Origin of the sequence: Flagellimonas lutimaris (assembly GCF_003581615.1) — a bacterium.
Classification (GTDB): Bacteria; Bacteroidota; Bacteroidia; order Flavobacteriales; family Flavobacteriaceae; genus Flagellimonas; species Flagellimonas lutimaris.
Genome location: NZ_QXFH01000077.1, coordinates 7,501 through 122,843, shown reverse-complemented (window position 1 = coordinate 122,843; position 115,343 = coordinate 7,501). Strand labels below are relative to the sequence as shown.

Annotated in this window: 106 protein-coding genes and 1 other RNA gene (2 of these 107 only partly in view); 56 read left to right on the top strand and 51 right to left on the bottom strand. The window is 40.0% G+C overall.

Annotated elements, in window-relative coordinates; translation table 11 throughout:
• Together D2V08_RS14740 and D2V08_RS14735 are read left to right on the top strand one after the other, a co-directional pair.
• A protein-coding gene (locus D2V08_RS14740; RefSeq protein ID WP_119608934.1) for an acetyl-CoA C-acyltransferase crosses the window boundary here: on the top strand, positions 1–1,142 show its 3' portion. The gene continues 34 nt to the left of window position 1, outside the view; 1,142 of the gene's 1,176 nt are visible here — the last part of the coding sequence; its start codon lies off the left edge, out of view; its stop codon occupies positions 1,140–1,142.
• A gap of 20 nt (positions 1,143–1,162) precedes the next feature.
• Entirely contained in the window at positions 1,163–1,915 is a 753-nt protein-coding gene (locus D2V08_RS14735) for a C40 family peptidase (protein WP_119608933.1), read from the top strand.
• A gap of 45 nt (positions 1,916–1,960) precedes the next feature.
• Here the strand turns inward: D2V08_RS14735 and D2V08_RS14730 are convergent, their stop codons facing one another.
• Positions 1,961–3,223: a tetratricopeptide repeat protein gene (locus tag D2V08_RS14730; protein ID WP_119608931.1), complete on the bottom strand. Its 1,263-nt coding sequence runs from the start codon at positions 3,221–3,223 to the stop codon at positions 1,961–1,963.
• A gap of 50 nt (positions 3,224–3,273) precedes the next feature.
• Positions 3,274–5,802 carry a DNA gyrase subunit A gene (gyrA, locus tag D2V08_RS14725; protein ID WP_119608929.1) on the bottom strand — a complete coding sequence of 843 codons (2,529 nt, stop codon included), beginning with the start codon at positions 5,800–5,802 and terminating at the stop codon, positions 3,274–3,276.
• A gap of 261 nt (positions 5,803–6,063) precedes the next feature.
• On the opposite strand from gyrA, the gene D2V08_RS14720 reads away from it, so the two are divergent.
• The gene (locus D2V08_RS14720) at positions 6,064–8,622 is read left to right on the top strand and encodes an ATP-dependent Clp protease ATP-binding subunit (RefSeq protein ID WP_119608927.1); all 2,559 of its coding nucleotides are present in this window, start codon (positions 6,064–6,066) and stop codon (positions 8,620–8,622) included.
• A gap of 155 nt (positions 8,623–8,777) precedes the next feature.
• Positions 8,778–9,197 carry an STAS/SEC14 domain-containing protein gene (locus D2V08_RS14715; protein ID WP_119608925.1) on the top strand — a complete coding sequence of 140 codons (420 nt, stop codon included), beginning with the start codon at positions 8,778–8,780 and terminating at the stop codon, positions 9,195–9,197.
• On the opposite strand, the gene D2V08_RS14710 is transcribed toward D2V08_RS14715, so the two are convergent.
• A complete protein-coding gene (locus tag D2V08_RS14710; protein ID WP_119608923.1) occupies positions 9,194–10,735 on the bottom strand; it encodes an NAD(P)H-hydrate dehydratase in 1,542 nt (513 codons plus the stop codon). The two genes, D2V08_RS14715 and D2V08_RS14710, sit on opposite strands and share 4 nt — an antisense overlap.
• A 257-nt stretch (positions 10,736–10,992) precedes the next feature.
• On the opposite strand from D2V08_RS14710, the gene thrA reads away from it, so the two are divergent.
• From thrA to thrC, 3 genes are read left to right on the top strand one after another with little or no spacing between them, the layout of a single operon-like run.
• A complete protein-coding gene (thrA, locus tag D2V08_RS14705) occupies positions 10,993–13,437 on the top strand; it encodes a bifunctional aspartate kinase/homoserine dehydrogenase I (RefSeq protein ID WP_119608921.1) in 2,445 nt (814 codons plus the stop codon).
• A gap of 3 nt (positions 13,438–13,440) precedes the next feature.
• A complete protein-coding gene (locus D2V08_RS14700) occupies positions 13,441–14,364 on the top strand; it encodes a homoserine kinase (protein ID WP_119608920.1) in 924 nt (307 codons plus the stop codon).
• A 4-nt stretch (positions 14,365–14,368) separates the two neighbouring features.
• The gene (thrC, locus tag D2V08_RS14695; RefSeq protein ID WP_119608918.1) at positions 14,369–15,664 is read left to right on the top strand and encodes a threonine synthase; all 1,296 of its coding nucleotides are present in this window, start codon (positions 14,369–14,371) and stop codon (positions 15,662–15,664) included.
• Here thrC and D2V08_RS14690 read toward each other — a convergent pair.
• Positions 15,661–17,277, bottom strand: coding sequence for an aminopeptidase P family protein (locus D2V08_RS14690; RefSeq protein ID WP_119608916.1), 1,617 nt, complete (start codon positions 17,275–17,277; stop codon positions 15,661–15,663). The genes thrC and D2V08_RS14690 overlap by 4 nt on opposite strands.
• 141 nt (positions 17,278–17,418) lie before the next feature.
• Here D2V08_RS14690 and gcvT point away from each other — a divergent pair, with 141 nt between their 5' ends.
• The 4 genes from gcvT to D2V08_RS14670 all read left to right on the top strand — a co-directional run bounded on the left by gcvT (position 17,419) and on the right by D2V08_RS14670 (position 20,446).
• The gene (gene gcvT / locus D2V08_RS14685) at positions 17,419–18,510 is read left to right on the top strand and encodes a glycine cleavage system aminomethyltransferase GcvT (protein ID WP_119608914.1); all 1,092 of its coding nucleotides are present in this window, start codon (positions 17,419–17,421) and stop codon (positions 18,508–18,510) included.
• Positions 18,511–18,513: 3 nt separating this feature from the next.
• The gene (locus tag D2V08_RS14680; protein WP_119608912.1) at positions 18,514–19,332 is read left to right on the top strand and encodes a sugar nucleotide-binding protein; all 819 of its coding nucleotides are present in this window, start codon (positions 18,514–18,516) and stop codon (positions 19,330–19,332) included.
• Positions 19,333–19,380: 48 nt separating this feature from the next.
• Entirely contained in the window at positions 19,381–19,662 is a 282-nt protein-coding gene (locus D2V08_RS14675) for a 4a-hydroxytetrahydrobiopterin dehydratase (RefSeq protein ID WP_119608910.1), read from the top strand.
• 73 nt (positions 19,663–19,735) lie between these two features.
• The gene (locus D2V08_RS14670) at positions 19,736–20,446 is read left to right on the top strand and encodes a YebC/PmpR family DNA-binding transcriptional regulator (protein ID WP_119608908.1); all 711 of its coding nucleotides are present in this window, start codon (positions 19,736–19,738) and stop codon (positions 20,444–20,446) included.
• A gap of 80 nt (positions 20,447–20,526) precedes the next feature.
• On the opposite strand, the gene D2V08_RS14665 is transcribed toward D2V08_RS14670, so the two are convergent.
• The 7 genes from D2V08_RS14665 to D2V08_RS14635 all read right to left on the bottom strand — a co-directional run bounded on the left by D2V08_RS14665 (position 20,527) and on the right by D2V08_RS14635 (position 26,860).
• Positions 20,527–21,531 carry an amidohydrolase family protein gene (locus D2V08_RS14665; protein WP_119609661.1) on the bottom strand — a complete coding sequence of 335 codons (1,005 nt, stop codon included), beginning with the start codon at positions 21,529–21,531 and terminating at the stop codon, positions 20,527–20,529.
• 145 nt (positions 21,532–21,676) lie between these two features.
• Positions 21,677–22,219 carry a lysophospholipid acyltransferase family protein gene (locus tag D2V08_RS14660; RefSeq protein WP_119608906.1) on the bottom strand — a complete coding sequence of 181 codons (543 nt, stop codon included), beginning with the start codon at positions 22,217–22,219 and terminating at the stop codon, positions 21,677–21,679.
• A gap of 36 nt (positions 22,220–22,255) precedes the next feature.
• Positions 22,256–23,383 carry an iron-containing alcohol dehydrogenase family protein gene (locus tag D2V08_RS14655; RefSeq protein WP_119608904.1) on the bottom strand — a complete coding sequence of 376 codons (1,128 nt, stop codon included), beginning with the start codon at positions 23,381–23,383 and terminating at the stop codon, positions 22,256–22,258.
• Positions 23,383–24,087: an HAD family hydrolase gene (locus tag D2V08_RS14650; RefSeq protein ID WP_119608903.1), complete on the bottom strand. Its 705-nt coding sequence runs from the start codon at positions 24,085–24,087 to the stop codon at positions 23,383–23,385. Before D2V08_RS14650 ends, D2V08_RS14655 begins: the two co-directional genes overlap by 1 nt.
• Positions 24,078–24,791 (bottom strand): 3-deoxy-manno-octulosonate cytidylyltransferase, encoded by a 714-nt coding sequence (gene kdsB, locus D2V08_RS14645; protein ID WP_182835586.1) that lies wholly within the window; start codon positions 24,789–24,791, stop codon positions 24,078–24,080. Before kdsB ends, D2V08_RS14650 begins: the two co-directional genes overlap by 10 nt.
• A gap of 41 nt (positions 24,792–24,832) precedes the next feature.
• Entirely contained in the window at positions 24,833–25,396 is a 564-nt protein-coding gene (locus D2V08_RS14640; protein ID WP_119609660.1) for a DUF4126 domain-containing protein, read from the bottom strand.
• A gap of 30 nt (positions 25,397–25,426) precedes the next feature.
• Positions 25,427–26,860, bottom strand: coding sequence for an ATP-dependent DNA helicase (locus tag D2V08_RS14635; protein ID WP_119608901.1), 1,434 nt, complete (start codon positions 26,858–26,860; stop codon positions 25,427–25,429).
• A gap of 107 nt (positions 26,861–26,967) precedes the next feature.
• Between D2V08_RS14635 and D2V08_RS14630 the strand changes: the two genes are divergently transcribed.
• From D2V08_RS14630 to D2V08_RS14620, 3 genes are read left to right on the top strand one after another with little or no spacing between them, the layout of a single operon-like run.
• Complete coding sequence (locus tag D2V08_RS14630) at positions 26,968–27,705, top strand: hypothetical protein (protein WP_119608900.1); 738 nt, start codon at positions 26,968–26,970, stop codon at positions 27,703–27,705.
• 2 nt (positions 27,706–27,707) lie between these two features.
• Positions 27,708–28,520: a DUF3822 family protein gene (locus tag D2V08_RS14625; protein ID WP_119608899.1), complete on the top strand. Its 813-nt coding sequence runs from the start codon at positions 27,708–27,710 to the stop codon at positions 28,518–28,520.
• Complete coding sequence (locus D2V08_RS14620; RefSeq protein ID WP_119608898.1) at positions 28,521–29,060, top strand: RsmD family RNA methyltransferase; 540 nt, start codon at positions 28,521–28,523, stop codon at positions 29,058–29,060. It begins immediately after the preceding gene.
• Here the strand turns inward: D2V08_RS14620 and rnpB are convergent.
• Positions 29,056–29,372, bottom strand: an RNA gene (rnpB, locus tag D2V08_RS14615) — RNase P RNA component class A. The genes D2V08_RS14620 and rnpB overlap by 5 nt on opposite strands.
• Before the next feature lie 107 nt (positions 29,373–29,479).
• On the opposite strand from rnpB, the gene D2V08_RS14610 reads away from it, so the two are divergent.
• Positions 29,480–31,249: a DNA polymerase III subunit gamma/tau gene (locus D2V08_RS14610; protein WP_119609659.1), complete on the top strand. Its 1,770-nt coding sequence runs from the start codon at positions 29,480–29,482 to the stop codon at positions 31,247–31,249.
• Between the two features lie 53 nt (positions 31,250–31,302).
• Positions 31,303–31,884 carry a MiaE family protein gene (locus tag D2V08_RS14605; RefSeq protein ID WP_119608897.1) on the top strand — a complete coding sequence of 194 codons (582 nt, stop codon included), beginning with the start codon at positions 31,303–31,305 and terminating at the stop codon, positions 31,882–31,884.
• Positions 31,885–31,893: 9 nt separating this feature from the next.
• On the opposite strand, the gene ppk1 is transcribed toward D2V08_RS14605, so the two are convergent.
• The 8 genes from ppk1 to rpsA form a co-directional block, all read right to left on the bottom strand.
• A complete protein-coding gene (gene ppk1 / locus D2V08_RS14600; protein ID WP_119608896.1) occupies positions 31,894–33,969 on the bottom strand; it encodes a polyphosphate kinase 1 in 2,076 nt (691 codons plus the stop codon).
• Positions 33,970–34,458, bottom strand: coding sequence for a SixA phosphatase family protein (locus D2V08_RS14595; protein ID WP_119608895.1), 489 nt, complete (start codon positions 34,456–34,458; stop codon positions 33,970–33,972).
• Between the two features lie 10 nt (positions 34,459–34,468).
• Complete coding sequence (pdxH, locus tag D2V08_RS14590) at positions 34,469–35,116, bottom strand: pyridoxamine 5'-phosphate oxidase (RefSeq protein ID WP_119608894.1); 648 nt, start codon at positions 35,114–35,116, stop codon at positions 34,469–34,471.
• Between the two features lie 44 nt (positions 35,117–35,160).
• Complete coding sequence (locus D2V08_RS14585) at positions 35,161–36,096, bottom strand: ribonuclease Z (protein WP_119608893.1); 936 nt, start codon at positions 36,094–36,096, stop codon at positions 35,161–35,163.
• Complete coding sequence (locus tag D2V08_RS14580; RefSeq protein WP_119608892.1) at positions 36,093–36,425, bottom strand: ribonuclease Z; 333 nt, start codon at positions 36,423–36,425, stop codon at positions 36,093–36,095. Before D2V08_RS14580 ends, D2V08_RS14585 begins: the two co-directional genes overlap by 4 nt.
• Positions 36,426–36,428: 3 nt before the next feature.
• Positions 36,429–37,355 (bottom strand): aspartate carbamoyltransferase catalytic subunit, encoded by a 927-nt coding sequence (locus tag D2V08_RS14575; protein ID WP_119608891.1) that lies wholly within the window; start codon positions 37,353–37,355, stop codon positions 36,429–36,431.
• A gap of 6 nt (positions 37,356–37,361) precedes the next feature.
• Positions 37,362–37,898: a bifunctional pyr operon transcriptional regulator/uracil phosphoribosyltransferase PyrR gene (gene pyrR, locus D2V08_RS14570; protein WP_119608890.1), complete on the bottom strand. Its 537-nt coding sequence runs from the start codon at positions 37,896–37,898 to the stop codon at positions 37,362–37,364.
• Between the two features lie 114 nt (positions 37,899–38,012).
• Entirely contained in the window at positions 38,013–39,845 is a 1,833-nt protein-coding gene (rpsA, locus tag D2V08_RS14565) for a 30S ribosomal protein S1 (RefSeq protein WP_119608889.1), read from the bottom strand.
• A gap of 256 nt (positions 39,846–40,101) precedes the next feature.
• On the opposite strand from rpsA, the gene D2V08_RS14560 reads away from it, so the two are divergent.
• The 6 genes from D2V08_RS14560 (at position 40,102) to D2V08_RS14530 (ending at position 44,683) form a co-directional block, all read left to right on the top strand.
• Complete coding sequence (locus D2V08_RS14560) at positions 40,102–40,482, top strand: LysM peptidoglycan-binding domain-containing protein (protein WP_119608888.1); 381 nt, start codon at positions 40,102–40,104, stop codon at positions 40,480–40,482.
• 167 nt (positions 40,483–40,649) lie between these two features.
• Complete coding sequence (locus D2V08_RS14555) at positions 40,650–41,753, top strand: serine hydrolase domain-containing protein (protein ID WP_119608887.1); 1,104 nt, start codon at positions 40,650–40,652, stop codon at positions 41,751–41,753.
• 595 nt (positions 41,754–42,348) lie between these two features.
• Positions 42,349–43,089, top strand: coding sequence for a hypothetical protein (locus D2V08_RS14550; RefSeq protein ID WP_147374156.1), 741 nt, complete (start codon positions 42,349–42,351; stop codon positions 43,087–43,089).
• A 7-nt stretch (positions 43,090–43,096) separates the two neighbouring features.
• Entirely contained in the window at positions 43,097–43,492 is a 396-nt protein-coding gene (locus D2V08_RS14545) for a hypothetical protein (protein WP_119608885.1), read from the top strand.
• A 234-nt stretch (positions 43,493–43,726) separates the two neighbouring features.
• Complete coding sequence (locus D2V08_RS14535) at positions 43,727–44,026, top strand: hypothetical protein (RefSeq protein WP_119608883.1); 300 nt, start codon at positions 43,727–43,729, stop codon at positions 44,024–44,026.
• A 60-nt stretch (positions 44,027–44,086) separates the two neighbouring features.
• On the top strand, positions 44,087–44,683 hold the full coding sequence (locus tag D2V08_RS14530; RefSeq protein ID WP_119608882.1) for a hypothetical protein: 597 nt from the start codon (positions 44,087–44,089) through the stop codon (positions 44,681–44,683).
• A gap of 48 nt (positions 44,684–44,731) precedes the next feature.
• On the opposite strand, the gene cmk is transcribed toward D2V08_RS14530, so the two are convergent.
• A complete protein-coding gene (cmk, locus tag D2V08_RS14525) occupies positions 44,732–45,430 on the bottom strand; it encodes a (d)CMP kinase (protein WP_119608881.1) in 699 nt (232 codons plus the stop codon).
• Between the two features lie 49 nt (positions 45,431–45,479).
• Positions 45,480–47,930 (bottom strand): endopeptidase La, encoded by a 2,451-nt coding sequence (lon, locus tag D2V08_RS14520; protein WP_119608880.1) that lies wholly within the window; start codon positions 47,928–47,930, stop codon positions 45,480–45,482.
• 217 nt (positions 47,931–48,147) lie between these two features.
• On the opposite strand from lon, the gene D2V08_RS14515 reads away from it, so the two are divergent.
• From D2V08_RS14515 to D2V08_RS14500, 4 genes are read left to right on the top strand one after another with little or no spacing between them, the layout of a single operon-like run.
• Positions 48,148–48,705, top strand: coding sequence for an RNA polymerase sigma factor (locus D2V08_RS14515; RefSeq protein ID WP_119608879.1), 558 nt, complete (start codon positions 48,148–48,150; stop codon positions 48,703–48,705).
• A 2-nt stretch (positions 48,706–48,707) separates the two neighbouring features.
• Positions 48,708–49,268: a hypothetical protein gene (locus D2V08_RS14510; RefSeq protein WP_119608878.1), complete on the top strand. Its 561-nt coding sequence runs from the start codon at positions 48,708–48,710 to the stop codon at positions 49,266–49,268.
• Complete coding sequence (locus tag D2V08_RS14505; RefSeq protein ID WP_119608877.1) at positions 49,249–50,346, top strand: DUF4097 family beta strand repeat-containing protein; 1,098 nt, start codon at positions 49,249–49,251, stop codon at positions 50,344–50,346. Before D2V08_RS14510 ends, D2V08_RS14505 begins: the two co-directional genes overlap by 20 nt.
• Positions 50,347–50,378: 32 nt before the next feature.
• Positions 50,379–51,104 (top strand): head GIN domain-containing protein, encoded by a 726-nt coding sequence (locus tag D2V08_RS14500; protein ID WP_119608876.1) that lies wholly within the window; start codon positions 50,379–50,381, stop codon positions 51,102–51,104.
• A 56-nt stretch (positions 51,105–51,160) separates the two neighbouring features.
• Here the strand turns inward: D2V08_RS14500 and D2V08_RS14495 are convergent, their stop codons facing one another.
• The 5 genes from D2V08_RS14495 to glgB form a co-directional block, all read right to left on the bottom strand.
• Positions 51,161–52,081 (bottom strand): polysaccharide deacetylase family protein, encoded by a 921-nt coding sequence (locus tag D2V08_RS14495; RefSeq protein ID WP_119608875.1) that lies wholly within the window; start codon positions 52,079–52,081, stop codon positions 51,161–51,163.
• 4 nt (positions 52,082–52,085) lie between these two features.
• Positions 52,086–53,408 carry an MFS transporter gene (locus tag D2V08_RS14490; RefSeq protein ID WP_119608874.1) on the bottom strand — a complete coding sequence of 441 codons (1,323 nt, stop codon included), beginning with the start codon at positions 53,406–53,408 and terminating at the stop codon, positions 52,086–52,088.
• A gap of 103 nt (positions 53,409–53,511) precedes the next feature.
• Positions 53,512–54,321 carry a M48 family metallopeptidase gene (locus tag D2V08_RS14485; protein WP_119608873.1) on the bottom strand — a complete coding sequence of 270 codons (810 nt, stop codon included), beginning with the start codon at positions 54,319–54,321 and terminating at the stop codon, positions 53,512–53,514.
• Positions 54,322–54,359: 38 nt separating this feature from the next.
• On the bottom strand, positions 54,360–56,759 hold the full coding sequence (locus D2V08_RS14480; RefSeq protein WP_119608872.1) for a glycoside hydrolase family 31 protein: 2,400 nt from the start codon (positions 56,757–56,759) through the stop codon (positions 54,360–54,362).
• Between the two features lie 96 nt (positions 56,760–56,855).
• Positions 56,856–58,751, bottom strand: coding sequence for a 1,4-alpha-glucan branching protein GlgB (glgB, locus tag D2V08_RS14475; protein ID WP_119608871.1), 1,896 nt, complete (start codon positions 58,749–58,751; stop codon positions 56,856–56,858).
• A 162-nt stretch (positions 58,752–58,913) separates the two neighbouring features.
• On the opposite strand from glgB, the gene D2V08_RS14470 reads away from it, so the two are divergent.
• From D2V08_RS14470 to D2V08_RS14445, 6 genes are all read left to right on the top strand, one after another.
• Positions 58,914–59,483, top strand: a complete 570-nt coding sequence (locus D2V08_RS14470; RefSeq protein ID WP_119608870.1) for a collagen-like triple helix repeat-containing protein — start codon at positions 58,914–58,916, stop codon at positions 59,481–59,483.
• Between the two features lie 109 nt (positions 59,484–59,592).
• Positions 59,593–60,084, top strand: coding sequence for a peptide-methionine (R)-S-oxide reductase MsrB (msrB, locus tag D2V08_RS14465; RefSeq protein WP_119609658.1), 492 nt, complete (start codon positions 59,593–59,595; stop codon positions 60,082–60,084).
• A 14-nt stretch (positions 60,085–60,098) separates the two neighbouring features.
• On the top strand, positions 60,099–60,503 hold the full coding sequence (msrB, locus tag D2V08_RS14460) for a peptide-methionine (R)-S-oxide reductase MsrB (RefSeq protein WP_119608869.1): 405 nt from the start codon (positions 60,099–60,101) through the stop codon (positions 60,501–60,503).
• Positions 60,503–61,039 (top strand): DUF1572 family protein, encoded by a 537-nt coding sequence (locus tag D2V08_RS14455; RefSeq protein ID WP_119608868.1) that lies wholly within the window; start codon positions 60,503–60,505, stop codon positions 61,037–61,039. The genes msrB (D2V08_RS14460) and D2V08_RS14455 overlap by 1 nt, the downstream gene beginning before the upstream one ends.
• Before the next feature lie 118 nt (positions 61,040–61,157).
• On the top strand, positions 61,158–62,549 hold the full coding sequence (lpdA, locus tag D2V08_RS14450) for a dihydrolipoyl dehydrogenase (protein WP_119608867.1): 1,392 nt from the start codon (positions 61,158–61,160) through the stop codon (positions 62,547–62,549).
• Between the two features lie 3 nt (positions 62,550–62,552).
• Complete coding sequence (locus D2V08_RS14445; protein WP_119608866.1) at positions 62,553–62,834, top strand: DUF3817 domain-containing protein; 282 nt, start codon at positions 62,553–62,555, stop codon at positions 62,832–62,834.
• Here D2V08_RS14445 and aroQ read toward each other — a convergent pair.
• The 3 genes from aroQ to D2V08_RS14430 form a co-directional block, all read right to left on the bottom strand.
• Entirely contained in the window at positions 62,826–63,242 is a 417-nt protein-coding gene (aroQ, locus tag D2V08_RS14440) for a type II 3-dehydroquinate dehydratase (RefSeq protein ID WP_119608865.1), read from the bottom strand. The genes D2V08_RS14445 and aroQ overlap by 9 nt on opposite strands.
• Positions 63,243–63,309: 67 nt before the next feature.
• Entirely contained in the window at positions 63,310–63,672 is a 363-nt protein-coding gene (locus tag D2V08_RS14435; protein WP_147374154.1) for a hypothetical protein, read from the bottom strand.
• Between the two features lie 178 nt (positions 63,673–63,850).
• Positions 63,851–64,375 (bottom strand): hypothetical protein, encoded by a 525-nt coding sequence (locus tag D2V08_RS14430; RefSeq protein WP_119608863.1) that lies wholly within the window; start codon positions 64,373–64,375, stop codon positions 63,851–63,853.
• Positions 64,376–64,603: 228 nt separating this feature from the next.
• Here D2V08_RS14430 and xerD point away from each other — a divergent pair, with 228 nt between their 5' ends.
• Positions 64,604–65,500 carry a site-specific tyrosine recombinase XerD gene (gene xerD, locus D2V08_RS14425; protein ID WP_119609657.1) on the top strand — a complete coding sequence of 299 codons (897 nt, stop codon included), beginning with the start codon at positions 64,604–64,606 and terminating at the stop codon, positions 65,498–65,500.
• A gap of 6 nt (positions 65,501–65,506) precedes the next feature.
• Here xerD and D2V08_RS14420 read toward each other — a convergent pair whose 3' ends face one another.
• Complete coding sequence (locus D2V08_RS14420) at positions 65,507–66,025, bottom strand: hypothetical protein (RefSeq protein WP_119608862.1); 519 nt, start codon at positions 66,023–66,025, stop codon at positions 65,507–65,509.
• Positions 66,026–66,119: 94 nt separating this feature from the next.
• The gene (locus D2V08_RS14415) at positions 66,120–67,427 is read right to left on the bottom strand and encodes an NAD(P)/FAD-dependent oxidoreductase (RefSeq protein ID WP_119608861.1); all 1,308 of its coding nucleotides are present in this window, start codon (positions 67,425–67,427) and stop codon (positions 66,120–66,122) included.
• Positions 67,428–67,527: 100 nt separating this feature from the next.
• On the opposite strand from D2V08_RS14415, the gene D2V08_RS14410 reads away from it, so the two are divergent.
• From D2V08_RS14410 to D2V08_RS14400, 3 genes are all read left to right on the top strand, one after another.
• Positions 67,528–68,955, top strand: coding sequence for an amidohydrolase (locus tag D2V08_RS14410; RefSeq protein WP_119608860.1), 1,428 nt, complete (start codon positions 67,528–67,530; stop codon positions 68,953–68,955).
• Between the two features lie 73 nt (positions 68,956–69,028).
• Complete coding sequence (locus tag D2V08_RS14405; protein ID WP_119608859.1) at positions 69,029–69,523, top strand: RNA polymerase sigma factor; 495 nt, start codon at positions 69,029–69,031, stop codon at positions 69,521–69,523.
• Between the two features lie 5 nt (positions 69,524–69,528).
• Entirely contained in the window at positions 69,529–70,170 is a 642-nt protein-coding gene (locus D2V08_RS14400; RefSeq protein WP_439108286.1) for a DUF8845 family protein, read from the top strand.
• Here the strand turns inward: D2V08_RS14400 and D2V08_RS14395 are convergent.
• Complete coding sequence (locus tag D2V08_RS14395; protein ID WP_119608857.1) at positions 70,167–70,988, bottom strand: lysophospholipid acyltransferase family protein; 822 nt, start codon at positions 70,986–70,988, stop codon at positions 70,167–70,169. The two genes, D2V08_RS14400 and D2V08_RS14395, sit on opposite strands and share 4 nt — an antisense overlap.
• Positions 70,989–71,029: 41 nt before the next feature.
• Positions 71,030–71,671: an NUDIX hydrolase gene (locus tag D2V08_RS14390; protein WP_119608856.1), complete on the bottom strand. Its 642-nt coding sequence runs from the start codon at positions 71,669–71,671 to the stop codon at positions 71,030–71,032.
• Between D2V08_RS14390 and D2V08_RS14385 the strand changes: the two genes are divergently transcribed.
• On the top strand, positions 71,670–72,389 hold the full coding sequence (locus D2V08_RS14385; RefSeq protein ID WP_182835568.1) for a peptidylprolyl isomerase: 720 nt from the start codon (positions 71,670–71,672) through the stop codon (positions 72,387–72,389). The two genes, D2V08_RS14390 and D2V08_RS14385, sit on opposite strands and share 2 nt — an antisense overlap.
• A gap of 15 nt (positions 72,390–72,404) precedes the next feature.
• On the opposite strand, the gene D2V08_RS14380 is transcribed toward D2V08_RS14385, so the two are convergent.
• From D2V08_RS14380 to D2V08_RS14365, 4 genes are all read right to left on the bottom strand, one after another.
• Complete coding sequence (locus D2V08_RS14380; protein ID WP_119608855.1) at positions 72,405–72,893, bottom strand: DoxX family membrane protein; 489 nt, start codon at positions 72,891–72,893, stop codon at positions 72,405–72,407.
• A gap of 11 nt (positions 72,894–72,904) precedes the next feature.
• Positions 72,905–74,050: a hypothetical protein gene (locus D2V08_RS14375; RefSeq protein ID WP_119608854.1), complete on the bottom strand. Its 1,146-nt coding sequence runs from the start codon at positions 74,048–74,050 to the stop codon at positions 72,905–72,907.
• Between the two features lie 157 nt (positions 74,051–74,207).
• On the bottom strand, positions 74,208–74,819 hold the full coding sequence (locus tag D2V08_RS14370) for a trimeric intracellular cation channel family protein (RefSeq protein WP_119608853.1): 612 nt from the start codon (positions 74,817–74,819) through the stop codon (positions 74,208–74,210).
• Between the two features lie 2 nt (positions 74,820–74,821).
• On the bottom strand, positions 74,822–75,538 hold the full coding sequence (locus D2V08_RS14365; protein WP_119608852.1) for an RDD family protein: 717 nt from the start codon (positions 75,536–75,538) through the stop codon (positions 74,822–74,824).
• Positions 75,539–75,573: 35 nt separating this feature from the next.
• Between D2V08_RS14365 and D2V08_RS14360 the strand changes: the two genes are divergently transcribed.
• From D2V08_RS14360 to D2V08_RS14335, 6 genes are read left to right on the top strand one after another with little or no spacing between them, the layout of a single operon-like run.
• Entirely contained in the window at positions 75,574–76,545 is a 972-nt protein-coding gene (locus D2V08_RS14360) for a stage II sporulation protein M (RefSeq protein WP_119608851.1), read from the top strand.
• Positions 76,529–77,419, top strand: a complete 891-nt coding sequence (locus tag D2V08_RS14355) for a hypothetical protein (protein WP_119608850.1) — start codon at positions 76,529–76,531, stop codon at positions 77,417–77,419. Before D2V08_RS14360 ends, D2V08_RS14355 begins: the two co-directional genes overlap by 17 nt.
• Positions 77,420–78,151, top strand: a complete 732-nt coding sequence (locus tag D2V08_RS14350) for a DUF4129 domain-containing protein (protein ID WP_119608849.1) — start codon at positions 77,420–77,422, stop codon at positions 78,149–78,151.
• The gene (locus D2V08_RS14345; RefSeq protein WP_119608848.1) at positions 78,144–79,361 is read left to right on the top strand and encodes a DUF4350 domain-containing protein; all 1,218 of its coding nucleotides are present in this window, start codon (positions 78,144–78,146) and stop codon (positions 79,359–79,361) included. The genes D2V08_RS14350 and D2V08_RS14345 overlap by 8 nt, the downstream gene beginning before the upstream one ends.
• Positions 79,351–80,343: an AAA family ATPase gene (locus D2V08_RS14340; RefSeq protein WP_119608847.1), complete on the top strand. Its 993-nt coding sequence runs from the start codon at positions 79,351–79,353 to the stop codon at positions 80,341–80,343. The genes D2V08_RS14345 and D2V08_RS14340 overlap by 11 nt, the downstream gene beginning before the upstream one ends.
• Before the next feature lie 2 nt (positions 80,344–80,345).
• Positions 80,346–81,677: a DUF58 domain-containing protein gene (locus D2V08_RS14335; protein ID WP_119608846.1), complete on the top strand. Its 1,332-nt coding sequence runs from the start codon at positions 80,346–80,348 to the stop codon at positions 81,675–81,677.
• Here the strand turns inward: D2V08_RS14335 and D2V08_RS14330 are convergent.
• Genes D2V08_RS14330 through mnmA form a run of 3 tightly spaced genes read right to left on the bottom strand, consistent with a single transcriptional unit; the run spans position 81,670 to position 84,375 of the window.
• Entirely contained in the window at positions 81,670–82,143 is a 474-nt protein-coding gene (locus D2V08_RS14330) for a YfiM family lipoprotein (protein WP_182835567.1), read from the bottom strand. The two genes, D2V08_RS14335 and D2V08_RS14330, sit on opposite strands and share 8 nt — an antisense overlap.
• A 49-nt stretch (positions 82,144–82,192) precedes the next feature.
• Positions 82,193–83,134 carry an NAD(P)H-dependent flavin oxidoreductase gene (locus D2V08_RS14325; RefSeq protein ID WP_119608845.1) on the bottom strand — a complete coding sequence of 314 codons (942 nt, stop codon included), beginning with the start codon at positions 83,132–83,134 and terminating at the stop codon, positions 82,193–82,195.
• 50 nt (positions 83,135–83,184) lie between these two features.
• Positions 83,185–84,375 (bottom strand): tRNA 2-thiouridine(34) synthase MnmA, encoded by a 1,191-nt coding sequence (gene mnmA / locus D2V08_RS14320; RefSeq protein WP_119608844.1) that lies wholly within the window; start codon positions 84,373–84,375, stop codon positions 83,185–83,187.
• Between the two features lie 209 nt (positions 84,376–84,584).
• Here mnmA and D2V08_RS14315 point away from each other — a divergent pair, with 209 nt between their 5' ends.
• Complete coding sequence (locus D2V08_RS14315) at positions 84,585–86,453, top strand: fasciclin domain-containing protein (protein ID WP_119608843.1); 1,869 nt, start codon at positions 84,585–84,587, stop codon at positions 86,451–86,453.
• Between the two features lie 277 nt (positions 86,454–86,730).
• On the opposite strand, the gene yidC is transcribed toward D2V08_RS14315, so the two are convergent.
• From yidC to D2V08_RS14300, 3 genes are all read right to left on the bottom strand, one after another.
• A complete protein-coding gene (yidC, locus tag D2V08_RS14310) occupies positions 86,731–88,599 on the bottom strand; it encodes a membrane protein insertase YidC (protein WP_119608842.1) in 1,869 nt (622 codons plus the stop codon).
• Positions 88,600–88,665: 66 nt separating this feature from the next.
• Positions 88,666–90,300: a CTP synthase gene (gene pyrG / locus D2V08_RS14305; RefSeq protein ID WP_119609655.1), complete on the bottom strand. Its 1,635-nt coding sequence runs from the start codon at positions 90,298–90,300 to the stop codon at positions 88,666–88,668.
• A gap of 49 nt (positions 90,301–90,349) precedes the next feature.
• Positions 90,350–90,592: a DUF3820 family protein gene (locus D2V08_RS14300; protein WP_119608841.1), complete on the bottom strand. Its 243-nt coding sequence runs from the start codon at positions 90,590–90,592 to the stop codon at positions 90,350–90,352.
• A 43-nt stretch (positions 90,593–90,635) separates the two neighbouring features.
• Here D2V08_RS14300 and D2V08_RS14295 point away from each other — a divergent pair, with 43 nt between their 5' ends.
• The gene (locus tag D2V08_RS14295; protein WP_119608840.1) at positions 90,636–91,502 is read left to right on the top strand and encodes a hydroxypyruvate isomerase family protein; all 867 of its coding nucleotides are present in this window, start codon (positions 90,636–90,638) and stop codon (positions 91,500–91,502) included.
• Positions 91,503–91,590: 88 nt separating this feature from the next.
• Positions 91,591–93,210: a sulfatase family protein gene (locus D2V08_RS14290; protein ID WP_119608839.1), complete on the top strand. Its 1,620-nt coding sequence runs from the start codon at positions 91,591–91,593 to the stop codon at positions 93,208–93,210.
• Between the two features lie 6 nt (positions 93,211–93,216).
• Here the strand turns inward: D2V08_RS14290 and D2V08_RS14285 are convergent, their stop codons facing one another.
• The 4 genes from D2V08_RS14285 to guaA are packed head-to-tail and all read right to left on the bottom strand — an operon-like array spanning position 93,217 to position 97,835.
• Positions 93,217–93,756, bottom strand: coding sequence for a DUF922 domain-containing protein (locus D2V08_RS14285; protein WP_119608838.1), 540 nt, complete (start codon positions 93,754–93,756; stop codon positions 93,217–93,219).
• Complete coding sequence (locus D2V08_RS14280) at positions 93,744–94,148, bottom strand: OsmC family protein (RefSeq protein ID WP_119608837.1); 405 nt, start codon at positions 94,146–94,148, stop codon at positions 93,744–93,746. The genes D2V08_RS14285 and D2V08_RS14280 overlap by 13 nt, the downstream gene beginning before the upstream one ends.
• The gene (locus D2V08_RS14275; RefSeq protein ID WP_119609654.1) at positions 94,126–96,306 is read right to left on the bottom strand and encodes a LysM peptidoglycan-binding domain-containing protein; all 2,181 of its coding nucleotides are present in this window, start codon (positions 96,304–96,306) and stop codon (positions 94,126–94,128) included. The genes D2V08_RS14280 and D2V08_RS14275 overlap by 23 nt, the downstream gene beginning before the upstream one ends.
• Entirely contained in the window at positions 96,303–97,835 is a 1,533-nt protein-coding gene (guaA, locus tag D2V08_RS14270) for a glutamine-hydrolyzing GMP synthase (protein WP_119608836.1), read from the bottom strand. The genes D2V08_RS14275 and guaA overlap by 4 nt, the downstream gene beginning before the upstream one ends.
• Positions 97,836–98,043: 208 nt before the next feature.
• On the opposite strand from guaA, the gene pgmB reads away from it, so the two are divergent.
• The 3 genes from pgmB to D2V08_RS14255 all read left to right on the top strand — a co-directional run bounded on the left by pgmB (position 98,044) and on the right by D2V08_RS14255 (position 103,134).
• Positions 98,044–98,703: a beta-phosphoglucomutase gene (pgmB, locus tag D2V08_RS14265; protein ID WP_119608835.1), complete on the top strand. Its 660-nt coding sequence runs from the start codon at positions 98,044–98,046 to the stop codon at positions 98,701–98,703.
• 91 nt (positions 98,704–98,794) lie between these two features.
• The gene (locus tag D2V08_RS14260; protein WP_182835566.1) at positions 98,795–100,642 is read left to right on the top strand and encodes a tetratricopeptide repeat protein; all 1,848 of its coding nucleotides are present in this window, start codon (positions 98,795–98,797) and stop codon (positions 100,640–100,642) included.
• 215 nt (positions 100,643–100,857) lie between these two features.
• A complete protein-coding gene (locus tag D2V08_RS14255) occupies positions 100,858–103,134 on the top strand; it encodes a hypothetical protein (protein ID WP_147374152.1) in 2,277 nt (758 codons plus the stop codon).
• A 237-nt stretch (positions 103,135–103,371) separates the two neighbouring features.
• Here the strand turns inward: D2V08_RS14255 and bshC are convergent, their stop codons facing one another.
• Positions 103,372–104,976, bottom strand: coding sequence for a bacillithiol biosynthesis cysteine-adding enzyme BshC (gene bshC, locus D2V08_RS14250; protein ID WP_119608832.1), 1,605 nt, complete (start codon positions 104,974–104,976; stop codon positions 103,372–103,374).
• Positions 104,977–105,134: 158 nt separating this feature from the next.
• Between bshC and D2V08_RS14245 the strand changes: the two genes are divergently transcribed.
• The 3 genes from D2V08_RS14245 to D2V08_RS14235 all read left to right on the top strand — a co-directional run bounded on the left by D2V08_RS14245 (position 105,135) and on the right by D2V08_RS14235 (position 110,117).
• The gene (locus D2V08_RS14245; protein WP_119608831.1) at positions 105,135–107,582 is read left to right on the top strand and encodes a M14 family metallopeptidase; all 2,448 of its coding nucleotides are present in this window, start codon (positions 105,135–105,137) and stop codon (positions 107,580–107,582) included.
• A 181-nt stretch (positions 107,583–107,763) separates the two neighbouring features.
• Entirely contained in the window at positions 107,764–109,005 is a 1,242-nt protein-coding gene (locus D2V08_RS14240; protein ID WP_220473417.1) for a carboxypeptidase-like regulatory domain-containing protein, read from the top strand.
• Between the two features lie 59 nt (positions 109,006–109,064).
• Complete coding sequence (locus D2V08_RS14235; protein ID WP_119608829.1) at positions 109,065–110,117, top strand: S66 peptidase family protein; 1,053 nt, start codon at positions 109,065–109,067, stop codon at positions 110,115–110,117.
• A gap of 5 nt (positions 110,118–110,122) precedes the next feature.
• Here D2V08_RS14235 and rocD read toward each other — a convergent pair whose 3' ends face one another.
• Entirely contained in the window at positions 110,123–111,406 is a 1,284-nt protein-coding gene (gene rocD, locus D2V08_RS14230; protein ID WP_119608828.1) for an ornithine--oxo-acid transaminase, read from the bottom strand.
• A gap of 249 nt (positions 111,407–111,655) precedes the next feature.
• Between rocD and rlmD the strand changes: the two genes are divergently transcribed.
• From rlmD to D2V08_RS14210, 4 genes are read left to right on the top strand one after another with little or no spacing between them, the layout of a single operon-like run.
• The gene (rlmD, locus tag D2V08_RS14225; protein WP_119608827.1) at positions 111,656–113,068 is read left to right on the top strand and encodes a 23S rRNA (uracil(1939)-C(5))-methyltransferase RlmD; all 1,413 of its coding nucleotides are present in this window, start codon (positions 111,656–111,658) and stop codon (positions 113,066–113,068) included.
• Between the two features lie 30 nt (positions 113,069–113,098).
• Positions 113,099–113,617 carry a DUF6452 family protein gene (locus D2V08_RS14220; RefSeq protein WP_245980594.1) on the top strand — a complete coding sequence of 173 codons (519 nt, stop codon included), beginning with the start codon at positions 113,099–113,101 and terminating at the stop codon, positions 113,615–113,617.
• Positions 113,598–114,353: a DUF6048 family protein gene (locus D2V08_RS14215; RefSeq protein ID WP_119608826.1), complete on the top strand. Its 756-nt coding sequence runs from the start codon at positions 113,598–113,600 to the stop codon at positions 114,351–114,353. Before D2V08_RS14220 ends, D2V08_RS14215 begins: the two co-directional genes overlap by 20 nt.
• A gap of 1 nt (position 114,354) precedes the next feature.
• Positions 114,355–114,696 (top strand): VOC family protein, encoded by a 342-nt coding sequence (locus D2V08_RS14210; RefSeq protein WP_119608825.1) that lies wholly within the window; start codon positions 114,355–114,357, stop codon positions 114,694–114,696.
• 138 nt (positions 114,697–114,834) lie between these two features.
• On the opposite strand, the gene D2V08_RS14205 is transcribed toward D2V08_RS14210, so the two are convergent.
• Positions 114,835–115,343, bottom strand: the final stretch of a protein-coding gene (locus D2V08_RS14205) for a THUMP domain-containing class I SAM-dependent RNA methyltransferase (RefSeq protein WP_119608824.1). 655 nt of this gene lie beyond the right edge of the window; the window shows 509 of its 1,164 coding nt (coding positions 656–1,164); its start codon lies off the right edge, out of view; its stop codon occupies positions 114,835–114,837.

Here is a 115,343-nt window from a genome sequence, read left to right as displayed (position 1 = left end):
CTCCAATTGGAAGTTTTATGGGAGCTTTATCAAGCATTCCCGCCCCAAAACTGGGGGCTGTGGCCATTAAAGGAGCTTTGGATAAAATAGGACTTAAACCCGAACTTGTCGAAGAAGTATTGATGGGAAATGTGGTTCAGGCAGGCACTGGACAGGCACCTGCCAGGCAAGCCGCTATTTTTGCCGGCATACCCAATACGGTGCCCTGCACAACAATTAACAAAGTATGTTCTTCCGGCATGAAAACTATTATGCAAGGAGCACAATCCATTGCCTTGGGAGAAAATTCCATTGTTGTTGCCGGTGGTATGGAAAATATGAGTTTGATTCCCCACTATGTTTATATGAGGAGAGGTACCAAATTTGGCCCAACCAATTTAGTGGATGGCATGCAAAAAGATGGACTTGTCGATGCTTACGACCAAAACGCCATGGGTGTTTGTGCCGATGCTTGCGCCACTGAGTATGAATTTAGTAGAGAAGACCAAGATGCTTACGCTATTCAATCCTACAAAAGGTCTGCTGAAGCATGGAAGGCAGGAAAATTTGATAATGAAGTAGTTCCTGTAGAAGTACCTCAGCGCAGAGGTGAACCAATAGTAGTGAGTGAAGACGAAGAGTTTAAAAATGTAAAACTGGAAAAAGTTCCAGCACTTAGGCCTGCATTTTCCAAGGATGGAACGGTTACCGCAGCTAATGCATCCACAATCAATGATGGTGCTGCTGCTGTGATATTAATGAGTGAAGAAAAAGCCAATGAGTTAGGTTTGACACCTTTGGCAACAATTAAAGGATACGCAGATGCGGCCCAAGAGCCCGAATGGTTTACGACAGCTCCCGCAAAAGCTTTACCCAAGGCATTAGATCGTGCCGGAGTTTCCATGGATGACATTGAGTTTTTTGAGTTCAATGAAGCTTTTTCCGTGGTAGGGTTGGCCAACATGAAAATCCTTGGACTGAAGGATTCAAATGTAAATGTAAATGGTGGTGCGGTATCCCTGGGACATCCATTAGGATGCTCTGGTGCCAGAATTACGATTACATTGTTGAACATCTTGGAACAAAATAATGCCAAACTGGGAGCTGCAGCCATTTGCAATGGTGGCGGTGGAGCTTCATCCATTGTTTTGGAAAGAAATTAGTGATTCAATCTGTACAGTAAATGCAATATGGAATTTGTCCTCTAAGTATTGTTCCAATCAGAACAAGTCCGGACGATTGTGCCGAAATGTCTTCCCAGTTATTGTATGGGGAGCACTTCAAGGTTTTGGAGAGCAGAAAAAAATGGAGTAGGATTCGGGCAGCTTACGACTATTTTGAAGGCTGGATTCCCAACAATCAGCTATCATTTATTCCTGAGCAAGTTTATAATGATATAGAGGCATTGGAACCACAAAAAATATGTTCCGATGTTATTTCCCATATCTGTACCGATGATGGTATGCTATTGCCTATACTAATGGGGTCCATGATCAACACACCTGCATTATTGAACCATACATTTGAAGGAAACACCCATTCGGGAAAAAATCCCAAAGATAGTTTGGTTGATACCGCAGTCATGTACTTGAAAGCTCCATTTTTAGCCGGTGGTAAAACACCTTTTGGAATAGATTGTTCCGGATTTACACAAATGGTCTATAAAATTAATGGGCATTTATTGGCAAGGACTGCGGAAGAACAATCCAAGCAAGGAGAAGCTTTAAGTTTTATTGAAGAAAGTGAACCTGGTGACCTGGCCTTTTTTGATGATAACGAGGGCATCATAAACCATGTTGGAATTATTTTACAAGACAACTATATTATCCATGTGAATGGACACGTTCGTATTGATAGAATAGATCATACCGGAATCTTTAATTCCGAGGAAAAGTTATATACCCATCAACTAAGGGTCATTAAAAAAGTGATATAAAAAAAGCCCCGAATTATCGGGGCTTTTTTTTAAAGAGGGAAATTACTATTCTCCCAAAAGCTTTTTAATTCTCATGAAATTTTCGTTATCGCCCAAAGCCCCGTAAATATTTTTTAGCTGTGTTAAAATACTTTCGTTGTCAGGGTTGGACTGTAGAGCATCTTCCAAAACTGTTGCACCTTCTCTAAAAAGACTATCCTTTTTCTCCTTAAGCTCATCGTACTTAGCAATATCGGCTTTTGAATTACCCAAAGCATTCATTTCATCAATAAGACCGTTACCTTCGTTCACATAAGTAGTAGAAAGATTTAAAAGGGCATTGATATAACCTGGGTCAATGGCCAATGTTTTTTTGTAAGCATCTCTAGCATCTTGCAGGTTTCCTTGTTCCATATTGATTACACCTATGTTATAAAGCAAATCGGGATTATCTGGAGCCATTGCGGAAGCTTGCCCCATTAAGTCCTTAAACTTGTCCTTATCTCCCATGGCATAATACAAGTTGGCTTCTCCCAATACCAAGTTTACATCGTCAGGGTTTTCAGCCCTTGCATCGGCATAAGCTTCAACTGCTTTTTCATTATTTCCCATTTGTTGATTAATCAACGCGATGTTCTTGACTATCTCGGGCTTTTTAGATGGACTTACCTCTTCTTTAGGGTCTTTATGAGTCCCTGCTTTAACATAAAGGTCTCGAGTAGCCTTATCCATGGTTTCTGTTTCTCCGGACTCTACATTAACCGCAGTATAAGAAACAGACTCTCCATTGTAACCAACATCTTTCAGCTCATTGTAGTATTTTAAAGCTCCTTCATAATCTTGTCCGTTAACCGCACTGCTTGCAGCATAGTAAAGGTATACAGTATCTTTTGGACTAAGTTTGTAGCTCATATACAATTTCTCAGCGGCTTCACTAAACTTTTTATTATTGTTATCCTCTACTGCTGAATTAACCAAATCCGCTGTCATTTGAGACATTTTCTCTTGAGCAACAGAGGTATATTTAGCTTTACCGCTTGCTTCCTCTACAGCAATTACTTTGTTGTAGGCGTCCACAGCAGATTGGAAAGCAGATACATCGCCTTTCTTGGCCAATTCGTAATTTGCATTTCCCAAAAGTGTATAGTACTCGGCCTGATCTTTTTCCTTGGCTGAATCAATAGTCGAAGCAGCGCTGGTCAAAGCAGCTTTTGCCGCAGCAGCATCACCATCTTTAAGTGCCTTTTCCGCTGCCTTCATCTCATCCTTCTGGGCAAAACCCATCGAGGAAATTCCTATGGCTAGAAATATTAATATTCTTGTTCTCATGTTAAAAATTGTAATTATTTGGTGTTTATCGATTATTACTTAGTTGAAATTTACTCTTTTTCATCGGTATCTTTATCAATAGCCGTGCCATCTTCCCCTTTGACTTCGATATCCCTGATATCCACTTCGTCCACCGGATCATCTTCTTTCATTACTTTGGCAACCGCTGCAATGGAATCGTTATCCTTTAGATTGATAAGACGAACTCCTTGTGTGGCCCTTCCCATTACTCTAAGGTCTTCAACTCCCATTCGGATGGCAATTCCTGATTTATTGATAATCATTAAATCATCCGTATCGGTAACATTCTTTATGGCAACCAGCCCACCTGTTTTATCGGTGATTGAAATGGTTTTCACTCCTTTTCCTCCCCTATTGGTGATTCTGTAGTCTTCAATATTGGAACGTTTACCATAGCCTCTTTCGGAAACTACAAGAATGTCATCTTCAAAATTATGGACGGACACCATACCAACAACCTCATCTTTCTCATCAGCCAATCTGATACCTCTTACACCAGAGGCATTTCTACCCATCGGCCTTGTCTTGGATTCCTCAAAGCGAATAGCTTTTCCTGATTTAAGACCAAGAAATATTTGACTGGTACCGGTTGTTAATTTAGCTTCCAAAAGTTCATCATCCTCACGAATGGTGATGGCGTTGATACCATTTTGACGTGGTCTTGAATATTGCTCCAAAGAAGTCTTCTTGACCGTACCCTTTTTAGTGGCCATAATCACAAAGTGACTGTTCACATACTCCTCATTCTTAAGGTCCTGGGTACAGATAAAGGCTTTTACCTTGTCATCCTGTTCTATATTGATCAAGTTTTGTATAGCCCTACCTTTGGATGTTCTGCTTCCCTCTGGAATTTCATAAACACGCATCCAGAAACATTTTCCTTTTTGGGTAAAGAACAACATATATTGGTGGTTGGTACCAACGAACAAATGCTCCAAGAAATCCTCATTTCGTGTTGAGGATGCTTTTTGACCAACCCCTCCCCTATTTTGAGTTTTATATTCTGAAAGTGGTGTTCTTTTGATGTAGCCGGCATGTGAAATAGTGATCACAACTTGCTCATCAGGAATCATATCCTCAATGCTCAAATCTCCTCCCGCATAGTTGATTTCGGACCTTCTATCGTCACCATACTTCTCCTGTACTTCAAGAAGTTCATCTTTGATAATCTGCATTCTGCGCTCTTTTTTGTCCAGAATATCCTTATAATCCTCGATGGACTTTAAAAGTTCTGCATGCTCCTCACGCAATTTATCCTGCTCTAGACCGGTAAGTTGACGCAAGCGCATTTCTACAATGGCCTTGGCCTGAACCTCGGTCAATTTGAATCGTTCAATCAAACTATTCCGCGCTTCCTCAACATTGGAAGACCCTCTTATAATGGCGATTACCTCATCAATATTATCTGAAGCAATAATAAGCCCCTCCAAGATGTGTGCACGGTCCTCTGCTTTTTTAAGCTCGAATTTGGTTCTACGAACCACAACGTCGTGCCTGTGCTCCACAAAATAGTGGATAATCTCCTTTAGGTTCAATAGTTCGGGCCTACCATTGACCAACGCAATATTATTGACACTAAAAGAAGATTGAAGGGCCGTGTACTTGTACAACATATTGAGTACAATGTTCGGGATAGCGTCACGTTTTAAAATATATACGACACGCATTCCGTTTCTATCGGACTCGTCCCTAATGGTGGATATACCTTCTATTTTCTTTTCGTTGACCAAATCGGCGGTCTTTTTGATCATATCCGCCTTGTTGACCTGATAAGGGATTTCGGTCACAACAATACTTTCTTTCCCCTGAACTTCTTCTATGGTTGCCTTGGCACGCATTACTACACGTCCACGACCTGTATGGAAAGCTTCCTTCACACCATCGTACCCATAAATGATTCCCCCTGTTGGGAAATCCGGAGCTTTAATATGTGTGATGAGCTCGTCTATCTCAATATCGTGGTTATTTATATAGGCAATTATACCATCTACCACTTCAGTCAAATTGTGCGGTGGCATATTAGTAGCCATACCTACAGCAATACCAGAAGCCCCGTTTACCAAAAGGTTTGGAATACGGGTAGGCAATACAGTAGGCTCCTCTAATGTATCATCGAAATTAAGTTGATGATCAACGGTATCCTTATCGATATCGGCCAACATTTCTTCCGCAATCTTGCGCATCTTGGCCTCCGTATATCTCATGGCTGCCGGGCTGTCCCCATCTATGGAACCAAAGTTACCCTGACCGTTTACAAGCATATACCTTAAACTCCACTCTTGTGCCATACGCACCATGGTATCGTAAACCGAAGAATCACCGTGTGGGTGATATTTACCCAAAACCTCCCCTACAATACGGGCAGACTTTTTATGGGAACTAGAAGACCTTACTCCTAAATCGTGCATTCCATAGAGCACTCTTCTATGAACAGGCTTTAAACCATCACGAACATCTGGCAGGGCACGTGACACAATGACCGACATTGAATAATCAATGTAGGCAGATTTCATCTCATCCTCTATATTAATAGGAATTAACTTTTCTCCTTCCGCCATGCTTATTTATTATTGTTTTTTTGTGGTTAAATTATCATGGCAATATACAGAAAATAGCAGCTTTTATAACGCTTTGCGAATACTTTATTAAAAAAATTATCAACATTGCGCGTATTATCAAAAATGTGATAATAAAGCTTTGTTAAATCACCATAAAACCGCAATTATTCCGACATTTACCACTACTTTATCGAATAAGGGTACGGTATTTGACCACCGTAACAATACTTTTACTAATTTTAATTGCTGAAAAAGAAACGTATGGACGATAATTTTTCCCCCCGCGTAAAAGACGTTATAGCATACAGCAAGGAAGAAGCCCTGAGACTGGGCCATGATTTTATTGGCACGGAACACCTTATGCTAGGTCTTTTAAGAGACGGTAATGGCAAGGCCATAAATATATTGGATGCACTCGATGTGGACTTGGACCACCTTCGTAGAAAGGTGGAAATACTGAGTCCCGCAAATCCTAATACAGGTACAATACAGAAGGACAAGAAGAATCTTCATTTGACCCGACAAGCAGAACGGGCATTGAAGACCACTTTTTTGGAAGCTAAGCTGTTTCAAAGTTCTTCCATTAACACAGCACACTTACTGTTATGTATCCTTAGGAACGAGAATGATCCTACAACCAAGTTGTTGCACAAACTGAAAGTGGATTACGACAATGTCAAGGAACAGTTCAAATCCATGATCACCAGTGACGATGACTACATAGACACACCCCAAGCGGAATCTTTCCCAGGGGACACAGACGATATGGGAGATAGCAAAGAAAGTTCATTCGGCTCAGGAAGTGCTTCACAAAAAGGAAGCAAAAAGTCCAAAACCCCTGTTCTGGACAATTTTGGACGGGACCTTACCCGTTTGGCCGAAGAAAACAAATTAGACCCTGTAGTGGGCAGAGAAAAGGAAATTGAGCGTGTTTCCCAAATATTAAGTAGAAGAAAAAAGAACAACCCGTTGTTGATTGGCGAACCTGGTGTTGGTAAAAGTGCCATTGCCGAAGGTTTGGCATTACGCATCATCAATAAAAAGGTGTCAAGAATTCTTTACAACAAGCGCGTAGTAACCTTGGATTTAGCTTCGTTAGTGGCAGGTACAAAATACCGCGGGCAGTTCGAGGAGCGAATGAAAGCCGTAATGAACGAGCTGGAGAAGAACGATGATATCATTTTGTTCATTGATGAGATACACACCATTGTTGGTGCTGGTGGAGCTACCGGAAGCTTAGATGCTTCCAACATGTTCAAACCTGCATTGGCAAGAGGTGAGATTCAATGTATTGGAGCAACCACGCTAGATGAATATAGACAATACATAGAAAAAGATGGTGCCTTGGAACGTCGATTCCAAAAGGTGATGGTAGAACCAACCACTGTGGAAGAGACCATCGAGATTTTGATGAACATCAAAGGTAAATACGAAGAGCATCACAATGTCAATTATACAGACGAAGCCATTTTGGCCTGCGTAAAATTGACCAACCGCTACATGACCGACCGTTTTCTTCCGGACAAGGCCATTGATGCCTTGGATGAAGCAGGGTCTAGAGTTCATATTGTGAACATGGATGTTCCGAAACAAATTCTGGAGTTGGAAAACCAGTTGGAAGATGTTCGCGAATTGAAGAATAGCGTAGTCAAAAAACAGAAATACGAAGAAGCGGCCAAGCTTAGGGACGACGAAAAACGACTCGAAAAAGAATTGGCCTCCGCACAAGAACGCTGGGAAGAAGAAAGCAAACTACACAGAGAGACCGTTACCGAAGATAACGTGGCCGATGTAGTTTCGATGATGAGCGGTATTCCTGTAAATAGAATAGCTCAGACGGAAAGTAATAAATTGGCCGAATTGCCAAACCTTATCAAAGGGTTTGTCATCGGTCAGGATGAAGCCGTGTCCAAAGTGGCAAGGGCCATCCAACGTAACCGCGCAGGACTTAAGGATCCAAATAAACCTATTGGTTCGTTCATATTTCTTGGTCAAACAGGTGTTGGTAAAACCCAATTGGCCAAAATATTGGCAAAGGAGCTTTTTGATTCCGAAGATGCCCTTATTCGAATCGATATGAGTGAATACATGGAAAAATTCGCCATTTCCCGATTGGTAGGAGCACCTCCAGGATATGTTGGATATGAAGAAGGTGGACAGTTGACGGAGAAAGTACGTCGAAAGCCATACTCCGTAGTACTATTGGACGAGGTAGAAAAGGCACACCCGGATGTGTTCAACATGATGTTACAAGTATTGGATGATGGATTCCTTACCGATAGCTTGGGGCGCAAAATCGATTTCAGGAATACCATAATCATTATGACATCCAATATTGGCGCCAGACAATTAAAGGATTTTGGACAAGGTGTAGGTTTTGGTACCGCTGCCAAAAAAGCTCAGGCGGATACACATCAAAAAAGTGTAATCGAAAACGCATTGAAAAAGGCGTTTGCCCCAGAATTCTTGAACAGGATAGACGATGTTGTGGTATTTAATTCTTTGGAAAGAGAAGATATCCACAAAATCATCGATATCGAATTGAACAAGTTGTACGAGAGAATCATGGAAATTGGTTACCACTTGAATCTTTCCGACAAAGCGAAGGATTACATTGCAGACAAAGGCTTTGACAAACAATACGGAGCCAGACCTCTTAAAAGAGCTATTCAAAAATATATTGAGGACGCACTTGCGGAGGAAATTGTAAACTCGAAATTGGAAGAAGGTGACAGTATTTTTATGGACCTGGATGAGAAGAAAGAAGAACTCACCATTAAAATAAAAAAGGCGGAAAAATCACCCGAAGCAGAAAAATAAATTCCATAAACATTTTAAAAGCTGACTTAAGGTCAGCTTTTTTTATGCCTAAGACTTACCATACACACGATATTTAAGCGTTTAATCTATTATTTTTTCGCACCCTACCCTTCCCCTTTAATTTTATACACGAGACACTATAATTACACTTGGGGATGAAAATAACTTCTAAAAAGAAGACCGTAGTGGTACGCGAGTATCAACTAGAAATCGGAACCGTACAGGTTTTTGATAACTACATGGTCGCTTCTTTTGATGAAGGTGCTACAATAACTTTGGAGAGGGCCTATCAAATCATTGGAATTTCGGAAATACACTTTAGGGACAAAGATTTTGGTTATATCAGCTTAAGACAAAATTCCTATGCCGTAGATCCTACCGTATATAATTACCTTAGAGGAATGGACAACCTCATAGCCTTTGCCATTGTTTCCAAAAAGGAAATTGACATGCACAATTTCAACATAGAAAAAATGTTTTACAAAAAGCCTATGGAGTTTTTTATAGAATTTGACAATGCTTTGGCTTGGGTACAGAAAAAATTAAAGTCTAAAAAAGCAAGGAACAGTGCCTAACCATTAGGCTTTTCTTTCTGCTCAATTTCAGGTTGACGAAAAAGTTCCGAATAAGCATTCCCAATATTTTCTATAATCAATGAGGCCTTCAATGCTTCATAACCTATTGAGGACACCCCTAAATCTCCTGCCAAACCGTGCAGATAAACTCCAAAAATTGCCGATTTTACGGACGAATACCCCTGTGCCATCAGGCCAGTGATCATTCCCGTTAAAACATCTCCACTACCTGCTGTGGCCATACCTGGATTACCCGTGGTGTTCACATATCCTTTTCCATTATATATAGTAATGGTATGAGCTCCCTTAATTACCACCACCAAATTATGTTTGGCAGCAAAAGCCTTGGCTTTTTCCAACTTTTCAAAATCCGAGGTCCAGTATCCAATCAAGCGTTCCAATTCTTTTGGGTGAGGGGTCAGGACGGATAGTTCTGGCACATCATTCAACATTTGAGGGTTTTGGGATAAAATATTCAACCCATCCGCATCAATCACCATCGGTTTTGTACATTCCTTCAAAAAAGAGCCAAAGGCCGAAACCGTATCATCCTCCATTCCCATACCCATTCCAATACCAACGACAGAAGCCTTAAAAGGAATCGCTATTTCTGAAATACTCCTTTCTCTTGAACCCGTTAACACCATTACTTCAGGAACCGCAGTTTGTAACGAATCATAACCACATTTGGGCACAAAAGCAGTCACAAGACCGCTTCCTACGCTTAAACAGGCATTACTAGCCAATTGCACAGCACCTATTTTACCATAACTGCCACCAATGATTACGGCATGACCATAGGTCCCTTTATGTGAAAACTTAAGTCGTGGTCTATACAATGGCAAGACCTCCGGCCGCCCAATCAATTCATAATCGGTCTCGGTTTTGGCAATAAACTCTTGGTCCAATCCAATATCCAATATTTCCCATTGATTAACATACACTCCCGTTTCGGGTAAAAAGAAAACCAATTTAGGCAGCTGAAAACTCAACACATAACTGGCTCGTATAACATATGATGGTTTCCAATGACAGCTATCTACGGGCAATCCCGAAGGCACATCCACAGATAAGGTAAAAGCCCTTGAATCGTTGATGTGCTCAATCAAATTCCCTACCCAATCATCCGGAGCCCTATTCAATCCAATACCAAAAATAGCGTCCACTATTATGTCATTGGGTGAAATCTCGGGCAAGTCACTTTCTTCATTAATAAAATCAGGCCAAACTTTGCTATCCTTTAACCGCTCCAAGTTCAACAGAAAATCCTCTGAGCGTTTTTCGCTATAATTCACCACATACACCTTAATGGAGTAATCATGCTTATGCAACTTTCTGGCCAGCACCATGCCATCTCCTCCATTGTTTCCGATACCGCAGAATAATTTTACATTGACCTGGGTACCACGCAAACGGGAATGCATCCACTCAAACAACTGCGTAGCTGCCCTTTCCATAAGTTCCTCGCTCTTAATCTGTTCTTTTTGGATTGTGGATTTGTCAGCTTGATAGATTTGATGTGCAGAAAAAATTTTCATTCAGCAATAAAAATTGGTTATTCGTATCGATTTCGCAAAAACAACACCAATGATTTGATGAAGTATTCAAAAGTACTACATTTATCACCTCATTACAGAGCAATGGAGTTAAAACAAACGGATATTAACCTAACTACGATGAAAACTTATTCATCTATTTTCACGATTACTACTACAACCCCTTTGGGGTAATTCTGCTATATATTTTTCCGTCCGTTTTATTCATTTATTTTCAATTTTCACAATAATATTTCATCATGAAAGTCTTAAAATTTGGAGGCACTTCCGTTGCCAATCCAGAAAATATAAATAAGGTCAAATCCATTCTAGCCAATCAGAACAATGAGCAAATTGCTGTTGTAGTATCTGCATTTGGTGGCGTTACAGACCTACTGCTCAACGCTTCCAACCTAGCATCTGAACAAGATGTAAAATATAAAGAAAGTCTCAAGGAAATTGAGGACAGGCATATTTCCGCCATTAGGGAACTGATTCCCGTTACATCGCAAAGTGCCGCACTCAGTAAAGTAAAGAGCGAGCTCAACATTCTGGAGACCTTGCTGGAAGGTGCTTTTTTAATTGGTGAACTAACGCCTAAACTTTCCGATAAGATTGTAAGCTATGGTGAATTGTTATCATCATTTATCATCAGCGAATTCCTAAAATCCGAAGGATTGGATGTTGTTTTTAAAGACAGCAGGGAACTCATCATCACCGATAACAATTTTGGCAAGGCCAATGTGGATTTTAAAAAGACCAATGCAAACTGCGGGGCATACTTTTCATCCAACCAACACCAAATAACAATCTTACCAGGATTCGTGGCATCCAGTAAAAATGGAGACCTTACGACTTTGGGTAGAGGTGGCTCCGACTACACGGCTGCCATTATTGCTGCTGCAGTAAATGCCGATATATTGGAAATCTGGACTGATGTCAGTGGTATGTACACTGCCAATCCAAAGTTGGTGAAGCAGGCAAAATGTGTTTCCAATATCAGCTACCAAGAGGCTATGGAACTTTCCCACTTTGGGGCCAAAGTATTATACCCACCAACCATTCAACCCATTTTGGGCAAAGAAATTCCTATTGCCATAAAAAATACGTTCGACCCCGAAAGCCCAGGTACCTTGATTGCCAAAAACAACAATGGAAAAGGCAAAACAGTTCGTGGTATCAGTCATGTGGGCAATATTAGCTTACTTTCCTTGGAAGGACCCGGGATGATAGGAATTCCAGGGATATCAAAACGCTTTTTTGAAACGCTTTCGATCAAAAACATCAGTATTGTGTTGATTACCCAAGCATCATCCGAACACTCTATCTGTGTTGGTATAGCTGATGAGGATGTAGACCTTGCTGCAGAAGCAGTAAATGAAACTTTTGAATATGAGATTTCTACCAAAAAGATAAAACCCGTTATAGTAGAAAAAGACCTGACCATTGTAGCGTTGGTAGGTGATAATATGAAAAGCCACCAAGGGTTGAGCGGTAAAATGTTCAGTACCCTTGGGAAAAACAACGTAAATATCAGAGCGATTGCCCAAGGAGCTTCCGAGCGAAATATCTCTGCGGTCATCAAAAAGGAAGATGTAAAAAAAGCACTCAACTCACTACACGAAACTTTCTTCGAAGAAAACATCAAACAATTGAACTTGTTCGTCATGGGAGTTGGGAATGTAGGTTCCAAATTCTTAGCACAAATCCGTCAACAGAAAAAATATTTAAAAGAAGAGCTAAAGCTCAATGTAAGGGTCATTGGAATCAGTAATTCCAGGAAAATGGCTTTTGATGAAAGTGGAATTTCTTTGAAAGACTGGGAAAATGTTTTAGATCAAGGGGAGGTAGCAGATAAGGAAGCATTTTATGAAAGTATAAAATCGTTGAACTATCGAAATAGTATTTTTGTGGACAATACAGCCAGTGCCGAGGTATCCAATAGTTACTCAAGCTACCTTAAAAACAGTATTTCGGTGGTTACCTGCAATAAAATTGCGTCATCTTCGGATTACGGGTATTACAAAGAATTAAAACAATTGGCCAAGCAATACAATGCTCCGTATTTATTCGAGACCAATGTAGGTGCTGGATTGCCCATTATTGACACCTTAAAACATCTAATTGCTTCCGGGGACAAGGTGAGAAAAATACAAGCGGTGCTATCAGGTAGTTTAAATTTTGTCTTCAACACTTTTAATGACACCACCACCTTCCACGATGTGGTAAAACAAGCACAGGAACAAGGCTACACAGAACCGGACCCTACCATTGATTTGAGCGGGGTCGACGTTATGCGTAAAATTCTCATTTTGGCTAGGGAAAGTGGTTACCAATTGGATATTGATGAAATTGAAAATGAAGCATTTTTACCCAAGGAAAGTTTGGAAACTGATTCCAACGAGGCATTTTTTGAAAGTTTGAAGAAATATGAAGCGGACTTTCAAAAATTATATAAGGATGCTGCTGATGCCGATTGTAAGCTCAAATATGTGGCCCAGTTTGAAGACGGAAAAGCCAAAGTGGGCTTACAACAGATTCCAAGAGGACATGATTTTTATAATCTGGAGGGAAGCGACAATATCGTATTGTTCTTCACCGACCGCTATGTGGACCAACCCTTGATCATAAAAGGTGCGGGAGCAGGTGCAGATGTAACTGCATCAGGTATCTTTGCGGATATTGTTAGAATCGGAAATTTTTAAGGGATGGAAGAGATTAAAGTATTTTGCCCGGCAACCATAGCCAATGTATCCTGTGGGTTTGACGTGCTGGGTTTGGCATTGGACTCCGTTGGAGATGAAATGACCATTCGAAAAACTTCTGAAAAAGGTATTCGAATCACTAAAATAATAGGGCAGGACCTTCCACTGGAAACTGAAAATAATGTAGCAGGTGTAGCTGGTTTGGCCTTTTTGGAAAAGAGCAATTACGATGGTGGTTTTGAAATTGAAATTGACAAACGCATAAAACCGGGAAGCGGTATCGGCAGTAGTGCCGCAAGCTCCACTGGGGCCGTTTGGGCCATGAACGAATTGTTGGGCAGGCCTTTTTCCAAACTCGAACTGGTTCAATTTGCCATGCAAGGTGAAAAGTTGGCAAGTGATGTAGCTCATGCAGACAATGTTGCCCCTGCCATTTTTGGCGGCTTTACTTTGGTACGAAGCTATGAACCGCTGGACATAATTTCCATACCAACACCTTCGGAATTGTACGCTACAGTGATTCATCCACAAATTGAGATAAAGACCTCGGATTCGCGCAAAATTTTAAAGACCACAATTTCCATGCAACAGGGCATACAGCAATGGGGCAATTTAGGCGGACTGGTCGCAGGATTATTTCAAAACGATTATGACCTTATTGGTCGTTCGCTGCACGATCATATCGTGGAACCTATCCGCTCTATTTTAATTCCCGCTTTTGACGACATCAAGGCAAATGCCTTAAAGGCAGGAGCGCTCGGAAGTGGAATCTCAGGCTCTGGCCCATCTATTTTTGCCTTGAGCAAAGGAGAAAAAATTGCTCAACAAGTGGCCGAGTCCATGAAAGAAACCTACCAAAATATTGGGGTGGATTTTGATATTCACGTTTCCAAAGTAAACAGCCAAGGCGTAAAGAAAATTGCTTAATTCCATGAAATTCTACAGTCTAAACAACCAAAATATAAGAGTCTCTTTCAAAGATGCGGTCATTGCAGGTATTGCTCCAGATAAGGGACTTTATTTTCCAGAAAGCATCACTCCGCTTCCATCAGCTTTTTTTGAGAACATTGAGGAGCTTTCCAACCACGAGATAGCGTTCAAGGCTATTCACCAATTTGTAAGTGATGATATCCCTGATGAAGATTTGAAAGAAATCATTGCGAACACCTTGGATTTTGATTTTCCCGTGGTCGACATCGAAGAAAATATAGCCACTTTGGAACTTTTTCACGGTCCCACCATGGCTTTTAAAGATGTAGGAGCACGCTTTATGGCCAACTGTCTTGGGTACTTTTCCCAAGGCGAAAGACAGGATGTCACCGTTTTAGTGGCCACTTCGGGTGATACAGGAGGTGCCGTTGCCAATGGCTTTTTGGGGGTTGATGGCGTGAAAGTCGTGATTCTCTACCCCAGTGGAAAGGTTAGCGAAATTCAAGAAAAACAATTGACCACTTTAGGACAAAACATTGAGGCCATGGAGGTTGATGGTGTTTTTGATGATTGTCAACGGATGGTGAAGACCGCTTTTCTGGATTCTGAAATTACAGATCATAAAAAACTGACCTCCGCAAACAGTATCAACGTAGCCAGATGGTTGCCCCAGTTATTCTACTTTTTGTTTGCCTACAAACAGGCAAAGTCAAAAGGAAAAGAGCTTGTGTTCTCCGTACCATCGGGGAATTTTGGGAATATCTGTGCAGGTATGATGGCTCAAAAATTGGGAATGCCCGTCAAACATTTTGTGGCCTCCACCAATGTAAACGATGTGGTTCCAAAATTCATGGAAAATGGAATTTATGAACCAATGGCATCTATAGCTACCATTTCCAATGCCATGGATGTAGGTGACCCAAGTAATTTTATCCGAATCCGACATTTGCATAAAGATGATTTAGAGACGCTTCAACAGCACCTTGCCTCCTACGCTTTCTCGGATGAAGCTACCAATGCCACAATGAAAGAAGTGTATTCCAAAACAGGATATGTTATGGACCCTCATGGCGCAGTAGGGTATCTTGGCCTAAAGGAATATCAAAAATCCAATCCAGATACCTATGGTATTTTCTTGGAAACGGCACATCCTGTTAAATTTTTGGATGTAGTTGAAGATACTTTGGGGTTGAGTCCGGAAATTCCACCACAAATCATGAAAGTAATGGACAAGGAGAAAAAATCCGTTTCCATTGCCACTTATGATGAACTAAAAGAATTTTTGTTGAACGATTAATCTAACTTGGGCAGTTTAAAGCTGTCCAAGGGACTGGGTTGTTTCATCACTTCTTCGATGGCCTCGGTTGTTCGTGGCGCCATTCCAGAAAGATTGACAGGACCATCTTCTGTAATTAGAATATCATCTTCAATTCGAACGGCAATGCCCCGCCATTTTTCATCGCAATTACTATCCTCAGGAATATAAATACCTGGCTCTACCGTAATCACTTGATTGGGTTTAAAGGCTTGATAGGTTCCTGCATCGTGCACATCCAATCCCAAATAATGGGAAGTTCCGTGTGGAAAATAAATCCTTGCTTCCTTAGCTTCCTTAATAATGCCCAAATCCATTAATCCTTTGGTAACAACTTCCAAAGCAGCCTTGTGTGGTTCTCGGAAAGACGCCCCTACCACACTGGCAGCAATACCAGCTTCTTGAGCATTGTAAACAATATCGTAGATGGCTTTTTGTTCAGGAGAAAACTTTCCGTTAGCGGGAATGGTTCGTGTTACATCGGCCGTATATCCGTGGTATTCTGCTCCCAAGTCCATCAACACCAAATCGTTGCCAACCTTAGTCTTGTTGTTTTCGATATAGTGAAGGATACAACCATTGTGTCCACCTCCCACAATGGATGGGTAGCCTTCATATTCGGCACCATATTTTTTATAGACATATTCATGCACGCCCTGGATTTCTGTTTCCGACATATTGGGATGCATGGCTTTCATCACCTCAATTTGACCAACGGCAGAAATTTCAACAGCCTTTTTGAGAAGCTTCATTTCTTCAGGCGACTTATCCTGTCGCAATTCGGCCATTACCTTTGGTAAAATACTGGAATCGAGATTCGTTGAACGCTGAATCACCAACACTTTATTTTTGATTTCATCCCGTATTCCATCATTATTTGCACTTACAAAGCCATTTAAAATCTCATCATCCTGCAATTCTGGGTAACGTTCCAGATAGCGCTCAATAGTTTCGGTCACTTCATTGCTGTTTTCAGCATTGGAAGTTGCTATTCTTTTGTATAAACTATTTCGCGTTGGATTATAGTCCGAAGGGTAATTAGCTTTTATCTTGAAGGTTTTAATCAAGTCGAACAAATCCGCCTTGCCAGATTTATCACGATAATCATTCTTAAAATCTACAAAGGACACATTATCGAATGAAGTGAAATCTAACGGAAAGTTTTCAAATTCACTTCCATTAAAAACCATATTGAAACCCAATTGTTTTTTCACACCTTCTACGCCCAATCGTTTTCCAGTCCATTGCTCCGCTCTTGCGTCCCGCTCCTGAACATAGAATATCTCATCAAAACTGTTCCCAGAAGCATCGGTCTGTTCTTCCGAAAAAATGACCAATACCGCATTGGGTTCTTTATACCCTGTTAAATAATAAAAATTGGGGTCTTGGTGGTACACATAGTCCACATCGTTTGCACGGTTACGCTCTGCATTGGCAAAAAGAACGATCGCTGTATTCGGAGGCAACTTTTCCCGAACAGCGTCTCTTCGTTCCTTATGAAAATCGGCAGGTAAATAATCGGTAGGTGTACCCTGTGAAAATCCTTCAAAAGCAATAAACAGAATAAACAACAGGCTAAATGTGAATTTTGACATGATTCTATTTTTTTTTCAAAATACAAATTTTAGGCAGACTACACATGGTAATATATTTCAGTTTTGTCAAAATCGTTAGAACCTAAAACAAGGGTATCCTTAATTAATTCCATAAATTTGCGCATCTTAAAAATAGACTCAATGAAAAATACTGCACTTACTAAAACGCATGAGGCGTTGGGAGCCAAAATGGTACCGTTTGCGGGCTACAACATGCCTGTTTCTTATGAGGGTGTAAATATTGAACACGAAACCGTACGCAAGGGCGTTGGTGTTTTTGATGTTTCCCACATGGGCGAGTTTTTGATCGAGGGACCAAAGGCTTTGGAACTTATTCAAAAAGTAACCACTAACGATGCTTCAAAATTAACCGTAGGTAAAGCGCAGTATAGTTGTTTGCCCAATGAAACTGGTGGAATTGTGGATGACCTTATTGTGTATAGGGTGAAGGATGAAACTTATCTTTTGGTGGTGAATGCATCCAACATTGATAAGGATTGGGCACACATTTCCAAATATAACGAGGCCATTGGTGCTGAAATGCGAAATATTTCTGACGATTATTCACTATTGGCCATACAAGGACCAAAAGCAGTAGAGGCCATGCAATCGATTACTTCGGTAGATTTATCGGCTATCAAATTCTACAACTTTGTTGTAGGTGATTTTGCCGGGGTTGACCATGTCATTATTTCGGCAACGGGCTACACGGGTTCTGGTGGTTTTGAGATTTATTGCAAGAATTCCGAAGTACAACAAGTATGGGACAAAGTATTGGAAGCCGGTGCCGATTTCGGTATTAAACCTATTGGTTTGGCTGCCCGTGACACATTACGATTGGAAATGGGTTACTGTCTTTACGGAAACGATATTGATGACACCACCTCTCCTTTTGAAGCTGGCTTGGGTTGGATAACCAAGTTCACTAAAGAATTTGTGAACAGCGAAAACTTTGCCAAAGAAAAAGCAGAAGGTTCTAAAAGAAAGCTAATCGCATTTCAAATGGAAGAGCGAGGAATTCCTAGGGCTGGATATCCTATTTTGGATGCCGAGGGCAATGAGATAGGAAAAGTGACCTCGGGAACCATGTCCCCGTCCCTTTCTAAAGGAATCGGACTTGGTTATGTAACTACCGGATTTTCAAAGGTAGATACACCTATCCATATTAAAATACGTAAGAATAGCGTTTTGGCAACTGTTGTAAAATTGCCATTTTATAAAACACCTAGTTAGCCTTTGGATAAAAAAAAGATATTGATATTAGGAGCGAGTGGATTTGTGGGCAATGCCATATACAAAGAACTCTGCTCCTATTTTGATACTTACGGCACCTATTACTCCAATCGTTCCTTTGCCAACAACAAACAGTTTATAAGATACGACTTGGAGGAGGATGATATTTTTCAGATTCTGGAACATATAAAACCAGATATTATCATATCATCGCTTCGTGGAAATTTTCCCGCTCAAATACAGGCCCACCACCATTTGATGGAGTATTTGATGAAGACAGACACCAAATTATACTTTATCTCTTCCGCCAATGTTTTTGATGCCTACAGCAAGTTTCCGTCCTACGAACATGACAAAACCTTGTCTTTAAGTGTTTATGGGAGGCTCAAAATAAAAATTGAGAACATGATGATGCGTTTACCAAAAGGTAACACTGCAATACTTCGTGTACCTATGGTGTTTGGTAATGCTTCACCCAGAATTAAAGAAATCAAGGAAAATATAGCGAACCAAGAGCCAATTGAGGTGTTCCCGAACCTTATCATTAATGTGACCAACGATGATAGGTTGACACAACAGATTCACTACCTCATCAACAGGAACAAAACTGGTATTTACCATTTGGGGAGTAGCGATCTTATCCACCATGAAGAATTCATCAAAGAGGTCATCGAACATTTGGGAAACTATCATCCAGTTTACAAAAGGGTTTACACTACTAATGAGGACAGGTATTTGGCCGCTTTGCCCAAGGACAACATCTTACCTAAAAATCTTCGTATTAGTTGTCAAGAGATTATAGAGCACCATCTGCCTGTATAGTTTTATTTTCCTTACTTAATTAGTTATCTTTTAAGAAAATGTAGATTTATGAAGAAGATGAACACCAATGAAATTGAAGAGGCTATTAAAAATCTGCCCGGTTGGGCCCTAAAAGATGAAATGATTATGAAATCCTTCACCTTCAAGGATTTTAAAGAGGCTTTCGCTACAATGACGCACATTGCATTTGAATGTGAAAAGCAGAACCATCACCCCAATTGGGAGAATGTCTATAACAGACTCACGATTAAACTAAGTACACACGATGCCGATGGGATTACCCAAAAGGATATCGACCTTGCAAAATCTATTGAGGAGATAGTGGGTTAAACACACCCCAAATTCAACTTGACAAAGGGGCTTTTTTTGCTAAATTTGCTTTTATCCAGAATTAAAGATTTATATGGGAAGAGCATTCGAATTTAGAAAGGCACGAAAAATGAAACGTTGGGCAGCGATGTCCAAAGCATTTACCAGAATTGGGAAAGATATTGTAATGGCAGTTAAAGAAGGTGGCCCTGACCCCGATGCCAATTCCAAGTTGCGTGCTGTAATTCAGAATGCCAAGTCCGTTAATATGCCCAAGGACAATATTGAGCGTGCCATTAAAAGGGCTTCGGACAAAAATCAAGGTGATTATAAGGAGGTGCTTTTTGAAGGATATGCTCCCCACGGCATAGCTATTTTAATAGAGACGGCCACAGATAACAACACACGTACCGTTGCCAATATTCGCAGCTATTTTAACAAGTGCAATGGCAGCTTGGGCACTTCCGGTTCGGTGGAGTTTATGTTCGACCATACGTGCAACTTTACCGTAAATGGTGAAGGCATTGACCCAGAAGAACTGGAATTGGAAATGATTGATTTTGGCGCCGAAGAGGTTTTTGATGACGAAGATGGCATACATATTTATGCACCTTTCGAAAATTTTGGGGCTATCCAAAAAGAACTCGAATCACGTGAGATTGAAATTATTTCCTCCGGTTTCGACCGCATTCCGCAAGTAACCAAAGAACTCAATGAAGAAGAGACTGCTGATGTGGAAAAACTCCTTGAGAAAATTGAGGAAGATGACGATGTTCAGAACGTTTTTCATAGTATGCAGGAGTAACATCCATACTTTATTTATAACAAACAAAAAGAGGCTTACTTAAAAGTAAGCCTCTTTTTTTATCCGCACTTGTTATTGTATTATTCAAATTTGGACGCGTCCAAGTTAAAAAATCGCACTGCATTGTTAAAGAATATATCTCTCTTTTGCTCTTCGGAAAGGTAGTTGGCGCTTTCAATTACTTCAATGGAGGTTTCGAGCAATCCTGGCCAAATCATTAAATCTGTCCCATACATAATTCTCTTGGAAAACCCTGCCTGTACCAATCGTTTTAGGTATGCATGGATTTCTTCCAAGGGATAAGACCAAATAAACCCTGCTAAATCCACATAAACATAGGCATTTGCCCCCATAAGTGCGATCATTTGGTCTACCATAGGGTAACCTGCATGCATCACCCAAATTTTTAACTTGGGGTGCCTGGCCAACATATCTTCCAATAAAAAGGGCTGCCCTAAAGAAGCTCGATATTTTGGTCGACTAAGGTTAGCCATGCCATTTCCGCCTGTTCCCATATGTATACCTACCGGAATTCCCAGTTCTTCAGCAACTCCGAAATATTCATCAAGGGATATATCGCTGGGGGACATTCCCTGATATTGAGGAGCTACCTCCCCCATGACTTTGTAAAAGCCTGTGGACAGAGAATCCCTGAATGCTTCGACAGTCATCTCATCGGCATTGCTAATTCCCAAGGATGGAATTATACGGTCCGGCGCCGCTTTATGCCATCTATGAATGGCTTTAGCATCTCCACTCACCACCATGGTAATGTTCAGTTCTTTGTTTGCCCTGAGAATGGCAGCATCCATTTCGGCATCGCTCCTTGCAGGTTGTAAAGGAGAAATACAATTGGTGTTCATAAAAGATGGTTGTTCTTGGTCGGGTCCACTTCCCGGCATATTCTTCAAAAACCAGGGGCACAAAGGCGGGACATTTAGATTCCCTCCCATGGCGTGTACATGCACATCTATTATTGGAAGTCTTTTTTTGGATTCTTGGGCGTTTAAAGTAAACACAAAGCAAAAGAATAAAGTATAAAAAAGCGTGGCTTTACTAATTAAATGGCAGGTTAAAAATTTCATATGTGGTTTATTGGTTAATATGGATTCAAGATAACAGTTTTTCATACAAAAGATCCTCTATATAATCTAATGAAACCATTTTTAAAACATGAGTTGGTATTATAACATGTTTGATATAGAAGTCATCCGAATAATGAAAAAGAATTTAATCAAAACTGTACTCCGGCACCTTGCCTTGTACCCCTTTATAAAATTTATGGATTTTTTCAAAATCCTTATCCATTGATTCAGCAGGATAAAAGGGTTCTCCAATTTTGATTTCTTTTTTCCCAAAATCAAAAGCCACCATCACAATTGGCACATTGGCTTTTTTGGCGATGTGGTAAAACCCTGTCCTTAAATGTTCTACTTTTTTTCGCGTTCCCTCTGGCGCCAAAGCAAACCTAAACACCTTTCTTTCATTGAAAATCTGAACAATGCTATCTACCGTATTGGAGTTTTTGGAACGATCCACAGGAGCGCCGCCTGTCCATCTAAAAAACCATCCGAACGGAGGTTTAAAAAGGCTCTTTTTTCCAATATAATTGATTTCTTGGTTTATTACCTTCCGTATTAAAAGTCCCAAAAAGAAGTCCAACCAATGCGTATGGGGAATCACGATTATAACACATTTGTTTACATCCGGAAAGGAACCATTGAGTTTCCATCCCAAAATTTTAAAGTATATAAACTTGGCCAGCCTTTGCATTGGGTCGTGGTTATCTGTTCTTAACCAAACAGATTTTTAAATTTTTTGATATAACGCCTGAAGACGTTCTGGTGTCATGATACTTTTCCAATCCTTACCCAGTGCATTTTCCCAAAGGGGTTCTAGACTCAATGAGATATTCACCATCACATCAAAATCATTTTGGGTGAGATCGGCACAGATGCCGTTTGGCAGTGTTATGTTGTGCTTTTCCATCATTTTATTGAAGAGTGCCACTCCTTCCGGATAAAACTCTTCCAAATGTTGAAACACCAAACAATTTCCGATTCCATGTTTAACGCCCAAAAGATAGGATAAACCATAACTCATCGCATGTGCCACTCCTACTTGGGAATACGCTATGCTCATTCCGCCGTGCCAAGAAGCCATTATCAATTTGTCCCTGGACTCTTCAGCGGATATATCTCCCAGAAATACTTCCTTGCAAAGTTCCATGGCCTTTTCTCCATAGCTCTGACTAAAAGCGTTCAGATAAGTACCTGTTAACGACTCCACGCAATGTATAAAGCAATCCATTCCAGTATAGAACCATTGTTCCTTGGGGACTGTTTTACTAAAATCGGGGTCCAGTAGTACTTGGTCAAAAGGTGTAAAATCCGAATTTATTCCTAATTTTTTTTCGGGACCTAACAATACGGTGGTTCGTGATACTTCGGCTCCCGTACCACTTATGGTAGGGATACCAACATGATAAAGCGCCGGCTTATTCACTAAATCCCATCCTTGATAGTCCTTAGCGAGCCCTTTATTGTTCAATAAAATGGAAACCGCCTTGGCCAGATCCAGCAGGGTTCCTCCTCCAATACCAATAATACCCGAAGGGAGTTCATTGTACTTTTCCCTTATTTGATCAACTAGGGCATCTACCTGAGCTGTTTTAGGTTCCTCTTTAGCAGAGATATAAATAACCTCATCGTTAAACATTAGGGGAACCTTAGCCAAGAATTGTTGGTTTTCAAAGAAATCGTCAACCAAAAAAATAAAGGGTGCCTCAGAACTTTTTCGCTGAGGCAACAAAATATCCCCTAATTGAGAAAAACAGCCCGACCCAAAAATTACCCTGGGTACCATAGGAAAGTTTTTGTACAATGTTTTATGGGTTGAGGTTGTTTCCTGTTTTTTCAAATCGCTTTCTGTCTTCATTAATTATCCAAATACTTCAAAATGTCTTTGAGACCATTCAATTTAAGATGATTGTTCACCATTTCATCTTCTGCAACCAATTCATGGGCCCATGTGGTATGGAACGGTACATGGACTGCTTTAGCCCCAATATTCAAGATAGGTAATACATCCGATTTAAGGGAATTTCCTATCATCAAAAATTCGCTAACATCTATATTCAAATGCTCCAGCAAATTTCTGTAATTAATTTCTTTTTTATCACTCAACACTTCTACATGATGGAAATATTGGGAAAGTCCCGACTTTTTCAATTTCCGTTCCTGATCCAAAAGATCTCCCTTAGTGAGTACAATTAATCTATACTTCCCCACCAATTTAGATAAAACTTCCTCTACCCCATCCAACAACTCTACTGGATGTGATATCATCTTCTTACCAAGGTCCAATATTTTACCAATAGTTTCTTGTGAAACTTTATTATTGGAAAGGTCCATGGCGGATTCTATCATAGAAAGCATAAAACCTTTAATGCCATAACCATAAATATCCAAGTTGTCCATTTCCATTTTAAAAAGCTCTTGGTCAATCTTGTTCTTGGTCTCATAATCTTCCAAAAGTTCTGCAAACTTTTCTTCGGTTTCCCTAAAATAGGTCTCATTGACCCAAAGGGTATCATCCGCATCAAAGCCAATTACTTTTATGTTAGTGAAATCTACTTCCATACCTTTCTAGCGCGTTCCAAATCTTCTGGTGTATCAATTTCGATACCTGTCACATGGGTTTCCACCATTTTTATTTTTTTGCCATACTCCAAAAAACGTATGGCCTCAATTTTTTCTTTGGCCTCCAAGGGAAGCATGGGCAATTTTTGAAAATCCTCCAGTGCTCTTTTTCTAAAAGCGTATACCCCTTTGTGTTTGTAATAGGTTGCTTCAACTTCCTTGTCTCTAGGGTAAGGAATTGGAGAACGTGAAAAATAAAGTGCAAAATCCTGATTGTCCACAATGACCTTTACCGTATTAGGGTTGGAAATTTCATCCCAATCAGAAATTGGAGTCATCAAGGAAGCCAAATCGATTTCTTTCCTGGTATCATTTTTGAAAACCTGAATAATCTTTTCCAAACTTACAGAATCTATAAAAGGCTCATCTCCCTGGACATTGATCACAATATCCACATCCATATCTTCAACGGCCTCAGCAATCCTGTCGCTGCCACTTTCGTGCGCTTTTTGGCTCATTATTACCTTTCCTCCTATATCCTTGATCACATCCGAAATTATAGGACTATCCGTAACCACATATACATCATCAAAAAGTCCTGTATTTATGGCAGCTTCGTAAGTCCTCACAATTACAGGCTTCCCACCAAGGTCCTGCATCAGTTTGGCAGGAAACCTAGAGGCTTGATAGCGGGCGGGAATCATGGAAATTATTTTCACGTTTAGGATATTGGTTGAGTGATTGATTATTTTTTGGGTCTCAATTTTCTATATATTCTGAATATGATAAACAGAATGATTATCACAAGGATTGCTGCAATGGGTGGCACCAATATCGATGCTGTACTTACTGTTACGGCAGCTCCTGTTTCCAAGGTCGACACCAAAGGATTGGCCAACCCTCCCGTGGTTCCAGAAGATGTTAACCTCCCTGCGGCATTGGCCCCTTTTATAGCTGTTGCGGTGCCACCACCGGCAATAATGGCCAAAGACCAAGTAACTACCGGGTCCAAATTGGCCACTGTGGACACCATTACGGCAGTACCAGCGATTCCGGCCATGGGAATAGCAATACTATCCAGGGCATTGTCCACCCATGGAATAAAATAGGCGAAAATTTCAACAATGGTTGCAACCCCCAAGGCTATGAGTGCTGTTAAACTTCCAATCCATTGCCAATTTGCGTTGAGATCCCAAACCCCTAAATAGGCAGCGAAACTAAGTGCAAAAAGAGGCAGAAAAACCCGAAAGCCAACAGATGCCGCCAATCCTATTCCAAGGAAAATACTAATAATGGTATCTGGTTCAATATTCATGCTGATGTCTAAAATAGGGTATTCCTAGTCAAGAAAAAAATCATCTTTGAAACCTATAAGGTACAGTTGTCGCTCGGCTCTTGTCACAGCAGTATAAAGCCATCTTAAATAATCTTTATCCACCCCATTGGGCAAATAAGGTTGCTCTACAAAAACGGTATTCCACTGCCCTCCTTGTGACTTGTGACAGGTTATTGCATAGGAAAACTTCACTTGGAGTGCATTAAAGAACTTGTTGTTCTTAACCCCCAAAAACTTTTTATATTTTGATTTTTCATGAGCGTAGTCCTTCATTACCTCTTGATATAGCCGATTCCCGTCCTCATAAGATAATGATGGGGTCTCCGCGGTTATCGTATCGAGCAAAAGAACGGTCTCAAAGGGTTTTTGGCTGGGATAATCCACCATTTTAACCTTGACTTCGGCGAACTTAAATCCATAAAGTTCTTTGATGGCAAAAAGTTCCAACACTTCAATAATATCGCCATTGGCGATAAAACCAGCTTCGGAGTTGGGTTTTAACCAGAAGTAGTTGTTCTTGACCACCATCATGTAATCGCCAACAGCAATTTCATTGTCCAAAAAAAGGATACGCTCCCTTATATTTTGATTGTACAAATTGGCTCTTTTGTTGGAACGAACAATAATGGCCGTATCCTCTTTTCCATTTTGATGATAGGATGAATCTATCGCTTCCTGAATTTCGGCACCATCAATCAAACGTACAATATCCTTATAGTTGTTCAACTCAAACTTAAAGTCATCAAAAAACTCGGATTGTAATTGCTCTCGAAGATTAGTAGCATTATGAAGAATACCTGACCCCCCAGATTGCCTCATTACTTCATCCAGCTCCAAACACTCCACCTCTTTATCATAATTTAAGGACAAGCGGTTTTCATCAAGCGCGGGACTCAGTTCCAATTTAACCGGAGGTAACTGAGCGGTATCACCGATCAAAATTAATTTGCAATTATGGCCAGAATGTACGTAAAACATTAAATCGTCCAACAACGAACCGTTTTCAAACAATTTAGAATCAGCAGGCGTATCTGGAATCATAGATGCTTCGTCCACTATAAAAATAGTGTTGCGATGTTTATTTGGTGCCAAAACAAATTGGATGCCACCCCCTGACTGTTTCTTGGGAAAATATATCTTTTTATGGATGGTAAATGCCTTGTTTCCGGAATAAACGGACATCACTTTTGCTGCCCTACCTGTTGGAGCCATCAAAACAGAGCTCATTTTAATCTTCCAAAGACTGCTCACCAAAGTGGCTATCAAGGTGGTTTTTCCCGTTCCTGCAAATCCTTTTAAAAGGAATACGTCGTCCTTTTTGCCCTCTAAAACAAAGTTAGCCAGCTTATTAAGTGCCAAGCCTTGTTTTACGGTAGGTACATGGGGAAATTTTTCAGTTAAAATCTTTAAAAATTCCGGTGCTGTAAAATCATTCATGAGCACTAAATATAGCGCTCTTTTTTAAAGCAAAAAGTTTCGCAATAAAAAAAATATTGTAGATTTGTCTGTAACCACTAAATTAACTTTGAAAGACAGTATCAGATATGTTAAACTTAATTCTTATTGTTGTATTAATATGCCTTGTGACCATAGGGCTTGTTTTCTTGATCGATAGATTTTTACCTCAAAAAGTAAAGCCTGTTTTAGTAATTCTATTCGGAATTTTGAGCATTTACTTAGGTTTTAAAATATACGATTCCATCAACGCCCCCATTGAGTTCAATAAGGTAAGAAAAGAGAGATTTTCCCATGTTATTGACAAACTTAAGGACATTAGGGATTCTCAAGAAGCTTATAAAACTGTAAACGGAAAATATGCCGGTGATTTTGAAAGCTTGATTAAATTCATCGATACTGGCAGCTATACCATTACTACCCAACGCGACTCCTCTTTCATGAGATATGACAGAGCCTATCAGATTGATATGCAGCAGGACACCATTATTATTGATACTTTGGGGACAGTAAAAGTAAAAGACTCTCTTTTTGGAGCAGATGACCGCTACAAAACTATGATGGACGTTCCTTACGCCCAAAACAATGAAAAGTTTGAAATGAAAGCTGATATTGTTGACAAGAGTGGATATAAAGCTCCTGTTTTCGAAGCCAAGGTTAAGAAAAACGTTGTGCTTTACGATCAGCCGGAAGATTTGGTAGAAAAAGAAAACTCTTACCAAAGTGTTGAAGAAGTAAATGGCACTGAAATAAAGGTTGGTTCCTTGACTGATGTTAGTACAAACGGAAACTGGCCACCTATCTACGATAGGAAAAAGAACAACTAGCTATAGTACATAACGAAACAAATAGCACCAATAGAAAACTGTCCATTCAAGCTGGCTTGAATGGACTTTCTTTTTGTGTACTGGATACCATTACCAATAAAATTCTCGCGTTTGAACGAGTGAATTTTAAAACACAGCTTACTCCCTACTTAATGCTCAAAGAGTTAAAAGAAAAAGTCAGCAAACAAGGCGAGGTGGGAAGAAACTTCTCCGAAGTAATGGTTATTCACAAGAATAATATGTTCAGTCTGGTGCCCAAGCCACTTTTCAATAAAGAAGAATTACCGAACTATTTAAAGTTCAATGCCAAGATAATGGCCAACGACCTTATCGCATATGATGAAATCCCAAACCAAGAAATCATCAATGTTTACATCCCCTACACCAATGTAAACAACTTCATTTTTGAGCTTTTTGGAGAGTTTGAATTCAAGCATAGCGGAACTGTTCTCATCAATACATTGTTGAAGCAAAATAGAACATCATCAGAACCCGTTTGTTATGTTCAAGTATCGGAGCGCGAGACGGAAATGATGGTGATGTCCGATAAAAAATTATTGTTTTACAATCAGTTCGAGTACAGTAACAAAGAAGACTTTCTATATTATCTATTGTTCAGTTTAGAGCAATTGCAAATGGATTTGGAAAAAATCAATCTTAAACTTTTTGGTTCCATTGAAGAAGGAGACGCCATTTACGAACTTTGTTACCAATACATTAAAAATGTATCCGTTTTTGTGCCCAGCAACCCATCATTCCCAATGGAACAATTGGAAAATGAGAGCATAGATTTTTCCATTTTAAGCTCCCTCTAAATGCGGATTATTTCTGGAAAATATAAGGGCAAAAGACTAACTGCCCCAAAAAAACTACCGGTACGCCCTACGACAGATATGGCCAAGGAAGCCCTGTTCAATATACTGACTAATCGATTCTATTTTGACGAGCTTAAAGTGCTGGATTTATTTTCGGGAACAGGAAACATTAGTTTTGAGTTTGCATCCCGGGGTACAGACAGAATAACTGCTGTTGATGGTCATCAAGGTTGTGTTCGCTACATTTCCAAAACAGCACAAGAGTTGGATTTTTCAATTACTACTGTAAAATCCGATGTCTTTAAGTTTTTACAGCGGGTACCTGAAAAATTCGACCTTATTTTTGCCGACCCCCCGTATGATTTTGATACGGAACAATTTTTAAAAATTGCTGATTTGGTGTTTGAAAAAGAGCTTTTACTGGAAGATGGGCTTTTAATCATTGAACACTCCGAGCAAACCGATCTTTCCGAACACCCCAAGTTTTCGGAACAAAGAAAATATGGGGGAAGTATTTTTAGTTTCTTTGAAGTAGAATAAAAGCAGGCCATAAGCCGGATTCTGTATACCCTTATCATTTATCTAGACAAATGGTTGCCCAAGAGTTCTAACCGCCTACCCTCCAACTCGAGCGTGCAGCCCTCCACCGATAGCTATCGGGACGTTGGTTTACATGACGTTTCACCGCATAGAGTTTGCCGATTTCACTACAGCCGAACTGTACTTGCTTTCTGTTGCACTGGTCCTCGCCTTGCGGCGGACGGGCGTTACCCGCTATGCTGCACTTTGGTGCCCGGACTTTCCTCTTCAAGTACGGTTGCCCATACTTGCAGCGATAAGGTGGCCTGCTAAGTGCAAAGGTAATCCAATTGTTAATAAAAAACGGCTTAACTCTGCACTTGCAGGTAACTTTGCACGATCCTATTTTTATATTTGTAATAATTCTATTTTTCCCAGTATTGGAACCTTTTATAGTATCAGCAAGAAAATATAGACCCCAGACGTTCAAGGATGTTGTGGGACAATCGTCTATTACCAATACCTTGACGAATGCCATTGAACACAATCATTTGGCGCAAGCCCTGTTGTTCTGTGGTCCAAGGGGTGTTGGGAAAACGACCTGTGCCCGTATTTTGGCCAAAAAAATAAACCAAGATGGAACGGAAAGGGAAGATGAAGATTTTGCTTTTAATATTTTTGAGCTGGATGCTGCCTCCAATAACTCTGTAGACGATATCCGTAGTTTGATAGACCAGGTACGCATACCACCGCAAACGGGAAAATACAAGGTGTATATTATTGATGAGGTGCATATGCTCTCACAATCGGCCTTCAATGCATTCTTGAAGACCTTGGAAGAACCGCCTAAGCATGCCATTTTTATTTTGGCAACAACGGAAAAGCACAAAATAATTCCCACCATCCTGTCCCGATGCCAAATTTTTGACTTTAAACGCATCACGGTAAAAGATGCCGCGGAATACCTAAAACATATTGCGGAACAGCAAGGGATAGAAGCTGAGGAAAGTGCATTACATATTATCGCACAAAAGGCAGATGGTGCTATGCGGGATGCATTATCCATTTTTGACCGCGTGGTCAGTTTTTCAGGGGAAAAATTGACCCGAAAAGCCGTAACCGAAAACCTCAACGTTCTTGATTACGACATTTACTTTTCCGCAACCGACTTGATTTTGGAGAACAACATTCCCGAACTTTTGGTTCTTTTCAACAAAACCTTATCCCTTGGGTTCGATGGCCACCACTTTATTACAGGTTTGGCCTCACATTTTAGGGATTTGATGGTTTGCCAACACCCTGATACTTTGGACCTTTTGGAAGTTGGTGAAGATGTAAAGCAACAATATCAAGATCAATCAAAAAAGGCATCAAAAGAATTCCTTTTAAAGGCCATAGATATGGCCAACGATTGCGACCTAAAATATAAGACCAGTAAAAATCAAAGATTACTGGTTGAACTTACTCTCATGAAATTGGCGTCCATCACTTACGATGGAGAAAAAAAAAACTCTAATTTCATAATCCCTGCCTCTTATTTTACAGGTAAAATATCAACATCAAACGGTACAACACCTCCTCCAAACATTGGTTCGGTTCCAATGCCCAAAGTGGAAAAACCAGCACCTGAACAAACCACCTCAAAAGAACCTATAAAAGAAGCTCCTGAACCAAAGAAAGCTAAAGAAGAACTGGTCAGTGAGCCGAAAGAAAGTTATCAGCCCAAAAAAATCAACATTAAGACTTCCGAAAAGCGGATTTCGGGTCTGTCACTCTCCAGTATCAAGGTCAAAAAGGAACATGAGAACACAAAATCCACAAACATAGCCGAAGAGGATTTACCTAAAGATGCTTTCGAAGAAGAGGTTATGCAGAAACATTGGGACGATTTTGTACACCAATTGGAAAAACAAGGGAGAAAAATATTGGCAAGTAACCTTCAGTCTGATGTTCCCAAGCTAAAAAACGAGAATACCATTTGGATAGAGCTCCCCAACGGCACCATGAAAAAGGAGATAGAAAGGGAACAGAGCTTAATGCTCGACTATCTGAAGCAAAAGCTGAACAATTATTCCATTTCGCTCCATATTACGGTAAATGAAGAGGTAGCCAAAAAATTCGCCTTTACCCCAGAGGAGAAGTATGAAAAATTAAAAGAGAAAAATCCAAATATTGAGCTATTGCGAAAAGAGTTTGATTTGGATTTTTAAACTTACCGCACAATACTTTTATCTTTGCATTCGTAACATTCAAAAACGTATTCATGTTAGGCCTTAAACTTCCGACAGACCCAAGATGGGTAAACATTGTTGAAAAAAATATTGAAGAAATTTTGACGGACCATGCCTATTGCGAGCAAAAGGCAGCCAGTACTGCAATTTCCTTGATTATCGGCTTTCCGGAAAAATCGGAATTGGTAAAGGAGATGACCGCGCTTGCCCGTGAAGAAATGGGACACTTTAATATGGTGCACGATAAAATTATCAATCGTGGATGGGTCTTGGGACGCGAACGAAAGGATGAATACGTAATTGAATTGATGAAGTTCTTCCCAAAAGGTGGTAGTAGAGAAACACATTTGGTGCACAAACTTTTATATGCCGCACTGATTGAAGCTCGCAGTTGTGAACGTTTTAGATTACTTTCAGAAGAGATAGACGATGAAGAGTTATCCGAATTCTACCGCAATTTAATGGTCAGCGAGGCCAACCACTACACCATGTTCCTAAAGTTTGCCCGTAAATACGGAAAAAAGGAGGAAGTGGATAAGAAATGGGAGGAGCTATTGGAGTACGAAGCCCAGTTAATGAAAGACCTCGGCAAAAAGGAAACCATGCACGGTTAAGCCTCTTTATTAAGCCTCCAACTTTCGTTTATAATAATCATACATTTCAAATTGAGAACGTAGCTCAGGCTCCCCTTTGGCACGCTTTCTATAGGCATTGTCCTGTTTTGCCGAGAACACTCTTGCCTTGGAATTATCTCTCCAAGAAATATCAAAAGTATCGAGCAATTCTTGTCTGATATCCGGGTCGTAAACAGGACACCCTACCTCAACCCTAAAGTCGAGGTTTCGCGTCATCCAATCTGCCGAAGAAATATAAATTTTCATATCACCGCCATTCCCAAAAATGAACAATCTAGGATGCTCTAAAAATTTATCAACGACACTGATGGCTTCGATATTCTCGCTCATGCCCTCAACACCGGGAATAAGACAGCATACACCGCGAACAATCATTTGTATTTTAACTCCTGCCCTACTGGCCTCATAAAGCTTATCCACCATTTTATACGAAGTAAGGCTGTTTATCTTTATTTTGATATAGGCCTCCCTACCTGCCTTTGCATACTCGATTTCTTGGTCAATCAACTTCATAAAAGTTGATTTAGTGTAATGCGGAGATACGATTAGATGCTTGTATTTGTTGATTTTATAATTGGTCTCGAAAAACCCGAACACTTTGTTCATATCCTTAAGGATACCTTGGTGGGCGGTAAATAAGGTGTAGTCCGTATAAATCTTTGCCGTAGACTCGTTAAAATTCCCTGTACTGATAAAACCATACCTTTTGATTCCCTCATCCTCTTCGCGTTCCACTAAGCAAACCTTACTGTGTACTTTTAGTCCAGGAACACCAAAAATCAACTTAACCCCTTCGTCTTGTAAATGGTTGGCATATTCAATATTGTTCTGCTCATCGAACCTAGCTTGCAATTCAATCTGCACGGTCACCTGCTTTCCATTTTTGACCGCATTGACCAAAGCTGATGCAATTTGACTATCACTCGCCAATCGATATATCGTGATCTTAATACTTCGTACTTGGGGATCTAGTGCAGCTTCTCGCAAAAACTTGGTTACGTAACTAAAGGTATGGTATGGGGCATAGATCATATAATCTTTATGGGCAATGATATCCAACAAACTCCCCTTCATACTTAATCCCTTTACTGGTAAGGGCTCAATTTTATCGTACATAAGGTCATTCCTTCCCAGGCTAGGAAAGCCCATATAATCCCTTCTATTGTGGTAACGGCCACCAGGAATAACGCTATCAGTATCCATGATATCCATTTTTTCCTTTAGGAATTGAAGGGTATCCTTGTCAATACTTTTGTCGTAAACAAAACGTACAGGGTCACTTATTTTTCTATGCTCTACGCTAGAAGAGATCTTTTCAATGAAGCTTTTGCTCAAATCATTGTCAATATCCAACTCCGCATCCCTTGTAATTTTAATCATGTGAGCAGAAATGGATTCAAACTCGAACATGGTGAAAACACTGTCCAAACAAAAACGAATCAAATCATCCAACATGATGACAAAATCCTTATCCCCTTCTTTTGGCAATACAACAAATCTATCTATTCCTTTGGGAATTTCAATAAGTGCATATCGGTTGTGTTTGCCCTTCGCAGAGCCGTTCTTCATTACAATTTTAACCGCCAAATAAGCCGCCGTATCCTTCAGCAAGGGAAATTCGGTAAGATCATTGAGGATGATGGTCATCAACTCCTGATTTACCTTTTTAAAGAAATAGTCCCGAATAAATTCAGCTTGACTTTCATTTACTTCTGTTTCCCTGATGATAAAAATATTTTCTTCTCGCAGTTCTCTATCTATTTCCTTAAAAACCTCAAGACTACGTGACTGCTGGTCAATCACAATTTTGGTAATTTCCTCCAAAAGGTCTTTTGCTTTTTCTCCACCCAAGACACTTTTTCCAGTTTTCCCGGCATCTACAATACGTTTTACCGTGGCGTACCTTACCTTGAAAAACTCATCCAAATTGTTACTGAAAATTCCTAAAAATCGTAATCGGTCAATCAGCGGAACTCTATGGTCCTTACTCTCCTGCAGTACCCTAGCATTAAATTGTAACCAACTGATTTCTCTATTAATATATTCGTTCTTTGTTTTTACCATTTATTTTTTCAAGTGTTTTGGAAAGACCATTTGTTTAGTGGTACCCCCTGATATTTTGGACCAATCGTCCACACCAAATGTAATGTGCACAAGTCCTGCTGTGGGAACGTTCTCAATATACTGATCTCCCCAAGTATTTGCAAGTGAAGTGAAGGCATAATTGTGACCAAATATGGCTACAGTGTTTAAATCATTGTCCAATTGTTGCACAAATTGCTGTACACTGTTGCCCGAGAAATCATAGAGCATATTGTTGACCTTGAATTTGGACAGGTCAAATTCCAGATTTCTTATAAAAATCATACTGGTGTGCAAAGCACGGTTGGCAGGGCTGGAATATATAAAATCGATTGAAGGAGCATGCAACCCAAAGGTTTGAGAAACCAAATGGGCATCGTTAACCCCTCTTTGCTTTAAAGGTCTATCATTGTCCGAGACATCGTAATCCCAAGAGGATTTCCCATGTCGCATCAGTATTAATTGTTTCATCTTATCGGAATTAGGGTGCCAAACGTTCAATTTTCCAATCAAAATCCTCTTGAAGGGTATATCGAATTCGATCGTGCAATCTATTGGGACGTCCCTGCCAAAATTCAATGGATATGGGGCGCACCAAATACCCTCCCCAATAGTCGGGTCTTTGAATTTCCTTCCCATCATATTTTTTTTCCAGATTGTTCAACTCCTTCTCCAAATACTCCCGGGAAGGTACCACTTCACTCTGGTCGGACACTATGGCACCGAGTTGGCTTCCTGTGGGTCTGGATTCAAAATATCCATCGGAAAGGTTTTCAGCTATCTTCTCGGCTGTACCTTTTATAATGACTTGGCGTTCCATATTTGGCCAAAAAAAAGATAAACAAACAGATGGATTCGCTCCAATCGCCTTGCCTTTTTCACTTTGGTAATTGGTATAGAAAATAAAGCCTTCAAAAGTAAATTTCTTCATTAAGACCACTCTACTCTTCGGGAATCCATCCAAACCAATGGTCGAAACAGTCATGGCATTGGGTTCATCCACTCCATCGGAAGCTTCCACTTCGTGGAACCACTTTTGAAATTGTTCCAGTGGATTCTCCTTTACGATCTCCTCTGTCAATTCACTTTTTTCGTAGGATTTCCTATAGTTGCTCAAGTCTTTTTGCATGACGTGAAGTTCGTCAAAATTAGAATCTCCTCAAAGCAACAGGTTTAGAAAAGTTTTGCTAAAATCCTTTTGCTGCCAAAGTCAAATATCTTGCCATCATCTGCCAAATCGACATAAGGAAAAATCTCCTTGGCTTCTTCCCCAAACAGTTCGATGGATTTATAACGCGTTGAATAATGCCCTAAAACAAGAAGTTTCGCATCGGCTTTCTTGGCAATTTGTGCCGCTTGTTTCGAAGTGGAATGCTTTGTTTTGTCGCAAAGGTGGGATTCGGATTCCAAGAAAGTAGATTCGTGGTAAAGCACCGTTACATCTTTTATGATAGGTAAAATCGATTCGTTATACACCGTATCACTACAAAAAGCATAACTTTTGGGCTCGGGTGGATCTAAAGTAAGTTGCTTATTGGGAATTGTATTTCCGGATTCGTCCACGCCATCAACACCTTTTTTAATATTATTGAACTGGCTCTTATCGATTCCATAAGCTTTAGCTGCTTCAATATTCAAAGTTCTTGGTGCTTCTTTTTCTTGAAACAAAAATCCATTGGTATATACCCTGTGAATCAATGGGACTGTACGCACTGTAACTTTTTCATCCTCATAAATGAGTTCGGATTCTTTAGATTCCAACTCGTGAAATATCAATGGGTAATTGGTCCAAGAATCTCCAAGCTTTAAAAATAAGGTTATGGCCTGCTTTATCCCTTTTGGACCATAAATATGTAGTTCTTTGTCCCTGCCCAACAACCTGAAGGTTGAAATCAATCCTGGAAGTCCAAAAAAGTGGTCCCCGTGAAGATGTGATATAAATATGTGATTGATTCTGGAAAACTTGATTTTGTACTTTCTAAGCTGTACTTGGGTTCCTTCGCCACAATCAATTAAAAATAGGTGGTTTTTTATCTCGAGTACCTGCGATGTTGGATTGGTAAATGTTCTTGGTGTAGCGGCATAACAACCTAAAATGGTAAGTTTCATATGCCAAGATCACGTTCTATTTCTTCCATTTCGATAAGGTCCTTTGCTTCTTGTAAAGTGGGCACCACACTTATTTCTTCTGGAACTTCATCATAACTTAGCTTATCCGTCACCAGAACAAAAGATTGTCCTGAACCTTTATGGGTGTTGGAAATATCCAAAAACTCCAAAATATCACCAATCGTAAGTTTATCAAAAGAAAAAAGATTGACTACAATATTGTCGTGCTTTAGTTTGGGGTAGGCTTTGTTCAGGTTTTCCAAAAACCCGGAAAGTGTAGTTTTTTCTTGAAAAACAATAGTTGTTGTTCCGTCTTTGTCGAAAATCATCTCTTACTTAATTTTTGATGCCAATAGATAAAGTACGGCCATTCGGACTGCCACTCCATTCTCTACTTGGTGCAAAATAATGGATTGGTCGGAATCGGCCACATCGCTTGTAATTTCCACACCTCGGTTTATCGGCCCAGGGTGCATGATCACAATTTGTTTGTCCAAACTGTTCAAGAGTTGTTTGTTCACCCCGAACTGTTGTGTGTACTCCCGCGTGGATGGGAAATAGCTGATATCCATACGTTCGTTCTGAACCCGAAGCATATTGGCCACATCGCACCACTCCAGTGCTTTTTTCAAATTGGTCTCCACTTCTACCCCTAACGATTCAATATGTTTGGGAATCAATGTCCGTGGCCCACAAACTTTTACGTTAGCTCCCTGCAATTTTAAGGCAAATATGTTGGACAACGCTACCCGTGAGTGAAGGATATCACCAACAATCACCACATTTTTATCTCCTACATCACCCAACTTCTCTCGTATGGAATAAGAATCCAATAACGCTTGTGTCGGGTGTTCATGGGCTCCATCGCCTGCATTGACTATTGCCGCTTTTACGTGTTTTGATAAAAAGATGCCTGCTCCCGGATTCGGGTGACGCATCACAACCATATCCACTTTCATAGAAAGTATATTATTTACGGTATCGATGAGGGTCTCCCCTTTTTTAACAGAGGATTGCCCTGCGGAAAAATTGACTACATCGGCTGAAAGTCGTTTTTCGGCCAGTTCAAAAGACAATTTTGTTCGGGTACTGTTCTCAAAAAAGATATTGGCTATGGTGATATCCCTGAGTGTGGGCACCTTTTTAATGGAACGATTGATTACTTCCTTAAAATGATCGGCGGTTTCAAAAATGAGCGATATATCCTTTTTGTTCAGATACTTAATTCCTAACAAGTGATTTACACTTAATTCGCTCATTCTTTTTTATTTGCTTATTAAATATACTTTATCCTCACCATCATTTTCTTCCCACATCACCTTAACTTTTTCATCATTGATGGCATCAACCTGTCTACCTCTATACGTTGGCTGTATGGGCAAGTGTCTGCTAAAACGTCGGTCGATCAGTGTTAAAAGTTCAATACTACTTGGTCTTCCAAAGGATTGGATTGCCGTTAGTGCCGCCCTGATACTTCTTCCGGTATAGAGCACATCATCTATAAACACCACTTTTTTATCCTCCACCAAAAAATTCATTTGTGTGGAATTGGCTTTCAGAATTTCTCCTCGTCCAAAGTCGTCCCTAAAAAATGTGATATCCAAGAATCCCAGGTCAATATGTTTGATCTTGTATTCCTTCTTGAGAATCTTTACCAACCTCTCCGCCAAAAAACCACCTCGTGGTTGAATACCGATTAGTGCGGTATCCTTGAAATCCAAATGGTTTTCCATTAGCTGACAGGCCAACCGGTGCAGTATGATGTTGATTTCTTTTGAAGTAAGCAGTACTTTTTGACTCATATGCTGTGTGACCAACTCGGTTGAATACAAAAGTAAGCAATTCTTTAAAATGTTCGGGACATAAAAAAAGCCCCGACTGTTTCCAGCGGGGCTTCGTATCATTGAAAAGTCCGATTACTTTTTCTTGTCGGCTTCCATTTTGTCTTTCAATGCTTGCAATGCGGAGTTGGCATCACCAAGGGTTGGAGCAGCTTCATCTTTAGATGCGGCTCTTTTCTTGGCAGCAGCTTTCACATTTCTGTCTTCTTGCTCTCTAAAGATTGCCGTGTGGCTAGCCACAACTCTTTTGAAATCTTTGTTGAACTCGATGATCTTGAATTCAGCTTCTTCACCTTTTACAAGTTTTTTGCCGTCTTCTTTTTCCATGTGACGTTGTGGAACAAATCCAACGATATCCTCGTTGAAGTTGATTGTAGCTCCTTTGTCAACGACATCTGCAATTGCAGCTTTGTGTACTGTACCTTCAGCAAACTCTTCGGAATACTTATCCCAAGGGTTCTCTGTGGTTTGTTTGTGTCCAAGGCTCAATTTGCGTCCTTCTACGTCCAATTCCAATACTTCCACCTCCAAAGTGTCACCTACGGCAACAAACTCGGATGGGTGCTTGATTTTCTTGGTCCAAGAAAGGTCAGAAATATAGATCAAACCGTCGATACCTTCTTCCAACTCTACGAATACACCAAAGTTGGTAAAGTTTCTAACGATTCCTTTGTGTCTTGATCCAACAGGATATTTAGTCGTAATATCGGTCCATGGGTCTGGCGTCAATTGCTTAATACCCAATGACATTTTACGATCTTCTCTATCCAAGGTCAATACAACAGCTTCAACCTCGTCACCAACATTTACAAAGTCTTGTGCTGATCTTAGGTGTGTGCTCCACGACATTTCTGAAACGTGGATCAAACCTTCTACACCTTCGGCAACTTCGATAAATGCACCGTAATCTGCGATCACAACAACTTTACCTTTTACTTTGTCACCAACTTTGATCTCATCACCTAGGGCATCCCATGGGTGTTTCTCCAATTGTTTAAGACCTAACTGGATTCTTGACTTGTTATCATCGAAATCAAGGATAACAACGTTCAATTTCTGATCTAGATCTACAACTTCGTTCGGGTGGTTGATTCGGCTCCAAGAAAGGTCGGTAATGTGAACCAATCCATCCACACCTCCAAGGTCGATAAATACCCCGTATGATGTAATGTTTTTGACCACACCTTCCAATACTTGACCTTTTTCCAACTGGCCGATGATCTCTTTTTTCTGCTCTTCGATGTCCGCTTCGATCAAAGCTTTGTGAGATACTACCACGTTTTTGAACTCGTGGTTGATTTTCACTACTTTGAACTCCATGGTCTTACCTACATACTGATCGTAATCGCGGATAGGTTTCACATCGATCTGAGAACCTGGCAAGAACGCCTCGATTCCGAAAACGTCAACGATCATACCACCTTTGGTACGACATTTAACGAATCCAGTAACAATCTCTTCTTTGTCGTGTGCGTTGTTAACACGCTCCCACGCCTTGATTGTTCTTGCTTTACGGTGAGACAATACCAACTGACCGGTTTTGTCTTCACGGATATCTATAAGTACCTCAACTTTATCACCAACTTTTAGGTCAGGATTGTAGCGGAACTCATTCAAGGAAATCACACCTTCGGACTTAGCATTGATGTCAATGATTGCCTCACGGTCTGTCATGTGAACTACTTTTCCTTCCACTACTTCCTCATCGGCAGTGTCCACAAAGTTTTCCTCTACAAGTGTTTCGAATTCCTTAAGCTTCGTATCATCTACACGCTCAATTCCTTCTTCGTACTTGTCCCAATCAAAATTCTCAAGAAATTCCTGTGGATTTTGTTTGGGTTCTGCTTCTTTTACTTCTGGTGCTGCGGCAGTTTCTTCTACCTCAACGTTTTGTTTTTCTTCAGCCATTTTGCTGATTAAAATTTGTATTCCACGTTTTACAAGAGTTAAACAATTACCGTAGAAGTGGTTTTAAATTGATTTTTTAAATTCCCTTTTTCTCTTGCCTCCTTGCTAAAAGGGGTGCAAAAATACAATTAAATTATTGATATACAAAGTGTACACCTAAGGTTTCAGCAAAAAAAGTATTACAATTATTTAATAGCAAAATAGTGGCATATTAAGTATCTTGAAACTTCTAATTGTTAACTGTAAAAATATTATTATGAGCGTTAAAGCAAAGTATCAACCTGTACTCGATCTGGGTGAGGAATTGGAAGTGAAAAATGGCGATGTAACTGTTGAAGGTGACATTTTAAAGATAAAAGGGATGACCAAAACCCAATATGAGAAAAACCTATTGTGGGACAAGATCAAGGAGATCGGCGGGGAAAAGCCATCTGACATCAAAGCGAATATTACCGTGGAAGATGATTCGGTTTACCACAGGCATACCGTAAAAAGTGGTGAATCGTTGAGCAAGATTGCCAAGCATTACTACGGCGACCCGATGAAGTACACCAAAATTTTTGATGCGAACACCAATATTTTAAAGGACCCGAACGTGATCCATCCCGATCAGGTGTTGGTGATTCCGAATTTGTAACATCTAAGACTGTTTAATTTTTGAAAAGACGCCGAGTGGCGTCTTTTTAGTTTTGTAGGACTATCTACCCTTCAAGAAGGTAAGGAGTAGCCATTGTAAACGACTTCGTAGTTAGGTACATCACCCGTGGAATAAACCAAAAGTACAGGCACACATCAAAATCAACTATGAAAAATTCATTCTTATTTCTTACCCCAATCCTTTTTCTGTTTTTAAGTTGCGGGAATTCGCAAACAAGCAAAACGGTAAATAATCAGACCGTTAGTAAAGGAAGTATCACACAAGCCCAATCGGAACTGATTTTTGACCATACCAAGGTATTTCCGAACAACACCCAACTCGCCTTCGCCTTTATAGAAAATGGCAGGGTTAAATTCTACGGTGTAGAAAAAAGGAACGACACTATTTTTACGATTAAAAATCGACAAAATGCATTTGAAATCGGATCTATCACGAAAGTTTTTAACGCGACCCTGCTTGCCGATTTTGTTTTGGAAAACAAAGTACAACTGGACAATCCCATCAACCCCTACTACGATTTTGAGTTCAACAATGGCCAAGTGATTACTTTTAAAACCTTGGCGAACCACACTTCTGGCCTCCCACGTATGCCCTCCAACCTTGACTTTGATATCGGTAACCAAGACCCATTTTCCGCTTACGATGCAGAAAAGTTAAAATACTATTTGGCCAATGAAATGGATTTATCTTTTGATGAGCATGGTGAATACGAGTATTCAAATCTAGGGGCTGGACTATTGGGCTATACCTTATCAAAGATTGGAGAAAAACCCTTAAACCAATTGTTCCAGGAAAGAATATTTTCAAAATATAATATGCCTAACAGTACCATAGGAAGCGAAAATGTATCTGTGTTTTTAGTCCAAGGCCAAAGTCCTGAAGGACAACCCGTGCAAAATTGGAATTTGGCATCGTTATCCGGTGCCGGTGACATGATATCCACAGCGGAAGATCTCTCCGAATTTGTTATGGCACAATTTAAGGATGAAAATAAAACTTTAGCATTGACAAGAGCCAAGACCCATACAATGAACGATACATCCGGTATAGGATTGGGATGGCACATACGCAAAGGACCATCAGGCGAAAATTGGATTTGGCACAATGGTGGAACAGGCGGTTATACTTCCTGCATGGTTATGAACAAGGATAAGAAAAATGGGGTAATTGTACTATCCAATGTATCCGCACTTGGCGACCCCATGATACACATTGACCAACTCTGTTTTGAACTTATGGATTCACTTTAAGAGAAGTAAAACAACATAACTCTTAAACTTTTTCCTTCGCAATCACACGTTTAGAATAATCGCGGATAGTCGTTAACTTTGAAAAGGCGCCCTTTTGGGCGTCTTTTTTATTTTTTGTAACTTTTGCACTAAACGAAATCAATATAAGGCAATCATAAGTAAAATATTTTCAGCTGTCCAAAACATGTCATAGCGATGGACGCTGAGATTCCCCCTAGTTTGATTGTAAAGCTCCCCCCTATTTATAAGAACAAGTAAATGTAGACACGCAGTTCCACTGCTCTTAATTTACTATAAGCATGAAAAAGAAGACGCAAAAAGACTTTGCACATTAAAAGATTAAACATAGCGCAAGGTAAAATTGGTAAAGTCCATCAAACGGGAACAAAACTCAATTAGTCTTGGTAATAAAAGATATAGATGTTCGTGATGACCAAGTTGGGAGTTTAAATAGGCATCAAAAGGCTATTTCCACAGATGTCTGTAATTCCATTATTTTGTAATTGCATCTTTGTCGAGAATTAAATCGTTCTCTACTAACATGATAAAAAACAAACTGATAGAAAAATAAACATATATAAATAACCCTTAAACTATGAAACAAATACTCTTCGTTTTAATTACCGTAATCCTATTGGGTTGTGGTGGTAAAGCATCTAAGGATGAAGCAGATGACACATCTTCGAATCAAAAGACAATTGGCAACTCGTGCCTATCCGACCTAGTTGAAAAAAATGAGATAGAAAAGATGATCAACAAGGAGCAGGTGGCCAGTATTGTTGGTATAAATGTCGACAATGTCGTATTTGAAGAAAACAAATCGAGCAGAGCAAAATATTCCACTGTGATATTTAAGTGGGAACCAGTACAAGAGCGCACAATGACAATGGAAGTTAAGGTTGGTGACCGTACCATTTCCCAGACCGTGCCATTAAAGAATAGTATAAATGTTGGTAAAATAGATTTGATCGGTGATAAAAAAGATCAGTCTGCACTTGAGTATTTCAACTACGTCTATGGTCCTAAAACAAAAGAGGAAAAAGAAGAGGCCAAAGCAAGGGTAGACCGCGCGCAAGAAACTTCAGATAAAGTGGATAAAAAATCTGCAGAGACAATTAAATCCATGGTAGACAAACAGACTTCAAGCAAGGTTAGTGGTATAGGCAGCAGTGCTTTTGGGTCGGTTCAGAACACCAATGGAATGACTTATTATAATTTAAAAGTATTGCATGGAGATACTATGTTTGAAATAACTACGGATGTTTCCGATGACTCAGAAGAAGACATTCGCATTGCCAAAGAAATTGCACAACAAATCATTGACAACTGTAATTAAACCAATCATGAAAAAAATTTTATTGACAATCATAGTAATTATTGTTTATGCCTGTGGAGGAGGCAATTCTTCTAAAGAAGGTATGAAGGACACAAAAATGACTGCCAAGATCGGTAGCGAGAATTACGAAGTGGATGTACGCTACCAACTGGACGAAAATACCGGGTTAACCGTTTACTCGGACAAAACTGATGTTACCGATAGTAACAACGATGGATTAATCTTTGCCATTTTCGAATATAACGGCAAGTTGCAGTTCGATTTTGTTAAGAATGGAGAGCGCCTAGGCGGACGAATCACGGATTGGAGTAAAACAGCAAATGATATCTCTGGCAATGGAACCTTAAAACCAGAAAGCGGTCTTGGACAAGGAATTTCCGTTTCTTTCAACTTACGGTTATAAGTAAATATTATTGTATCCCCCATTTTATAAAACTTGGATAAGGTACTTGCTGCAATCATTAAAGGCGCCCTTTGGCGTTTTTTTGCTTTCGGGGATTTTAACCAGAAAAATACTAACTTCACTTACCTGTGTCGAACTGGTTTCGGTATCGGTCGATATTTTTCACTGGGTACTGAGCGTAGCCGAAGTATTAAAACGAATTATATCTTTAAACGTTGCAGTAATTAAAACCGAATGCAAAAAATAGGATTAAAATCAATTAATTTAGGTTATTTAATTGGGGAAACTAATCTTAAAAAGGATTTGTTATATTTTGATAAGCTTGCGTTCGATGAAAACGAATTGGATTTAAGCATTTCTCTTTCTAGTACAGTAGGTAATACCCTGTTGGGAGAAGAAAAATTTAAAGAAACGCTTAACTTCCAAAGAGCAGAATTAGATTATTTACAGGAAAAGGGGTTAGTCGAAGGCTTCAATAGTGATGACCTTAAAAAAGCAGCATATGAGAGAAAATTAAAACCATTTACAGATTAATATGATAGTGCTACAAAATCACTATTGGGACCTAATGGTGTTTTAAATTTAGCTAGTGTCATGGAAGAAACCGCCAGACTATTTAATTGGGAAGAAGGTAATTCAAACACAATTTTCCGAAGTTATTTTTTTTCCGAATTGCTAAACACAATTTCTAATCAAGATTCAACGCCCATTTTGGATTCTTTCATTCCTGAAAAAAGAACTGAAATAGGAAAAGAATATGAAGTTTTAGAAGTAGTTCTAAAAAAATTTCCAGCTATCAACGATTCTGTTAGTTGGGAACAATTAATCGATTTTAAAAGTGATTCGGACTCTAAACGAAATTTCCTTGCTCTTAGAAATTGGATGATTGAAATTTCAAAAGGAAATTATACTTCGATGGAAATCGGAGAAAAATTAGACTACTTGTATGCCGAATATGAGTCTCATTTAAAAAGACATAACCTTAAGACTAATTTTGGAGTAATAAAAACTTTTGCCATTACATCATCTGAAAAACTAGAAGATTTAGTCAGAATAAAACGGAGTAAAGCAATAAAGACTGGATTTGAATTATTTGAAAAAAAATCGAGACTAACTTCAATAGAATCAAATGCTCCTGGCAAAGAAATAGGCTATTTTTATGATGTTGAACAGAGATTTAAAAAGAAATAACTACTGCCAACACAACCTATAAGTGCAACCCAATAAACTTTCTGATTATCACCCCTCCTTTGCAATCACCCGTTGGGAATAATCATGAACACGTTCAAACTGTTCTTCCAAGCCCATATCGCTGTTATCAAACTCAATGGCATCCTTGGCCCTGGTTAAAGGGGAAATGCTTCGGGTGGAGTCGATACGGTCACGCTCTTCTACATTTTTGAGGACTTCGGCATAAGTGACCTCCTCCCCTTTTTCCAGCAATTCTTTGTAGCGCCTTGCCGCTCGCTTTTCGGGTGAAGCGGTCATAAAAAGTTTAAGCTCCGCATCAGGGAAAACCACGGTGCCAATATCACGTCCATCCATCACAATGCCTTTGTTTTTACCCATTTCCTGCTGGATCTTCACCAATTTTTCACGCACTTCCTTAATGGCAGCTACCTTACTTACAAAACCAGAAACCCGCATCGCCCTGATCTCACGTTCCACGTTTTTATCATTCAAAAACATTTCGGAACGGCCTGTTTCTGTATTGGGCACAAATTTGAGGTGTATGTCGGATAATTTATCGATCAAAGTAGCTTCATCAACCTTACCCTTATCATTGATGATACCTTCTTCCAACGCAAAAAGCGTTACTGCACGGTACATGGCACCGGTATCCACATAAATATAATCCAAGGTGGAAGCCAACCTTTTGGCAATGGTACTTTTTCCAGTGGAGGAATATCCGTCAATTGCAATTGTAATTTTTCCCATACACCAAAAATAATCAGAAAAGGTGTTATTGTGTTATGACAAGTATCAGTTAAAGTGTTTTCGCATTCTTCACCTTTTGCTTGGTAATGGCAATGTCGATTACCTCGCTCATATCGGTCACATAATGGAACGTGAGCCCTTTGAGGTATTCGGCTTTGATTTCTTCAATATCTTTTCTGTTATCTGCACAAAGAATAATTTCCTTGATACGCGCTCTTTTGGCTGCCAAGATCTTTTCTTTGATTCCACCTACGGGCAACACCTTGCCTCGAAGCGTAATCTCACCCGTCATGGCCAAGCTCTTTTTTACTTTTCGCTGTGTGAACAAGGACACTAAGGAGGTCAACATGGTGATACCTGCACTTGGACCGTCTTTTGGTGTAGCACCTTCAGGAACGTGAATATGCACATTGTATTTGTCGAACACATCGGAATCAATTCCATATTCATCGGCATTGGATTTGATGTATTCCATAGCAATAGTGGCAGATTCCTTCATTACTTTACCAAGGTTACCGGTAATGTTCATGGTTCCTTTTCCTTTGGAAAGAATGGATTCGATAAACAAAATATCCCCTCCTACGCTGGTCCATGCCAAGCCTGTAACCACACCGGCCACATCATTACTTTCGTACTTGTCGCGTTCCAATCGGGCCGGGCCAAGAATTTTCTCAATATCCTCGTTGTTCACGGTAACATTGTACTCTTCTTCCATGGCAATGGATTTTGCCGCATACCGCACCACCTTGGCTATCTGCTTCTCCAAGCTACGTACCCCAGATTCTCGGGTGTAGCCCTCTACGATTTTTTCCAATTGGCGTTTACCAATTTTCAAATCCTTTTTGGTGAGTCCGTGTTCCTCCAATTGCTTTGGTAACAAATGACGCTTGGCAATCTCAACCTTTTCTTCGATGGTATAGCCCGTTACATGGATAATTTCCATTCGGTCGCGTAATGCAGGCTGAATGGTGGATAAATTATTGGCCGTAGCAATGAACATTACCTTGGACAAATCGTATCCCATTTCCAAGAAATTATCATGGAAATCACTGTTCTGTTCAGGGTCCAGCACTTCCAACATCGCAGAAGAAGGATCTCCTTGATGACTGCTCGCCAGTTTATCGATTTCATCCAAAATAAACACAGGGTTGGATGTTCCCGCCTTCTTTAGGCTTTGGATAATCCTACCGGGCATGGCACCGATATACGTTTTTCTGTGCCCACGGATTTCTGCTTCATCACGCAGTCCACCCAAAGACATACGCACATATTCTCTTCCAAGAGCCTCTGCCACGGATTTACCCAATGAAGTTTTACCCACACCGGGAGGTCCGTACAAACAAAGGATGGGAGATTTCATATCATTCCTCAGCTTCAACACTGCCAAATATTCAATAATTCGGCGTTTTACATCTTCCAAACCGTAATGATCCCTGTCCAAAATCTTTTGAGCGCGTTTCAGGTCAAACTTGTCCTTGGAGTATTCGTTCCATGGCAAATCCAACAACAAATCCAAGTAATTACGTTGGATGGAGTATTCGGCAACTTGGGGGTTCATGCGCTGCATTTTGCCCAATTCCTTTTCAAAATGTTCCTTTACTTTTTTGCCCCACTTTTTCTTTTTGGCCTTTTCGCTCATTTCATCCACCTCTTCCTCATAGGATAGTCCACCAAGCTCTTCTTGGATGGTCTTCATTTGTTGGTGAAGGAAATATTCGCGTTGCTGTTGGTCCATATCACTACGCACCTTGCTCTGGATATCGTTGCGCAATTCCAGCTTTTGAAGTTCCATATTCATGTACTTCAACGTGGCCAAAGCTCTTTCCTGAAGATTGGCAATCTCCAAAAGTTGTTGCTTCTCTTTAACGGCCAAATTTAAGTTGGAGGACACAAAATTGATCAAGAACGAATTGCTCTGGATATTCTTAATGGCAAAAGTAGCTTCACTAGGAATATTTGGGTTATCCTTGATGATTTTGAATGCCAATTCTTTGATAGAGTCGATAATAGCCTCAAATTCACTGCCTTTTTCATCAGGACGTTCCTCCGCAGCCTCGCTAACCTTGGCAGTCAAATAGGGTTTTTCGGTAAGTACAGCATCAATCTTGAACCTTTTTTTCCCTTGAATAATCACCGTAGTGTTTCCATCGGGCATTTGAAGCACCCTCAAGATACGTGCGACCGTCCCAACCATGTTGATGTCCTCTGGACCAGGATTTTCTACGCTTTCATCTTTTTGGGAAACGACACCAATGGTTTTGGTGCCATTGTTGGCATCCTTGATCAAATTGATGGATTTGTCCCTACCCGCGGTAATTGGAATTACCACACCAGGAAACAAAACGGTATTTCTAAGAGGCAATACCGGTAAAGTTTCCGGCAGGCTCTCTTTGTTCATCTGTTCTTCATCTTCAGGGGTCAACAACGGTATTAATTCCGCGTCTTCATCCAACCCTTGTAGATCTATATTGTCAAATTTGGTAATTTTCATCTCTCCCATATCATCTTTTCGGTCATTTTGTCATAATAAACAAACAACCAATATTTTTATTCAACATTAAAGCCTGCACAAATCCCTCAAAATCAATGTTTATGGCGACTCACAAGCTTATTATCACCCATTAAAAGGCAATTCTTGTGCCATTAAAATTCAAATTTTAAGAAAAAAGTGTAACAATTGGTAAATTGGTTAATCTATAAGACAAACCATTCATTTTTTGAGCCAACAAAATGAACATATTGACACACTGCTAAAATTGTGCATGCAGGGTAAGCAAAGTGCACAGCTAGAGATTTATAACCGCTATTACAAAGCGATGTACAACACCGCTTTTAGGATTGTAAAACATACTGCTGAAGCCGAAGATGTGATGCAGGAATCGTTCCTGAGCGCATTTACCAAACTGCACACCTTTAAGGGAGACGTCACCTTCGGGGCATGGTTAAAGCGGATTGTGATCAATAACAGCATCTATCATTACAATAAACAGCAAAAAAAACGTGCTGTGGATTTGGATGACGTAATGTACAAGGTCGAAGATAATGATGGAGTTGCTTCGGATCAGAATGGTTACACAGAACTGAAGGCTCAAAAAGTGATGGAAACCATGAAAAGTTTGAAAGACAATTACAGAGTTTCTTTGACCTTACATTTAATTGAAGGGTACGATTACGAAGAGATCAGTGAAATAATGAACATTAGCTATGCTAATTGTAGAACCACGATTTCGAGGGCCAAACAAAGCCTGAGAAAAAAGTTGACCGTAAATGTTTAGTTATGAGCAGGGATAATTTAAATAGTTTGTTTGAGAGACTCCACGGAGAGTTGGATGTAGAAGAGCCACAAAGTGGGCACCAAGATCGGTTTTTGGAAAAATTGAACCAAAACCAGGGCACCATTGCCCTTCACAAAAAGAATACCTCTTGGTGGAAACACTTGTCCATTGCTGCATCCGTTGCCCTAGTGGCGCTTTTGGGATACCAAGCTTTTGGGCCGCAGCCCAGTATTAAACAACAGGTGGTAAGAATGGCACCTGAAGTTTCCCAAACCGAGTTCTACTTTGCCAATCTTATTGAACAGCAAGTTGAAGAGCTTCAGGATGAGAAAACTCCGGAAACAGCGCAATTGGTGGATGACACCATGATACAACTACAACGGTTGGACAAAGATTACCAGACCCTTGAACAAGATTTGGTAAATGGTGGTGACAGTAAAATTATTATGAGCGCAATGATCAACAATTTCCAAACACGAATCGACCTTTTGAAAGAAGTTTTGAGCCAAATAGAAAACATTAAGAATTTAAAATCACAAAATGATGAAAGCTTTACAATTTAAATACATCTTTTTCGCCTTGGCTTTTATTCCGCTTGTCGCTATTGCCCATGTGGACAAAGACAAGTTGAACGGCAGGTACACCAAGGAAAAAACCATTAAAAGAGAATATAACGTTAACTCGGATGCTCTTTTTAAGGTAAAAAACAGCTACGGTAACCTCAACATAACTTCTTGGAACGAAAATCGTGTTGTAATCGAGGTACACATAAAAACCAACGGTAACGACGAAGACCGGGTGCAAGAGCGATTGAATGAGATTGACGTGGATTTTGAAAACAGTCCAAGCATGGTTTCAGCCATTTCAAGGTTCGGAGACAGAAAAAATAGCTGGGGATGGAGCTGGGGAAAACGCAAAAAAGTAAGCGTACAAGTAAATTACACCATCAAGTTGCCCGTAAAAAACAGCGTAAATTTAAGCAATGACTACGGAAGCATAATCTTGGACCGTATTGATGGCCATGCCAAAATAAGCTGTGACTATGGAACATTGGAAATAGGAGAGCTAAGAGGCCGCAACAACGAACTTCGGTTCGATTATACCTCTCGATCTACATTTGACTATATTAATAGTGCCGAAATTATAGCCGATTACTCCGGCTTTACGATTGAAAAAGCAGGTAACCTGATTATTAAGGCAGATTATACCAATGCAGTGGTCGAAGAAATGGAAAACCTTGAATATTCCAGTGACTACGGTTCCATTGATGTAAGAAATGTAAAAAATGTGGATGGCAACGGAGACTATATCGGTGTAAAATTGGGCAACGTGCACGGCAATGTGGCCATCAATAGTGACTATGGTTCTATAAAAATAGACCGCATGGCAGCAGATGCAGGGAACTTGGAAATCAGATCCGATTACACAGGCATCAAAATAGGCTATGACCCTGGGTACCATTTCGATTTTGAAATTTCAACTGAATATGCAGGCGTAAGCGGCAAGGATGATTTTGAAATCAATATCAGCAAAGAAAAGTCAAGTGAAAAGTACTATAAAGGTTATTATGGACAAGCAAATTCCGGAAATAGGGTAAACATTACCAGTGACTACGGAGGCATATCCTTTTATCAGAATTAACATCAAATCAAAAACAATTTAAACACAAGATCATGAAAAAAATTATCACGCTTACGTTGGCATTAGGAATGATTGCCTGTACCAATGCCCAATGGGGAAAAAGAATCAAGGGCAATGGCGATGTAGTAACCATTGAACGTTCTATAGGCGACTATGACGAAGTTGCCATGGCCGGTTGGTTCGATGTAGAGCTGGTATCCGGTACTGAAGGAGAAATAACCCTAAAAGGAGAATCCAATTTATTGGAATACATCAAAACCGAGGTAAAAAACGGAAAATTGGTCATTAAAAAAGAAAAGGGTGTCAACCTAAAACCTTCTAACTGGAAAAGTGGTATCCATGTGATAGTGCCAATAGAGTCCATTCACGCTGTAAGTCTATCTGGTTCTGGAGACCTAGTAGGACAAACAACCATTAAGGCTGACCATTTTAGTGCCGCTATGTCAGGATCTGGGGATGTTACACTAATGGTCGAAGCCGATGAACTGGATGCCTCATTATCTGGTTCGGGGGACATCAACCTATCGGGTAGGGCCACTGATTTTACAGTTTCAGTTTCCGGTTCTGGAGATATAAAAGCCTACGATCTGGAAGCTGATTTTGTAACTGCTATGGTTTCCGGTTCTGCAGATATCAAAGTAACCGCCAACGAATCTATTGATGCAAGAGTATCGGGTTCAGGAGATATACATTACAGAGGAAACCCAAAAAAAATCAAATCCAAAGCTTCCGGTTCGGGAGACATTACCAAGGGATAACACCGAGTTTATCATCAATCAAAAACTGAAAAAGCCCTGATACCCTCAGGGCTTTTTTATTTTTTCAGCAACTTTCCGATTTCCTTCCATGTAACCAAATGTATGTTCTGCTCCTCGAGAATTCTAGCACATTCGTCACTGGCAAAAAAATCATAATCATCTTGCCGCCATTTGGCACCCCAGTAGGGATGTTCAAAAGACATACCTTGGCTCTCCATATTGTCATACCCGCAATGAATGATCATCACGTGTACGCCGGGCTCCAAATTCTTTAAGGTATCAGCGTAGTATTTTCCCATGGCATCTTTATCAAAATCTTCGGTACCTGCTCCAAAAATTTGATCAATGACCACTGGTGGTTCTTCAATTTCATCGCCTCCCAATTGTTCAATTTGATGATTGACCATGGCCGGAATACCGTATTCATCGGCCAATTTGGTATATAGTTGATAATAGCGGGGGTCCGTGGAGAACAAACAACCCATATGGCTGTCCAAATGTGTAGGCTGAATACCCATTGCAATAGCTTTTTCTATTTGTGCACGCAACTCTATTTCCACTTCTTCTATCTTGGCGTTTTCCCACAACGTATTGCAATCCGGATAAAAATACCCATTTGAATTCACCAAACTGGACACCTGAGAACGGGGAGCTACAGGGCTCCACCGCAACAATTGCCATTCGCTGGTCAATGTTAGATGAATACCCATATCGTGATCGGGATTGGCTGTGGCATATTTGGCCACCTCCGGCAACCATGGGGTAGGTACCATGATACTTGCGCTGCTCACCGACCCTTCTTGCATGGCTTTAAAAGATGCTTGGTTTACCCCGTGGATGACCCCCAAATCATCTGCATGGACTATCAAAAGTTTGGCGTCGTTGGAATACCCCAATCGTTCCTGAAGACTCTTTTGGGCACTGAGCCCCTGCCCCATCAAAAATAAGGAAAGGGCAATCCGTAAAAAATGTTTCATTTGTTTAGTTCTTTTTATCGACTCTCGTCAGTAAAAAGATACCTATTAAAAAGAATATTGCCAAGAAGATAGTACTGTTTCGCATGCTTCCCGTGAGCTGGGAGATCATTCCATACATAAAGGTACCTATGATGATGCCTATCTTTTCGGCGACATCGTAAAAACTAAAAAACGATGTGGTATCCGTAGTGTCCGGTAAAAATTTGGAATAGGTAGAACGGGAAAGTGCTTGAATTCCCCCCATGACAATTCCAACCAACCCTGCTGCAATGTAAAAATCCATTGGAGTTTGAAGAAAATAGGCATATACACAGAGCATTGACCAAATAACATTGATCACCACAAGTGTTCGGATGTTCCCAAAAGCTTTGGAGGCCCAAGCAGTAACCGTTGCTCCCAATATAGCTACTATCTGGATCAATAAAATACTTACGATTAATCCAGTAGTACGCTCACTATCGGAACCCCATACAATTTCCTCTTCCCCAAAATAGGTGGCAATCAACATAATGGTCTGTACTGCCATACTATAGGTAAAAAAAGCACCTAAATACCGTTTCAGTTTTCTATTCTCCCCAAGTTGATGCCATACCAATTTTAATTCCTTAAAACCATTTAGAATAATATGGTGACGTTCCCCCTCACGTTTATACCCTTTGGGCAAATGCTTAAAAGTATACTGACTAAATAGAGCCCACCATATACCCACGGAAATGAAAGAATATTTCATAGCCTTCATTTCTGCAATCTCTCCGCCTTTATCTGTTATTCCAAAAATATCGGGATTCATTACCATGGCCAGATTAAAGACCAATAATATCACACTACCAATATACCCAAGCGAAAATCCTTTGGCACTTATCCGGTCTTGCTGTTCCGGATAGGCAATATCGGGCAAGTACGAATTGTTAATGGCAAAACTCACCCAGAATCCCACAAGTCCGAAGAAATAGCAAGCAAGACCAAAATAAATATACTCCAAAGAAAACCAATACAATCCAATACATGAAGCGGCTCCCAAATAGCAAAAGAACTTTAAAAATACTTTTTTGTTTCCCATATAATCCGCCACTCCGGAAACAAGTGGTGTTACAATGGCAATAAAAACAAAAGCCAGAGAAGTAACATAACTGATTAAGGGAGCTCTTGCTATCTCACCTCCCAAAATGGTGACCTGCTCTATACCGGAAGTTCTGAACAATAACCCATAAAACAAAGGGAAAATGGCCGAGGAAATAACCAAACTGTAAACAGAATTGGCCCAATCGTAAAACGCCCAAGCATTCAATAGTTTCTTGCTTCCCTTCAATGCTAGTGTTTGCGCCATATCTTTTCCATTACAAAGAAAATGTCATTTCAAACCAAATACGAACTTACCATAAGTCCTTGCAAAAGGTTGAAATGACATTTCTGTTTTGTTTATATTAAAATCACTTGAAAGTGGTTACACCAAACTTTCTAGCTTCTTGTTTTGCGGCCGGGGCCCAAGCAGTCAAATTACTGATTCTTGTATCATTGGATGGGTGCGTACTCAAAAACTCCGGTGGTGCCTGACCTCCAGATTCTGCTTTCATTCGTTGCCAGAGCTTAGCAGCCTCCTCTGGATTATAGCCGGCAATGGCCATGATCTGAAGACCAATTCTATCAGCTTCTGTTTCATGGTTTCTGCTAAAGGGCAGCATAACCCCGATTTGCGAACCCACGCCATATGCTTGATTGAACAATCCTCTGGTCTTATCGTCTTGAATGGCTACATTACCTGCTACAGCGCCTATTTGTTGAATCGTGCCCGCACTCATACGCTGAGCGCCATGATCGGCCAATGCGTGGGCCACTTCGTGCCCCATTACAACAGCAATACCTGTCTCATTTTGTGCAATGGGCAAAATTCCAGTGTAAAAAACAATTTTACCACCAGGCATACACCATGCGTTAACTGTTTCATCTTGTACAAGATTATATTCCCACTGATAGTCCTTTAAATATCCTGGATATCCATTGGCATCCAACCAACGTTCTGCAGCTGAGGCAATACGTTGTCCAACCTTTGTAATCATTTGGGCATCAGATGTTCCTTTGACCACTTTGTTTTCCCCCAAAAACTGGTCATATTGGGAAAATGCCATTGGGAACATTTGGCTATTGCTATAAAAATTCAATGTGCTTTTTCCTGTAAATGGATTTGTTTTACATGCTGAAAGCAATAAAATTAAAACCGTAGTTAGAACAAGCTTTTTCATATCGTTAATGGTGTTTTGTCAAATGAAATTACGAAAATTTATTTTCCAAAAATGTGAAGCTCTGTAAAATCCTTACTCACTTCGATAGAGTTGTTGCCATTTAGCTTGATATCTTTCAAATCAACCTCCACATTATCCAGTTCCACAGTTTCGATGGTAAAAGGAAGCCCATGGAAAGTCATTATAAAATTGTCATAAGGGGTGATGAAATTACCATCTTTAAACTGTTGTATAATCAGTTCGTTTTCCTTCCCTGTCAGTTTAAAGCGTCTTAAACTATATCTCCCTTTTTTATAATCGTACCCTTCTTGCTGGTCTTCGTATACCCTTGATTTTTCAGTCCCTTCTTTAAAATACACATCAATGGCCAATTTTTCTATTTCCTTTTCTCCGATATACTGTTGTACCGGATATTTTGGTATCATGGCTCCTTCTTTAACGAACAAAGGTACACGGTGAATTTCTGCAGATACCCAGCGTTCAACACCTCCCCCTATTAATTCATCTGTCCAATAGTTATACCAATTTCCCTTTGGGAAGTACATTCTCCTGCCTTGTGCGTTGGGCTCTTGAATAGGGCATACCAACATTTGTTTTCCAAATATGAACTCATCGGTACGGAAATGTGTCTGAGGATCTTCTTGATCATAAAAAACCAAGGATTGAAGCATTGGAAATCCTTCTTTGATGTAATTGTAGAACATGGTATAGAGGTAAGGCATTAGTTGGTACCTCAGTTCAATAAACTCTCTAACGATATCCGTAATTTCATCACCGAACGACCAAGGCTCTTGATCTCCGTGGTCACCGCTTGAGTGCACCCTACAAAATGGATGGAAAACGGCCAATTGCATCCAACGGGCAAACAGTTCACCATTGGGTTGCTCCGCGAATCCTCCGATATCGGAACCTACAAAAGAATAACCACTCATGCACATACGTTGCATCTGTACATTGGCAATCCATAAATGTTCCCATGTGGCAACATTATCCCCCGTCCATGTGGCGCAATAACGTTGGGTTCCTGCATATGCAGCGCGTGTGAGAACAAATGGTCTACGAGGAAACATAAACTTTTTAACACCTTCATACGTGGCACGCACCATTTGCATACCATACACATTATGCGCTTTTCTGTGGCTACAAGGATGCCCATCATAATCATGACGTACATCCAAATTGGCGGTTTTGGTCGGAACTTCCATTATAGCAGGTTCGTTCATATCGTTCCATACCCCACTAACACCCATGTCAGCTATCATTTCCTTATATAAATCGGCCCACCATTCCCTTACTTCTGGATTTGTAAAATCGGGAAATTTACATTCCCCTGGCCATACTTTTCCCTTAAAATGAGGACCATCAGCTCTTCTACAGAAAAAACCATTGTCCATGGCTTGTTGATACACCCAATAATCGCGGTCTATCTTAATACCAGGGTCAATCATAGTAATGGTCTTAAAACCATCTTCTTCCAGTTCCTCAATCATTTTTTTAGGATTGGGGAAGTATTTGTTATCCCAAGTAAAGCATCTAAACCCTTCCATGTAATCAATATCCAGGTAAATGGCATCACATGGGATGTTCAACTTTCTAAAAGTTGAGGCGATATCCTTTACTTTTTTCTCAGGGTAGTAGCTCCATTTAGATTGATGAAAACCTAGGGCCCAAAGTGGTGGTAATTCTGGAACACCGGTTAAATCGGTATAAGACTCCACTACATCGCACATTTTTGGTCCATAGAAAAAGTAATAATTCATTTCTCCACCGTCGGCCCAAAAACTGGTCACATTTCGTCTTTCTCCGGCAAAATCAAAATAAGTACTAAATGAATTATCAAAAAATATCCCGTATGCCACACTTTCTTTAAGTCCAACATAAAAAGGAATGGATTTGTACAATGGCTCCTGGTCCTTTCCGTATGCATAAGAGTCGGTCACCCAATTATTGACCCTTTTACCTTTAAGGTTGGTATGTGATGCCTTGTCCCCCATTCCGTAATAACTCTCACCTGAATGGCACACTTTGCTCATTTTCACCACATTTCCTCCATAGTCGAAGTTCTCTTCCCAATGGAAACCAAGTTCATCCTCAGCAAGGATTACATTATCCATATCAACAATCTGCACCTTGAGGTTGGTCTTGTTGATATATATCTTGATTTTTGATGTTGTGATTACATATTCAGGTATCTCATCTTCTACGGTAAGTTCGTTGTAACCAAGATTAACATCTTCGCTTAAGGCATAAGAGAAATCCGGTTCAAAAACATATTCCGTGGCATATCTAAATCGCACCACACTGTCCCTTAGAATAGTTACTTGTAGAATTACTCCGTTTTGGGTGGTAAAATATAATTTGTCGTTTTCTTGTTTAAAATCGACTATATGGTTCGGGAACTGATTCCCGGTTTTAGCAATCTCCGTATTGGTTATCATCTATAATTGATTGAGGCTCACAAAAGAAACACAAAAGCCTGAATAAATAAAAATATGTTTTGAAAAGCAATTAACTACAACGTTTTAGTTCCGTTTTTATTTATAAACGACAACACCCAGAGGCGGCAAGTTCATTAATACTGATTGCTTTTGTCCGTTCCACGCAGTTTTGGAGGGCTTCATTGTTTTTTTGCCCATGCCGCTTCCCGAGTACTTTTTATCGTCACTATTAAAAATCAATTTTAAGGTGGATGTTTTTGGAACGCCCAACCTATAGTTTTCTCGGGGTACTGGAGTAAAGTTACAGACGATAATCAAATCATCTTTGGGGTCCTCACCCTTTCGTATATATGATATTACCGTGTTTTCCTGGTCATTATATTCAATCCATTGGAAACCTTCTGGACTAAACTGTTTTTCGTACAAAGCTGGATTGTTTTTGTACATCTTATTTAGATCCTTGACAACCTCTTGGATTCCTGAATGAAAATCGTACTGCGTTAAATGCCATTCCAAACTTTCTTGAAAGTTCCATTCGGACGATTGTCCAAACTCTCCTCCCATGAACAACAAGTTGCCACCTGGATGCGTAAACATATACCCAAAGAGTAATCTCAAATTAGCAAATCGTTGCCATTCATCCCCCGGCATCCTATACAATAAAGATTGTTTTCCATAGACCACCTCATCATGCGAAAAAGGCAGCATAAAATTTTCTGTAAAGGCATAGGTGAGGCTAAAACTTATCGCATTCAAATCATACGACCTATGAATGGGGTCCTTTTTAAAGAACTCCAAGGTATCGTGCATCCATCCCATCATCCATTTCATGCCAAAGCCCAATCCGCCAAGGTGCACCGGTTTTGTAACACCTGTAAATGCCGTGGATTCTTCTGCAATGGTCTGTACGCCTTTGAAACTGGCATATACTTCTTGGTTCATCTCCCGTAAAAAGGACATAGCCTCCAGATTTTCGTTATTGCCGTACATATTGGGTTCCCATTCACCATCTTCTCTAGAATAATCCAAATACAGCATGGAGGCCACTGCATCTACTCGCAATCCATCCGCATGATATTGATCGAGCCAAAAAGCGGCATTGCTGATCAAAAAGGCTCTTACCTCGTTTCTTCCATAATTAAAAATGAGACTCTTCCAATCGGGGTGATATCCTCTTCGCCTGTCCGGATGCTCATACAGATGTGACCCATCAAAAAAGCCAAGTCCGTGTGCATCTTCTGGAAAATGCGAGGGTACCCAATCCAATATTACACCAATGCCTCGCTGGTGCAACGCATCAACAAGAACTTTAAAGTCCTCTGGTTTTCCAAATCGTGATGTTGGTGCAAAATACCCTGTAAGTTGATAGCCCCAGGAAGGATCGTAAGGATACTCCATAATAGGCATCAACTCTATATGGGTAAATCCCATTTCCTCGACATAATCCGCAAGTTCTTCCGCCATCTCCAAGTAGCTGAGCGATTCCCAACCATTTTTCTTCTTCCAAGAACCCAAATGCACTTCGTAAACAGAGTAAGGCTTGTCCAACCCGTTTTTTTCTTCTCGGGTATCCATCCAGTTTTTGTCCTTCCATTTATAGGTATCGTCCCAAACCAAGGAAGCCGTTTGCGGTGGTTGCTCGCAAAACCGAGCAAAGGGATCTGCCTTTTCGGTCCAGATATCATTATTATTGGAATGTATTTTATACTTGTACTTGGTCCCTTTGTCAACTCCGGGAATAAATCCTTCCCAAATTCCACTGCTGTCCCAACGAACATTTAATTCATGCTCCCCTGCGGTCCAATAATTAAAATCGCCAATAACACTCACTGATTTTGCCGAGGGTGCCCAAACGGCAAAATACGTTCCCTTTACTCCATCAACTTCTGTTAGGTGCGAACCCAATTTGTTATATAGTCGAAAGTGCTTTCCTGCTTTAAAAAGATTGATATCAAATTCTGTAAAAAAACTATGTGTAATTACTTTGGACATATTAGCGAGTTTAGTACGTATACAATAATACGCATCTTTGAGCAAGAATACGATTATGACAACAGGTTTGGCAATTGAAACAACATTTTTTTAAAAATGGAACGCTTTTTGATTTTATTGCATCAACAGATGAAATGAACACAAATCAAAAATCCAAAAATCATGAATAAATTTAGTACAATTTTAGGCGCAGTTATTGTTTTTGTTTTCGCGGCATGCGAAGGCCCCCAAGGACCTCCTGGGTTTGATGGACTTGACGGTTTGGATGGAGCAGATGGTATACAAGGACAGGTTGTAGAAGTTGAAGGGGTAAACTTTGATTATGACTTTGACGCCAACCTTTTTAGTACCTTGATTACTTTTTCCGATGTCACCAACTTCGAAGTTTTTGAATCCGATGCGGTATTGGTTTATAGACATGATGGCGTAATTGACTTGAACGATGGTACAACGGCAGATGCATGGACACAAATACCTCAAAATTATTTTCTGAATGAAGGGACTATCCAATATGTTTTCTCCCATACTTTTGTGGATTTGGAACTTTTTATTGATGGAAACTTTGACCTGTCTAGTTTGAGTACAGACTTTACGGACAATCAGCTTTTCAGAATTGTATTTGTGCCAAGTGAGTACGCTGAATCCCCCGGCTTTGATGCGGCAAATATTGAAAGTGTAATGTCTACCCTCAATATTGGTGAAGAACAGATTACAAAGTTGGACATCAATTAAATCCCATAAAAATGGTATATTAAGTCTCATTGGTAATCAATGGGACTTTTTTATTGGATCCTTTGAAAGGATTCCAATTAAATTACGTCCAACCACTAAAAACAGAAACATGGGAAAAAGATTGCTACTGATAGTTCTGATTGTATTCGCAGGATGCAAGGGAACATCACAAGAAGAGAAAAAAGAAACCGCCAAGGAGACCACTTTTAAAGTAAGTAAAACTGATGCTGAGTGGCGAGCCGAGCTTACGGATATGGAGTACTACGTGCTCCGAAAAGCCGCTACCGAAAATGCATTTTCAAGCGAATTATTGGACAACAGAGAAAAGGGTACCTATGTTTGTGCTGGTTGTGGCACGCCGGTTTTCAAAAGTGATCATAAATTTAAATCCGGAACTGGATGGCCAAGTTTTGATAGAGAGATCGAGGGCAACGTAGCTTTTGATGTAGACTATAAAATAGGCGTTGCCCGTACCGAGGAACATTGCGCAGTTTGTGGAGGGCATTTGGGACATGTTTTTAACGACGGACCCAGTAACACAACTGGAAAAAGACATTGTATCAACGGGGCTGCTCTTGATTTTATCCCTGACGGCAATTAACTTTTAACAAATTTATGGATAAAAAATACGGTGTAAAAAAATCAGAAGACGAGTGGAAACAGCAACTTTCCCCTGAAGAATATTATGTGCTACGACAAAAAGGAACTGAACGACCATACACAGGTAAGTTCGACCTTCACTTTGAAAATGGTGACTACCATTGCAAAGCCTGTAAAGCCAAGCTTTTTGAAAGCGAGCACAAATTTGAAAGCGGTTGTGGTTGGCCTTCTTTTGACCAAGCCGTAGAGGGAGCCATTGAATATATAAGGGATACTTCCCACGGTATGATTCGCACGGAGACGGTATGCGCTAATTGCGGTAGTCATTTAGGCCATGTTTTTGATGATGGCCCCAAAGAAACTACAGGACAACGCTATTGCATCAATTCCATCAGCATTGATTTTGATTCTGAAGAATAATGTGTTTTCAAGAGAATTATTTAAAGAGCGTACTATTTGAGTTCCAGCGCTACAAAAGCATGGGTGATAAAACTTTTGCCCAAATATCGGATAACGATATACATTGGAAATACGCAGAAACTGATAATTCCATAGCCATTATTGTAAAGCATCTTGTGGGCAACATGTTGAGCCGTTGGACCAATTTTTTAACCGAGGATGGTGAAAAATCATGGCGAGAACGCGATTTGGAATTTGAAGGATCCTATATCTCAAAATCAGAAATGACGACTGCCTGGGAAAAAGGTTGGAAATGTTTTTTTGATGCTCTATCACAAATTGATGCCATCAATTTCCAGAAAAAAATCACCATTCGGGGAGAAGAATACACCATCGTGGAAGCCATCAACCGCCAGTTGGCACATTATGCCAATCACGTTGGACAAATTGTATTTATTGGTAGAATGATCAAAGGTAGCGAATGGACATCCTTATCCATTCCAAAGGGAGCATCCAAAGCCTTCAATAAAAAGATGTTCGGAACTGGTAAACATTGATTTCACAAACTAATCCACATTTGAGTTTTTTCAACTTGGGATTTGGGCATTGATTTATGTACTTTTGCACCTGCCAATAAAGGCAGGTTTCTAATCTAACAACTAAAATCAAAATCTAATGAGCAAGTTCGATATAATTGTTTTGGGAAGTGGTCCAGGTGGATATGTTACTGCAATCAGGGCATCACAATTAGGTTTCAAAACAGCCATTATAGAAAAAGAAAGTTTGGGAGGTGTATGTCTTAACTGGGGATGTATCCCAACCAAGGCCCTTCTTAAATCCGCTCAGGTATTCGAATATTTAAAGCACGCCGAGGACTACGGTCTGAGCGCCAAAGATGTGGACCACGATTTTGATGCCGTTGTAAAAAGAAGCCGCGGTGTTGCCGAGGGAATGAGCAAGGGCGTTCAATTCTTGATGAAGAAAAATAAGATTGAGGTCATCAATGGATTTGGAAAGGTAAAACCAGGCAAAAAAGTTGAAGTAAAATCTGAAAACGGAGATACCACAGAGTATTCTGCCGATAATATTATCATTGCAACAGGGGCACGTAGCCGTGAACTACCAAGTCTTCCACAAGATGGCGAAAAGGTAATTGGATACCGTGAGGCCATGTCCTTGAAAAAGCAACCCAAGAAAATGATTGTGGTAGGTAGTGGTGCCATTGGAATGGAGTTCGCTTATTTCTATCACTCCATGGGTACAGAGGTAACCGTAGTGGAATATATGCCGAACATTGTCCCCGTTGAAGATGAAGATATCTCCAAGCAATTGGAGCGTAGCTTCAAAAAATCAGGGGTTAAGATCAAAACATCTGCCGAAGTTACTAAAGTTGACACCTCTGGTGATGGCGTAAAGGCTACCGTAAAAACCAAAAAAGGTGAAGAGGTACTTGAGGCTGACATTGTTCTTTCTGCCGTTGGAATTAAAACCAATATTGAAAACATAGGTTTGGAAGATGTTGGAATCGCTACGGACAGAGATAAAGTATTGGTGAACGACTACTACCAGACCAACATTCCAGGCTACTACGCCATTGGTGACATTACACCTGGACAGGCTTTGGCACACGTTGCCTCCGCTGAAGGAATCCTTTGTGTGGAAAAATTGGCAGGGATGCATGTTGAAGCTTTGGATTATGGCAACATTCCAGGATGTACTTACTGTATTCCCGAAATAGCTTCTGTTGGATTAACGGAGAAGCAAGCCAAAGAAAAAGGATACGAACTTAAAATTGGTAAGTTTCCTTTCTCTGCCAGTGGTAAAGCAAAAGCTGCAGGAACCCCAGATGGTTTTGTGAAAGTTATTTTCGATGCCAAATATGGTGAGTGGTTAGGTTGCCATATGATAGGAGTTGGTGTTACCGACATGATTGCCGAAGCTGTGGTTGCCAGAAAATTGGAGACCACAGGTCACGAAGTACTAAAAGCCGTTCACCCACACCCAACCATGAGCGAAGCGGTAATGGAAGCCGTTGCAGATGCTTATGATGAAGTAATCCACCTGTAAGGTATGCTGAAAATTTTTAGGGCCACTGCTATTTTAGAAGGTATTTCCTATCTACTCCTTTTCGGAATGACCATGCCGTTAAAGCATTGGGCAGATATTCCTGAACCGAACCAAGTTGTTGGTATGGCACATGGAATATTGTTTATTCTATATGTAGTGGTGGCCATAGTTTTTTGTAGGGAAAGAAAATGGAACCTAAAAAGATTCATTATTCTCTTTATAGCATCTCTCCTACCTTTCGGAACTTTCTACGCCGATAAAAAATACTTGAAGATTTTAGCCTAAGAAACTCTGGATGGCCAAATCATAGCTCTGGAGTCCAAATCCAAGGATGACTCCTTTGGCTCCAGGTGATATATAAGAAACATGGCGATACTCCTCACGTTGATGCGTATTGGAAATATGGACCTCAATAACCGGGGTTTCCACTGCCTTTACCGCATCCCCGATACCAACTGAAGTATGAGTATATGCGGCCGCATTCAAGATGATACCATCATAATCAAAACCTACTTCTTGAATTTTACCAATAAGTTCACCTTCAATATTGGATTGATAGTATTCTAGTTCCACATTGGGAAACTTTTTCTGAAGTTGTTTAAAATAGTCTTCAAAAGTGGTGTTTCCGTAGACCTCGGGTTCACGCTTTCCCAAAAGATTAAGATTGGGTCCGTTAATGATCATTAGTTTCATGTAATCAAAAATACAATAAAAAGAAAAGGGCGGGATGACCCGCCCTCAATATCATATTATTTCTTGGCTAGTTGTTAATGGCAAATTGCAGACCAAAACCGAAAGCGGCTACTTGGTTTTCTCCCACATTACTTAGCACCACCGAAGGACGCCAATCAAAATTTAGCACCAACGGCACCCCATCTATCTTAAAATCGAGTCCCAAATATGGACGTAGGGCGAAGATGTTGTACGTATTTTTAATGAAAATAATGCTTGGCCCTACTACAGCATACCAACGCAAGCCTGTTGCCCTAAAAAATCCTTTATGAAAAGAATACAAGAATGTGGCAATGGTGGCATTGTCCTCAAATCCTAAGTCGGCCTGCCCTACATGGTTATCGGAAAAAAAAGTATTTTCCCGAAGCCCCAAAAAAAGTGGCTTCATCATATAAGTCTATCCCCAACCCTAAGGCAGCCCTGTAATTGGTTTGGGCCTTTACGGCCAAATTGCCAAGCATAACTAGTGCAAAAACTAAAAGTAATTTTTTCATTTTAAATTGTAATTAGTGGTTAATATTCATGATTTTAACTGCATGATTTGGGGCTAAAACAGTTGTTCTTTTTTATTAAAACAAAAACAGAATCCCCAATGCCACCATCGAGAAATCGTAATCATCGCTTACTTTTACGTAAGAAATATTTATTTCGGTGTTACCACTCACATTGGCTCCAATTATGGGTCTTAAATAAAGTCCCCCTGTATTCCCATCATTTACTCCAACTGCATAACCTACATCTGCGCCTAATTTAAAATCGTAGGTTGGGTACAATCTAAACGCTGCTGCTACGGGAATATATTGGATGTTTGGAAAGTCCCCCTCCACAACCACAGGGCCAAAATCCACTGTGTCATTATTTATAAAGGCATTCATAAATCCAGTTGCCAATCCTACATCCACTAATTCCGAAAGTGCCCAATGATAGCCTAAATCCAACCCTATTTCAAAATTTGAATAATCGGAAATATCACCAAAGGGAACTCCTGCATGAATCCCTGCTTTAAAATTGGTTCTGTCCACTCGCTGGGCCATAGACGAGAAACTAACGGCGATCAATGCTATGATTACCAATACAAATGTCTTTTTTTTCATTGTTAAGATTTTATTAACAACAAAACGCAATCATCAATAAAAAAGTGTCTTTTGATATAAGTTTCCTACAAACTGAAAACTTTTCCATTTTCACCGTTCCCATTTGATTATGGAAATTTATTGAAACCCATGGTTTTGAAGCCACCTCAATTGACCAAAGGGCATTCTGAGTTGACCAATGACATTTACTTCCAACTTTGGAAATGTAATGTCACTATATTTGAAAGTATGAACTGGCAGCAAGCAATAAAAGATTATCAAAATTATTTGAAGATTGAGCGGGGGCTTTCCAAAAATTCTATCTCGAATTATTCCATGGATCTTCAAAAACTCGCTAGTTATCTTAATGAACAGTCTATCGAGGAGAAGCCGGTTGCAATTAACAGAGAAACGGTTCAGCAGTTTATCTACGATATCGCCAAAATAGTCAACCCTAGAACACAGGCACGCATTATTTCAGGTCTAAAAGGGTTCTTTAATTATCTGGTCTTCGAAGATTACAGGGAAGACAATCCTATGGATTTAATAGAAACCCCGAAAATTGGAAGAAAGTTGCCCGACACCCTTTCCGAAGTTGAAATAAACAAATTGATTGCCGCCATTGACCTTTCCAAGCCAGAAGGTGAACGTAACAGGGCAATTTTAGAAACCCTCTATGGCTGTGGCCTTCGGGTATCGGAGCTCATCAATTTAAAACTATCCGACCTTTATTTTGACGAAGATTTTATAAAAGTAACGGGCAAAGGAAACAAACAACGCTTTGTTCCGATCAGTGATGTAAACCAAAAATACATCAACACTTATTGGAAAGAGGTGAGGGTACACTTGCCCATAAAAAAAGAGCATGAGGATTTTGTTTTCTTAAACCGACGGGGCAAACAATTGACCCGTGCGATGATTTTCACCATTGTTAAACGTTTGGCAGAAGAAATAGGATTGAAAAAGAATATTAGTCCGCACACCTTTCGGCACTCTTTTGCCACACATTTATTAGAAAATGGGGCCGACCTTAGGGCAATTCAACAAATGTTGGGACATGAAAGCATTACTACTACCGAGGTATATATGCATGTAAACCGTACCCATTTGACCAAAGTACTAAAGGACTTTCACCCAAGAAGGTGAACATTCTCAAAATTTCAAACGGGTTCCCATTTCTAGTCGCGTTCTCACACCCTCAAGCCCTATACTGTAAAAATCGGATTCTTTAATAGGATGAACCATTTTCACTTCCATAAACATATTCTCCCGAACTTGGTAATCCGTGCCCAAAAAGATTTCTTCACGTGGGATTGGGTTTGGATATCCCCGGCCCTTGTTGTAGAGGTCCCATTCTTTTTGATATCCACCAATTAAGTATAGCTTCTCCGAAATTTTTTGTCTAAGCTGTGTGCCCAAACTAAATCTATCCGCGTCGTATCTTCGATAGTGTTCCCCTATAACTTGCAGTTCCGTGCCGTCAAATACTTCATAACCAATATTGAACCATCCATAATGGGATAATTTATCAAATTTGGGGTAATTAAATCCTTCGATATAAATAGGTGACTCTATTATTGTATTGGAATTACTAGGTTGGTTCTGTGCCTGCAGTATTAGACCAAAAAACAATAGACTACATAGTGTGAGGAAAAAAGGCGGCTTGAACATGGTAAGTGTTTTACTACAATTTACCAAAGTGCTACCAATCCACCATAAATGTTAGCTAAACTTTAACCTTGATACTGAACCTCAGGATATTAATTTAGTCTTGCATCAAAGTGTCGCGCTCTACCCTATTTTGCTTTTTGAAAGGTCGAATAATTAGACGTGCCTCGCGGTCGAACCTAATATAATTATAAACCCAATTGATAAAGACCACTACCCTATTCCTAAAACCAATCAGGAAATACAAATGCACGAACATCCAAACAAACCAGGCAAACACTCCTTGAAACCTGAATTTGGGCATATCCACTACCGCTTTGTTCCTTCCTACCGTTGCCATGCTACCCTTGTCTTTATAAACAAAAGGCTTCATAGGCTTATTTTCTATGAGCCGTACCAGATTATCTCCTAGGTTTCTACCCTGTTGTATGGCAGGTTGAGCCATCATGGGGTGTCCATGAGGGAACTCCTCGGTCTCCATTTGGGCCACATCTCCAATGGCAAAAACATCTTCCAATCCAACAATTTGGTGAAACTCGTTCACCCTAAGTCGATTGCCTCTGCAAAGAAACTCCTCTGCATCCAGACCTTTTAGACCCACAGCTTTTACACCAGCGGCCCAAACCAATGTTTCAGCATCAAATATGGTTTTCGTGTTAGTGGAAACTCGTTTGCCATCGTAATCAGTAACACGGATATTCTTCCAAACATGTACGCCAAGTTCTTCCAAAAACTTTTCAGCCTTTTCCGAAGCCTGTTGGCTCATTGCCGGTAAAATTCTGTCACCACCCTGTACCAAATTTATTTGTGCTCTACGTGTATCCAAATCTGGATAGTCCTTGGGAAGTATTCCTTTTTTTATCTCGGCTAGAGCTCCTGCCAATTCCACTCCGGTAGGCCCGCCTCCAACAATCACAAAGTTCATCAGGGCATCTCGCTCGTGGAGGTCGTCGGTCAAAAGTGCTTGTTCAAAATTTTCCAGAATCAAGCTACGTAAATTCAACGATTGAGGAATGGTTTTCATGGCCATTCCCTTGCTCTCAATACCTTTATTGCCAAAAAAGTTAGTTTCCGAACCGGTTGCTACAACTAGATAGTCGTAGAAAATTTCACCAATATTGGTTTTGATTCTTTTAGTATCCGTTTTTACTTCTTGCACCTGGGCCAACCTAAAAAAGAAATTAGGATACCCTTGCAACACTTTCCTAATAGGGTATGCGATGGAATCCGGTTCCAACCCCCCTGTGGACACTTGATAAAGTAAAGGTTGAAAATTGTGATAATTATGTTTATCCAACAAAACCACCTGGGCTTCCTTCTTGCTTAATTTTTTTGCTAATGCAATACCTCCAAAACCGCCGCCCACTATAACGACTCTTGGATAACTGGACTGAGGAATATTCATTCTCGACATACTGGCAAATTTAAGTATTCCAAGGCAGGGCGTATCATGTCAGGGTTGGTTTTTTTGTATCTTTAAAGCCTAACTCAAAAAACTTTAACCAATGAGAAAAATTCTCCCGTTAGGTGTGCTCCTTCTATTGTGTACCATAGGTGTTCATGCCCAAAAAAAGAAGAATGATGTAATCAAAGATTTAGATTCAAAATCCGAAAAATATAGCGAAATCGCCCATAATATTTGGGATCTTGCTGAAATGGGATATTTGGAAGAGCAAAGCTCAGCCCTTTTACAGGAAACCCTTTCAAATGAAGGTTTTACCATTGAAAAAGGTATTGCTGGGATTCCAACCGCTTTTAAGGCCGAATATGGTTCAGGATACCCTGTAATTGCCATTTTGGGAGAATATGATGCTCTACCTGGGCTATCACAAGAGGCTGTTCCCGAGAAAAAATCAGCAGGTAAAGCTGCCGGTCATGCATGCGGTCATCATCTTTTTGGGACAGCGTCCACCGCAGCGGCCATTTCAGTAAAGAATTGGATGGAAACCAACAATATCAAAGGCACGATACGTTTTTACGGATGCCCCGCAGAAGAAGGTGGATCAGGAAAAGTATACATGGTCCGAGAGGGTGTTTTTAATGATGTGGATGTGGCGCTTCACTGGCACCCAAGTTCAGCAAATGCTGCAAGCGCCGGTGCCGCTTTGGCCAATAAGTCTGCCAAATTCAGATTTTATGGGGTTTCCGCTCACGCGGCAGGAGCACCTGACAGAGGACGTTCCGCATTGGATGGTGTGGAAGCCATGAATGCCATGGTAAATATGATGCGAGAGCACATCCCGCAAGAAGCCAGAATCCACTACGTAATTACCAATGGAGGCAAAGCTCCCAATGTAGTGCCCGACTTTGCCGAGGTGTATTATTACGCTAGACACAATAGAAGAGACGTAGTTGTTGATATGTTTGATCGTATGGTGAAAGCCGCTGAAGGAGCTGCCTTGGGCACCGGAACGACTATGAAATATGAAATGATCGGAGGAACCCATGAACTTTTGCCCAACTTGACTGTTCAAAAAATAATGTACGACAATTTGGAGAAAGTTGGTGGTGTCACCTATAACGAAGAAGAAAAAGCTTTTGCAGAAAAAATATCGGCGACTTTGGGTAAAGGTGCCCCGGAAATTTCTTCCGCTGAAAAAATTCAACCTTATAAAGAAACTGCACGTGCATATGGCTCCACCGATGTAGGTGATGTTAGTTATACCGTACCTACTGCAGGCTTAGGAACTGCCACTTGGGTGCCCGGAACACCTGCACATAGTTGGCAAGCAGTTGCAGCTGGCGGTATGAGCATAGGTTCCAAAGGAATGATGGTAGCCGCAAAGACTTTGGCACTCACCGCCATGGATATTTTTGAAAATCCAAAAACGGTTGAAACTGCCAAAAAAGAATTGGAAGAAAGAAGGGGAAAAGACTTCAAATATATTCCAATGCTGGGCAACAGACCTCCAGCTTTGGACTATCGTAAATAGAATTTTTATCAAACACTGTAACAAAAGTTGCTTTATATACACTCATAAATAAAGCAAATTTACCAACCGCTTAGTGAACAAAGAACTGGAACATCGTTTTGTGACGGAACTTGAGGACAATCAAAACATTGTCCATAAGGTCTGTAGTTTATATACCAACGACAAGGACTCGCACAACGATTTGTTCCAAGAAATCACTATTCAATTGTGGAAAGCATACCCAAAGTTTCGGGGAGATGCCAAGTTTAGCACATGGATGTATCGTGTTGCATTGAATACGGCCATAACGTTGTACAGAAAGTCAAAAAAAAGTGTAAAAACCCAAGATTTTGACTCGGTCCTCTATAAAATAAAGGCTACTGATTATGATGATACCGAGGAACGACAATTAAAATTGATGTACGACGCTGTTAAACAACTTGGCGATATTGACAAAGCTTTGGTTTTTCTATATCTGGAAGACAAGGATTATTCCGAGATAGCCGAAACTTTGGGTATTTCTGAAGTAAATGCGAGAGTAAAGATGAGCAGGGTGAAAAATAAATTAAGAACCATATTAAATCCTTAATTATGATGGATGAACTGGAGCTCTTGAAAAAAGATTGGCAGAAGCGGGAAGCAGACCTTCCTAAACTGTCGTATGAGCAAATTTATCCGATGATCAAGAAAAAATCATCGTCCATAGTTAAATGGATTTTTTATATCAGTATCATAGAATTTGTTTTCTGGGCAGGCATCAATATCATTTTTAGTGGTCCAGAGACTATGCAAGAGCTTAAGGCCATGCATATTCACAAAGTGATAATGGTTCTCAATGTCATCAATTACGCTGTCATTCTTTATTTTATCTATAAATTTTATACCAACTACAGAAAAATCTCCTTTACGGACTCTTCCAGAAATTTGATGAAGACCATACTAAAAGTAAAACGCACCGTAACACAGTACGTATGGTTCAACCTTATCATCTTTACCACTTATTTAATTATCAATATGTATGGGGTGTTGCTTTATGGACCTGAAGGAAAGAAAATTGTTGAGGCTGCCTCCCAAGATGGAAACACTATGGCATTCTGGGCCATGGTCATTGGCATATCCGTAGTATTTACAGCTGTTATCTTATTTTTAATTTGGCTGTTCTATAAACTCCTTTACGGTATTTTACTGAAAAGACTAAGAAAAAACTATAATGAGCTTAAAAGGTTAGAGGTCTAATTATCCAACTTACCCTTGTAACTGTAACGCCTTTTTTGGTTTTCCTCTTCGTAAGCAAGAAGTTCTTTTTGCGGAATTACTTTTAGGAAAGATGGATGCTGCTCTATGGCATATTCCAGTTTTTCCAATATGGCGTCAATGGATTCATTATCGTAATCAATCTCCAAGGGTTCTTTGATCTGCATGGATTGTAGAATTCCCTTCTTTTTAACGCGAAGTCCCTTTTTATCAAAAGAACGACGGAACCCATCGATAACTACAGGTACAACCACAGGTTTGTATTTTTTAATAATGTGGGCGGTACCTTTTCGCAAAGGTTTCCAAGGTGTAGTGGTCCCTTGAGGAAAAGTAATTACCCATCCATCGTCCAAAGCCTTTCCAATATTGGAAATATCACTGAATTTAACCTGTCGGTTCACATTTTGACCATCGGCCCTCCATGTTCTTTCAATACTTATCGAGCCCGCATAGGCCAAAATTTTGGTCAATAGACTTTTTTTCATGGTCTCTTTGGCCGCCACGTAATAAATATTCAGTTTGGGATTCCAGAGATAACCCAAATTCTTTATAGTGTCGTCTCTTCCCTTCAAACTGGCATTAAATACATGGAACATGGCCACAACATCGGCAAAATAGGTCTGATGGTTGCTTACAAAAAGTACATTGTTCTCAGGAAGCTCGCGGATAATCTGCGACCCTTCAATCTCGAGTGTATTAAACCCTTTGTATCGTTGGTGTGTCATCATGCCAGCAATACGAATCAGCCATCGTTTAAAAAATAAAATATGTCCAAAAGGATTTTTCTTAAAAAGGCCCATATGTAGTGTTGGTTGTTATCTGCAAATTTACAAAATAGCCATTAAAGCACTTGCCGTAATAGCTCCTTGATTTCACTCAACATCATGGCTGTGGCGCCCCAAACGGTGTAACCATTTAATTTAAAGGCAGGTACATTTATATTTTTTGCGTAGGATGTACTCAATATTTCTTGAATATGGTTGGAATCATCCAAAAAATCCCTAAGATACACCTCCACAAGACTTTCCACTTCACTTTCTTCCTTAACAAAGGGCTGTGGATTGGGATAAATTCCGAGGTAAGGTCTTACCAAAAAATTGCTAGGGGGAATATATAATTCGCTCAGTTCTTTGATTACCTCAACCTTGGTTGGAGGAACACCAACTTCCTCATGCGTTTCCCTCAATGCAGTATCCATTAAGTCTTTGTCAAACTCCTCCACCTTTCCTCCTGGAAATCCGATTTGATTGGAATGCACTCCTTGGTAAACTTTTCTGAGAATTAAAAGTAACCGGGTTTTTTGTTCAATATCTGGATAGAACAATGCCATGACCCCTGCCCGCTTGGGATTTATATCTTGTACCTTGTTCTCCTTCAACCATTGAATACGGAGCTCAGGTGACATTTTATTATGGGAAACTTCTCCAGGAAGTGGGAGATTTTTTAATTTTAGAGCAAGTTGACAAAATTCATTAAAATCCATGCTGTTGAGACAATTGGCTTTAACTACAAGTATATTATTTCTTTTATTCGTTTCCTGTGGAGAATCCCCTAAGAAGGAGAAGGACAAAGTTGAGGAAAATATTGCAAACATGGACACTGTTCCAAAAATCGAAGTGGATTCCACTGCCATAGAAGAAGAGGAAGAACCCTTTAAACTTACCGAAGAAAATGCTATCGATTTCTTTTTTGACTATGCAAAAACGCTAAAAAGGGATAAGGTTAAACTTACTACCACCATGGGTAGTTTTACCGTACAATTGTATGATAATGTACCGTATCACAAAGCCAATTTCATTTACTTGGCAAGACAACATTATTTTGATAGCACCCAGTTCCACCGGGTCGTGAAAGATTTTATTATCCAAGGCGGTAATTCGGATGATCGGAGAACCGCTCGCAAACGTGGAAAAATAGGTCGGTACTTACTCCCTCCAGATGCTAAAAAGGGGCATAAACACCATCGGGGAACCATTTCCATGCCCAGTAGCGAACGGGACAACCCACACAAATTGGCCTCGCCCTACGAATTCTTTATTGTAGTCACTGATCCAGGCTCCTATCATCTTGACGGTTCTTACACGCCATTTGGCCGCGTTATAGAAGGAATGGATGTGGTTGATGCCATAAACAAAGTTCCCGTAGGGGATGGTGATTGGCCTTGGCAAAATATTTACATTCTAAAAGCTGAAGTGTTGTAGCACTTTTTAATAATATCAGGCCTTCTTGAATAGGTTTTTACCGGCCAAAATCCAGTGTGAGCTTTGTTTTTGAACAGTTGTCGGTGTATGAGCTTTTTGAACAACCTCTTTCTTGTCGTAAATGGAAAGAAAAGCTGCAATAATTATCAGGTTCTTGATAATGTATTGCCCCACAAGAGTTAGTGATAATGGTTCTGCTCCAAATACATCATTCGGAAAAAAGAACAATGGTGCAAAAGTACATACCATATGAACCAATCCCAATATAACGGCTTGTCTTCGCAAGAACCCAAAGATCAACAAAAATCCCAAGCCCACTTCCCAAATGGCAAGCAGGATTATTGAAACATCATCGGGTATCAATCCAAAGGTAAGCTGATCAATTGTATTCTTTGCCAAATCCTCGGCCGGACTTAGGTTTGGCACAAATTTTAATGCTCCAAACCATAAATATACCAAGCCTATGGCCATTGCCATTAATCTAGTTTTAACCTGTTTATTCATTTTTAGAAAGTTTAGTTTTTAAATTGCTCCATGAGCTCTGGGTTTACTTTTATCTTGTTTTTGGCAATTCGATATGAAACTCCAACATTGATCAAATAGTCGGCAAAAGCAGCATCCCCTTGTCTGGGCTCTCCTGTCATTTCTTGGGTTTGCAAATCAGTAACACTTTGTGGACGCTCCCTTCTTACCGCAAAGGGCACATTAATGTTCAAGGAAAAATTGTCTTTCATAAATGCGATTCCAGGGTCTATGGAAAGCACATTTCCTGGTCTTCTAAAACCTTCGTTTCCACCGATAAGGTCTTTTACAGGAACTCCCTCATACCTTGCTCCCAATGAGGCAGAAATTGTATTACTTAAACTATGGCTTACCCCAGTACGGAGAGAAAATTGGTCTGGAACAGCCATTATAGCCTCATTTTGTAAAATAGGGCTTAACGTTTCCCTAAATGTTCGTGTACCGTTCGTTTCCCTTGGATTGATCAAGTAAAAACCTCCTCCGTAGGCGAAAAACCGTTCTGCAATCTTTTGGTAAAACTGAAAATCCAAAGTGATTCCAAAACCACCATCACCGGGCTGAATACTTTGATCCACAGGTCGAACTTGAGGTCCGCCTTCGGGCCCAACATTATAGAATATATCGGAAGCATTATAGCTGCCGGTTGGCAATTTAAGACCAAATCCCAAGGCCAAATTTCCATTTTGGTGTTTTTCCAAGTCAAACAACCAATATCCGACACCTACCCGAATATCAGCCAAACCCCTGGAAAAGGTGGTGTTGCGTTCATCACGACCATGCTCGTACAAAGAAGAGCGTGTATTGATCACAGTTGGGATAGTGATACTAGCATACCACCGATCGGATATTCCATAGGTCAAGAAAAAATCCCAAGAATGCGAATGGTTGATGACTTCTGTCTCATTAGAAACCCTATCCGGTTCTTCCTCGGTTCCCCTAAAATGGCGAAATGACTTAAAATATCTGTAATTACTGCCTATTTGAATGTCTCCTGGACCCAGCAAGTTGTTTTCCAAAGTGTTCCCCACACAAGAAGAAAAATGTCTGATGGCAACGCAGCCTTGCGCGCTTGCCTGATTGATTCCGAAAAAAGAAATCAACCCTAAAAATGTAAAAGTTAGTGGTTGTGATGCTCTCATCCCTGTTTAGTTGATTGGCTATTTAAGTTGCTTGAGAGCCAATGTAGAGCTATGCTTAGGTTGAAAGAACTAATGAAAAAGTAAAAATGATTAACAAAGAGTTAATTGTACTAAACAATGATTAACCAACATTGAAGAAAAGTTAGAGATAACAAGTCTAGACCTCCTTTTTGTAAATGTTAGGCAGCCGCACATCAAACTTAACGGCAATCAACCTCAATACAATTACGACTAAAATGGCGGCTACATAGGCATAGCTATCCTTAACGGGAAACTGAATGAAGAGAAAATAACTGACACCTCCCAATATACATGCAGTCGCATAGATTTCCTTTCTAAAAATAACGGGGATTTCATTACAGAGAATATCACGAATCACACCACCAAAACAGGCCGTCATGGTGCCCAAAAAGATACACATGATAGGTAACAATCCAGCTTCCAAGCCTTTTTCCACCCCTACCATGGTATAAAGTCCAATTCCAATGGTATCAAACAGAAATAAAGATTTTCTGAGATATTTGAGTTTATTTACAAATATGATGGCAATAACTACCGAAATAAAAATAGTAATCACATAAGTAAGGTCTTGCATCCACCCAACAGGTGTATTACCAATTAATAAATCTCTTAGGGTACCCCCTCCGATTGCAGTTACGAATGCAATAATAAGCACACCGAATAAATCCAGACGTTTTTCCATGGCCACCAAAACCCCAGAGATAGCGAAGGCCACAGTACCCAAAATATCGATAGTTTGATAAAGCATGATTACATTTTTTGGGTATAATAGTTATAATCCTTGATTACCACGTCCACAAATTCTATAGGTTGTAAGGTAGTCTGCACACCCAATACTTCACGGATGCGCTTATCCAATGAAACAATAACATTGTGGTTTCCGTTCAATTTGGATTTATCATACAGTTCTTTAATGGTCTGCATTTCTTGGTCCTTAAAAACCGTGACCTGAGGAAATGTTGGCTTGTAGTCTTCAGGCAAGTCCCTTAATAAGGTATCCTTTAATGATACTCGTTTTTTTTCGCTGATGACTGTGGTTCCTGCGGCAATATCACCTATTCGCTGGCCTTTTCCCCGAATTAAAATAGTCAAGACGGCAGCACCACCCGAAGTAAGACTCACATCAATAATTCGAAGTGCCCATCGAACAAAATAATTGCCAAAATTAGGTTTGGAACCATCCAGTTTCACCACACGAAGATTCATTGCACCTTTACCAATGGTCTTGCCATCCATCAAGGTTTCAAAAATCAAATAATAGAAAAAAGCCGGTAACGTAAGTATCAAATAAAATGCCCATTGATCTTCAATATCAATATCCAATGATATCAAGAAAACAAACACCAAAATAGTGTAGACCATAATAATGAAACTATCAATAATATAGGCCAGCATGCGTTCACCAAGGTGGGAGGTGTTCTGATTGATGGTTATATTTTGGGCCGTTTCTATTTGAAATTGTTCCATATTTTAGTTTCTTTACTTACAAACCACCGGATTTAATGCGCGAGGCCGCTTTTGTAAGGCAAAATAAGGATAAATGGGCCGCTTTTGAAAATGCCCTGCTCAATAAAGGGCAACTTCATCCCGATGAGCTTTCGGATCTTTATATTGAGATCACCGACCACCTGAGTTACGCCAAGACCTTTTACCCTGGAAGCAACACCCAAATATATTTGAATACCCTTGCCTCCCAAGCGCATCAAAAAATCTATAAAACCAAACGGGAATCCAGAAACCGTATTGTCCATTTTTGGAAAACGGAGTTTCCGATTATGTTCAAGCACCACCACCGAGAATTACTGATTTCTTTCGTGGTATTTGCTTTTTTTGTAACGGTGGGGGCCTTCTCCTCTGCCAACGAAGGTGATTTTGTACGCTCTATTTTGGGCAATGGCTATGTAAATATGACCTTGGAGAATATAGAAAAAGGTGATCCAATGGCTGTTTATAAAGAACAAGGAGCCTTCAATATGTTTTTGGGTATTACCATAAATAATATTAAAGTGGCCATCTACGCTTTTGCATTTGGTATATTTTTAGGAGTTGGCACACTTTACATCCTACTTCAAAATGGAATTATGTTGGGGAGTTTCCAGTATTTTTTTTATGAAAAAGGACTTCTTTGGGAATCTGCGCGAACCATCTGGATTCATGGAACCATAGAAATATCCGTAATTATAATTGCGGGCTGTGCCGGATTGGTTTTGGCCAATGGAATTCTTTTCCCGGGTACTTATACTCGATTGGAATCTTTTAAAAGGGGCGTTAAAAACGGACTTAAGATAATGGTGAGTACGGTACCCTTCTTCATTATTGCTGGTTTTTTGGAAGGTTTTGTTACCCGACATACTGAAATGCCAGATTGGTTGGCAATTTTAATTATCCTGGCTTCGTTGTTCTTAATCATATTCTATTACATTATTTATCCAAACCAAATCCATAGAAAAACCACCCATGCAGACATCCAATAAGTACATTGAATTTAAGAAGCAACGTGAATTGGGGGACATACTTTCCGACTCTTTTGCCTTTATTAGAAATGAGTTTAAACCCTTTTTTAGGACCATTATAAAAATTGTGGGACCCTATATTTTGGTCATGCTGATTTCCATGGGGTTCTATATGTATACCATTGGCGACATTTTTAATTTAGGGATGGTTGGCAATACACCGGACTCTTTGTATTCGCCCATAATTATGATGTTGGCAATTGCTGCCTTAATGTTCAGTTCCATTGCGGCCTATGTTCTGGCGCAGGGAACCGTTTTACATTACATAAAATCATATATCAATAACCAAGGTTCTACAAATTTTGATGAAATCCGACAAGGTGTCTACGGCTCTTTTTGGTCCTTGATTGGATTGGGCATTTTGGTAGGACTATCCGTATTCATTGGGGCATTGTTTTGTTTAATACCTGGTATTTATCTCGCCGTCCCCTTATCCATTTCCTTTGCCATTTTAGTTTTCCTTAAAAAGGATGCCATGGAATCCTATCAATATAGTTTCACCTTAATCAAGGAAAATTGGTGGATTACATTCGCAACACTTTTTGTGGTATATATTATTGTCGCTATTGCCTCATATGCTTTTAGTTTGCCATCCGCCATTTATATGTGGATTAAAATGGGTGTGTTTTCCGGTGAAATGGATGCTGAGAATTTTAATGTTTTTAACGACCCTATTTACCTTTTCTTGAACATAGTAAGCACCTTGGTTCAATTCCTTATGAATATTATTTTTTTGGTAGCCACTTCCATGATATTTTTCAACCTCAACGAAAAGAAAAATTTTACGGGCACTTTTGAACGTATCGAAAACCTTGGGAAATCTTCAGAGGAATAGATGCACAAAAAGCTGACTTTATCATACCTACTATTTTCATGGACAATTCTTTTTGCCCAAAACGATTCTATTGTCAAGTATGATACATCGGATATTGAAACCATTGAATTTAGCAAGGAAGATCTCGAAACCTACAAAGGTGATGATACCTTTAATTATGAAGAGGTAAAAGTCGAAAGCACTTGGTGGACCGATATCACCAATTGGTTCTATAATATTTTACGCCGATTTTTTGAATGGATTTTTGGCGTTGGCAATGCCGAAGGTTATTTGGCAGTGTTTTTAGAAATTCTCCCCTATTTGCTCCTTGCACTGTTCCTGTATCTGGTGATTCGTTTTTTTATCAAATCCAATATGCAAGGGATGGGGAAAAACAGAAAGAACCCAAATGTGGTTTCCCTTGCTGAAGATGAGCACATCATCAAAAATGAGGACATTCAGCAATTGATTAAAAATGCATTGATTGATGAAAATTATAGACTAGCCATACGTTATTATTATCTCTACATCTTACAATTACTTTCAGAAAAAGAATTGATTGACTGGCAACAACAAAAAACAAATGATGATTATATAGAAGAGCTTTCCAAGAGCAATCTCAAAAATGATTTTGGAAAAGCCACTTTGCTCTACGATTATGTTTGGTACGGTGAGTTTGATATTGACCAAGAACGATACGAAAAAGCTGAAGTCGTATTTACATCCTTAAAAAACGCGATAACCCATGTCTAAAAAAGGATGGATATACATAACGATCGGTGTTTTGACCCTAGCGGCCATATTCGTCATGGAATACAACAAACCAAAAAAAATCAATTGGTTCCCTTCGTATGTGTCCCACCATAAGATACCCTATGGCACCTATGTGTTGAATGATTTAATGGAAAAGTACTTTCCAAATAAGATACAACAAATACAAAAACCTCCTTTTGAATTCCTTACACGAACCGACTCCATAAAAGGCACCTATTTTTTTGTAAATGAATCCGTTGCGTTTGAAGAAGCAGAATTGAATGCCCTTTTGGATTGGGTGAATCAAGGCAATATGCTTTTTGTAGCCTCAAGATCTTTTGAAAAAAAACTATTGGACACCCTGCATTTGGAACAACAAAATGTTTATAATGATGGCACCTTGGAGCCTCTATTTTATTATGAATTGGTCAATCCGAAAATCAAGAACCAAAGGGTTGAATTTACCAAGGACTATTATACCACAAGTTTTGATCGGTTGGACACTTTGCGCACTACGGTTCTTGGGCAAGTGTATTCCCCATCGGACAGCACGGATACCACTACCAAACATATAAACTCCATAAAGCAACCTTTTGGGAAGGGAGAAATTGTTTTGACCAGTTTTCCAAAGGCCTTTACCAATTACTTTATCCTAAAGGATAATAATGTGGAATATACAGCAGGGCTATTGTCCTATTTGGGTAGGAATGGACAGATTTACATGGATAATTTTCATAAATCAGGAAAATCCTTTTATACCTCCCCCATGTATCTATTCTTGAACACCAAAGAATTTAAATGGGCCTATTATCTTGTACTGATCGGGGGCCTCATTTACATAATTTTTGAAGGAAAAAGAAAGCAACGAGCCATTCCCGTTGTAACCCCTTTAAAAAATCAGACCTTGGCATTTACGCGTACCATTGCCGATATGTATTTTGAAAAAGGAGAACTGCCCTTGATAACCAAACATAAAATTGATTACTTTTTGGAATATATCAGGTCCAAATTATATGTTTCCACCCAAAATTTAGAAGACGAAACATTTTTGAGGAATCTCTCTCTTCGAAGCAATACTGATTTAAAAGAAGTAAAAGCTTTGATAAGCATGATCTCAAAACTGAAGACCAAACAATACGTGACCGAAACCGAACTAAAGAATCTGAATCAAAAAATACAAGCATTTAAAGCAAACGTTGATGGAAAATAACGAAAATAACGACCTGAATTTTGACAATAGGGTCCCCTTGGAAGAATTAAGGGGCACAGTAGAACAGATAAAAAAAGAATTGTCCACCATAATCGTGGGACAAAAAGATTTTATTGAACTTCTGATTATTTCAATTCTAGCAGATGGACATGCTTTGATTGAGGGGGTGCCCGGCATTGCAAAAACGGTAACTGCCAAACTCTTTGCGAAAACACTAAAAACTGAATTCAGTCGTATTCAATTTACGCCGGATTTAATGCCGAGTGATATTTTGGGAACTTCTGTATTCAACACTAAGACCACGGAATTCGAATTTAAAAAAGGGCCTATTTTTTCAAACATTATTTTGATTGATGAAATCAACCGTGCTCCTGCGAAAACACAGGCAGCCCTTTTTGAAACCATGGAAGAACGGCAAGCCACCGTGGATGGGACCACATATAAAATGGGCCAACCTTTTATGGTTTTGGCCACCCAAAACCCCATTGAACAAGAAGGCACCTATGCGCTGCCCGAAGCTCAATTGGACCGTTTCCTTTTCAAAATTAAAGTGGATTACCCTTCGGTTGAGGAAGAAATAATAATTCTGCAAAACCACCACGAGCGAAAGGGAGAAAAACCACAGGACCAAATTAAAGCAGTACTTACCCCTAAAAAATTGATTGAATTCAAGAAGAATATTCACGAAGTGGTGGTCGAGCAAAAAATATTGGACTACATCGCCAATATTATCACACAAACCAGAAACCACCCTCATTTGTACTTAGGTGCTTCTCCAAGAGCCTCTATTGCAACACTTACAGCGGCAAAGGCCTTTGCCGCAATTTCTGGACGGGATTTTGTAATCCCAGAAGATGTAAAGAAAGCTTTGGTGCCCGTACTTAATCACAGGGTTATTTTAACCCCAGAAAGGGAAATGGAAGGCATGACCACCGAAAATGTAGTCTCCATGATTATGGAGTCCGTTGAAATTCCACGATAAACATGGCATTTCTTCGGTCGCTCTACATACATAATATTTTCTTTCGGTATATCGCCCTGCTATCCGCATGCTTTGTAATTTCCTATTGGGTGCCAACCCTTTACCCTATTGCTTGGTTATTGGTATTCCTTTTAATGGCGCTCTTCTTCTTGGACCTGTATTTTTTGTACGCTACACCAAACGCCATCAAAGCACACCGAAATCTACCCCAGAAATTATCAAACAGCGACCAAAATATTTTATCGGTTCATCTAAATTCCAAATACCCTTTTAAAGCGGAAGTATCCATTATTGATGAATTGCCCGTTCAATTCCAAAAAAGGGATTTTGAACATAAGACTCAATTGCAGAAAGGAGAACCCCATTATTTTGAATATTCGGTACGGCCTGTTGAACGTGGCGAATATGTTTTTGGTAATTTGATTGTTTTTGCCTCCTCCCCCCTGCGTATCATCAAAAGGAAATTTGTGTTCCAAAAGGATCAGATGGTCCCCGTGTACCCTTCCATCATTCAAATGCAACAATATGATTTTTTGGCCACCAGCAATCGTTTGACAGAATTTGGACTAAAAAAAATAAGGCGTATTGGCCACACCCAGGAGTTTGAGCAAATCAAAGAATATATTAAAGGAGATGATGTGCGCACCATAAATTGGAAAGCTACTGCCAAAAAGAATCAGTTGATGGTAAACCAGTACCAAGATGAAAGGTCGCAACCTATTTATTCCATTATTGATACAGGGAGGGTCATGAAAATGCCCTTTAATGGTTTGAGTTTATTGGATTATGCCATCAATTCAGCATTGGCTTTCTCCAATGTTGCCCTAAAACGAAACGACAAAACAGGATTACTCACCTTCTCCAAAAAGATTGAAACCTTCGTGCCCGCTGTGCAAAAACTCACACACTTGAATACCATCATGGAGAGTTTGTACAACATTTCCACAACTTTTTCCGATTCAGATTTTGGATTGTTGTATGCCCATGTAAAACGCAAGGTCAACCAGCGAAGTTTATTATTACTTTACACCAATTTTGAACATATGTCAGGACTACAACGGCAATTGCCCTATATCTTGGCCATGGCGAAAAAACATGTTTTAGTAGTTATTTTCTTTGAAAATACCGAATTGGAATCTCTGATTGCAGAAGATACAGAGGATTTACAGGCCATATACCATAAAACAATCGCTGAAAAGTTTTCTTTGGAAAAACGATTGATGCAGAAAGAACTTCAAAAATATGGCATACAGACTATTTTGACCAAACCAGAAGAATTGACGGTAAATACCATCAATAAATATTTAGAAATAAAAGCGAGGGGAATTATTTAACGGAAAGCTGCTGATTGGAAATTCCCAACGTATTCAATGATGGAAGTTTATCATCCAAAACAACGAATTCCGTTTTAGGTTGTAGAAAACGTTTTTTCTTCTTTAAATCCAAATTGGAATATCGACCACGCAAACGTCTCTTGTCATCTTTCTTGGAGAAAAGATCTATAGTCACACCAACGGTAACACCACCGAGAATAGTAGCTGCAAGATCATCATTGTCCCAACCATTATCCCTTTGCCCAGCATCAACAGTTTCTTTAGCCAACCCAATAAGGGTACTGCCCGCAACAGACCCTACAAAGGTCCAGATACGATTCCCTTCTGAAGCTTGTTTGGCAATTCCAGCCCCTGCCAGGCCAAAAAGATTTCCCCCCAAAAAATGAAGTGCTTTGTCCCGCTCCACTTGCCCATGGCAATGCGAGGCGAGCACAAAAAAGAGTAGTGTGGGGATTAGTGTTCTCATTGCGCAGTGTAAAAGTATTAAAAGTTTCCTAAACTTTTAGCGAAATACCTTAATAGTCGAGTATTTCGGCTTTTGCTTGGCTGAACTCCGCTATTAATTCTTCAACAATTTTTGATGCGGGTGTTATGTTATGAATCAATCCAGAAACTTGACCAATCTCCAATTCACCTTCATCCATATCCCCTTCGAACATACCTTTTTTGGCCCTTGCCCTTCCCAATAAGGCCTGCAAATCTTCTTTTGTAGCTCCATTGGCATAGGCTTCTTGAATATCTTGGAAGAACTTGTTTTTGAGCAATCGAACAGGAGCCAGTTCTTTTAAGGTGAGTTGAGTATCCCCTTCTTTGGCTTCAACGACCCATTTTTTAAATAGTTCGTGCGAAGATGCTTCCGGAGAGGCTACAAATCTACTCCCCACCTGAACACCATCGGCACCCAAAACCATGGCAGCCAACATGGCCCTGCCCGTGGCAATTCCACCTGCCGCGATTAGGGGAATACTTATTTTTTCTTTTACAGAAGGAATCAACACCATAGTAGTAGTTTCATCACGCCCATTATGTCCACCTGCTTCAAATCCTTCAGCAACAATAGCATCCACTCCCGCTTCTTGTGCTTTTAAGGCAAACTTTACACTACTGACCACATGGACAACAGTGATTCCTTGTTCTTGAAGAAATTTGGTCCAAGTTTTAGGATTTCCTGCTGACGTAAATACAATTTTCACTTCTTGCTCAACAATAATGTTCATCAACTTCTCGATATCAGGGTATAGCATGGGAACGTTGACCCCAAAAGGTTTGTCCGTCACTTTTTTACATTTGACAATATGCTCCTCTAACACCTCGGGATACATACTACCTGCTCCCAACAGGCCCAGTCCACCTGCATTGGAAACTGCAGAGGCCAAACGCCAACCACTGGCCCAGACCATTCCAGCTTGGATGATAGGATATTCTATTCCGAAAAGTTGTGTGACTTTATTTTGCATGAAGACTTTTATTCAGTTTTCCACCAAAATAATCAAAATATGGAAGTTGTCTATGAAATCACCCCAGAACCAATCAATTCATCATTACTGTACCAAGCGGCAAACTGGCCCTCCGTAATGGCAGATTGTTTCTCCTTGAAATCAACAAACAAACCATTCTTTACTTTGTAAAGAGTTGCTGGCTGCAATGGCTGACGATATCGGATACGCGCCATCACCTCCATGGTCTCATCAACGTTTAAAGCCAAATCTGGACGTACCCAATGCAACTCATCCTCTTTTATAAATAAAGTGTTGCGCAATAGTCCAGGGTGAGATTTGCCTTGACCAGTATAAATAATGTTCTTGTCCACATCGGTATCGATGACGAACAGCGGTTCCTTGGTACCACCGACATTCAGTCCTTTTCGCTGTCCTATAGTAAAATAATGTGCGCCTTGGTGTTCGCCCACAACTTTTCCATCCGCCTGGGAATAGACAGGTTTCTCGGCTTGAAAGACCAATTTTTCCCGCTCATTTCGAAAGTCTGGGACAGTTGTCTGGAATTGGGAAGCATCACTAGGAACTTCCACTATCACACCTTTTTTTGGTTTCAATTTTTGTTGCAAAAATTCGGGCAAGTGCACCTTTCCAATAAAGCACAATCCTTGAGAGTCTTTTTTATCGGCAGTAATCAAATTATTTTCTGCCGCTATTTTTCGAACCTCTGGCTTTAACAGTTCTCCAATAGGAAATAAGGTCTTCGACAATTGCTCTTGGGATAGTTGACAAAGAAAATAGGATTGATCTTTGTTTGGATCTTTTCCAGATAAAAGCTGATAGGTTTCGGTTCCATCCTGATTTTTGATGGTTCCCTTTCGGCAATAATGTCCTGTAGCTACGTAATCGGCACCCAATTGCAGGGCGATTTTCATAAACACGTCAAACTTTATCTCGCGGTTGCAAAGTACATCGGGATTGGGTGTTCTTCCTCTTTCATATTCATTGAACATATAATCAACGATACGCTCCTTGTATTCCGTACTTAGGTCCACCGTTTGGAACGGAATTCCCAACTTTTCGGCAACAATCAATGCATCGTTGCTGTCTTCTAACCATGGGCATTCTTCAGAAATGGTAACGGAATCGTCATGCCAGTTCTTCATGAACAGACCAATCACATCATACCCTTGCTCTTTGAGCAAATAGGCAGCTACGCTTGAATCCACTCCTCCCGAAAGTCCAACAACAACCTTTTTCATTGCAATGATTTAAGGCTACAAAAATACGAATTGACGCTCATTTAATATGATAATTATGTCTTAAAGGAAAAACCTTCCATTTATAACCTACAGACAACTAGAATTTTAATTTTGTTAAAGTTTTACATCAAAATGTTAAACAGTATTGTTCTTATTTTGTTTAAGTATAATTTTATAACATTAAACAATCAGATATATAATTCAACGACATGAAAGCATTTAAAATTTTATCCCGACTGACTTTATTAGTTTCACTAGTCACCATTGTGTCCTGTTCAGACGATGATGACGGAAACATGCCGCCCGAGGAGGTAACAACCATTGTTGATGCTGCTCAGGCAACAGCTGAATTGAGTACTTTAGTGAGTGCTTTGCAAAAAGCCGATGAAAGTGCCAATAACGACTTAGTAGCTGCCCTAAGCAGCGAAGGACCTTTTACGGTTTTCGCACCGACCAATCAAGCCTTCAACGATTTATTAGCACAACTTGATGGATTTGATTCGTTGGATGACTTTAGTTCCCAACAACTACAAGATTTGCTTGCCGTTATTTTAACCTATCACGTTGTAGCTGACGCTGCCGTTCTGTCAACTGATTTGAGCGATGGACAAAGCATTACCACTTTGCAAGGTTCTACCCTACAAGTATCCACTCAAGGAGGAGTATTTATTGGAGATGCAACAGATGTTGATGCTGAAGTGACTGCTGCCGATATTGAAGTTTCCAATGGTGTAGTGCATATCATTGATAAGGTTTTATTACCTCAAACGATACTGGACGAATTGGCCGACATTATTTTGGTCCCGATTACAGATTTAGCTATTGGAAATGAAAACCTACAGAATTTAGTGGCCGCCCTTGTAGCAGCTGATGGAGATTTACCCACTGTATTACGTGGTGATGGGCCATTTACAGTATTGGCTCCGACCGATGAAGCTTTTGAAACATTCCTTGATGGAGCAGCTCTAGCTGATGTCCCTGTGGATGTGCTTACCAATGTATTATTAAACCACGTGATCAGTGGTGAAGTTTCTTCTACCGATCTTACCGGACTTGGCTCCGGATACACAAGCACTTTGGCCACTGGAGCCGGAGATCAAAATGTAAGCTTGTTCTTCGATACAACCGATGGTGTTACCTTTAATGGTGTTTCTTCAGTAGTAACTCCAGATGTAAAAGCATTGAACGGAATAGTACACGTTGTTAATGCCGTAATCGATATTCCAAATATTGTAGATCATGCTGTTGCCAACCCAGGATTGACCTCATTAGTAGGTGCTTTGACAGATGGTGGAAACACAACCTTTACAGATTTGTTGTCCAACGAAGAAGAGACCTTCACAGTATTTGCTCCTGGGAACGATGCCTTTAGCGCATTCACCAATCCAAATACCAATGACTTAAATGCCATTCTATCCAACCATGTAGTTGTGGGTGCTGCGGCATTCTCTTCAGGATTGACTAATTCCTATGTGAACACGGCTGCAGAATTTGCTACAGATGAAAATTTGAGCTTATACATTAATACAGATGATGGAGTTACCTTAAACGGAACCAGCAATGTGATGATGGCCGACATTGTAGCTAGCAATGGAGTTATTCACACCGTGGATGCAGTAATCGACTTACCTACTGTAGTGACTTTTGCTGCAGCCGACCCCAACTTCTCCACATTGGTACAAGCATTGACCGAATTGACACCAAACACGGATTTTGTAAGCGTATTGTCTGCCCAAGATGGTGCAGGAAGCGACCCATTCACTGTATTCGCTCCTACAAACACTGCATTTGATGCCTTGGCCAGTATTCCAGCAGAAGCTGACTTGATTCCAATATTACAACACCACGTAGTAGCCGGAGCCAATGTACGTTCAGGTGATTTGAGCGATGGTGCCACCGCAACTACTTTAGAAGGTGATATGATCACTATCAACCTACCAGGAACTGGCGATAATATTGCAGATATCACAGATGGTGCAGGAAACCCAGGTATTGGTATTGATGCTGTGGATGTCCAGGCTATCAATGGTGTAATCCACGTAGTGGACACTGTACTAATTCCAGATACTACAAATTAATTAGTTTTTGATTACATAAATAGTGCATTTAAGGCCCTCTCAATTAACTTTGAGGGGGCTTTTTATCGCGTAGTGTTTACCGTTCATCGATGACACATCAACAAAAGATTATTTACCCACAAAAACCAGACGTTTTACAACTTTTACTTTTTTGAACGTAGGTTATCCTGCATCTTTGGAGTCCCAAATCTTTCCAAACTAAACCTGTAAATGGAAACTCCCCCAAGAAATCTTGAGGGAGTTTTTTTATTTGAACCAAAAAGTATCTAACTCAGGATTATCTTTTTCCTGATTTCTTTTGCTCCTCGGCCTGTTCCATCATCTCGCGCATTTTACGCTGGAACTTGTTTTCCTTTTTAGGCTTCTTCTTGTTTTCCTGGATTTGGGCATGGATTTTATCCTCATCCAAAATGTAGTTCTTAATGGCCAACATAATAAAGATGGTAATCAAGTTGGAAATGAAGTAGTACAAACTCAATCCACTTGCATAGTTGTTAAAGAAGAACAACATCATCACGGGAGATAGGTACATAATAAATTTCATGTTCGGCATACCAGGCTGCTGTTGCATCTGCATACTCTGACCTGTTGTCATCTGCATGTAGAAGAAAATGGCTATGGACGCCAAAATCGGGAACAAGGATACGTGATCACCATAAAATGGAATGGTGAACGGTAACTCAAAAATGGTATCATAAGATGATAAATCCTCTGCCCATAAAAATGGTTTCTGTCGCAACGCAAAAGAGGTTGGGAAAAACATGAACAAGGAGTAGAAAATAGGCAACTGCAATAAGGCGGGCACACAACCACTCATGGGGCTTACGCCTGCCTTGTTGTATACCTTCATGGTCTCCTGTTGCTTTTTCATGGCATTGTCCTTGTACTTTTCGCTGATTTCCGAAATTTCAGGTTTCAACACCTTCATTTTGGCTTGCGACAAATAGGATTTATAGGTAACAGGCGAAAGTGCCAATCGCACCAAAATTGTCATAATAATAATCGCAATACCATAAGGAAGAAACGAACTCAAGAACGTATAGAACGGTGTGAAGACATATCGGTTAATCCAGCCAAAAATTCCCCACCCAAACGGAATGGACTCTACAAGACCTAAATCTTCATAATCATCCAACACCTTAACATCGGTAGGTCCATAGTACCAGTACATGTTTTGGGACAATTCACCCCCTTGAAGCTCCAAAGGAGCACGTGTACTATATGCTTTGGTGAAAAGCAATTCTTTACTTTCTTCCTCCACCAAGTTGGTAGAGGTTAAATCAGCTGTCTTAAAATGATTATCGGTTGCCAAAATAGAACTGAAAAAGTGCTGACGGTACGACAACCACTTTACATCTACTTCGGTTTCCTCATCAAAATCACTGCTCTCGGAAAGTTTGCTGATATTTCCCTCATCGTGATTGTATGTTAGACGGGTGTATCTATTTTCATACCTGATACTCTGATCATGTCGGATACCTTTTAGATCCCACTCCAAAGTAACTGGCTTACTACTATTGAAAACTCCACTCAAACCTTGGGAACGAACAGTGAAATCAACCAAATATTCATTCGGCTTCATTTCGTAACGATACTCCAAAAACTGGTTACTGGCCACTTTGGCCTTCATGGAAAGTACATGGTTGTCCCCACTTTGTGTAAGCGATGGTTCAAAATAAAGGTCTGCCGTACTCAATACTCTATTGTCCGAAGTAGTGAAATTCACTGCAAAATTGGCATTGCCATCTTTTACCAAATACACGGGAACGGAATCGTGGGTCACAAAATTCTTCATTTTGGCCTCCACAATCTGTCCACCTTGATTGGAAACCTCCAATTTTAAAACCTCATTTTCCAATATGGTGGTTCCATCCGAAGTTTTTGTAAAACCAAATGCACCAACCGTATTCTTATATTGGGCCACTGCGGTGGAATCATTAAGATCTATAGTCTTTGTTTCTTTTACAACTGCCGTTTTGACTTCTTCTTCAACCTTAGTTTTCTCAGCCTCAACTTGCTCTTGTTCTGCTTTTTGAGCCTCTAACTCTTCTGGCGTGGGCTGATTTTGGTAAAACATATATATGAGTATCCCAAAAATCAGTACAAATCCAACAATGGATTTAATATCCAGCTTCTTTTCTTCCATGAATATTATTTAGTAGAAATATTTTATTGGTATTTCAGGTGGCAAATATATGCCCAAAACCCCGTTTTATGCCAAACTGGCATTGTTTTGTTTCTGTTTATGGGTCAATACCGCCTTTACAAATCCAACAAATAATGGATGTGGGCTAGCTACCGTACTTTTATATTCTGGGTGGTACTGTACCCCTACAAACCATGGGTGTGAAGGAATCTCCACAACTTCCACCAAGCCTGTTTTTGGGTTTAGACCAGACGCTACCAATCCAGCTTCTTCCATTTGCTCCTTGTACTTGTTGTTGAATTCGTAACGGTGCCTATGGCGTTCCTCAATATCGGATGAACCATATACTTGCTCCACTAAGCTACCTTCTTTTAAATGACAGTCCCAACTACCCAAACGCATGGTCCCGCCCATATCGGTAATGGATTTTTGTTCTTCCATTAAACTAATAACTGGGTCTGGCGTTTCTTTGTCCATTTCGGTGGAGTTGGATTTGTCCAAACCAAGAACCGTTCTTGCAAATTCGATTACAGCCATCTGCATTCCCAAACAAATACCAAGAAATGGTATGTTGTTCTCTCGGGCATACTTTACTGCATTTACCTTACCCTCTATTCCACGTTCCCCAAAGCCGGGAGCGACCAAAATGCCGTCCAGGCCTTTCAATTTTTTATCTATATTTTTTGCTGTCAAATGTTCGGAATGAATCGATTTCACCTCAACATCGACTTCATTGGCGGCTCCTGCATGTATAAAAGCCTCTTGTATGGATTTATATGAATCCGGAAGCTCAACATATTTTCCAATCAATCCAATGGTTACTTTATCCTTTGGGTTTTTATGACGATTTAAGAATTCCTTCCACTGATCTAGATTTGGCTCTGTATCATTGGGAAGTGCCAATTTTTCCAAGGTAACCGTATCCAAACCTTCTTCTTGCATTAACAAAGGAACATCATAAATGGTTGATGCATCAATGGATTGAATCACAGCCTCCTTTCTTACATTACAGAAGAGCGCCAATTTTTCTTTGATGTCCTCGGAAATATTATGCTCTGTTCTGCAAACCAAGATATCTGCTTTAATACCACTCTCCATCAAAGTTTTAACAGAGTGTTGCGTTGGCTTTGTCTTTAATTCACCCGCGGCAGATAAAAATGGCACCAAGGTTAGATGGATTACAATACCATTGTGCTCACCCAACTCCCAAAGTAGTTGTCTTACTGCTTCAATATAGGGCAGCGATTCAATATCCCCAACCGTACCACCGATTTCGGTAATAATAATGTCGTAATCACCACTGTTTCCCAAAATTTGGATACGCTCCTTTATCTCGTTGGTAATATGGGGGACCACCTGAACTGTTTTGCCCAAAAATTCACCTCTTCGCTCTTTTTCAATAACGCTTTGGTAGATTCTTCCCGTGGTCACATTATTGGCCTGTGATGTACGGACATTCAAAAAGCGTTCGTAGTGGCCTAGATCCAAATCGGTTTCTGCACCATCATCGGTCACATAACATTCGCCATGCTCGTATGGATTCAGTGTCCCCGGGTCCACATTTATATAGGGATCTAATTTTTGTATGGTGGTTCGGTACCCCCTGGCTTGCAGTAGTTTGGCCAAGGATGCGGCGATAATTCCTTTACCCAATGAAGAAGTAACGCCTCCCGTAACGAAAATGTACTTGGTATCTGACATATTGATCATTCTATTACGGGGCGTAAAGTTACTAATTGCGGGGCAAAAATCAGGAAGATTGGCGAGGAAAATCTTTTTGGATCTTTCTGATGATGGGTTCCAAGCTGTTATCCTTAATGGTAAGCATGGTATTTAGATAGTCTCCCAGTTTCCCTTTGGGAAATCCTTTTTGCTTAAACCAGACCAGATAAGGCAAGGGCAAATCCACAAGATAGCGCCCTTTAAATTTACCAAAAGGCATTCTGTAGTGAGCGAGTTCCAATAACTGTTTTGAATCAGGGCGAATTTCCATATCTAGGTCGAAAATACTATCTTTCCATTAACAAATCCTCAAAATGAAACGTAGAAATTTTATAGCCACTGCTGCCGTAGGGTCTGCAGGACTGGCTTCAGCCTCTGCCATGGTATCAAATAACCAAGGTCAATCCAAAGAATTTAAACTAAAGCATAACATCAACCATAGTGTATGTGAATGGTGTTTTAACGATATCCCACTAGAAGATTTTTTAAAAACCTTGAACGAATTGGGTGTTAAAGCCATTGATTTGGTGGGTCCAGATAGATGGCCCATTTTGAAGAAGTATGATATACATTGTTCCATGTGCAATGGCGCGGAAATAAGTTTGACCGAAGGCTGGAACAATCCAAAATACCACGAACAGTTGATAAAAAACTATACGGAAATGATTCCGAAGGTAGCCGAGGCAGGTTATACCAACCTCATCTGTTTTAGTGGTAATAGAGACGGTATGAACGATTATGTTGGTCTTCAAAATTGCGTGGATGGTCTTTCACAAATTATTCCCTTGGCGGAAAAGCATGGTGTGGTGATACAAATGGAACTGTTCAACCAAGTAAACCATCCAGATTACATGTGCGACAACTCGTTATGGGGAGTTGAACTTTGTAAACACTTGGGAAGCGATAATTTTAAATTATTGTTTGATATCTACCATATGCAAATACAGGAAGGGGACATCATCCGAAGCATACAGAATTATCACCCTTATTTTGGGCACTACCATACTGCTGGGGTACCGGGCAGACATGAAATTGATGAGACGCAGGAGTTATACTACCCCGCTATCATTAAAGCCATACACGATACAGGTTTTACCGGTTACGTTGCACAAGAATTTATTACTACCTGGGACGATAAGATTGAAGCCTTGAAGGATGGATTTATGCGGTGTGATATCTAATATTTGAATCAAAAGATAACCTTTAAGACGAGGGTTTACGATTAACATAATTCATCAAGTAATGTCAATAAAGACGAATCCATACTTTATGAAAAAATTTTCCCTTTTATTTTTTGTTTCAATATTTCTGATCGGGTGCGAGATGTCCTCTAAAAAAAAGGTGGCGGACGTATCAGCAAAACGACCGAATATCCTTTTCATAATGTCGGATGACCATGCTTACCAAGCCATAAGCGCCTATGATACCTCATTAATCCGAACTCCAAATATCGACCGTATCGCCAAAGAAGGCATGCTTTTCACCAATGCATCGGTTACCAATTCCATTTGTGCTCCCTCCAGAGCAACCATATTAACTGGGAAGCATACTCATATTAATGGAAAAATTGATAACCTTACTCCTTTTGACACCTCTCAGGTTACTTTTCCCCAATTGTTCCAAAAAGCAGGATACCAAACTGCCATGTTCGGTAAACTTCACTTTGGTAACAGTCCCAAGGGAGTAGATGAATTCATGATAGTACCGGGGCAGGGCCGATACATCAATCCTGATTTTATAACTACAGAAGGGGATACCATTCAAAAAATGGGATATGCCACAGATATTATCACTGACCTTTCCTTAGAATGGTTGGACAAAAAAAGGGACACTACCAAACCCTTTATGATGATGTACTTGCACAAGGCACCTCACAGGCCTTGGTGGCCAAAGGCAGAAAAATTCAAAAGATGGTCAAAAAAAGAAATTCCAGAACCTACTTCTCTTTTTGATGATTATTCCAATCGAGGCACAGCGGCACATACCGCAGAAATGAATATTTTGGAACATATGCTGATGAGCTACGATTGCAAAGTGTACCCAGAAGTTCTGGAGGAGATGGGAATTGAGACCGACCCTAGAAACGAAAGGCTTTTTAATGGAGTGGAAATGTCCAGACTAACACCTGAACAACTTAAAGAGTATAAACCTATTTTGGATTCTATCACCGCCGACTTTAAAGAACATTGGCCCGGCATGACCGAAAAACAAAAAATGCAATGGAAATACCAAAGGTATATGCAAGATTACCTGGCCAGTATTGAGTCCGTTGATGATAATGTAGGCCGTGTACTGGATTATTTGGAAGAGAAAAAACTGGCAGAAAACACCTTGGTTGTTTACACGTCGGACCAAGGCTTTTATTTGGGTGAACATGGGTGGTTCGACAAACGATTTATGTATCAGGAATCGTTTAAAACTCCACTGTTGATAAGGTGGCCCAACAAAATAACACCGGGCATCTCCAATGATGAAATGGTACAAAATCTTGACTTTGCCCAAACTTTCTTGGAAGCTGCAGGGATTTCCGCCCCAAACGATATGCAGGGGAAGAGCCTGATGCCTTTACTCACGGGAAACGATGATAATTGGGGTAGGGAAAGTGTATACTACCATTATTATGAATATCCCGCAGAACATGCGGTGAAGCGTCACTATGGTATTGCAACCAAAAAGTATAAACTAATTCACTTTTATTATGATGTTGATGAGTGGGAACTTTACGACCTCACCAAAGACCCCGACGAGATGAACAACGTGTACTACGATTCTGAATACTCCGATATACGAGAAAGGTTAAAAGTAGATTTGAAAGAACTTCGTAAGAAATACAAAGACTCGGAGGAGCTCGACACAAGGTTTATAGAGCAGTACAAGGAGGGTCAATAAGACCTATTATCCTTTTTCTTCGTTTTTTAAGGCTGCAGCTATTCTATTATTCCATTTGGATTGCATATCCCTATTCCTGGAAAAGTTGGTTTGCCAATCGTATTGCTCCTGATATTGTTGAAGCTCCACTAAAATATCCTTGTAGATTTTACGTACTTCCGCTTTAACATCATCGGAAAAAGAGGTACGTTGGAGTTTTTCCCTCATTTTTCGTGCAAATAGCTCAGCAATATCAAAATGAAGCTGTTCGTGCGCCAAAGTATTTTCATTGCACAATTCAGGTTTGTACCATGATTCATTAGGGTAGAAATATGCATTTACCTCAAAGTCCAATTTTACTTCATGGTGCAACAAATTTGCCGAATAAGAATAACTAATGCCACTGGCTGTGGTTGCCGCCGATTCAGCAGCAGGTGGAACTTTTCCTTTAAAATCGGCCCAGGTAAGCCTCATATTTTCACTCCAAGCGACCCCCTCCTCGATTTCTTGTGCAAAACCCAAAAAACCAAAAAGAAAAACACATCCTATGAAAATTATTTTATCCAATTAAAATCAATTACTTTTTCAATGTCTGGATGCAAACTATAATGCACTGGGCAAGTATTGGCTGTATGAACCAATATTTTTCTATGTTTTTCAGAAACCGATGCAGGCAACTCCAACTTTACCTCAATCTTAGAAATTCTTCTTGGATTGGCCGCCATATGTTTAGTTACTTCAGCCGTTGAGCCTGTTAAATCCACATCCATATCACGGGCCTTGATACCCATCATGGTGATCATACAATTGGCCAATCCCGTTGCTACCGTATCAGTTGGTGAAAATGCTTCGCCCTTTCCATTGTTATCAACCGGGGCATCCGTAATATATTCGTTTCCAGAGCGAAGGTGCACACAGGTTGTACGTAGATTTCCGTTATAGGTTACTTTTGCTGTCATTTGGCTCTACTTCTTTTATCCTAAGGTTATCATACTCCATAATATAGCAAGCACGATTAAAATAGCCAGAGGTCCAATCATTGAGATAATCAAAACCATTTCCGGCATACTCTGTCAAACCTATATATTTTGATGTTTCAAAAAGGTTGTTCTTATATGCAAGCTTCAACAATACATCCATAGTAACATCAAATCCTCTAACTGCATATCTATCGGGCAATACACCTCTATATTTTTGACTGTACGCCTTGGTGAAAGCATCACTTCCTGATTCTCTATAAAAGGACGGATAGGTAAATTTAAGGTTGGACAAATGGGTCTTGGACACCGCTTCATTCTCAAAAGCGGCATTAAAACTTGTAGTCAACATTCGAACCTTTATTTCTTTGGTCTCCTCTGTACTTAATAATGAAGAAGTGTTGGCCGAATTCAAGATGGATGTGACACTGGCCACCATATTCGGTTGGTCGGTTTCCAAAAACACCCAATTTTCCTTTTCCCCTGAAAGCTGAATCAAAAATTCATCTAAATGCAATGACTTATTATCTATCACCTTGGCAATTTGGGCAGCAGGAAATTTACTTAAAATTGAATCATGAGCAACTTGATGGGTAGAATCAGCAATAATCACTATGTTCTCATCCTTATGAATCTTTTCCATGTAAGACAACATTTTATCCCGGAGCACCACATCTCTGGGCACAGAATAAAATACATTATTATGACTCAACTTGCTATCCGAAGAAATCGGGGCAATCACCGGAATATCTTTTGCCGCAGCCTGAACAGCTACTTCATCCAAAGGTCCTGGAGCCAATGGACCAATAATGGCATTGACACCATTTAGGTTTTCCCTGAACAGGATTTCCTTCACCTTGGCTTGGTCCAATTGGGTATCATAAGTTTTTACATCTACGGAAACCCCTAACTTTTTAATGGAGTCCAAAGCTACCATAGCACCTGTATAAAATCCTAGGCTCAGCGCAAGGTCTCTTCGGTTTTTTATTAACTCCTGAGCTTTTTCTCTATCATTGACATCTACCTTATCCAAACGGAAAGGAAGCATGAATACCAATTTGGGCCTGTTTTCTATGTTGATACTGTCCACCAAATTAATCTTATCCAAGACCAAGGCATTTTTCACTTCTAATTGGTCAGCCTTTTCTTTGGGTAATTTTAAAACCATTCCGGCTTTCAGCCCATTTTCGAGAGCAGGGTTCAAACGGAACAAATCCTCTCTGGATATTTTAAGGTTTTGTGTCAACCTAAAAATATTCTGCTTGGGCTTAACTTCATAAAAAATAAAGTTGTCTGTATTTACCTCTCCTTCGTCATCCTTCTTTTTAGGTAACCGGACCACCATTCCTTCTTTTAGTCCACCCTCCTGCATAATCTCCGGATTCAACCTAACAATAGAATCTGCAGGGATACCGTATTCCCTTCCCAAACTGTAAAGGGTCATTTTTGGAGGCACCGTGTAAGAAATAAAAATCTCTGTTTTTTGTTCTTTAAGACTGTCTCCCTTGGGTCGCGGCAATTTTAATTCTTCCCCGATGGCCAAGTAATTGGTGTTCTTGTCCAATTCTGGATTCAAAATCAATAGACTATCCACACTAATACCATATTTGTGTGCAATGCTCCAACGGGTTTCTTTGGGCTGTACTGTGTAGGTCTCAAAGTCCAACTCTTTTTCCTCATTTGGGTCAACCTCCGGGAACACAGGAATTTGAAGAACCATTCTACGTTCAAGAGTTTCAGAGTATAAACGGGTATTGTATCTTTTAAGCTGGTCTTCGGTAATGTTGTATTTCTGAGTAAGACCAAAAATAGTTTCTTTCCTTTTTACCCTATGACGCGTAAAACGAATTGGTTTTACTTTTTCTTCTTCTTGTTTTTCCTCTTTGGACTCTGTTTTGTTTTCAACAGGTTTTCCATTTAATGGAATTATAAGAATAGTGTTCTCCTTTACATCGGAAGCACTTTTGATTTCCTTATTGGCCTGTAAAATACTGTAGGGCGTCACCCGATATTTTTGAGAGATGCTTTTCAGCGTTTCTCCCTCTTTTACAGCATGTGTTGCGTAGTTCTGTGCAGAAACTGGTACCATGGCCAACAAAAAGGCCGCGGTAAAAACCAGTTGTAAAATATATTTTTTCATTCCCATTCTATAGTTGCCGGTGGTTTTGAGCTAATGTCATACACCACTCTATTAACGCCTTTAACCTTGTTTATTATATCATTAGAGGTCTTTTGTAAGAATTCATATGGTAAATTCACCCAATCGGCCGTCATTCCATCGGTACTTTCAACGGCTCTGAGCGCCACACATTTTTCGTAAGTGCGCTCATCTCCCATAACTCCTACACTATCTACGGGCAAAAGCATGGCTCCGGCCTGCCAAACCTTGTCATAAAGTCCCCATTTTTTCAATCCATCAACAAAAATGGCATCCACTTCTTGTAAAATCGCCACTTTTTCCGGGGTAATGTCTCCCAAGATACGGATTCCCAAACCAGGACCTGGAAATGGATGTCTTCCCAATATCTCTGGGGACATCTCCATACTTGCTCCTACTCTTCTCACCTCATCCTTGAACAACATTTTCAAGGGCTCCACTACTTTCAATTTCATATAGTCGGGCAAACCTCCAACATTATGGTGGCTTTTTATCACTGCTGATGGTCCTCCACTGGCTGAAACAGATTCTATCCTATCTGGATAAATAGTTCCTTGCGCCAACCATTTTGCATTTTCCACTTTGTGGGACTCATCATCAAAGACCTCAATAAAGACCCTTCCAATGATTTTTCTTTTTCCTTCAGGATCAGATTCTCCCTTCAAGGCATCCAAAAAGCGTGCCGAAGCATCAACACCCTTTACGTTTAGGCCCATATGTTTGTATTGGTCCAAAACACTTTCGAACTCATTTTTACGTAAAAGTCCATTGTTTACGAAAATACAGTGTAAATGGTCCCCAATGGCTTTATGCAACAACATGGCGGCAACACTGGAATCCACTCCACCGGACAAACCAAGTATCACTTTCTCGTCACCAATCTCTTCTTTTAACTCTTCCACTGTTGTTTCAACAAAGGCGTCAGGCGTCCAATCTTGTTCCAATCCAGCAATGTTCACCAAAAAGTTCTCCAAAAGCTTTGTTCCATCAGTGGTATGGTACACCTCTGGGTGGAACTGAATACCGTAGGTGGCCTCTCCATCAATCTTATAGGCTGCATTTTCCACATCGTGGGTGCTTGCCAAACGTATAGCTCCTTCGGGAAGTTCCTTAATAGTATCGCTATGGCTCATCCATACTTGACTTCCTTCACCAATATCCTGTAAGAAATCATCTTCTGAATTCACATAGGACAAATTGGCCCTACCATATTCACGGGTGGCAGATGGCGCTACATTCCCTCCATGAAAGTGGGACAAATATTGGGCACCATAGCAAATACCCAGAAGAGGTTTCTTGCCTTTTATATCCGATAAATCAGGGTGGGGAGCCTGCTCCGATCGCACCGAAGATGGCGATCCAGATAGGATAACAGCCTTATAATCCGATAAATCCTCGGGCAGTTTGTTGTATGGCTTTATTTCTGAATAAATGTTGAGTTCCCTTACTCGCCTTGCGATCAATTGTGTATACTGGGAACCAAAGTCTAGGATGAGTACGTTGTTATGCATGGGCAAAAATAGCAATTTGCTTTAGTTGCAAAAGTATCTTTTAAAGGATATTTATTACAACTTTTTCCATGAAGTTATTCCAACGGGTTATTAACAAGTTAACTATTGCGGATTCCTGTTAACCGTTATTTCGAAAAACACATAATCTAATATAGTTTTTTTCTTAACTGATTTCATTATTTCTTTGCGTTTTAAAATAGCATTGAACATGATTAAGGGATTCATTTTTGATTTGGATGGTGTAATCACAGATACCGCTGAGCTGCACTACGCCGCTTGGAAAAAATTGGCCGATGATATGGGTTGGCAATTTGACCGTGACCTGAACGAAAAGCTTAGGGGGATTTCCAGAATGGATTCTATAAAAGTGATTATGGACTATAATAAGGTGTTCTTGGATGAAGAAACCATAGTTGAACTGGCCACAAAAAAGAATGATATTTATGTAGAAAGTTTGGACAGCATGACCCAAGAGGACTATTTACCTGGTGCCAAAGAACTTTTGACACACCTCAGGTCTGAAGGCTTTAGTGTGGCTTTGGGCAGTGCAAGTAAAAATGCCAACAAGGTGTTGAAACAACTTAACGCCATCCACTTTTTTGATGTTATTGGTGATGGAAACAGCGTTTCCAAAAGCAAACCTGCACCAGATATTTTCTTGTTCGCTTCCGAAAAATTAGGCTTACCTCCTGAAAACTGTATCGTTTTTGAAGATGCCGAGAAAGGAATCGATGCTGCAAAAGCAGGTAATTTCCATAGTGTTGGTATTGGTCCCAAAGAACGAGTGGGCCATGCGGATATTAGGTTCAATACCATGAAGGAGGCTACACTGTTCGAAGTAAAATCACATTTCAAGGATTTATTCTAAAAAATTCATCAAAGCATCCTTCAATAGCTCAAACCTCTCTTTTTCAAAAAGTTGGGCTAAAATGTTTATTTTAGTTAGCAAATCAGCCTCCATGAAAACCATATCCCACGTTTTGGGTGGCCTTCTTTTGCTTTCGACCAATCTTTTATTTGCACAAAAGGATTCAACACTCGATAGTCTTCTTACGGTTTATCAAAACCAAAGCGAGGGCATCGATAAAATTGAAACGCTAGACCATCTCTATTACGAAGTATTTCAAAAAAAGAAGCCAGAGGACGTTTTGCCATACGTGAAAGAGCAACTTCGGTTATCCAAGGCATTCGATTATCAAAAAGGTGAAGGTGACGCACTATATAATTATGGCAATTATCATCGTCGTACCTACTCTTTTGATTCCGCTAGATATTACTTCCAACTTGCCAAACCTATCTGGGAAACTATCAAAAACAAGGCTGGAATGTTTAAAACCCTCAATGGTCTTGCCAAGGTAGAGCAACTGTCAGGAAACTTTGATAAATCCATTGCCTTATATGAGAATGTAATGCAAACCGCGATAGATATGAAAAGTGGTATTCGTATTGCTGAAACCAATAGAGAGATTGCAACCATCTATATGGATAAAGGGGTTTACGAATTGGGAATAAAACATATGCTAGCTGGTCTTAGTGGATTAGATTCTTTAAAAAAACCACATCCAAGACAACGTGCAGACATGTTGGTAGGGGTGGGAAGAATTGAAAGTTTGCGCGGGAACGATGAAGCTGCCTTAGAGCCTCTAATGGAAGGGCTGGAAATTTTTGAAGACCAAGAGAATCACCTTTGGGCGTGCATCACACATACCGAAATTGGCTATGCATATTTAGGCCTTGACAATATTGATAAGGGAATTGAGCATTTCAAAAAAAGTTTGGAAATCTCGATAAATTCTGGAAGAAAAGGCTTTGAAGCCATCTGCTACCATAATCTAGGTTTGGCCAATCGTAAAAAAGGTAATCTTGACCTAGCGGAGCAATTTCTAAAGAAAAGTATCGACCTTGGTAAAACAACAGCTAACAACAGTGTAAGTTCCTTGAATGAGCTGGGAAGTTTATCATTGGAAAAAAACGAACCTTTGGAATCCATAAAACACCATACCGAAGCCATTCAACTGGCTAATTCCATAAAAAGTTTAGTCGAGCTAAAGGATGGATACAAGGGACGTTCCCTAGCTTATGAACTCAATGGTCAATATCAAAAAGCACTTGAAGACAAAAAGCAGTTCATAATTTTAAACGATTCTATTTTTAACTCCACAAAATCGCAACAAATTGAAGAGTTGCGCACTATATATGAAACCGAGAAAAAAGAACAGCAAATTGCCCTTTTGGAACAAGAAGCAAAAGTGAGCAAACTTCAAAAATACCTTTTGGGCGGAGGCTTGGGACTTTCGGTGTTGGTATTTGGATTTGGGTTTTATGGAGTCCGACAAAAATTAAAAAGAAATAAAGCTGAAAAGGCAAAGCTAGATGCCGAACTTGATTTTAAAAAGAAGGAACTGACAACCCACGCCTTGCACTTGGCCAAAAAGAATGAGGTATTGGAAAGTATAAAGCAAAAGGCCGAAGCATTAAAAAAAGAAGAGTCTGTTAAAACTGGATACCAAAACCTTATTCGGACCATTGATTTTGATTTACAGGATGATAATAACTGGAAAAACTTTTCTAGGTATTTCGAAGAGGTCCATAAAGATTTCAATAGCAATGTAAAAGCCCGTTTTCCAGAAGTTACACCGAATGAACTACGTTTATTGGCATTACTTAAAATGAACCTTTCCTCAAAAGAGATTGCCAATATGCTGAATATTTCGCACGAGGGAATTAAAAAAGCACGTTACCGTCTTCGCAAAAAACTTAATATCCAAACAGAAGATTCACTCCAGGACCTGGTCTTGAGCCTATAAGGGCTTATTGCACGTCCACTTCTTGTCCCACCCATATTTTTGGGATGTCCACCCTTTGTCCCCCCTGATCATTTTCACCCTCAAAATCAGCGCTTTATGTTTGTTTCGTCAAGCTTTTGACACCGTTTTGTGGTCTTGCTCGGCTAAGGGCTGCAGACTGTTACCGAGTAAGTCACACAAAACAGCAATCACATTCAACCACAAAACAAAAAAAGATGAAAACAAAACTAAAACCATTGAATAGAATTTGCCTATTGTTCTTAGTGGCATTGACTGTTTCCTGCGGAAAAGAAAGTGGAATAGAACCTATCGCTAACGACCCTTGCGAAGAAAATCCTTGTGGCAACCCCAATCAATGCCCTGATCAATGTACCAGTGTAGACACCGGTGATGCAATAACAGATGATGACCTGAACCCTGAGGGAACTGTAACGGAAACGGCAAACGGTTATCTTGTTGACGGTTCCCTTACCCTGAACACCGAGGAAGAAACCATCGTTTTTGCCAAAGCAGACCTCGATGTTCAATTTAATGATGATGGCACGCTAAAAAGTATCAGCGGCACCTCAGAAATACCTGCACCTACCAACTACTTTGAATTTGAGACACCTGTTCAAGCAGATATTGGATTCTTTACAGGTAAATTTCTGAATGAGAATCGTGATTTTGAAATTAAACTGGTGGATGAACGCTCTTATTTTGTTTTTGCAGTTTCAGCTGGATTGGAATTAAAACTTGGAGTCAATAACGATCCCGACGCTCATAAACCGCTCTCCATAGAGGCACCTGTGGGCGGACATATTACATTCATTGCAGATTATACAGACCCCATGTTCTTCTTTTCATTAGGAGGTGATGCCCTGGGTGGCGACGATAACAACAGCGACAATTCCAACGGGGACAGCAGTTCAAGCCATAACAAATTGTCCAGTGTAAGTTTTGGAGGGTCCTTTGGCTCCAACTTTATGTACGAACCTACCAATCCGGTGCAAGGGAATGTCGTTTCGTTCCAAGCCAATCAGGTGACCGGTGGAACAGTTTCATTATTTAAATTATTGAAAGCTTCCGGTATGTATTACCAAAACAGGGGTTTCAGTGCTGATCTTGATTTTAACGAGCCAATGGAGTCGGATTTTGGGGTAAACTATCGGGCAGGCATCAATGGTAAACTTGACTTATCCATGGAAATAACCTCTTTCATATCGTTTGGATTTCCAATTGGTTCGGGCAGTGCAGCAGTGGTTGCTGAAGCTTCCACCAACGATGGTGTAACAGCCAAAGCCTTTATTAATGGTTTGGTTGACCCCGATTTATCCTGGTGGCCAGATTTCATTCCGCTAATGCCCGATGGAGACATGAATGCCTATGGCTTTGTGGAACAAACGGGCAACTTCGATATTGGATTATCCGGATCCTTTGACATCCAAATGCCCACCGGCAACCAAGGTATGGAGGGTTCTGTAAGGGCAACGCCAGAGGCCTTTACCATGCAAGGGGAAGTATATTCGGGTGACGATGTTTGGGGTGCATCAGCCGTCTTCACCACAAATGAAACCAAATGCATTGCTACAAAGCCCGATAATTTTTCCGATGGCATCTCTGAGACAGTAACTTCTCAAATCGATGCAGCCATTGAAACTACACAAAATGCAATACAGGAACTTGAAGATGCAGAGACGCAATATGATTTGGAACTCAGTTTAAGAGGTTTGAGGGCTGCTTTGCCTGGAATCATTGATCAAGCAGATGCTGCCATTGATGATGCTGTTGATGCAGGAATAACCACAGGAAGGAATACAATCAATTCCTATTTGAGCGATAATAACAGAATACTTTGCAGCGATAATCTTTCCGGACAGATCGATGCCATTGTCCGGGGACACAGAAATGCGTTGACAAGGTTACGCAATGCAGTCAATGAATCTAACGACAATGCTACAACAAGAATCGAATTGGAAGCCGCCTTGCGCGATTTGGCCAGTTTAGATAGAATCAACAGGACATTTTCGGTAACCATAATCCATGGGCATCCCACTTTTGGATGTGGCGACCTCTGGACCATGACTGCATCAAGAAGTGTAACCATTAATGAGACCGTACTAACAAGCAGTCAAAAAGCACAACTCTTGGAGGCTGCGGATAATGTTAAATATATTGAAGAGGCGGATGGCATTCGGATAGAAGCACAGGACATTGTTGACCAGTTGCCAACAGTGGAAGAGTTGGAAGGTCTAAAGGATAACGTGGAGGCGTGTGTTCAGGAACTTACCAATGGCATTGGTGGAGCAGGATTTACATACAACCACGACACCAAGGAATTTGCTCATTTTATCATCATCAATGGGGAGGAGAAAGAAGTAGGCAGTTTTAATATTTTCGATAAGAATGAACTGATTGAAGTATCAAGACCAGAGATTGGTGACTGTAATGCCAATGGTGCTCTAAACAAACTTATGGAAGATGCAAAAGCCAGAACCAAACAAAATCAATAAAAATTAAGCTCTAAACAAACATAAACCTGTAAAAAGCAAAAAGCCCCGGGAACCACTCCGGGGCTTTTCAATAAAATCAAAACCAACCTAAACATATGAGTTAACCAACTCAAAATATTTACTTTTTCATAGCAATTTTCAAGTATAGAACAACCAAGTAAGAAAATACCCTACCTTGGTTTTAATCTTTTTTAAAAAAGATTAAATTTTCTACTGCAGCCGGCAGATTTAGCTCCACTATTTATGCTTTAAAATTGTAAAGTCTTGGGAAAAAGGATCTAATGTATCCAACAACATAGGAAGCAATTCGTCCCCCATTTGCATATACATTTCAGAGAAGTTGAGTTGTCGCTCTTGCAGGGATTGGTTGGGGAACAACTTATTTTGAAGTTCGGTCAACCTAACCACATGGTCCTTTAATTTTCGTTTTTGAGCTCTTAACAAACGTTTTTCTAGGTTATCCAAACCTTTCTTCTGCTTTACTTCTTGCGCCTTTACCGCTCCCAAAAAACTTTCATCCGTTTTTTCTGCCAATTCGTACATATGTTCAAATTGCTCTTCCAATAATCTTTTTTGGGGTGTAAAATCAATATCAATATTTGAGATACCCCGTATCTTTTTATTGATAAGTGAATGTTGCTTCATAAACAAATGAGATACTTTCAATCCCATCTTTTCTACTTTTTCAGATTGTTTTTCCGTTATCAGCAAAGCTGAGTTTCTAAGCATCAGCATAGGAAATGTTACCCCTAGTTCATCAAAATAGGATTTGAGCTCCAACCAATAGGCAAGCTCCCCTCCTCCACCTATGTAGCATAAATTGGGTAGAATCACTTCCTGATACAACGGACGTGCGACCACGTTGGGGGAAAAACGCTCTGGGTGTGACTCAAGCTCTTCTAAGAGTTCTTCCTTGGAAAAATCGATATGCGTGTTGATTACGTGGTATTTCCCTTTTTTTAGGATAATTCGCTCCCGCAAGTCATCCTTTAAATAGAAATAATTGATTTCCCTCGGGTTTACCTGAATGTTATAATCGGACGAAACATTGCTCAATGCATTGATTGTTTCCGAAATTTTATCATAAGGTGTGTGGTCTAGAATATCTTTCTTCGCATAGGGAACCAACAATTCCTTCAGTTCTGCATCATCCCCATCAACAATAACCAGCCCTTGGTCTCCAAACAATGCATTGGCAAGATATCGAGTGGCCTCGGTGAGGGTGGAGTGTTCCAAGTATGCTTTTTTGAAAATCTCTTTCAAACTTTCCGTCAGTCCCAAATTACCAAGTTCGGCCCCGAATACTTCAAAAACATCTTCCAACCCTTCTGTAGACAATCTTCCTACTGCGCCAGATGCTTTTTTGTTCCAAAGCACCTTTTTTCCATGCAGATTGAAATAATTGATTTCATCAAAATCATGGTCTTCGGTAGCCATCCAATAAACGGGCACAAAATGGTTTTCCGGATGCGCTTTGTTCAGCTTTTTGGCCAAGTTAATCGTGGAAACAATTTTATATAGGAAGTACAGCGGACCAGTGAATAAATTCAGCTGGTGACCTGTGACCACCGTAAAAGTTGTCTCCTTGGACAACGCATCCATATTTTTTTGGGTCGCCTTGAAAGCTTCAATACCTTTATACTGCTTCTTCAAGGAATTAACTAGGATAGATCGGTGTCCTTTTGGATAATTGGCCGCCTTCTCTTTGATTTGATCACCAAAATTCTCAGGCAAAGGATATCTGTTAAAAAAAGGGGTTAAGTCTTTTTTTTGGTCTAGATAGTCACAAATTAATTGGGAAAAATAACCGGTCTCCTTAAAGGGTATACATTCTACTTCCATTCAAACTGTAATGAGGTGTTCAAAGATAAGTCTCTTCTTTTTTTCTCATCCTAAAAATACGTTAATTGAATTTTATGCAATTTTAATGGGGCGACCTCGATAAAATTAGGTTTCTGGCTCAAATTATTAGTAGATTTGGTAGAACTAATTAACCAAGCATGACCAAATTTTTATTTTCCCTCATTCTTTTAATATCAATTTCCGTATCAGCACAACAATTAAAGTCCCCTTCGGAATTCTTGGGGTACGAACTCGGAACACAATTTACCCGCCATCATGAAGTGGTGGATTATTACGAATATTTAGCGGAATCCGCTTCTGACAGGGTGCAACTTACAGTTTATGGTAAAACCAACGAGCGCAGGCCCTTAATCTTGGCCTACGTATCCTCTGCGGAAAACCTTGCCAATCTGGAAACCATTCGACAAGAGCACTTGAAAGATACCGAAGGAACCGGAAATTCTTCAAAAGCGATTGTTTGGTTAAGCTATAACGTACATGGAAACGAAAGTGTGAGCACGGAAGCTTCTATGAAAACCATTTATGAACTTTTGACCAAAAAGAGTTCTTATTTGGAAAATACTGTGGTGATTATGGATCCATGTATCAATCCTGATGGGCGTGACAGATACAGTAACTGGTATAATCAATATAAAAACACACCTTACCAAGTTGACCCCAATAGCAAGGAACACCATGAAGGTTGGTGGAGCGGACGTAGCAACCACTATATGTTCGACCTTAATCGTGATTGGGCATGGCTTACACAAGTAGAAAGCCAGCAAAGGCTAAAAATGTTCAACCAATGGTTGCCGCACATCCATGTGGATTTTCATGAACAAGGTGTGAACAACCCTTACTATTTTGCCCCAGCGGCAGAACCTTATCATGAAGTGATTACCGATTTCCAACGTGATTTTCAGGTAACCTTGGGTAGAAATCATGCCAAGTATTTTGATGCAAACGGATGGTTCTATTTCACCAAAGAAGTTTTTGACCTGTTGTACCCAAGTTATGGAGATACTTATCCTATTTACAATGGCTCAATTGGAATGACCTACGAGCAAGGCGGTAGTGGAAGAGCTGGTCTTGGTGTAAAAACTGCCATTGGCGATACACTTACCTTAAAAGACCGAATTGCTCACCACTTTACAACCGGACTTTCCACCGTAGAGGTATCTTCTCAAAATGCAGAAAAATTAAATGAAGAATTCAGAAAGTTTCACCAGAATAAAGAATTCAAGTACCAAAGCTACGTGCTCAAAGGTGACAAGGACAAATTGAATGCTCTTAAATCACTTTTGGAAAAACACAACATTGAGTATGGCGATCTAACCAGTGGTTCTTATAGGGGACATAGTTACAGCACAGGTAGCAACGGAAGCCTGTCCATCAATAAAAATGGAATGGTGGTTTCCACTGACCAGCCCAAAGGAACATTGGTAAAGGTATTGTTTGAACCAAATGCCAAACTTTCGGATTCGTTGACGTATGATATCACGGCTTGGTCCCTCCCCTACGCATATGGGTTAGATGCCATTGCCTCAACTTCCACAGTTTCCAGCCAAAATATGCAGGAAACCTCTGTTTCCTCCAATATTAGCAACGGTAGTTATGCGTACCTAACTGATTGGAACAGCATGGACGATGCGCGCTTTTTGGCGGCCCTTCTCAACGAAGGAATTCGTGTTCGCAAAGCTGACCATCCCTTTACTATTGAAGGTAAATCTTTTAATCGAGGAACTTTGATCATCACCAAAGGGGATAACGAAAACAAGGATGGCTTTATTCAAACATTGCAAACCATTGCCACAAAATTTAAAAAGGATATAACACCAACACGTACCGGTTTTGTGGATTCTGGGAAAGATTTTGGTTCTTCATCCATTCAAATGATTACTAAACCAAAAGTTGCCGTTTTATCCGGAGGCCCTACTTCAACGCTTCGCTTTGGAGAAATTTGGCACTTTTTCGAACAACAACTGCATTACCCACTTACAGTTATTGATGATGATTATGCCAATAGAGTGGATTTAAACGATTATAACATTTTAGTGTTGCCCGATGGACGATATGGCAATCATTTTAATGAAGACCAATTATCTAAACTAAAGAATTGGGTTAGGCAAGGGGGAAAAATCATTGCCATGGGTGGTTCCATAGATGCTCTTGATGGCGAAAAAGGATTCGGGGTCAAGAAGAAGAAAATGGCAAAAGATTCCAGTGAAAAATCACCTCAACCTTATAAAGATTGGGAGAGAGAGCGTATTAAAGGAGCGATTACCGGTGCCATCTTTAAAACCAAAGTAGATAACTCCAATCCATTGGCCTACGGGTATGGCTCGGACTATTTCTCTTTAAAACTGGGAAGCAGTGCTTATGAATACCTCAATAATGGAAACGCAGTATACCTGGAACAAAACACCAAGCCATTTTCTGGATTTGCTGGAACTGAGGCACAGAAAAGGATTTCGGAATCCCTAGTATTCGGAGTGGAAAACTTTGGCCGTGGTCAAGTGGTTTATATGGTGGACAATCCTTTGTTCCGAGGATTTTGGGAAAACGGAAAGTTATTCTTTGCCAATGCGCTCTTTATGGTGGATTAAAAAAATAGCTGGTTCCGAGTTAGTTATTCAGTTTTTAACAAGACCTGTGTAGAGACTTATCTTCAAAATTTCGTATTTTTAATAAAAAGAAAAAATTGCAGATATGTCACCTAGAACCTCATTGTCAATTTTAATAAAAAAACACAGGGCACTATTGTTGTCGACACTATTTGTGGCGGCCATGCTGAATCCTGGAGAGACCCTTGGATTCCAACAAGATAATGCCGCTGTAGATTTTAACCAATATAGTGGAGAAGTTAGAGAGGAATCAAGTAATAAACCGTTGGTTTTTGCTACTCTCACGGTGGAAGGCACCAATATTAGCACAATTACCAACACAGAAGGAAACTTCCTTTTAAAAGTACCCAAAGAATATACCGACAAAAATGTGGTGATTTCTTTTTTGGGGTATAAAACCAAAAAGGTGCCCATAGCCAACCTAAAGCCAGAAAAAAACGAAATATCTTTAGAAGTATCGGTTACGCAACTTTCAGAAATTAATATCAATGCACCAAAAGATGCTTTGGCCTTGGTGAAAGAGACGCTAAGGAACAGGGTTGACAATTATTTTGATGATTCAACTTTAATGACGGCTTTTTATAGGGAAACCATAAAAAGGAGAAGAAGAAACGTTTCTTTGGCAGAAGCCGTGGTCAATGTATACAAAACACCTTATAGTTCTGCCAGAGATGATGTGGTCGAACTTTACAAAGCCAGAAAAAGTACGGATTATAGTAAATTGGATACCGTTGCATTGAAACTTCAAGGAGGTCCGTACAACACCTTATATGTGGATATGATGAAGTATCCAGAGTATATATTTTCAGAAGAGGATTTGTCCAATTATAAATTCACTTTTGATAGATCCACTCGAACCAATGATAGATTGATCTATGTAATCAAGTTTGATCAATATGAAGGTATTATTGAACCTCTTTACCATGGTGAATTATTCATTGATGTTGGAAACAAAATCTTGACAAGCGCCACTTTTTCCCTGAATATTACTGATAGGAAAAAAGCAGCCCAACTTTTTGTGAGAAGAAAACCGGCAAAGGTGGATGTTTGGCCTACAGAAGTGTCCTACCGCGTTGATTATAGAGAAAAAGATGGAAAATGGTTCTATGGTTACAGTAGCGTATTTATGGAATTCAAAGTGGATTGGGAGGATAAATGGTTCAATTCGATGTACAGCATGACCGCAGAAATGGCCATTACAGATTGGGATAAAAATTTAACTGGTGAAATACCTCGATACCGGGAGCGGATCAAAAAATCCATAATCCTTAGTGATGAAGCTTCTGGTTTTTCAGATCCAAATTTTTGGGGCGAATACAATATTATAGAACCTGAAAAGTCCATTGAATCTGCCATTAAAAAAATCCAGAGACAATTGCGTAGGGAGGATAGAAACAGCGAATAGTTTCAGCTTTTCTTCTAAATTTGTTCATTTTTATCTTTGTGTTGCATAATCCAATCTAAATGTCCAAAAGAAGAAGCTTTTTAAAGTCAGCAACAATGCTTGGTGCTGCAACCTTACTGCATCAAACAAGTTGGGGAAACAAATCTATCTCTTTCTCTGAGCCTAAAACAAAACCGAAAAAATTAAAACCTGGCGATACCATTGGTTTGGTTGCCCCAGGCTTCGCGGTAAAACCTGAAGCACTTTACCTCGCGGAGGACACTTTGCACAAAATGGGCTTTAAAACCCATTATACTGAGCGTATCAAAGGAAATTATGGTTATTTCAGCAATACGGATGAAGAACGTGCAAAAGATTTAAATGAAATGTTCGCCAACCCAGATGTCGACGCCATACTTTGTGCGAGAGGTGGATATGGATGTACTCGTATTCTGGATTTGTTGGATTATGAATCCATCAAAAATAATCCAAAAGCACTGATTGGCTTTAGCGATATAACGGCGTTGATAAACACCATCTATAAAAGAACAGGTCTTGTTTGCTTTCATGGTCCTGTGGGTAGTACCATAGATGATGAGTACAGCCAGTCCTATTTCAAAAAGGTTTTGATGGAACCACAGGAAACTTTACCCATTAAAAATGCAATTCTTAATGACCCAAAGCAGTACCGCAACAGTGAATATTACAGATATACCATCACTAAAGGGGTTGGACAAGGTGAACTTGTCGGAGGTAGCTTAACATTGGTTACTGCAACAATAGGTACTCCATACGAAATCGATTTTACAAACAAACTCGTTTTTTTGGAAGATGTTGAAGAAGCCCCTTATCGAATAGACCGAATGCTCACTCAACTTATCGATGTCGATACCTTTTTAAAGGCCAAAGGAATTATCTTCGGAGTCTGTAAAGGCTGTGACCGCAAAAGAACAACAGAAAACTTCACCCTAAGGGAAGTGATTATGGACAGGATAGCTCCATTGGGCATTCCCGCTGTTTATGGCATGAGCTTTGGGCACATACCACAGAATTTCACTCTTCCGATAGGGGTTGAAGCTAGCTTTAATGCATATAAAAAACAACTGCGTTTATTGGAGGCTGCTGTTTCTTAATACCATTATTTTTTCTTGAACTCGCTAAGGGTTTTGATAATGATGGACACACAATCCATCAATTGTTCACGGTTCATCACCAAAGGTGGCGCGAATCGAATAATATTACCATGCGTTGGTTTCGCCAAAAGTCCATTCTCCTTTAACGCCATACAAATATCCCACGCGGTAGAACTATCCTCGGTATCGTTGATGACAATTGCATTGAGTAATCCTTTTCCACGTACTTTAACCACTAAATCAGAGGTAGAAATAAACTTGTTCAATTCTTCACGGAACAATTCTCCCAATTCCTCTGCATTCTGTGCCAAGCTTTCTTCTTTGATCACCTCCAAAGCAGCAGTACTCACAGCAGCAGCGACAGGGTTGCCCCCAAAAGTACTTCCGTGGCTACCGGGTGTAATCACCTCCATGATATCATCGTTGGCTAAAACCCCAGAAACAGGATAAACACCACCTGAAAGGGCCTTGCCCAAAATCAAGATATCAGGTTTAACTTCTGGCGTACCACTACAATTTTTGTCAGGACATGTACAATTACCACAAGTGGCCAATAATCTACCTGTCCTGGCAATACCTGTTTGAACTTCATCCGCGATAAAAAGCACGTTGTATTTTTCACAAAGGGCCTTGGCCGCTTTTAAATATCCCTCCGATGGCACATAAACCCCAGCTTCACCCTGAATGGGCTCTACCAAGAAACCAGCAACGTGCGGGTTGCTTTTAAGGGCACTTTCCAAAGCCGTTAGGTTATCGTACTCGATTTTTACAAATCCTTCGGTATACGGTCCATAATTTTCACGAGCAACTTCATCATTCGAAAAAGAAATAATAGTAGTTGTTCTACCATGAAAGTTGTTTTCACAAACAATTACTTTGGCTTGATTTTCTGGAATACCTTTCTTTTGGTACGCCCATCTTCTACAAATTTTCAAGGCGGTCTCCACTGCTTCCGCCCCAGTGTTCATGGGTAATAACTTATCAAAACCAAAAGTCTCGGTTGCAAATTTTTCATACTTCCCAAGCATATCATTATAAAAAGCCCTCGAAGTCAAGGTCAATGTTTTTGCTTGTTCCACCATGGCGCCAACAATTTTGGGATGACAATGCCCTTGGTTCACGGCAGAATATGCCGAGAGGAAATCATAATACTTTTTTCCTTCTACGTCCCACACATAAACACCTTCACCCTTGCTCAAAACCACTGGAAGTGGGTGATAATTGTGTGCTCCGTACTTGTTTTCCAAATCTATCGCTTGCTGCGATGTTAAATGCTCTAAAACAGCCATTTCATTAAATGATTAAAATTGATAAAATAACCATTCCTACTGTACCTTTATTCTTTCGAAGTCCCAATAGCTATCGGGGCGAAAAAGCAGCGTGGGAGAGAAATCATCCCTTGGAGTGGCCGCAAATTACAAATTAATTGATGAAAATATAAGTTTCCGAGGGCGATTCCCCTTTATACGATCGAAAGTTTACATGCAATTTAAGAAGCTGCGTTCTGTCAAATACCAAAAAGAACTTACTTTTGCGGCATGCGTAAAAACAGAAGGCGAAAAACGTTTGAAAACGTAGAAGTAATCGATGCGGGAGCAAAGGGGAAATCCGTGGGCAAAGCCCCGGATGGACGAGTAATTTTCCTCACCAATGCTGTACCTGGCGATGTGGTAGATGTGATGACCACCAAAAAACGAAAAGCTTTTTTTGAGGGGGTTGCCACTCACTTTCACACCCTTTCCGATAAAAGGACCGAACCGGTTTGTGAACACTTCGGTGTATGTGGAGGGTGCAAGTGGCAACATATGGGCTATGAACACCAACTCCATTTCAAGCAAAAAGAGGTAGAGAACAACCTAAAGCGCATAGGTAACATAGAGTTACCAGATATAACGCCTATTTTGGGTTCCAAAGAACAATATTTTTATAGGAATAAGATGGAGTTCTCTTTTTCTGACAGCCGATGGTTGACTCCTGAAGAGATCAACTCCGATATTGAAATTGAGGACCGAAATGCCTTGGGATTCCATATTCCTGGTATGTGGGACAAAATTCTTGACATTAAAAAATGTCATTTACAGCAAGACCCATCCAACGCCATTCGATTAGAAGTTAAAAACTTTGCCAACGAAAATGGAATGACTTTTTTTAATCCCAGAAAACAAGAAGGGCTTCTAAGGACTTTAATGATTAGAACATCATCCACAGGAGAAATTATGGTACTTATCCAGTTCTTTGAAGATGATGAAGAAAACAGAACATTACTGTTAAACCATTTAAAAGAAAAAATTCCAGAGATTACTTCCCTACTCTACGTCATCAATTCCAAAGGAAATGATACCATCTATGATCAAGAAGTAATTTGCTTTGCGGGTCGTGACCATATTTTCGAGGAAATGGAGGGGCTTCAATTTAAAATCAATGCAAAATCTTTTTATCAGACCAACTCAGAACAAGCTTACGAGCTTTACAAAATAACAAGGGATTTTGCAGGGCTTACTGGCGACGAACTGGTATACGATTTGTACACTGGAACTGGCACCATTGCCCAGTTTGTTTCCAAAAATGCTAAAAAAGTAGTTGGGGTGGAATCTGTACCAGAAGCTATTGAAGATGCCCAAGCCAATGCACTTCGCAACAATATTTCCAACGCAGAATTCTTTGTTGGCGATATGAAAAATGTGTTCAACAATGAGTTTATTGAAGCACATGGTCAACCTGATGTGATTATTACCGACCCACCACGGGATGGCATGCACAAACAAGTAGTTGAGCAGCTTCTGCTAGTGGCACCACCAAAAATTGTTTATGTGAGTTGCAATAGCGCAACCCAAGCAAGAGATTTGGCTCTTATGAAAGAAAAATATGAAGTCACAAAGGTTCAACCGGTAGATATGTTCCCTCAAACACACCACGTTGAAAATGTTGTACTTTTGGAAAAACGGGCGTAATTTTTGAATTAAACCCCATAGGTAACCGGAATGAAGAAAATAATCCCTATCCTACTTATTGTATCAATGCTTTATTATGTTTCTTCCTGTGAAAAGGATGACATCTGTGTTGATGGCGACACACCCCTTTTGATCATTGGTTTTTTTGACATCGAAGACACGACTGTGGCAAAGGCCGTATCATCCATAAGAATAAGGAACATTGACATTGATAGTGTTTTAACCAATGGGTCATTTGGTGATAGGTCAAACTCTCCTGACTCCCTTCAAGTTCCGCTAAGAAGCAGTGCCACAAGTACTATGTACCAGATTATTTCTGACTCGCAGGATGATGCTGATACTGGAGAGGAAACTGGGAATATCGACACCTTGACCATTTCTTACGACCTTGGCGAAGCTTTTGTTTCGAGGGCATGTGGATTTGTGGTCAATTATAACAATATTAGCGTCACCCTAAACGAAGGTGCCGAGAACTGGATTCAAGATATTAGCGTTGTTCAGCCTAATGTAGAAAATACCGATAGCATTCATGTCAAAATATTTCATTAGTATTTTATTTGGGCTGTTGCCCATTTTGGCGCTAGCACAAAGCGAGCCAATAGATCTCTCGCAAAAAGATACCATAGAGTACAAGGAGCAATATGGGCTTCGTGTAGGTGCGGACATTAGCAAACTTATACTTTCCTTTGTAGACGAAGATTATACAGGATTGGAGTTAGTGGGAGACTACCGACTTACCCATAAATTATATTTAGCTGCAGAAATTGGTAATGAAACCAAAAGACAGGATGAAAACCTAAACAACACCGTTTTGTACGATTATGAAACCTCAGGAAGCTATATTAAAGCTGGTATTGATTTAAATACCTATGAAAATTGGTTTGGAATGAACAATGCAATTACTATAGGAGGACGTTATGCCGTAGCCAGTTTTAGCCAAACATTGAATGATTATAGCCTTTACGAAACGAATCGGTTTTTTAATCCAGATTTTTTACCTGGTGAAAATCCAAATAGAGAGTTTAATGGTCTATCCGCTTCGTGGCTCGAATTTGTTGTAGGAGCGAAGGTGGAACTATTTGCTAACATTTTTGTTGGCATGAGTGCTCGTATTGGCTTTTTGGTAACCAATACGGAAGATGAACAATTCCCAAACCTTTGGATTCCAGGGTTCAATAAGGTTACAGATGGAAGTAATTTTGGCGTAAACTACAACTATTCCATTAGCTACTTTATTCCCTTGTACAAAAAGTCCAAAAAGCAAAAAGAAGAGAACAAACAATAGTATGAAAACCACACCGATTGATTATATCGAGTTTAAGTCGACTGACCTGGAGAAAACCAAGGAATTTTATACTCAGACCTTTGGTTGGGCTTTTACCGATTACGGTCCTACCTACACCTCCTTTTCCGAAACTGGTGTTGCCGGTGGTTTTGAGTTAACTCAAGAACCAATAGTCAATGGAGCCCTTATTGTTTTGTACTACGAAAACCTTGTTGAAATAAGAGATAAAGTGAAATCTACTGGAGGAACCATCACCAAAGAAATCTTTGAATTTCCAGGGGGTAAAAGATTTCACTTTACAGACCCATCAGGCAACGAATTGGCCGTCTGGTCCGAAAAATAAAAGGAGCCAACGGGCTCCTTTTACAAATTTGGTTGAGTTAGTTAGCTGTGTTTCAAACACATCTCAAATCTAAACAATTCTTTCAGTTTATACCAAATACATTTTTGGATAAACCTTTAATATTTGTTGTATTTACAATTAACTGTTTTCTTGGTATTTCCCCTTCTTGCTTCCTTCATAAATATCGTACTTTACCAATCTCGCTTCCAGTTTACCATTAAAGGTCTTTATTCTTTTGGATGTTTTTAAGCCTATATGCTTTAACGCCTCCAAGTTGGAAGTAATCAACCATGCATCAGTTCCCGGATAAACTTTTTTAAAGGTATCTCCAATTTTACCATAGAAAATTTCCATATCAATAGGCAACCGTTCACCATAGGGCGGATTGAACACCATATGAAGTTTACCTTCAACCGGCTTTTCGGCCTTAAAAAAGTCTTTACGTTCTATGGTAATGTAATCTGAAAGGTTAGCATGATCTACATTTTCTTGCGCTTTTCTAACTGCAGAAGGCGCCTTATCATAGCCGATAATCTTATGATGAAACTCTCGGACCTTCTTTAAACTGGCCTCCACAATTTTATTGTGAAGCTCAGCATTATAATCATTCCAGTGCATAAAGGCGTAAGATTCCCTATTGATGTTAG

Excerpts from the sequence above, each read along its gene's own strand:
- pdxH (WP_119608894.1), bottom strand. The coding sequence starts at position 35,116 with ATGCAAAAAGACTTGAGCAACTATAGGAAATCCTACGAAAAAAGTGAA.
- D2V08_RS14390 (WP_119608856.1), bottom strand. The coding sequence starts at position 71,671 with ATGGATTTTAATGAATTTTGTCAACTTGCTCTAAAATTAAAAAATCTC.
- D2V08_RS14345 (WP_119608848.1), top strand. The coding sequence starts at position 78,144 with ATGTCTAAAAAAGGATGGATATACATAACGATCGGTGTTTTGACCCTA.
- D2V08_RS14535 (WP_119608883.1), top strand. The coding sequence starts at position 43,727 with ATGCAAAAAATAGGATTAAAATCAATTAATTTAGGTTATTTAATTGGG.
- D2V08_RS14595 (WP_119608895.1), bottom strand. The coding sequence starts at position 34,458 with ATGAAACAATTAATACTGATGCGACATGGGAAATCCTCTTGGGATTAC.
- D2V08_RS14385 (WP_182835568.1), top strand. The coding sequence starts at position 71,670 with ATGCTGTTGAGACAATTGGCTTTAACTACAAGTATATTATTTCTTTTA.
- D2V08_RS14375 (WP_119608854.1), bottom strand. The coding sequence starts at position 74,050 with ATGAGAGCATCACAACCACTAACTTTTACATTTTTAGGGTTGATTTCT.
- pyrR (WP_119608890.1), bottom strand. The coding sequence starts at position 37,898 with ATGAGTCAAAAAGTACTGCTTACTTCAAAAGAAATCAACATCATACTG.
- D2V08_RS14360 (WP_119608851.1), top strand. The coding sequence starts at position 75,574 with ATGCGCGAGGCCGCTTTTGTAAGGCAAAATAAGGATAAATGGGCCGCT.
- D2V08_RS14670 (WP_119608908.1), top strand. The coding sequence starts at position 19,736 with ATGGGAAGAGCATTCGAATTTAGAAAGGCACGAAAAATGAAACGTTGG.
- D2V08_RS14430 (WP_119608863.1), bottom strand. The coding sequence starts at position 64,375 with ATGAAAAAAAAGACATTTGTATTGGTAATCATAGCATTGATCGCCGTT.
- D2V08_RS14275 (WP_119609654.1), bottom strand. The coding sequence starts at position 96,306 with ATGAAAAAATATATTTTACAACTGGTTTTTACCGCGGCCTTTTTGTTG.
- D2V08_RS14340 (WP_119608847.1), top strand. The coding sequence starts at position 79,351 with ATGGAAAATAACGAAAATAACGACCTGAATTTTGACAATAGGGTCCCC.
- D2V08_RS14530 (WP_119608882.1), top strand. The coding sequence starts at position 44,087 with ATGGAAGAAACCGCCAGACTATTTAATTGGGAAGAAGGTAATTCAAAC.
- D2V08_RS14575 (WP_119608891.1), bottom strand. The coding sequence starts at position 37,355 with ATGAGCGAATTAAGTGTAAATCACTTGTTAGGAATTAAGTATCTGAAC.
- D2V08_RS14420 (WP_119608862.1), bottom strand. The coding sequence starts at position 66,025 with ATGTTCAAGCCGCCTTTTTTCCTCACACTATGTAGTCTATTGTTTTTT.
- D2V08_RS14665 (WP_119609661.1), bottom strand. The coding sequence starts at position 21,531 with ATGAAATTTTTAACCTGCCATTTAATTAGTAAAGCCACGCTTTTTTAT.
- D2V08_RS14235 (WP_119608829.1), top strand. The coding sequence starts at position 109,065 with ATGTCCAAAAGAAGAAGCTTTTTAAAGTCAGCAACAATGCTTGGTGCT.
- D2V08_RS14380 (WP_119608855.1), bottom strand. The coding sequence starts at position 72,893 with ATGAATAAACAGGTTAAAACTAGATTAATGGCAATGGCCATAGGCTTG.
- D2V08_RS14500 (WP_119608876.1), top strand. The coding sequence starts at position 50,379 with ATGAAAAAAATTATCACGCTTACGTTGGCATTAGGAATGATTGCCTGT.
- D2V08_RS14715 (WP_119608925.1), top strand. The coding sequence starts at position 8,778 with ATGAAAATAACTTCTAAAAAGAAGACCGTAGTGGTACGCGAGTATCAA.
- rlmD (WP_119608827.1), top strand. The coding sequence starts at position 111,656 with ATGCGTAAAAACAGAAGGCGAAAAACGTTTGAAAACGTAGAAGTAATC.
- D2V08_RS14395 (WP_119608857.1), bottom strand. The coding sequence starts at position 70,988 with ATGGGCCTTTTTAAGAAAAATCCTTTTGGACATATTTTATTTTTTAAA.
- D2V08_RS14300 (WP_119608841.1), bottom strand. The coding sequence starts at position 90,592 with ATGGAAATTCGCCCTGATTCAAAACAGTTATTGGAACTCGCTCACTAC.
- D2V08_RS14710 (WP_119608923.1), bottom strand. The coding sequence starts at position 10,735 with ATGAAAATTTTTTCTGCACATCAAATCTATCAAGCTGACAAATCCACA.
- D2V08_RS14510 (WP_119608878.1), top strand. The coding sequence starts at position 48,708 with ATGAGCAGGGATAATTTAAATAGTTTGTTTGAGAGACTCCACGGAGAG.
- D2V08_RS14400 (WP_439108286.1), top strand. The coding sequence starts at position 69,529 with ATGGATGAACTGGAGCTCTTGAAAAAAGATTGGCAGAAGCGGGAAGCA.
- D2V08_RS14335 (WP_119608846.1), top strand. The coding sequence starts at position 80,346 with ATGGCATTTCTTCGGTCGCTCTACATACATAATATTTTCTTTCGGTAT.
- D2V08_RS14350 (WP_119608849.1), top strand. The coding sequence starts at position 77,420 with ATGCACAAAAAGCTGACTTTATCATACCTACTATTTTCATGGACAATT.
- D2V08_RS14220 (WP_245980594.1), top strand. The coding sequence starts at position 113,099 with ATGAAGAAAATAATCCCTATCCTACTTATTGTATCAATGCTTTATTAT.
- cmk (WP_119608881.1), bottom strand. The coding sequence starts at position 45,430 with ATGGGAAAAATTACAATTGCAATTGACGGATATTCCTCCACTGGAAAA.
- D2V08_RS14210 (WP_119608825.1), top strand. The coding sequence starts at position 114,355 with ATGAAAACCACACCGATTGATTATATCGAGTTTAAGTCGACTGACCTG.
- D2V08_RS14470 (WP_119608870.1), top strand. The coding sequence starts at position 58,914 with ATGAATAAATTTAGTACAATTTTAGGCGCAGTTATTGTTTTTGTTTTC.
- aroQ (WP_119608865.1), bottom strand. The coding sequence starts at position 63,242 with ATGAAACTAATGATCATTAACGGACCCAATCTTAATCTTTTGGGAAAG.
- pyrG (WP_119609655.1), bottom strand. The coding sequence starts at position 90,300 with ATGTCAGATACCAAGTACATTTTCGTTACGGGAGGCGTTACTTCTTCA.
- D2V08_RS14700 (WP_119608920.1), top strand. The coding sequence starts at position 13,441 with ATGGAAGAGATTAAAGTATTTTGCCCGGCAACCATAGCCAATGTATCC.
- rocD (WP_119608828.1), bottom strand. The coding sequence starts at position 111,406 with ATGGCTGTTTTAGAGCATTTAACATCGCAGCAAGCGATAGATTTGGAA.
- gcvT (WP_119608914.1), top strand. The coding sequence starts at position 17,419 with ATGAAAAATACTGCACTTACTAAAACGCATGAGGCGTTGGGAGCCAAA.
- D2V08_RS14410 (WP_119608860.1), top strand. The coding sequence starts at position 67,528 with ATGAGAAAAATTCTCCCGTTAGGTGTGCTCCTTCTATTGTGTACCATA.
- D2V08_RS14480 (WP_119608872.1), bottom strand. The coding sequence starts at position 56,759 with ATGATAACCAATACGGAGATTGCTAAAACCGGGAATCAGTTCCCGAAC.
- D2V08_RS14720 (WP_119608927.1), top strand. The coding sequence starts at position 6,064 with ATGGACGATAATTTTTCCCCCCGCGTAAAAGACGTTATAGCATACAGC.
- thrC (WP_119608918.1), top strand. The coding sequence starts at position 14,369 with ATGAAATTCTACAGTCTAAACAACCAAAATATAAGAGTCTCTTTCAAA.
- D2V08_RS14215 (WP_119608826.1), top strand. The coding sequence starts at position 113,598 with ATGTCAAAATATTTCATTAGTATTTTATTTGGGCTGTTGCCCATTTTG.
- D2V08_RS14260 (WP_182835566.1), top strand. The coding sequence starts at position 98,795 with ATGAAAACCATATCCCACGTTTTGGGTGGCCTTCTTTTGCTTTCGACC.
- D2V08_RS14585 (WP_119608893.1), bottom strand. The coding sequence starts at position 36,096 with ATGAAACTTACCATTTTAGGTTGTTATGCCGCTACACCAAGAACATTT.
- thrA (WP_119608921.1), top strand. The coding sequence starts at position 10,993 with ATGAAAGTCTTAAAATTTGGAGGCACTTCCGTTGCCAATCCAGAAAAT.
- ppk1 (WP_119608896.1), bottom strand. The coding sequence starts at position 33,969 with ATGGTAAAAACAAAGAACGAATATATTAATAGAGAAATCAGTTGGTTA.
- yidC (WP_119608842.1), bottom strand. The coding sequence starts at position 88,599 with ATGGAAGAAAAGAAGCTGGATATTAAATCCATTGTTGGATTTGTACTG.
- D2V08_RS14675 (WP_119608910.1), top strand. The coding sequence starts at position 19,381 with ATGAAGAAGATGAACACCAATGAAATTGAAGAGGCTATTAAAAATCTG.
- D2V08_RS14280 (WP_119608837.1), bottom strand. The coding sequence starts at position 94,148 with ATGACAGCAAAAGTAACCTATAACGGAAATCTACGTACAACCTGTGTG.
- kdsB (WP_182835586.1), bottom strand. The coding sequence starts at position 24,791 with ATGATTCCCGCCCGCTATCAAGCCTCTAGGTTTCCTGCCAAACTGATG.
- D2V08_RS14315 (WP_119608843.1), top strand. The coding sequence starts at position 84,585 with ATGAAAGCATTTAAAATTTTATCCCGACTGACTTTATTAGTTTCACTA.
- D2V08_RS14495 (WP_119608875.1), bottom strand. The coding sequence starts at position 52,081 with ATGAAACATTTTTTACGGATTGCCCTTTCCTTATTTTTGATGGGGCAG.
- pgmB (WP_119608835.1), top strand. The coding sequence starts at position 98,044 with ATGATTAAGGGATTCATTTTTGATTTGGATGGTGTAATCACAGATACC.
- D2V08_RS14650 (WP_119608903.1), bottom strand. The coding sequence starts at position 24,087 with ATGGAAGTAGATTTCACTAACATAAAAGTAATTGGCTTTGATGCGGAT.
- D2V08_RS14365 (WP_119608852.1), bottom strand. The coding sequence starts at position 75,538 with ATGGAACAATTTCAAATAGAAACGGCCCAAAATATAACCATCAATCAG.
- msrB (WP_119609658.1), top strand. The coding sequence starts at position 59,593 with ATGGGAAAAAGATTGCTACTGATAGTTCTGATTGTATTCGCAGGATGC.
- lpdA (WP_119608867.1), top strand. The coding sequence starts at position 61,158 with ATGAGCAAGTTCGATATAATTGTTTTGGGAAGTGGTCCAGGTGGATAT.
- lon (WP_119608880.1), bottom strand. The coding sequence starts at position 47,930 with ATGGGAGAGATGAAAATTACCAAATTTGACAATATAGATCTACAAGGG.
- D2V08_RS14435 (WP_147374154.1), bottom strand. The coding sequence starts at position 63,672 with ATGATGAAGCCACTTTTTTTGGGGCTTCGGGAAAATACTTTTTTTTCC.
- gyrA (WP_119608929.1), bottom strand. The coding sequence starts at position 5,802 with ATGGCGGAAGGAGAAAAGTTAATTCCTATTAATATAGAGGATGAGATG.
- msrB (WP_119608869.1), top strand. The coding sequence starts at position 60,099 with ATGGATAAAAAATACGGTGTAAAAAAATCAGAAGACGAGTGGAAACAG.
- D2V08_RS14330 (WP_182835567.1), bottom strand. The coding sequence starts at position 82,143 with ATGAGAACACTAATCCCCACACTACTCTTTTTTGTGCTCGCCTCGCAT.
- xerD (WP_119609657.1), top strand. The coding sequence starts at position 64,604 with ATGAACTGGCAGCAAGCAATAAAAGATTATCAAAATTATTTGAAGATT.
- D2V08_RS14255 (WP_147374152.1), top strand. The coding sequence starts at position 100,858 with ATGAAAACAAAACTAAAACCATTGAATAGAATTTGCCTATTGTTCTTA.
- D2V08_RS14485 (WP_119608873.1), bottom strand. The coding sequence starts at position 54,321 with ATGAAAAAGCTTGTTCTAACTACGGTTTTAATTTTATTGCTTTCAGCA.
- guaA (WP_119608836.1), bottom strand. The coding sequence starts at position 97,835 with ATGCATAACAACGTACTCATCCTAGACTTTGGTTCCCAGTATACACAA.
- glgB (WP_119608871.1), bottom strand. The coding sequence starts at position 58,751 with ATGTCCAAAGTAATTACACATAGTTTTTTTACAGAATTTGATATCAAT.
- D2V08_RS14295 (WP_119608840.1), top strand. The coding sequence starts at position 90,636 with ATGAAACGTAGAAATTTTATAGCCACTGCTGCCGTAGGGTCTGCAGGA.
- bshC (WP_119608832.1), bottom strand. The coding sequence starts at position 104,976 with ATGGAAGTAGAATGTATACCCTTTAAGGAGACCGGTTATTTTTCCCAA.
- rpsA (WP_119608889.1), bottom strand. The coding sequence starts at position 39,845 with ATGGCTGAAGAAAAACAAAACGTTGAGGTAGAAGAAACTGCCGCAGCA.
- D2V08_RS14455 (WP_119608868.1), top strand. The coding sequence starts at position 60,503 with ATGTGTTTTCAAGAGAATTATTTAAAGAGCGTACTATTTGAGTTCCAG.
- D2V08_RS14490 (WP_119608874.1), bottom strand. The coding sequence starts at position 53,408 with ATGGCGCAAACACTAGCATTGAAGGGAAGCAAGAAACTATTGAATGCT.
- D2V08_RS14660 (WP_119608906.1), bottom strand. The coding sequence starts at position 22,219 with ATGCAAAGGCTGGCCAAGTTTATATACTTTAAAATTTTGGGATGGAAA.
- D2V08_RS14370 (WP_119608853.1), bottom strand. The coding sequence starts at position 74,819 with ATGCTTTATCAAACTATCGATATTTTGGGTACTGTGGCCTTCGCTATC.
- D2V08_RS14355 (WP_119608850.1), top strand. The coding sequence starts at position 76,529 with ATGCAGACATCCAATAAGTACATTGAATTTAAGAAGCAACGTGAATTG.
- D2V08_RS14445 (WP_119608866.1), top strand. The coding sequence starts at position 62,553 with ATGCTGAAAATTTTTAGGGCCACTGCTATTTTAGAAGGTATTTCCTAT.
- D2V08_RS14560 (WP_119608888.1), top strand. The coding sequence starts at position 40,102 with ATGAGCGTTAAAGCAAAGTATCAACCTGTACTCGATCTGGGTGAGGAA.
- D2V08_RS14690 (WP_119608916.1), bottom strand. The coding sequence starts at position 17,277 with ATGTCAAAATTCACATTTAGCCTGTTGTTTATTCTGTTTATTGCTTTT.
- D2V08_RS14505 (WP_119608877.1), top strand. The coding sequence starts at position 49,249 with ATGAAAGCTTTACAATTTAAATACATCTTTTTCGCCTTGGCTTTTATT.
- D2V08_RS14730 (WP_119608931.1), bottom strand. The coding sequence starts at position 3,223 with ATGAGAACAAGAATATTAATATTTCTAGCCATAGGAATTTCCTCGATG.
- D2V08_RS14325 (WP_119608845.1), bottom strand. The coding sequence starts at position 83,134 with ATGCAAAATAAAGTCACACAACTTTTCGGAATAGAATATCCTATCATC.
- D2V08_RS14735 (WP_119608933.1), top strand. The coding sequence starts at position 1,163 with ATGCAATATGGAATTTGTCCTCTAAGTATTGTTCCAATCAGAACAAGT.
- mnmA (WP_119608844.1), bottom strand. The coding sequence starts at position 84,375 with ATGAAAAAGGTTGTTGTTGGACTTTCGGGAGGAGTGGATTCAAGCGTA.
- D2V08_RS14605 (WP_119608897.1), top strand. The coding sequence starts at position 31,303 with ATGTTAGGCCTTAAACTTCCGACAGACCCAAGATGGGTAAACATTGTT.
- D2V08_RS14580 (WP_119608892.1), bottom strand. The coding sequence starts at position 36,425 with ATGATTTTCGACAAAGACGGAACAACAACTATTGTTTTTCAAGAAAAA.
- D2V08_RS14245 (WP_119608831.1), top strand. The coding sequence starts at position 105,135 with ATGACCAAATTTTTATTTTCCCTCATTCTTTTAATATCAATTTCCGTA.
- D2V08_RS14240 (WP_220473417.1), top strand. The coding sequence starts at position 107,764 with ATGCTGAATCCTGGAGAGACCCTTGGATTCCAACAAGATAATGCCGCT.
- D2V08_RS14550 (WP_147374156.1), top strand. The coding sequence starts at position 42,349 with ATGAAACAAATACTCTTCGTTTTAATTACCGTAATCCTATTGGGTTGT.
- D2V08_RS14630 (WP_119608900.1), top strand. The coding sequence starts at position 26,968 with ATGTTAAACTTAATTCTTATTGTTGTATTAATATGCCTTGTGACCATA.
- D2V08_RS14620 (WP_119608898.1), top strand. The coding sequence starts at position 28,521 with ATGCGGATTATTTCTGGAAAATATAAGGGCAAAAGACTAACTGCCCCA.
- D2V08_RS14290 (WP_119608839.1), top strand. The coding sequence starts at position 91,591 with ATGAAAAAATTTTCCCTTTTATTTTTTGTTTCAATATTTCTGATCGGG.
- D2V08_RS14545 (WP_119608885.1), top strand. The coding sequence starts at position 43,097 with ATGAAAAAAATTTTATTGACAATCATAGTAATTATTGTTTATGCCTGT.
- D2V08_RS14655 (WP_119608904.1), bottom strand. The coding sequence starts at position 23,383 with ATGAAGACAGAAAGCGATTTGAAAAAACAGGAAACAACCTCAACCCAT.
- D2V08_RS14635 (WP_119608901.1), bottom strand. The coding sequence starts at position 26,860 with ATGAATGATTTTACAGCACCGGAATTTTTAAAGATTTTAACTGAAAAA.
- D2V08_RS14415 (WP_119608861.1), bottom strand. The coding sequence starts at position 67,427 with ATGAATATTCCTCAGTCCAGTTATCCAAGAGTCGTTATAGTGGGCGGC.
- D2V08_RS14555 (WP_119608887.1), top strand. The coding sequence starts at position 40,650 with ATGAAAAATTCATTCTTATTTCTTACCCCAATCCTTTTTCTGTTTTTA.